This window comes from Nocardioides sp. CCNWLW239 (assembly GCF_037137035.1).
GTDB lineage: Bacteria > Actinomycetota > Actinomycetes > Propionibacteriales > Nocardioidaceae > Nocardioides.
Map to the genome: position 1 here is coordinate 124,569 of NZ_JBBBNW010000006.1, position 107,690 is coordinate 232,258.

General features: G+C 69.8%; 88 protein-coding genes and 3 tRNA genes (1 of these 91 only partly in view). 39 read left to right on the forward strand and 52 right to left on the reverse strand.

Features of this window, described 5'->3' with window-relative positions:
• Window positions 1-1,465, forward strand: the 3' portion of a protein-coding gene (locus tag WBG06_RS21320) for a hypothetical protein (RefSeq protein WP_336739036.1). 314 nt of this gene lie to the left of the window's left edge; 1,465 of the gene's 1,779 nt are visible here — the last part of the coding sequence; the start codon falls outside the window, past its left edge; the stop codon is at window positions 1,463-1,465.
• 69 nt (window positions 1,466-1,534) lie between these two features.
• Here WBG06_RS21320 and WBG06_RS21325 read toward each other — a convergent pair whose 3' ends face one another.
• The 10 genes from WBG06_RS21325 to WBG06_RS21370 form a co-directional block, all read right to left on the reverse strand.
• A complete protein-coding gene (locus WBG06_RS21325; protein ID WP_336739037.1) occupies window positions 1,535-3,175 on the reverse strand; it encodes a glycosyltransferase family 2 protein in 1,641 nt (546 codons plus the stop codon).
• Between the two features lie 248 nt (window positions 3,176-3,423).
• On the reverse strand, window positions 3,424-5,517 hold the full coding sequence (locus WBG06_RS21330; protein WP_336739038.1) for an acyltransferase family protein: 2,094 nt from the start codon (window positions 5,515-5,517) through the stop codon (window positions 3,424-3,426).
• A gap of 155 nt (window positions 5,518-5,672) precedes the next feature.
• The gene (locus WBG06_RS21335) at window positions 5,673-5,870 is read right to left on the reverse strand and encodes a hypothetical protein (RefSeq protein ID WP_045548398.1); all 198 of its coding nucleotides are present in this window, start codon (window positions 5,868-5,870) and stop codon (window positions 5,673-5,675) included.
• 160 nt (window positions 5,871-6,030) lie between these two features.
• Complete coding sequence (locus WBG06_RS21340) at window positions 6,031-6,831, reverse strand: DUF6576 domain-containing protein (protein WP_336739040.1); 801 nt, start codon at window positions 6,829-6,831, stop codon at window positions 6,031-6,033.
• A 108-nt stretch (window positions 6,832-6,939) separates the two neighbouring features.
• Window positions 6,940-8,115, reverse strand: coding sequence for a glycosyltransferase family 2 protein (locus tag WBG06_RS21345; RefSeq protein ID WP_336739041.1), 1,176 nt, complete (start codon window positions 8,113-8,115; stop codon window positions 6,940-6,942).
• 461 nt (window positions 8,116-8,576) lie between these two features.
• Window positions 8,577-9,446, reverse strand: a complete 870-nt coding sequence (gene mutM / locus WBG06_RS21350) for a bifunctional DNA-formamidopyrimidine glycosylase/DNA-(apurinic or apyrimidinic site) lyase (RefSeq protein WP_336739043.1) — start codon at window positions 9,444-9,446, stop codon at window positions 8,577-8,579.
• Window positions 9,447-9,456: 10 nt separating this feature from the next.
• Complete coding sequence (gene rnc, locus WBG06_RS21355) at window positions 9,457-10,155, reverse strand: ribonuclease III (RefSeq protein WP_336739354.1); 699 nt, start codon at window positions 10,153-10,155, stop codon at window positions 9,457-9,459.
• A 20-nt stretch (window positions 10,156-10,175) separates the two neighbouring features.
• Window positions 10,176-10,361, reverse strand: coding sequence for a 50S ribosomal protein L32 (rpmF, locus tag WBG06_RS21360; protein WP_008358292.1), 186 nt, complete (start codon window positions 10,359-10,361; stop codon window positions 10,176-10,178).
• A 68-nt stretch (window positions 10,362-10,429) separates the two neighbouring features.
• On the reverse strand, window positions 10,430-10,984 hold the full coding sequence (locus WBG06_RS21365) for a YceD family protein (RefSeq protein ID WP_336739045.1): 555 nt from the start codon (window positions 10,982-10,984) through the stop codon (window positions 10,430-10,432).
• A gap of 41 nt (window positions 10,985-11,025) precedes the next feature.
• Complete coding sequence (locus WBG06_RS21370) at window positions 11,026-12,408, reverse strand: hypothetical protein (RefSeq protein ID WP_336739047.1); 1,383 nt, start codon at window positions 12,406-12,408, stop codon at window positions 11,026-11,028.
• Window positions 12,409-12,506: 98 nt separating this feature from the next.
• Between WBG06_RS21370 and WBG06_RS21375 the strand changes: the two genes are divergently transcribed.
• From WBG06_RS21375 to WBG06_RS21420, 10 genes are all read left to right on the forward strand, one after another.
• Window positions 12,507-13,607 (forward strand): glycosyltransferase family protein, encoded by a 1,101-nt coding sequence (locus WBG06_RS21375; protein ID WP_336739048.1) that lies wholly within the window; start codon window positions 12,507-12,509, stop codon window positions 13,605-13,607.
• 35 nt (window positions 13,608-13,642) lie between these two features.
• Window positions 13,643-14,398, forward strand: coding sequence for a class I SAM-dependent methyltransferase (locus tag WBG06_RS21380; RefSeq protein WP_336739050.1), 756 nt, complete (start codon window positions 13,643-13,645; stop codon window positions 14,396-14,398).
• A gap of 102 nt (window positions 14,399-14,500) precedes the next feature.
• Window positions 14,501-17,332: a YfhO family protein gene (locus tag WBG06_RS21385; protein ID WP_336739052.1), complete on the forward strand. Its 2,832-nt coding sequence runs from the start codon at window positions 14,501-14,503 to the stop codon at window positions 17,330-17,332.
• Window positions 17,333-17,439: 107 nt separating this feature from the next.
• Window positions 17,440-18,429 (forward strand): GDP-mannose 4,6-dehydratase, encoded by a 990-nt coding sequence (locus WBG06_RS21390; protein WP_336739054.1) that lies wholly within the window; start codon window positions 17,440-17,442, stop codon window positions 18,427-18,429.
• Between the two features lie 5 nt (window positions 18,430-18,434).
• Complete coding sequence (locus WBG06_RS21395) at window positions 18,435-19,454, forward strand: GDP-mannose 4,6-dehydratase (RefSeq protein ID WP_336739056.1); 1,020 nt, start codon at window positions 18,435-18,437, stop codon at window positions 19,452-19,454.
• 134 nt (window positions 19,455-19,588) lie between these two features.
• Window positions 19,589-20,479, forward strand: a complete 891-nt coding sequence (locus tag WBG06_RS21400; RefSeq protein WP_336739058.1) for a lysylphosphatidylglycerol synthase domain-containing protein — start codon at window positions 19,589-19,591, stop codon at window positions 20,477-20,479.
• A 141-nt stretch (window positions 20,480-20,620) separates the two neighbouring features.
• Window positions 20,621-21,355: an FkbM family methyltransferase gene (locus WBG06_RS21405; RefSeq protein ID WP_336739059.1), complete on the forward strand. Its 735-nt coding sequence runs from the start codon at window positions 20,621-20,623 to the stop codon at window positions 21,353-21,355.
• Window positions 21,356-21,404: 49 nt separating this feature from the next.
• Window positions 21,405-22,505 carry a glycosyltransferase family 4 protein gene (locus WBG06_RS21410; protein ID WP_336739061.1) on the forward strand — a complete coding sequence of 367 codons (1,101 nt, stop codon included), beginning with the start codon at window positions 21,405-21,407 and terminating at the stop codon, window positions 22,503-22,505.
• 1,651 nt (window positions 22,506-24,156) lie between these two features.
• Window positions 24,157-25,194 carry a glycosyltransferase family 2 protein gene (locus WBG06_RS21415; protein ID WP_336739063.1) on the forward strand — a complete coding sequence of 346 codons (1,038 nt, stop codon included), beginning with the start codon at window positions 24,157-24,159 and terminating at the stop codon, window positions 25,192-25,194.
• Window positions 25,191-26,150, forward strand: a complete 960-nt coding sequence (locus WBG06_RS21420) for a lysylphosphatidylglycerol synthase domain-containing protein (protein ID WP_336739065.1) — start codon at window positions 25,191-25,193, stop codon at window positions 26,148-26,150. Before WBG06_RS21415 ends, WBG06_RS21420 begins: the two co-directional genes overlap by 4 nt.
• Before the next feature lie 4 nt (window positions 26,151-26,154).
• On the opposite strand, the gene WBG06_RS21425 is transcribed toward WBG06_RS21420, so the two are convergent.
• The 6 genes from WBG06_RS21425 to WBG06_RS21450 form a co-directional block, all read right to left on the reverse strand.
• On the reverse strand, window positions 26,155-27,894 hold the full coding sequence (locus WBG06_RS21425) for a hypothetical protein (protein WP_336739067.1): 1,740 nt from the start codon (window positions 27,892-27,894) through the stop codon (window positions 26,155-26,157).
• A 22-nt stretch (window positions 27,895-27,916) separates the two neighbouring features.
• Window positions 27,917-28,645, reverse strand: a complete 729-nt coding sequence (locus WBG06_RS21430; protein ID WP_336739069.1) for a class I SAM-dependent methyltransferase — start codon at window positions 28,643-28,645, stop codon at window positions 27,917-27,919.
• A gap of 73 nt (window positions 28,646-28,718) precedes the next feature.
• The gene (coaD, locus tag WBG06_RS21435) at window positions 28,719-29,210 is read right to left on the reverse strand and encodes a pantetheine-phosphate adenylyltransferase (protein WP_336739071.1); all 492 of its coding nucleotides are present in this window, start codon (window positions 29,208-29,210) and stop codon (window positions 28,719-28,721) included.
• Between the two features lie 35 nt (window positions 29,211-29,245).
• Window positions 29,246-29,809, reverse strand: coding sequence for a 16S rRNA (guanine(966)-N(2))-methyltransferase RsmD (rsmD, locus tag WBG06_RS21440; RefSeq protein ID WP_336739072.1), 564 nt, complete (start codon window positions 29,807-29,809; stop codon window positions 29,246-29,248).
• 9 nt (window positions 29,810-29,818) lie between these two features.
• On the reverse strand, window positions 29,819-32,083 hold the full coding sequence (locus WBG06_RS21445) for an ATP-dependent DNA helicase RecG (RefSeq protein ID WP_336739074.1): 2,265 nt from the start codon (window positions 32,081-32,083) through the stop codon (window positions 29,819-29,821).
• Window positions 32,084-32,096: 13 nt separating this feature from the next.
• Window positions 32,097-33,758: a DAK2 domain-containing protein gene (locus tag WBG06_RS21450; RefSeq protein WP_336739076.1), complete on the reverse strand. Its 1,662-nt coding sequence runs from the start codon at window positions 33,756-33,758 to the stop codon at window positions 32,097-32,099.
• Window positions 33,759-33,981: 223 nt separating this feature from the next.
• On the opposite strand from WBG06_RS21450, the gene WBG06_RS21455 reads away from it, so the two are divergent.
• Together WBG06_RS21455 and rpmB are read left to right on the forward strand one after the other, a co-directional pair.
• A complete protein-coding gene (locus WBG06_RS21455; RefSeq protein WP_336739077.1) occupies window positions 33,982-35,010 on the forward strand; it encodes a methyltransferase domain-containing protein in 1,029 nt (342 codons plus the stop codon).
• Window positions 35,011-35,135: 125 nt separating this feature from the next.
• Window positions 35,136-35,321 carry a 50S ribosomal protein L28 gene (gene rpmB, locus WBG06_RS21460; protein WP_008358326.1) on the forward strand — a complete coding sequence of 62 codons (186 nt, stop codon included), beginning with the start codon at window positions 35,136-35,138 and terminating at the stop codon, window positions 35,319-35,321.
• 166 nt (window positions 35,322-35,487) lie between these two features.
• On the opposite strand, the gene WBG06_RS21465 is transcribed toward rpmB, so the two are convergent.
• Window positions 35,488-36,444, reverse strand: coding sequence for a thiamine-phosphate kinase (locus tag WBG06_RS21465; RefSeq protein WP_336739079.1), 957 nt, complete (start codon window positions 36,442-36,444; stop codon window positions 35,488-35,490).
• 155 nt (window positions 36,445-36,599) lie between these two features.
• Here WBG06_RS21465 and WBG06_RS21470 point away from each other — a divergent pair, with 155 nt between their 5' ends.
• Together WBG06_RS21470 and WBG06_RS21475 are read left to right on the forward strand one after the other, a co-directional pair.
• Window positions 36,600-36,836: an Lrp/AsnC family transcriptional regulator gene (locus tag WBG06_RS21470; RefSeq protein ID WP_336739080.1), complete on the forward strand. Its 237-nt coding sequence runs from the start codon at window positions 36,600-36,602 to the stop codon at window positions 36,834-36,836.
• 58 nt (window positions 36,837-36,894) lie between these two features.
• The gene (locus tag WBG06_RS21475; RefSeq protein WP_336739082.1) at window positions 36,895-37,851 is read left to right on the forward strand and encodes a D-alanine--D-alanine ligase family protein; all 957 of its coding nucleotides are present in this window, start codon (window positions 36,895-36,897) and stop codon (window positions 37,849-37,851) included.
• 103 nt (window positions 37,852-37,954) lie between these two features.
• Here the strand turns inward: WBG06_RS21475 and WBG06_RS21480 are convergent, their stop codons facing one another.
• Genes WBG06_RS21480 through WBG06_RS21490 form a run of 3 tightly spaced genes read right to left on the reverse strand, consistent with a single transcriptional unit; the run spans window position 37,955 to window position 41,341 of the window.
• Entirely contained in the window at window positions 37,955-39,070 is a 1,116-nt protein-coding gene (locus WBG06_RS21480) for a hypothetical protein (RefSeq protein WP_336739084.1), read from the reverse strand.
• Window positions 39,071-39,089: 19 nt separating this feature from the next.
• The gene (locus tag WBG06_RS21485) at window positions 39,090-40,580 is read right to left on the reverse strand and encodes a UDP-N-acetylmuramoyl-tripeptide--D-alanyl-D-alanine ligase (RefSeq protein ID WP_336739086.1); all 1,491 of its coding nucleotides are present in this window, start codon (window positions 40,578-40,580) and stop codon (window positions 39,090-39,092) included.
• A gap of 23 nt (window positions 40,581-40,603) precedes the next feature.
• A complete protein-coding gene (locus tag WBG06_RS21490) occupies window positions 40,604-41,341 on the reverse strand; it encodes an alpha/beta fold hydrolase (protein WP_336739088.1) in 738 nt (245 codons plus the stop codon).
• Between the two features lie 75 nt (window positions 41,342-41,416).
• Here WBG06_RS21490 and WBG06_RS21495 point away from each other — a divergent pair, with 75 nt between their 5' ends.
• Window positions 41,417-42,484 carry a trans-sulfuration enzyme family protein gene (locus WBG06_RS21495; protein ID WP_336739089.1) on the forward strand — a complete coding sequence of 356 codons (1,068 nt, stop codon included), beginning with the start codon at window positions 41,417-41,419 and terminating at the stop codon, window positions 42,482-42,484.
• Window positions 42,485-42,490: 6 nt separating this feature from the next.
• Here WBG06_RS21495 and ggt read toward each other — a convergent pair whose 3' ends face one another.
• Entirely contained in the window at window positions 42,491-44,341 is a 1,851-nt protein-coding gene (gene ggt / locus WBG06_RS21500; RefSeq protein WP_336739091.1) for a gamma-glutamyltransferase, read from the reverse strand.
• Window positions 44,342-44,488: 147 nt separating this feature from the next.
• Here ggt and WBG06_RS21505 point away from each other — a divergent pair, with 147 nt between their 5' ends.
• Window positions 44,489-46,141, forward strand: a complete 1,653-nt coding sequence (locus WBG06_RS21505) for a glycosyl hydrolase family 18 protein (protein WP_336739092.1) — start codon at window positions 44,489-44,491, stop codon at window positions 46,139-46,141.
• 61 nt (window positions 46,142-46,202) lie between these two features.
• On the opposite strand, the gene WBG06_RS21510 is transcribed toward WBG06_RS21505, so the two are convergent.
• On the reverse strand, window positions 46,203-47,231 hold the full coding sequence (locus WBG06_RS21510) for an NAD(P)H-dependent glycerol-3-phosphate dehydrogenase (protein WP_336739094.1): 1,029 nt from the start codon (window positions 47,229-47,231) through the stop codon (window positions 46,203-46,205).
• Entirely contained in the window at window positions 47,228-47,992 is a 765-nt protein-coding gene (locus tag WBG06_RS21515) for a lysophospholipid acyltransferase family protein (RefSeq protein WP_336739096.1), read from the reverse strand. Before WBG06_RS21515 ends, WBG06_RS21510 begins: the two co-directional genes overlap by 4 nt.
• A 60-nt stretch (window positions 47,993-48,052) precedes the next feature.
• On the opposite strand from WBG06_RS21515, the gene cofC reads away from it, so the two are divergent.
• Entirely contained in the window at window positions 48,053-48,694 is a 642-nt protein-coding gene (gene cofC, locus WBG06_RS21520) for a 2-phospho-L-lactate guanylyltransferase (RefSeq protein WP_336739098.1), read from the forward strand.
• Here cofC and WBG06_RS21525 read toward each other — a convergent pair.
• Window positions 48,691-49,443: a hypothetical protein gene (locus WBG06_RS21525; protein WP_336739099.1), complete on the reverse strand. Its 753-nt coding sequence runs from the start codon at window positions 49,441-49,443 to the stop codon at window positions 48,691-48,693. The genes cofC and WBG06_RS21525 overlap by 4 nt on opposite strands.
• Window positions 49,444-49,693: 250 nt before the next feature.
• Between WBG06_RS21525 and WBG06_RS21530 the strand changes: the two genes are divergently transcribed.
• Window positions 49,694-50,884 (forward strand): hypothetical protein, encoded by a 1,191-nt coding sequence (locus tag WBG06_RS21530; protein ID WP_336739100.1) that lies wholly within the window; start codon window positions 49,694-49,696, stop codon window positions 50,882-50,884.
• Window positions 50,885-51,007: 123 nt separating this feature from the next.
• Here the strand turns inward: WBG06_RS21530 and leuD are convergent, their stop codons facing one another.
• A complete protein-coding gene (leuD, locus tag WBG06_RS21535) occupies window positions 51,008-51,613 on the reverse strand; it encodes a 3-isopropylmalate dehydratase small subunit (RefSeq protein ID WP_336739102.1) in 606 nt (201 codons plus the stop codon).
• 3 nt (window positions 51,614-51,616) lie between these two features.
• Window positions 51,617-53,029: a 3-isopropylmalate dehydratase large subunit gene (gene leuC / locus WBG06_RS21540; RefSeq protein ID WP_336739104.1), complete on the reverse strand. Its 1,413-nt coding sequence runs from the start codon at window positions 53,027-53,029 to the stop codon at window positions 51,617-51,619.
• 143 nt (window positions 53,030-53,172) lie between these two features.
• On the opposite strand from leuC, the gene WBG06_RS21545 reads away from it, so the two are divergent.
• On the forward strand, window positions 53,173-53,895 hold the full coding sequence (locus WBG06_RS21545) for an IclR family transcriptional regulator (protein ID WP_008358359.1): 723 nt from the start codon (window positions 53,173-53,175) through the stop codon (window positions 53,893-53,895).
• A 99-nt stretch (window positions 53,896-53,994) separates the two neighbouring features.
• On the opposite strand, the gene WBG06_RS21550 is transcribed toward WBG06_RS21545, so the two are convergent.
• Genes WBG06_RS21550 through WBG06_RS21560 form a run of 3 tightly spaced genes read right to left on the reverse strand, consistent with a single transcriptional unit; the run spans window position 53,995 to window position 56,404 of the window.
• Window positions 53,995-54,438 carry a hypothetical protein gene (locus WBG06_RS21550; protein ID WP_336739106.1) on the reverse strand — a complete coding sequence of 148 codons (444 nt, stop codon included), beginning with the start codon at window positions 54,436-54,438 and terminating at the stop codon, window positions 53,995-53,997.
• Window positions 54,438-54,917: a methylated-DNA--[protein]-cysteine S-methyltransferase gene (locus WBG06_RS21555; RefSeq protein WP_336739108.1), complete on the reverse strand. Its 480-nt coding sequence runs from the start codon at window positions 54,915-54,917 to the stop codon at window positions 54,438-54,440. Before WBG06_RS21555 ends, WBG06_RS21550 begins: the two co-directional genes overlap by 1 nt.
• Window positions 54,917-56,404: a DNA-3-methyladenine glycosylase 2 family protein gene (locus WBG06_RS21560; RefSeq protein ID WP_336739110.1), complete on the reverse strand. Its 1,488-nt coding sequence runs from the start codon at window positions 56,402-56,404 to the stop codon at window positions 54,917-54,919. Before WBG06_RS21560 ends, WBG06_RS21555 begins: the two co-directional genes overlap by 1 nt.
• A 186-nt stretch (window positions 56,405-56,590) precedes the next feature.
• Between WBG06_RS21560 and WBG06_RS21565 the strand changes: the two genes are divergently transcribed.
• The 6 genes from WBG06_RS21565 (at window position 56,591) to hutI (ending at window position 65,050) form a co-directional block, all read left to right on the forward strand.
• Window positions 56,591-57,763 (forward strand): LCP family protein, encoded by a 1,173-nt coding sequence (locus WBG06_RS21565; protein ID WP_336739111.1) that lies wholly within the window; start codon window positions 56,591-56,593, stop codon window positions 57,761-57,763.
• Between the two features lie 23 nt (window positions 57,764-57,786).
• Window positions 57,787-59,328, forward strand: a complete 1,542-nt coding sequence (gene hutH, locus WBG06_RS21570) for a histidine ammonia-lyase (RefSeq protein WP_336739113.1) — start codon at window positions 57,787-57,789, stop codon at window positions 59,326-59,328.
• A gap of 169 nt (window positions 59,329-59,497) precedes the next feature.
• Window positions 59,498-61,153, forward strand: coding sequence for a urocanate hydratase (gene hutU, locus WBG06_RS21575; protein WP_336739115.1), 1,656 nt, complete (start codon window positions 59,498-59,500; stop codon window positions 61,151-61,153).
• Window positions 61,154-61,249: 96 nt separating this feature from the next.
• Entirely contained in the window at window positions 61,250-62,467 is a 1,218-nt protein-coding gene (locus tag WBG06_RS21580) for an allantoate amidohydrolase (protein WP_336739117.1), read from the forward strand.
• Window positions 62,464-63,822 carry a formimidoylglutamate deiminase gene (locus WBG06_RS21585; protein ID WP_336739119.1) on the forward strand — a complete coding sequence of 453 codons (1,359 nt, stop codon included), beginning with the start codon at window positions 62,464-62,466 and terminating at the stop codon, window positions 63,820-63,822. The genes WBG06_RS21580 and WBG06_RS21585 overlap by 4 nt, the downstream gene beginning before the upstream one ends.
• 79 nt (window positions 63,823-63,901) lie before the next feature.
• On the forward strand, window positions 63,902-65,050 hold the full coding sequence (gene hutI / locus WBG06_RS21590) for an imidazolonepropionase (protein ID WP_336739121.1): 1,149 nt from the start codon (window positions 63,902-63,904) through the stop codon (window positions 65,048-65,050).
• 1 nt (window position 65,051) lies between these two features.
• Here hutI and WBG06_RS21595 read toward each other — a convergent pair whose 3' ends face one another.
• Window positions 65,052-65,624: a helix-turn-helix domain-containing protein gene (locus WBG06_RS21595; protein WP_336739123.1), complete on the reverse strand. Its 573-nt coding sequence runs from the start codon at window positions 65,622-65,624 to the stop codon at window positions 65,052-65,054.
• Window positions 65,625-65,642: 18 nt separating this feature from the next.
• Between WBG06_RS21595 and WBG06_RS21600 the strand changes: the two genes are divergently transcribed.
• The gene (locus tag WBG06_RS21600; protein ID WP_336739125.1) at window positions 65,643-66,152 is read left to right on the forward strand and encodes an arsinothricin resistance N-acetyltransferase ArsN1 family B; all 510 of its coding nucleotides are present in this window, start codon (window positions 65,643-65,645) and stop codon (window positions 66,150-66,152) included.
• A gap of 54 nt (window positions 66,153-66,206) precedes the next feature.
• On the opposite strand, the gene WBG06_RS21605 is transcribed toward WBG06_RS21600, so the two are convergent.
• The 3 genes from WBG06_RS21605 to WBG06_RS21615 all read right to left on the reverse strand — a co-directional run bounded on the left by WBG06_RS21605 (window position 66,207) and on the right by WBG06_RS21615 (window position 67,461).
• A tRNA-Glu gene (locus WBG06_RS21605) sits at window positions 66,207-66,282 on the reverse strand.
• Window positions 66,283-66,367: 85 nt separating this feature from the next.
• Window positions 66,368-66,883 carry an RNA polymerase sigma factor gene (locus WBG06_RS21610; RefSeq protein ID WP_336739127.1) on the reverse strand — a complete coding sequence of 172 codons (516 nt, stop codon included), beginning with the start codon at window positions 66,881-66,883 and terminating at the stop codon, window positions 66,368-66,370.
• Window positions 66,880-67,461 (reverse strand): hypothetical protein, encoded by a 582-nt coding sequence (locus WBG06_RS21615; protein WP_336739129.1) that lies wholly within the window; start codon window positions 67,459-67,461, stop codon window positions 66,880-66,882. The genes WBG06_RS21610 and WBG06_RS21615 overlap by 4 nt, the downstream gene beginning before the upstream one ends.
• Window positions 67,462-67,605: 144 nt before the next feature.
• Here WBG06_RS21615 and WBG06_RS21620 point away from each other — a divergent pair, with 144 nt between their 5' ends.
• Entirely contained in the window at window positions 67,606-68,673 is a 1,068-nt protein-coding gene (locus WBG06_RS21620; protein WP_336739131.1) for a helix-turn-helix transcriptional regulator, read from the forward strand.
• Between the two features lie 60 nt (window positions 68,674-68,733).
• Here the strand turns inward: WBG06_RS21620 and WBG06_RS21625 are convergent, their stop codons facing one another.
• From WBG06_RS21625 to WBG06_RS21665, 9 genes are all read right to left on the reverse strand, one after another.
• Window positions 68,734-72,822: a S8 family serine peptidase gene (locus tag WBG06_RS21625; protein ID WP_336739133.1), complete on the reverse strand. Its 4,089-nt coding sequence runs from the start codon at window positions 72,820-72,822 to the stop codon at window positions 68,734-68,736.
• Between the two features lie 121 nt (window positions 72,823-72,943).
• The gene (locus tag WBG06_RS21630) at window positions 72,944-77,542 is read right to left on the reverse strand and encodes a S8 family serine peptidase (protein ID WP_336739135.1); all 4,599 of its coding nucleotides are present in this window, start codon (window positions 77,540-77,542) and stop codon (window positions 72,944-72,946) included.
• Window positions 77,543-77,571: 29 nt separating this feature from the next.
• Entirely contained in the window at window positions 77,572-80,268 is a 2,697-nt protein-coding gene (locus WBG06_RS21635; protein WP_336739137.1) for a choice-of-anchor J domain-containing protein, read from the reverse strand.
• 154 nt (window positions 80,269-80,422) lie between these two features.
• Window positions 80,423-84,205 (reverse strand): S8 family serine peptidase, encoded by a 3,783-nt coding sequence (locus WBG06_RS21640; RefSeq protein WP_336739139.1) that lies wholly within the window; start codon window positions 84,203-84,205, stop codon window positions 80,423-80,425.
• 194 nt (window positions 84,206-84,399) lie between these two features.
• Window positions 84,400-84,475 (reverse strand) — tRNA-Glu (locus WBG06_RS21645).
• A gap of 63 nt (window positions 84,476-84,538) precedes the next feature.
• A tRNA-Gln gene (locus tag WBG06_RS21650) sits at window positions 84,539-84,610 on the reverse strand.
• A 92-nt stretch (window positions 84,611-84,702) separates the two neighbouring features.
• Window positions 84,703-85,659 carry a CPBP family intramembrane glutamic endopeptidase gene (locus WBG06_RS21655; protein ID WP_336739140.1) on the reverse strand — a complete coding sequence of 319 codons (957 nt, stop codon included), beginning with the start codon at window positions 85,657-85,659 and terminating at the stop codon, window positions 84,703-84,705.
• Between the two features lie 19 nt (window positions 85,660-85,678).
• On the reverse strand, window positions 85,679-87,169 hold the full coding sequence (gene gltX / locus WBG06_RS21660) for a glutamate--tRNA ligase (RefSeq protein WP_336739356.1): 1,491 nt from the start codon (window positions 87,167-87,169) through the stop codon (window positions 85,679-85,681).
• Window positions 87,170-87,219: 50 nt separating this feature from the next.
• Complete coding sequence (locus tag WBG06_RS21665) at window positions 87,220-88,032, reverse strand: fumarylacetoacetate hydrolase family protein (protein ID WP_336739141.1); 813 nt, start codon at window positions 88,030-88,032, stop codon at window positions 87,220-87,222.
• 70 nt (window positions 88,033-88,102) lie between these two features.
• Between WBG06_RS21665 and WBG06_RS21670 the strand changes: the two genes are divergently transcribed.
• The 5 genes from WBG06_RS21670 (at window position 88,103) to WBG06_RS21690 (ending at window position 92,234) form a co-directional block, all read left to right on the forward strand.
• Window positions 88,103-88,960: a 3-methyladenine DNA glycosylase gene (locus WBG06_RS21670; RefSeq protein WP_336739143.1), complete on the forward strand. Its 858-nt coding sequence runs from the start codon at window positions 88,103-88,105 to the stop codon at window positions 88,958-88,960.
• Window positions 88,961-89,099: 139 nt separating this feature from the next.
• Window positions 89,100-89,396, forward strand: coding sequence for a hypothetical protein (locus WBG06_RS21675; RefSeq protein WP_336739145.1), 297 nt, complete (start codon window positions 89,100-89,102; stop codon window positions 89,394-89,396).
• Between the two features lie 30 nt (window positions 89,397-89,426).
• Complete coding sequence (locus WBG06_RS21680; protein WP_336739147.1) at window positions 89,427-90,515, forward strand: alpha/beta fold hydrolase; 1,089 nt, start codon at window positions 89,427-89,429, stop codon at window positions 90,513-90,515.
• A gap of 52 nt (window positions 90,516-90,567) precedes the next feature.
• The gene (locus WBG06_RS21685) at window positions 90,568-91,176 is read left to right on the forward strand and encodes a pentapeptide repeat-containing protein (RefSeq protein ID WP_336739149.1); all 609 of its coding nucleotides are present in this window, start codon (window positions 90,568-90,570) and stop codon (window positions 91,174-91,176) included.
• A gap of 20 nt (window positions 91,177-91,196) precedes the next feature.
• The gene (locus tag WBG06_RS21690; RefSeq protein ID WP_336739151.1) at window positions 91,197-92,234 is read left to right on the forward strand and encodes a DUF2330 domain-containing protein; all 1,038 of its coding nucleotides are present in this window, start codon (window positions 91,197-91,199) and stop codon (window positions 92,232-92,234) included.
• Here WBG06_RS21690 and WBG06_RS21695 read toward each other — a convergent pair.
• Window positions 92,220-92,789 (reverse strand): TetR/AcrR family transcriptional regulator C-terminal domain-containing protein, encoded by a 570-nt coding sequence (locus WBG06_RS21695; protein WP_336739153.1) that lies wholly within the window; start codon window positions 92,787-92,789, stop codon window positions 92,220-92,222. The two genes, WBG06_RS21690 and WBG06_RS21695, sit on opposite strands and share 15 nt — an antisense overlap.
• Before the next feature lie 111 nt (window positions 92,790-92,900).
• Here WBG06_RS21695 and WBG06_RS21700 point away from each other — a divergent pair, with 111 nt between their 5' ends.
• Genes WBG06_RS21700 through WBG06_RS21710 form a run of 3 tightly spaced genes read left to right on the forward strand, consistent with a single transcriptional unit; the run spans window position 92,901 to window position 94,808 of the window.
• The gene (locus WBG06_RS21700) at window positions 92,901-93,509 is read left to right on the forward strand and encodes a biotin transporter BioY (protein WP_336739155.1); all 609 of its coding nucleotides are present in this window, start codon (window positions 92,901-92,903) and stop codon (window positions 93,507-93,509) included.
• Window positions 93,502-94,206, forward strand: a complete 705-nt coding sequence (locus WBG06_RS21705; protein ID WP_336739157.1) for an energy-coupling factor ABC transporter ATP-binding protein — start codon at window positions 93,502-93,504, stop codon at window positions 94,204-94,206. Before WBG06_RS21700 ends, WBG06_RS21705 begins: the two co-directional genes overlap by 8 nt.
• Before the next feature lie 2 nt (window positions 94,207-94,208).
• Window positions 94,209-94,808 carry a CbiQ family ECF transporter T component gene (locus WBG06_RS21710; RefSeq protein WP_336739158.1) on the forward strand — a complete coding sequence of 200 codons (600 nt, stop codon included), beginning with the start codon at window positions 94,209-94,211 and terminating at the stop codon, window positions 94,806-94,808.
• Between the two features lie 231 nt (window positions 94,809-95,039).
• Here WBG06_RS21710 and WBG06_RS21715 read toward each other — a convergent pair whose 3' ends face one another.
• The 8 genes from WBG06_RS21715 to WBG06_RS21750 form a co-directional block, all read right to left on the reverse strand.
• Entirely contained in the window at window positions 95,040-96,446 is a 1,407-nt protein-coding gene (locus WBG06_RS21715) for an amidase (RefSeq protein WP_336739159.1), read from the reverse strand.
• 9 nt (window positions 96,447-96,455) lie between these two features.
• On the reverse strand, window positions 96,456-97,406 hold the full coding sequence (locus WBG06_RS21720) for a GNAT family N-acetyltransferase (protein WP_336739161.1): 951 nt from the start codon (window positions 97,404-97,406) through the stop codon (window positions 96,456-96,458).
• 120 nt (window positions 97,407-97,526) lie between these two features.
• A complete protein-coding gene (locus WBG06_RS21725; RefSeq protein ID WP_336739162.1) occupies window positions 97,527-98,057 on the reverse strand; it encodes an NADPH-dependent FMN reductase in 531 nt (176 codons plus the stop codon).
• 64 nt (window positions 98,058-98,121) lie between these two features.
• Window positions 98,122-99,732 carry a citramalate synthase gene (gene cimA, locus WBG06_RS21730; protein WP_336739163.1) on the reverse strand — a complete coding sequence of 537 codons (1,611 nt, stop codon included), beginning with the start codon at window positions 99,730-99,732 and terminating at the stop codon, window positions 98,122-98,124.
• Between the two features lie 175 nt (window positions 99,733-99,907).
• Window positions 99,908-101,413 carry a serine/threonine-protein kinase gene (locus tag WBG06_RS21735; protein ID WP_336739165.1) on the reverse strand — a complete coding sequence of 502 codons (1,506 nt, stop codon included), beginning with the start codon at window positions 101,411-101,413 and terminating at the stop codon, window positions 99,908-99,910.
• A gap of 166 nt (window positions 101,414-101,579) precedes the next feature.
• Window positions 101,580-102,659 carry a branched-chain amino acid aminotransferase gene (locus tag WBG06_RS21740; protein ID WP_336739167.1) on the reverse strand — a complete coding sequence of 360 codons (1,080 nt, stop codon included), beginning with the start codon at window positions 102,657-102,659 and terminating at the stop codon, window positions 101,580-101,582.
• A gap of 117 nt (window positions 102,660-102,776) precedes the next feature.
• Window positions 102,777-103,832, reverse strand: coding sequence for a 3-isopropylmalate dehydrogenase (locus WBG06_RS21745; RefSeq protein WP_336739169.1), 1,056 nt, complete (start codon window positions 103,830-103,832; stop codon window positions 102,777-102,779).
• A 9-nt stretch (window positions 103,833-103,841) separates the two neighbouring features.
• On the reverse strand, window positions 103,842-104,027 hold the full coding sequence (locus tag WBG06_RS21750) for a hypothetical protein (protein ID WP_336739171.1): 186 nt from the start codon (window positions 104,025-104,027) through the stop codon (window positions 103,842-103,844).
• A gap of 268 nt (window positions 104,028-104,295) precedes the next feature.
• On the opposite strand from WBG06_RS21750, the gene WBG06_RS21755 reads away from it, so the two are divergent.
• Complete coding sequence (locus WBG06_RS21755) at window positions 104,296-104,865, forward strand: O-methyltransferase (RefSeq protein ID WP_336739173.1); 570 nt, start codon at window positions 104,296-104,298, stop codon at window positions 104,863-104,865.
• Window positions 104,866-104,982: 117 nt separating this feature from the next.
• Here the strand turns inward: WBG06_RS21755 and WBG06_RS21760 are convergent, their stop codons facing one another.
• On the reverse strand, window positions 104,983-105,678 hold the full coding sequence (locus WBG06_RS21760; RefSeq protein WP_336739175.1) for a DsbA family oxidoreductase: 696 nt from the start codon (window positions 105,676-105,678) through the stop codon (window positions 104,983-104,985).
• Between the two features lie 159 nt (window positions 105,679-105,837).
• Here WBG06_RS21760 and WBG06_RS21765 point away from each other — a divergent pair, with 159 nt between their 5' ends.
• Both WBG06_RS21765 and WBG06_RS21770 read left to right on the forward strand, forming a co-directional pair.
• Window positions 105,838-106,755, forward strand: a complete 918-nt coding sequence (locus WBG06_RS21765; protein ID WP_336739177.1) for an ABC transporter ATP-binding protein — start codon at window positions 105,838-105,840, stop codon at window positions 106,753-106,755.
• Window positions 106,752-107,585 (forward strand): ABC transporter permease, encoded by an 834-nt coding sequence (locus WBG06_RS21770; RefSeq protein ID WP_336739179.1) that lies wholly within the window; start codon window positions 106,752-106,754, stop codon window positions 107,583-107,585. Before WBG06_RS21765 ends, WBG06_RS21770 begins: the two co-directional genes overlap by 4 nt.
• Window positions 107,586-107,690: the final 105 nt, after the last annotated feature.

A 107,690-nucleotide genomic window follows, 5' to 3' on the forward strand; every position in this document is an offset into this window, starting at 1 on the left:
GACTGACACGTTCGGCACCGTCCCGTTGCTGCACACCGCAGGACCGGGCATCGTCGCGGCGAGCGACTCGCTGCTGGTTCTCGCTGATCTCCGCGCACATCTGGGCCTGCCCAACTCCGTCGACCTCGAGGTCGTCGCGGCCCGAAGTCGGACGCTGGCCATCACGTCCCAGATGATCAGTTCGGACACGCTCTACAGCGAGATCGAGAGGTGCCCCGTCGGCAAACGGCTGCGCATCATGTTCGGAGGGGTCCTTCCGACGTCGGCCGTCGTCGGAGTCGACGCCTTTCACGCCTTCTCCCCTGTCGGTCTGGGATACCGCGACGTCATCCGACGAGCCTCCGCGGTGGCTGTCGGACAGGTGCGTGCGATCTCGTCGATTGACGGATACGTACCGATGCTGAGTCTCACGGGCGGATACGACTCGCGCGCTGTGCTCGCGGCGGCAAGCCGAGCAGGGGTGTCGAAGAGCCTCTTCATCGAGAGCCACCGGCGAACCGATGCGAACGTCGCGGACTATGAAGCAGCAGTGGGGCTGGCCCGTTCCCTCGGACTCGACATCAACCATCCCGCGAACTTCGACTTCGGCGCACCGGACGTCTACGGAGCACCTCTCGGCGCCGTCTGGGCGAGTAGCCACCTAGGGGTCTACGACCGGCTGGTCCCGACTCGATCGAGCAACGGAAAGCCTCGCTCGATTCCGATGAACGGACTCGGCGCAGAGATGGCGAAAGGCGGGTACGGCTGGCGCTCGGCGGAGCAGACCACCGCCTATTACGGCACCACGAGGCGCGACAGCTCCGCGTACGCGGGCGCCCGCCGCGACGCGTTTGCGCATCAGTTCCGCAAGGGACTGCGGGAGCTCGGTGTTCCGGACGACCACCCGTGGGCCTCGGAATGGCACTATCTCGGACACCGGAACGGCCTACACAGCGGTGCCCATCTGGCCATCAGCTTGATCGGCCTGAGGCCCCTGACCCAGGCGATCCTCGCCCGTTACGCGCTCCATCCCAGGCCTGGCTCTGACGGTCCCCGCCCTACCGGCGCAGCGCTCGTGCAAGACATCCTCTCGGTCACGGATGCCGACATGACGTCCCTTCCCTACGAGACCCCAGAGCGTGCGATCTCGTCGACGTATGCCGTCGAGCGTCAGGACGCGCTGGGCGGCCCCCTGCTTGATGAGGAGATCCCCGACGTCACCGTCTGGGGTACTCCTGGCGACGCCGTCTCCGGCCCGATGTCGTTCGGCTTGGGCATAGCGAACCGCTGGGGTTACGACTTCGATCTCGGCCCGGACCAGATCGTCGACCAAGGACGCGACTGGGTAGCAGGCATTTCAGACCCAGCGACGCGAGGCATCTACACCGAGCTTCTGGATCTGTCGTCGAAAGAGATGCAGAAGTGGCGGCCAGCCGATGCCGGCCCCGGTCCCGCGAAACTTCTGACGGCACGTTTGCTGGTCTGAGCTTCGCTGGTCTGATCGTGGACACCATCGGTGTCCGGATCAGACCTCGCCGCAGACGTTGCTGGGCCGTCAGGAGCGGGTGACGCCCCTGGCCATGCGTCCGAGCTTGCTGCGAACCCGGCGCTTGATGCCGAGCTCCTCGGCGCGCCGCTCAGCGGCCTCTGCTCGCTCTCGGTTCTTCCGAGCACGCGTACGCGCGTTCTCGAGCTGGATCCGCAGCTCACGCATCGGGAGGTCGTCGTCGCCCCGAGTGATCTTCTTGACCGGCTCGGCGGTGCGCAGATCCACCAGCCCGAGGTCGTTGCTCGAACGCCACTCCACGCCCCAGACAGCGTCGAGTGCCTCGATCACAGACACGTCCTCCGAGACGTACCGCTTGGCACGGCTGTAGGCGTGGGTCGACCGGATCGACAGCACCATCGACTCGTCGGCACCCTCTGGCGGGAAGTAGTTGACGACGCCGAGGTCCTCGCCGTACACCGACCGCATGATCTCGTGGAGGTCGCTCGGAGACAGGCCGAGATTGACCGGTACATCGAGGCGGTACGGCGACGGGAACACGTCGTCAGGATCCTCGTCCACCATGGTGACGCGGCCCTCGCACCGATACCACTCCTTCATGAGCTGCAGCTCGAGTGCGGCCTCGGCAAGGACGCGGCGTCGACCGGTCTCCAGGCTGGACCACGGACCGACGACGAGCACGTGCACGTCCGTCTCGGTCTGGTTGAGGATCATGTCCACGCAGCGGCGGGCGATCTCGGCGCTCTCCGCATCGACCCGCACGACGGCGGTCACAAAGGGCACCTCCCACTGCCGGTTGGCCGCCGCACGCCGATAGCGCGGGATCGGCATGCGCTGCGCGAAGTGGACGTCGTTGTAGTGGGCGACCTCGATGCCCTTGTCCTGCACGGTCGCGCGACCGAGGTGGTAGGTCTGCGCAGACTGCACCGGGATGAACACCGCACCGCGCTGCCACAGCTGGTAAGCGATCTCGGTGTCGTCCCCCAGCTTGAGCTCGGGACGCTGCCCCAAGGTCTTCTCGTACACCGCGCGGGTCACCGTCGCACAGGCGCCCATGTGCGTGGAGTAGTTGCGTCCCCCGGTGGCGTTGAGGTCGTCGGTCTGCTCGTAGATGTCGAGCGACCAGTGCCGGTGCAGTGTGTCGAGGTCGTGGTGCTTGCGGATCTCGTCGCTGCGCACCTCGTTGAAGACCTGCTCGGGGGTGAAGTCCCACTCCTCCACGAATCCCTTGTGGCCGATGGTCGCGGCCTCCGGGATGAAGTGCGCCCACTTGGCGTGCTCGCGCACGTTGTCCGAGAACAGGATCATGTCCGAGTCGACCCAGTAGATGATGTCCCCATCGGTTGCGTCGATGCCGATCTTGAGCCCGTTGGAGCGACCCCAGCCCTCACCCGCAGCCTCGTCCACCCTGATCAACCGGGTGTTCTTGGGAGCGTACTTGCCGATCTCGACAGGCGGTTCGCTGCCATCGTCGATGACGACGACCTCGAGGAGCTCCTCGGGGTAGTCCTGCGCGGCGAGCGACGCCAGGGTCAGGTCGAGCGTCTTGCTGTTGAAGGCCGGCGTGACCACCGAGACCTTCAGCGTCGGCTCCCACCCGTCGGGAACCGTTCCATCGAAGGCGTCGCGCCACCGGTTCTTGAAGACGACATCACGAAGGGCAGGGTTGGGCGTGAGCGATTTGGGCATTGGGGGGATAACTTTCTCTGCACAGGGTGGATCGACAGCGGACCCGAGAGGTGAACGTCGAGTGCCCGCTCGCACCGGCACCGGCTTCCGACAGGCCACGGCGCCGGTTCTCTCGCCCCCTGAGAAAGACCAGCCTTCACGCAGCGCGTCGGCGAGCAGGCCTGAGATTACCTCAGCGCGTCCTCCCGAAACTAAAGGAGAGCCGCCTCGCGGCGAACTGTCACACAACAGCAACGAATCTTCAGGCGCTACCCGGACAGGGCACCGTCAACAGCCGTCTCGAGTCTGCCAGCCAGGCTTCTGACGTACGTGGCGGTGACATGAGAGTTGTCGTAGTAGACGACAACGCCACCGATGGTGGTGAAACAGGTCCCGTCGCGACAGAACGACGGCACCGTGTCCATGACAGTGACGCGCGGATCGTCGAGATCCCGCGCGGCCAGGGTCATCGGGTCGGGCAGCACGGAGTCCTCGAGGCTGCCGTCGCAGGCGTCGAGATCGTCCAGATTGGCAGCGACACAATCAGGCTTGTTCTCGATGGGCGGAGCCGGGGGATCACGGAGTACCAGCACTCGCCTGCCATCTCGCGACAGGCGTTCGAGGACGCGCTCGGAGGAATCCCTGGCTCGCCGGAAACTGTCCTGGTCCGAGGTCGCGCCGGCCATCCGCCGGAAGTACCGATTGCTGAACACGACGAGGTCGACCTCGTCCTGAATCAGTTCCTCGAGGACATGGCGGTTCCAACGAAGGCAGTTGGCTGTCGTCGCCCGATCACGCATCCTCACCGCGCGATCTGAGGTGTAGCACTCGTACATGAGGTAGGTGGTGACATTCCAGCCGCTCTCTGTCGCGACCTGCTCGAACGCCGGCTGCCACATCGCTGCGTGGGAGTTGCCGACCAAGGCGATCTTGGTCGCGCCCTTCGCCTCGGATCCGAACGAGCACGTTCGATATTTCCGGTCACTCATCTGCAGCACGCAGCCGTTCTCGAACGGCTCGGCCACATCATCGACCGCAGCGAGCGGAGGCAGGTAGAGCCGAGTCCCGTGCGGATCGCATCCGTCCGTGGCGAGGGCCGCCGCTGCGAAGCACGGGTCATCGGCTCCCGCAGCGACGCTGGACGTGGTCTCCACGCTCGCCTGTCGGACCAGGCCGACACTGCCTACTCCTATGACCAGCGCACCGGCAAGAGCGAAAACGAAGCTGCGTCGCAGCGGCACACCGAGGGGGCGAGAGCCGCGGAAACGGTCCTCCACCATCACCTTCGTGCCCCACGACAACATGACGACCGCGCCGACCGCTGCCAGCTTGACCGGCCAGCTGGCTGGTTGTCCGAGCAGATACGGCAGCAGGACGACGACGGGCCAGTGCCACAGGTAGACGGAGTAAGAGACGTCACCGATCCATTGCACCGGCCGCAGGCCCATCAGTCCGACAGGTGAGGCGATTCCCTTCATCGGCTGAGCGAGGATGACAAGCGCCGTCGCGACGACCGGAACCACGGCCGCGACACCCGGAAAGACGGTCGACTCGTCGAACGTGCAGGCGGCGTAGAGGATCCCGGCCAGCCCCGCCCAGGACAGCAACCCGCGCAGCGTGCGACCGCCGCCCACAGAGGCGGGAAGCCAGATCGCTACCAGCGCGGCGATACCACCGAGCCCGAGCTCCCAGAACCGGGTCCAGGACCAGAAGTACGCAGCGTCACTGGACGGCGTCATGAAGGCAGAGCAGAGGAAGGAGACGAACGTGACGACGGCGATGACGCAGGCCGTACCCGAGAGGAGACTGCCACCCCGACGACGCACGAGCAGACCGCTGAGCAAGATCAGGATCGGCCAGCCGAGATAGAACTGCTCCTCCACCGAGAGCGACCAGTAGTGCTGCACCGCGGTCGGGACGTTGTCGGCAGCCATGTAGTCGACGGCCTCTGCCGCGAGCACCCAGTTCTGTCCGTACACCGCCGAGGCGATCGCCTGGACCGCGGTGCTACGCCACAGCGTCGCCGGTGCCACCAGCCAGGTGGCGACGAGCGAGACGCCCAGCACCAGCAGCGCCACCGGAAGCAGCCGTCGGATCCGACGGCCCCAGAAGACCGCAAGGTCCCGCGGCGTCGTCGGCGGGTGCTGCACCAGATGGGTGGTGATCAAGAATCCCGAGATCACGAAGAACACGTCCACCCCGACATACCCGCCGGTCAGGCGCGCCGGCCAGAAGTGGTAGATGACCACCAACAGCACGGCGAGCGCCCGCAGCGCTTGGATGTCAACGCGCTGGGCGCGCTCGGCCTGCGGGCGGGCCGAGGTCTGAACCTGAGGATCAGGCTGTGGGGGAGCCAGGGTCACAGCGGCGGATTATGGCATGGAGCCGTCGCCCGCCCGGATTCGTGGCCCGAAACCGCTGCTGGCATGGAACCCTCCCCCGGAACGGCAGAAACCGACCCTGAGATCAGAGTCGGTTCCCCGTGAGCGGGCGTGCCGCTCGTTGAAATGCCCGCAGATCAGGCGGGCTGCATCTCCTGCATCGAGGTGTCGAGGTCCGCGGTGTGAGCCGCGACCAACGCATCGTTCTCCGTCTTCAGCGACAGAACGAGATCCTCGAGCTCACGCACACGCGCACGAAGCCGAGCATTCTCGGCCGTGAGGTGGGCGGGAGTCCGCAGGTCGCTGCTCATGTAACCGATCAGCGCCTTCGCCATGAATACGTTTCCTTCGTTGGAATCACTAGAAGTCCCCGCGATACCGGGCCGTCTACAAGAGTGACACCGTTATCGACAAGCGTCAACGTCACGCGTCCAAAGCCGGGACCTCTGACCGTGCGGATGCCTCGATCTCAGGCTGAACTTGAGTGCATCGCACTCAACTTCGGCGTCGGCGCTCACGCAGCTGCATGAGCTCCTTCTTCTCCTTGCTGGTCAACGAGTCGGCACCCTCGGCGTGGATCTTGTCGAGGAGCTCGTCCATCCGCTGCTCGTCCTTCGAGACCGTCGAGGACTCCCAGGGTCCGGTGACCACGGTCGGGCCGGACGTACGCTTCTTCGCCTTGGCGGGCTTGGCCGCCTTCGGCCGGCCGGGTCCGGCGACCTGCGGGATCCAGGAGAACCGGTCGAGCAGGCCGAACTGGCGCGCGACGAACGCGTTCACTCCCAGACCGACGACGAAGACGAGCAGCATCACCCAGCTGCGGTAGCCGAGATACTGGATCAGCTGGATGCCGACCAGGATCACACCGAAGAGCCAGGCCGGGATGTTGAACATGAACATCCGGTCGGGCCACTGCGCGATCCACAGCAGCACCACCATCATCTCGAGCATCCCGAGGCCGGCGAGGACGTAGGTGGGGGCGAGCACCGCTCCGAAGAAGACGGTCAGGAACGAGAGCACCGCGGTGAACGCCACCAGCAGCCAGGCGAACCGGACCCGGCCGAGCTCGTTGCGCTCCAGGTCGGAGCCGAAGTACCAGAAGAAGAAGATCGCCAGTACGTCGAAGATGCTGAACTGCGGATAGGCGAACGGCCAGGTGATCAGCGTCCACAGCTTGAGGTCGGCGAGGTTGGGCTGGACCAGCGCAAGCCCGCTGAGCACACCCGCGGTGCCCATCACCGCGAAGAGCACCAGCCCGGCGATGCTCGCGAAGACCACGAGCCAGGTCGTGGTCACGGCCAGAGAACCGATGTGGAACCAAGGTTCGTGGGGGTACCGACCGCCTGGGGTCAACCGGAAACGTTCTCGCACGAGGCCGAGCCTATCCACGCATTGGTTGCCACGTCAGTAGGGCACCCCGACCGACCTCTCGATGTCGCGCAGATCGAGGGGCAGCGCAGGATCGTCGCGCCACGGATGCTGTCCGAACGCCTTCCGGGCACCGTGCCGGTCGATCAGCGCGACCAGCGCCGCAAGGTCCTCGGCCCGGTCCTGAGCGACGAGCCAGGCCATCAGCCGCTGGGCCCGCGGAACCGTCGTGTCCTCGAACGGGACCCCGGCGTCGTACCAGAACTCCAGGACGGCGGCTCGCAGCAGATCCCAGTAGCGCTCCGGATCCTCGGTGTCGGGGTGAACCGCTGCCCGGAAGTGCTCCCACATGTCGATCGGCAGGACCTCGACCAGCAGGGTCTCCATGAGGCTCACCGACCCGGTCGCGCGCACCAGGTCGATGGTCTGACGCTTGGTGTTGATGCGCTCGACGAGGTTCGCGATCTGGGCGCGCTTCTGCGTCGCCGAGGACCGGTCGGAGCGAACCTGCCAGTCGTAGACGATGTCGGTCATGACGTCGAACGAGTCGGCGGCGAGGAAGACCTGCGTCAGCGCCACCTGGTCCTGGTATCGGGTGCGCTCCGGGAAGGTGATCGCGTTCTCCGTCCAGAACGACCGCCGGAAGATCTTGTTCCACACGAAGATGTCGGCCAGCATCAGCGGCGCGTCCTCGATCCGGCACCGGAGCCGTTCCTCGGCGTGGTTGCGACGCATCAGCGGGGTCATGGACCGCCGTTCCACCCCGCCCTCGACGGCGACCCGTTCCGCGGCGCCGACCGCGAAGTCCGATCCCGTACGCCGCAACGACCTCACCATCGCCGACCACGCGTCGGGCGGCAGGATGTCGTCGGGATCGACGAAGGTCAGCAGCTCACCGGTTGCCACGTCGATCCCGGTGTGACGTGCTCGCGACACCCCCGAGTTCGGCTGGGTGATGAGGGTGACGGAGGCCTCCTCGGCCGCGATCCGCCGCAGGATCTCCGCCGACCCGTCCGTCGAGCCGTCGTCGACGACGATCACCTCGAGCTTCGAGATCTCGCGCCGCGGCTGGCTCAGAATGCTGCGCAGGCTCTTCTCGACGTATTCAGCCACGTTGTAGACCGGCACGATCACGCTGAGCGACGGCCTGAACCCCGCCAGCTCCCGCACTCGACGGACTCCGGCTCCGCCCAGCTGTCTCCAGTCCGTCACGCCTGCCCGCCTCCGACGCGATGGCGGTCCGTGATCCGTCGCACGACGGCGTCTGCCCGAGCAGCTCTCACAGCTGGAGGTCCTTTCCGGAGAGCCCGGCGTCGAAGGTGGTCACCACACCATCGGGATGGGAAGCCACCTGTCGTCCTTCGAGCTCATGATCACCGGCGGCTGGGAGTGGTCACGCCTGCGCCGGTCATCGGGGTCTGTTGTTGTCATCCCGAGATCCAGGAGACCACATGGTCACCCGGTGATACCGCCGGCCCGAACGCGGCGGTGCTTCGTCTGCCCCCCGGCCGGCGCAGCGTGCTGCACTCAGGACGAACCGCCGTAGATTACCCCACCGGAATCCCGAATTCTTAACTACCGTTCACGATCCCCAGAAGTGACACACGGCTGCAACATTCGACGCTCAGAAACAGGCGGCAGAGCATCAGCGGCCGAGCGGCAGCCCGGGTGGGCTATCTGCCTGCCGCTCGTCGGGGCCGGGGCGCCGGTTGGCAGACCGGGCAGAAGTAGGAGGATCGGTTCATGAACGCGATGCGTCGCATCGGAGCGCCGCACCGGTCGCACGGCTCGCCCTCACGCCCGTAGGCCGCCAGCGACCGGTCGAAGTAGCCCGACTCACCGTTCACGTTGACGTAGAGCGCGTCGAAGGAGGTGCCGCCCTGGGCCAGTGCCTCGGTCATCACGTCGCGTACATGGCCGAGCAGCTCGCGCACCTTCGGGCCGGTCAGCCGCTCCCCCGGCCGTTCGCCGTGCAGCTTCGCGCGCCACAGGGCCTCGTCGGCGTAGATGTTGCCGACGCCGCTGATCACCGTCTGGTTGAGCAGGATCCGCTTGATGCCGCTGGACGATCGCCGGACCCGCCGCACGACGGCCTCGGCGTCGAAGGCGGCCTCGAGCGGGTCGGGGGCGATGTGGGCGATCTCGGTCGGGAGCTCGGCTCCCCCGGGACTGATCGAGAGGCCGCCGAACATCCGCTGGTCGACGAAGCGCAGCTCGCGGCCCTCCGCAGCGCCGTCGAGACGGAGCCGGACGCGCAGGTGGCGCTCGTCGGGCGAGGCGGGCGGCTGGACGAGCATCTGGCCACTCATGCCCAGGTGGGCCATCAGCGCGTCGCCGGAGTCGAGCGGCAGCCACAGGTATTTGCCTCGGCGCCGGGCGCCGGTGATCGCTCGACCGGCCAGCTCCTCGGCGAAGGCCGAGGGGCCGGCGAGATGGCGGCGTACGGGCCTGGGGTGCAGGACCTCGACGGCCACGATCCTCGCACCGAGTACGTGGCGCTCGAGGCCGGCGCGGACGACCTCGACCTCGGGGAGCTCAGGCAACCGAGAATCCCTAGGCCGAGGTGGTGGAAGCGGCCTGGATCTCGCCGTAGGCCGTCTCCGCGGCGGCCTGCTCGGCCTCCTTCTTGGAGCGGCCGACGCCGTTGCCGTAGAGCTGGTCGCCGACCCGGACCTTCGCGGTGAAGGTCTTCATGTGGTCGGGGCCCTCGTCGGTGATGACGTATTCCGGAACACCGAGGGCCCGCTCGGCGGCGAGCTCCTGCAGGGAGGTCTTCCAGTCGAGACCGGCGCCCAGGTCGGAGGCCGCCTCGATGAGCGGGTCGAAGAGCCGATGCACGAGGACGGTGGAGACCTCGATGCCGCCGGAGAGGTGGACCGCCCCGATCACCGCTTCCACGGTGTCGGAGACGATCGACGCCTTCTCGCGCCCACCGGTGGCCTCTTCGCCACGGCCCAGCTTGATGTGCTGGCCGAGGCCGATGGCCTGACCGACCTCGGCCAGGGCGCGGGCGTTCACAACCGCCGCCCGCAGCTTGGCCAGCTTGCCCTCGGGCAGGTCGGGGTGGGTGCGATAGAGAGTCTCGGTGACCACGACGCCGAGCACCGAGTCGCCCAGGAACTCCAGGCGCTCGTTGGTGGGCAGGCCACCGTTCTCGTAGGCGTAGGACCGATGGGTCAGCGAACGCTCAAGCAGCTCGGGGTCCAGAATCGGATCCCCGAGCGCTTTGCGAAGCTCGGCGTAGTTGGTCAGGAGACTAACCGCGTGTCAGATCAGAGGACCTGGCGACGCTCGGCGCGAGCGCCGTACTGGCCGCACTCGCCGCACGCACGGTGCGGGATGTGCTTGGCACCGCAGGCGGGGTTCGCGCACGTCACCAGGGTCGGCGCAACGGCCTTCCAGGCCGAGCGGCGGTGACGGGTGTTGCTGCGCGACATCTTCCGCTTCGGAACAGCCACTGTTATCTCCTCATAATTCGACCGGTCGGATCTCGACCGGCTACTGAAGCCTGTTGTGCTGGGTAACCTTAGTTGCTGGAGTCGTCTTTCAACGAAGCCAGCCCCGCCCAGCGCGGGTCCACCTTCTCGCCGTGGTCGTGCCCGGGGTCGTCCGCGAGCCGCGCCCCGCACTCGGGGCACAGTCCCGGACAGTCGTCCTGGCACATCGGCTGGAACGGCAGCGCGAGCACCACCGCATCCCTGAGCACCGGCTCGAGGTCGATCAGGTCGCCCTCGGTCCGGCTGGTCTCGTCGTCCTCGTCAGGGGTCTGGCCATCACGAGAGTCGTCGTAGACGTACAGCTCCTGGATGTCGACCTCGGCTTCGTCCTCGATCGGCTCCAGGCACCGCACGCACTCGCCCTCGAGGACAGCGAAAGCCGTCCCCGTGACCAGCACACCCTCCATGACCGCCTCGAGCCGCAGGTCGAACTCGACCGGCGAACCCTCAGGGACAGAGAGGACTTCGATACCGAGATCCGCCGGCGCCGGCACCGTCAGCTCGACGTGACGCTCGGACCCCGGGCGGCGGCCGAGCTCGCGTGTATCGAGCACGAGCGGCGCTCTCGGGTCCAGGGCAGTCATGTTTCACTTCCGGATGAGGGCACGACAGATCAGGTGAGATCTTACCGGGACCGGGCGACCGCGACCAAAAGGACGCTCACGACAGCGACCGCGCCCGCGACACCCGCGACGCCCGTCGCGGCCCAGGCCGCCGACTGGAATACCGGCGCGGTCGCCAGGTCACCGCCGGACGGGTTCGGCGGGGCGATGTGAGCGGCGAAGACCGCGAACGTCCCTGCGGCCCAGACCCCGACCAGCGGTCCCGCCAAACGCGGCGTCGCAGTGAGCCCGAGCGCGGTGAGCAGGCTGGTCACGACGGTGAGCGGGAGGAGATAGCGCCAGTACGCTCCCCCGCCACCAGCCGCGTAGCTGAGCTGGATCCCGACGATGACGGCGGTCAGGGCGATCAGCAGCAGCGCCGTCGCCACCCGCACGGGCTCACGCCGCGATCGGGAGAACGCGCGGAGGCCGACGACCAGCCCGAGCACGAGCGGGGCGAGGGTGAGCACGGCGCCGATGGTGACGTGCTCCTGGAGAGCCGGCGGGATGAGGAACTGGCGCCAGATGTCGGGGTCGGTGGCGACGTCGAGGACAGGGCGTACCTGCCGTTCGTGCAGCGGGCCGCCGGGCTTGCCGACGAGGTCGGTCTGCATGCCGGACCAGTTGCCGGTCGCACGGAAGTTGCGGACGTAGAACCAGGCGTTGACGACGACCGCGAGAAGCACCGCGACGCCCAGGCGCACGACGCCCGCCCAGTCGCGGCGCGGTCCGGTGAACAGCCAGACCAGGCCGAGGGTCGTCGCGCACAGGCCGATGAAGACGACACCGGGGAGCCGGGTGCCGAGGGCGGCGGCTGCGTACAGACCGAAGAGCACCAGGCCACGGGTCCGCGGTCCGTGGCGGAGCAACCAGACGGTCTGCCCGACCAGGAGGGTGGCCCACAGCACGAACAGGTTGTCGTTGAAGACGACACCGCCGAGCCTGGTCAGGGCCGGGCTGAGCGCGGTGACCAGCCCGGCAGCGATCGACACCTCGGGTCGGCTCGGGACGATCTGCCTCGTCGTCCACATCACGGCGGCCACGACCAGACATGTGATCACGACCGCGAGACCGCGTGCGGCCATCCCGGCGGCGAGCAGGTGGCCGGCGTCGGTGAGCGGTCCGACCACGGGGGCCAGCAGCAGGTAGAACAGCGGAGGATGCTGGCCGGTCCAGTCGAAAGGCAGCGTGTATCCCCAGATCTGCGGCATCCGCATCGGGTCGCCGATGCTGATCAGGGTGCCGTGCCAGAGCTGATAGGCGTGGTCGACGTGGGCCACCTCGTCCTTGCTGCCGTAGAGCGGCGAGGAGAGCGCGTAACCGGCGCAGACGCCGGCACACGCGACCAGGTTGGCGATCAGACCGGCGGTCCAGAGCTGTCGTGCGGTGGGCCGTACGGTGGGCAAAGAGTCCTCCCCAGCAGCACCCCTTTTCGGGCGCCGAGATCTCAGTTGCGGGGTGTGCTGCTCGATCTTTCCTTGACGTCGAGCCTAACGTTGAGGTGATGCACATCGTCGCCTTCGGCACCTACGACGTGACCTCCCATCCGCGGGTCGCGGTACTCATCGAGGGCCTGCGCGCCTGCGGCGCCGAGGTCACCGAGGTCAACCGGCCGCTGGGGCTGGACACCGCGGCGAGGGTGGCGATCCTGCGCCAGCCGTGGCGGCTGCCGCTGCTCGCGCTGCGGCTGCTGACCTGCTGGAGCGGGCTCGCCCGGGAGTCGCTCCGACGGCGTCGCCGTCCCGACGCCGTCCTGGTCGGCTACCTGGGCCACTTCGACGTGCACCTGGCCCGTCTCCTCCATCCCCGCTCGACCATCCTGCTCGACCACATGGTCTCGGCGGCCGGGGTGGCCACCAACCGGCGGCTGGCCGGCTCGGGCGGGCTGAAGCTGCGGTTGATGAAGACCATCGACGCGCTGGCGCTGAAGCAGGCCGACGTGGTCATCGTGGACACGGTCGAGCAGCAGCAGGCACTGCCCGAGGACGTACGCCCGAGCTCGGTCGTGTGCCCGGTGGGCGCCACCACCGAGTGGTTCGACGCGGGCGCCAGGGCGCTCGAGCGACCGACCGAGGCCCCGCTGCAGGCGGTCTTCGTCGGCCTCTTCTCCCCCACCCACGGTGCACCTGTGATCGCCGACGCTCTCGACCTGCTCGCCGACGACGAGCGGATCGAGGTGACGATGGTGGGCCAGGGCCAGCAGTACGAGGAGGCCCGGCGGCTCGCGGCCGCCAACCCGCGGGTCTCCTGGGTCGACTGGGTCGACGCCGAGGACCTGCCCGACTTCGTCGCCGGGTTCGACGTGAGCCTCGGCATCTTCGGCACCGTCCCCCAGGCACGCCGGGTCGTCCCCAACAAGGCGTTCCAGGGCGCCGCCGCCGGCGCCGTGGTGGTCACCTCCGACACCGAACCCCAGCGGCGGATGCTGGACAGCGCGGCCCTGCTGGTCGAGCCCGGCAGCCCGGAAGAGCTCGCCTCCGCCCTGACCAAGCTGGCCGACGACCCCGCCGAGGCGCAACGCCTCCGCGAGGCGGCGTACGAACGGGCGCGCGAGCGCTACACCCCGCAGGCCGTCGCCACGCCGATCCTCGAACGACTCAGCTGACCGGACCACCCACTCGAGCACGGACCAGGAACCAGATGCCGCTCAACGCCACCGACCGCCCGCTGCCCCCGCTCGCGCCCCGCGCCTGGCTGCGCTACGACGTCGTCAGCCGCATCATCGACCGGATCGCTCCGAGCACGGCGCTGGAGATCGGCTGCGGCCAGGGCGCTTTCGGGGCGCGGCTGGCCACCCGCGCCGACTACCTCGGGGTCGAGCCCGACGCCGACTCCTTCGCGGTGGCCTACGAACGCATCACCGCGGCCGGCGGCACCGTGCTCAACGCGATGTCCTCCGAGCTCGAGCCGGGGGTGACGTACGACCTCGTCTGTGCCTTCGAGGTGCTCGAGCACATCGAAGACGACAAGGGAGCGCTCGCCGAGTGGGTCACCCACCTCCGCCCTGGTGGTCACCTGGTGCTCTCGGTCCCGGCGTTCCAGGAGCGGTTCGGGCCGATGGACCGGCACGCCGGCCACTTCCGCCGTTACAGCCCCGAGGAGCTCACCGACCGACTGGAGGAAGCCGGCCTGGGCGAGATCGACATCACCGTCTACGGCTGGCCGCTCGGCTACGCCCTGGAGGCCGTCCGCAACCGGATCGACGCCCGGAAGCTGGAGAAGGTCGGCGACCTCACCCCCGAGGAGCTCACCCGGGCGACAGGACGTACGTTCCAGCCCAGCGGCCGCTTCAAGGGTGCCGCCATCGCCCTGGCGACCAGCCCGTTCATGGCCCTGCAACGGCTACGTCCGGACAACGGCACCGGTCTGGTGGCGGTCGCCACCAAGCGCGCCTGACCCTGACCGGGCGCGGTAATTCGCTCCCGTCGTGTCGCGTCTCCGAGGCAATGTTGTGCCGGTACGGTCCTGACCGCCCAGCAACTCGACGAAGGACGGCCTGTGGCACGCATCGCCCACACCGACTCGGCCACACCACGCCGACATGCTCGTGACGTCACGGAGCTGGTGACGCTCGGACTCCTCGTCGTGTTCCTGGGCGTCGCGCTGGGCCCCGCGCTGGTCGGCCGAGGCGTCTTCCTCGACGTCGGTCTGCTCCACCGCTATCTGCCGTTCCAGGTCCTCGGTCCGGTCGATCCGTCGATCTGGTGTCGAGGCGACACGGTCGACGGTGTCCTCCCGGGGATCGCCGAGATCCGCGAGCGTCTGCGCGACGGCAGGCCGATCAGCTGGTCCCCCTATGAGGTCGGTGGCACACCCCTGGCCTCCATCCCCAACCTCGGGCTGCTCAACCCGGTCGCCTGGCCCTACCTGGTGATGCCTCTCTGGCTCGCGCCCGCCTACGTGAAGCTGCTGCAGTGCCTCGTCGCCGTTGCGGGCATGGTCGGTTTCCTCGGTCGGATCGGGGTCAGCCGGGCCGCCGCCTGGCTCGCCGGCCTCGTCTTCATCTCCTCGGGCTTCATGGTCATGTGGACCAATTGGCCTCAGTCCGGAGTCGCCTGCTGGATCCCCGCGCTGTTCTGGGCCGTCCACCGAACCGTCTCCCGCCGTGGCCCTGCTGACGTCGGGCTCCTGAGCCTCGTGGTCGCCGCCATGATCTTCGGCGGGTTCCCGGCCGTGACGATGTACGCCCTCACGCTCGCCGGCCTGATGGCGTTGATCATGGCCATCCGGTCGCCAGCAGGCGCCGGAGTCATCTCCAGAATCGTGCCGTTGTGCCTCGCGGCCGGCGGCGTGCTCCTGGGCGGGGTGATCTCGGCGGTGCAGCTGGTTCCCTTCGTCGCCGATCTCGCCGCCATCAACCTGGAGGGCCGGGACTTCTCGACCAGACATCCCCCGGGCGGCTACCTGCTCACCACGGTGGCGCCCCACGTCTGGGGATCCTGCGTCGACGGGGCGGTCGCCGGTCCGCTCAACCCGATCGAGTCCACGGCATTCCTCGGTGCCGGCGCGGTCGTCTTGGCCATCGCGGCGGTCGCCGTGCGCCGGAGGCAGACTCCGACGGTCGCCTTCCGCGTGCTGTTCGCGGTCGTCGTCGCCGTCATCGTGATCGCCATCTGGGTCGGTGGCCCCGTGCTCCATCTGATCCAGAGCCTGCCGCTGTTCGGGTCGAACTCGATCGCGAGGGCCGCCAGCGTCCTCGGATTCCTGGTCGCCGTCCTCGCGGCCATCGGTTTCGACCGCCTGCGCGACCCGGCCGACCCCGACCCGGCCGACCCCGACCCGGCCGACCCGGACCCGGCCGACCCCGACCCGGCGGAGCACGGCCGGCCGCGTCCTCCGGTCGCGGTGACCGTCGGCGTCGTGATCGCCGCGGTCGCGGCGCTCGTCTGGGGGCTGGTCTCCGCTCACGCCATCATCGCAGGCTCGGACGACCCGGATCCGTGGGCGGAGCTCCTCGATCGGCTCGTCGTGCCCGGCATCTTCCTCGTCCTCGCAATCGTCACCGTGCTGGTCGCGGTGGTCGCGCGATCGCGGGCGCGCGCGTTCGCGTCGGTGGCCGTCGCCGTTCTCGTCGCCGTCCAGAGCATCATGTTCGTCCAGGTCGAGTGGCCGTTGAGCCAGCGCGACGACTTCTACCCCGTCACCCCGACGCACCGCTACCTGCAGCAGCATCTCGGGGAGGACCGGTTCGCTTCGACGACCGGGGTGCTCTACCCGTCGACCGCCGACATGTACGGCCTCCGGACGCCGCTCGGCCATCAGTTCACCGCGCCGACCTGGCGCGATCTGCTCGAAGCCGTCGATCCGACCGTCATGCGCACCCCCACCTACAGCGACTTCGCCGTCCTCGATCTGAACCAGGTGGCGAAGGATCCGGTCCTCGACCGACTCGGGGTCCGTTACTGGGTCACCTCGCCGAGCACTGTCGAGGGTGCCCCGACTCCTCGGCTGCAGAAGCGCGGCGGGCAGGTCGCGAGCGTCAGCTCCGGTGAACGCCTCACGTGCACGCTGCCGCCCGGCCGGTCCAACGGCATCGCCATCGTCAATCGGTCGCCCCAGGAGACGACCCCCGACGGCCCCCGGCTCCACGTACGGATCCGATCCCCGAAGGGCGACTCGGTCACCGGCGTACGCGGCTTCGCCGACACCGTTCCGAGGGGCGAGCTCCGCGTGGCGCTGAGCGGAGGCCCCCACGAGGTGGCACCGGGCAGCACCGCCGAGGTCTGGTTCACGGGGCTGACCTCACCACTGCAGCTTCGGACCGGCGACGCGGGTCTGACGTGCTCGTCCCTGCGGCCCGCCATCGACGGGTTGCAGCTCGTGTCGACCGAGCCGGGTGCTCTCGTCTACGAACGGCGATCGGCCCTCCCCAGGATCCGATGGGCAGGCACCTCGATCACGGTCGAGGACCGGGAGGACCGGATCTCGCGGCTGAAGACGGAGCCCTCTGCGGGCACGGTCGTTCTCGCCGACGCCGGTGCTGAGGCGGTCGCCGGGTCCACGGCGGATGTCGAGGTGCTGGTCGACGACGGCGCCACGATCACAGCGCGGGTCAGATCCACAGGCGGCGCCGGCTACCTCGTGGTCGCCGACTCTCTCCACCGAAAAGGGTGGCGTGCGACGGTCGACGGCCGGCCCGCGACCATCGTCGATGCCGATCACGCCATGGGTGCGGTCCGCCTGTCGCCCGGCACCCATACGGTGCACCTGCAATACACGCCGCCCGGTTGGCCGGCAGCCGGGATCGTCAGCGCCGTCGCCGTGCTCCTCGCCCTGGCTCTTCTGGGGCTGGGAGCGCTGCGCGGCCGACACCGTCGGCAAAACGGGTGACCCTCGCACGAAAGTAGGCGACAATCCGATCCGTACCGGGCCCTCTCGTCCAGTCCTCGACCGCTACGGCTGTCCACACACCCAACTCTGAATCCCATCGAGGAACCATGTCCCGAGCTCTCATCATCGGAATCACCGGCCAGGACGGCCTCTACCTTGCCGAGCTGCTGCTGAGCAAGGGATACGAGGTCTTCGGCCTCGTCCGCGGCCAGAACAACCCCAAGCGCGCGCTCGTCGAGGAGACTGTGCCGGACGTCAAGGTCCTCACCGGCGACCTGACCGACCAGTCGAGCCTGCTGCGTGCGCTCGAAGCCGCTCAGCCCGACGAGGTCTACAACCTCGGCGCGATCTCCTACGTCGCCTACTCCTGGGAGAACGCCAAGGTGACCAGCGATGTCACCGGGATGGGAGTCCTCAACATCCTCGAGGCGATCCGGCTCTACTGCAACGGCGGCGGCGCCTCCGGTGTCCGCTTCTACCAGGCCTCCAGCTCGGAGATGTTCGGCAAGGTCCAGGAGGTCCCGCAGCGGGAGAGCACGTTGCTGTGGCCGCGCTCGCCCTACGGTGTGTCCAAGGTCTACGGGCACTACATGACGATCAACTACCGCGAGTCCTACGGCATGCACGCCTCCTCCGGCATCCTGTTCAACCACGAGTCACCACGACGCGGACCCGAGTTCGTGACCCGCAAGATCAGCCGGGCTGTCGCTCGCATCAAGCTCGGCCTCCAGGACCAGATCGCACTGGGCAACCTCGATGCCAAGCGGGACTGGGGCTATGCCGGCGACTACGTGGACGCGATGTGGCGGATGCTGCAGCAGCCGGCGGGCGACGACTACGTCATCGCGACCGGCGAGACCCACTCGATCCGTGAATACCTGGACCTCGCCTTCGCGCACGTCGGCATCAGCGACTGGGACCGCTACGTCTACCAGGACCCGCAGTTCTTCCGGCCGGCCGAGGTCGACTTGCTCATCGGCGATGCCAGCAAGGCCAACGACGTCCTCGGGTGGAAGCCTCAGGTCTCGTTTCCGCAGCTGGTCTCGATGATGGTTGAATCCGACCTGGCAGAGCAGAGCCGTCTCGCCGGAAGGTAGTCATCGTGTCCTCGGGCCAGTCCCACGACCCGCCCCCGCTGCCCGTCGCATTCGTCACCGGCGCAACCGGCCAGGACGGCAGCTACCTGTGTGAGCGTCTGCTGGCCGACGGTGTCGAGGTCCACGCGCTCAGCCATCAGGCGAGCAACCCGGGGACTCCCCTCGGTGCGTGGCAGAGCCAGGTCCACTGGCACGACGGTGACCTCGGTCGGCTCGACCTGCTGCGGGATCTCCTTCTCGAGGTGTCGCCGAGCGAGGTGTACAACCTCGGCGGGATCAGCTCGGTGGCCTATTCGTGGGACGAGCCGATCGAGACCGCTCAGGTGACCGGCCTCGGCGCCGCGAGCCTCTTCGACGCCGCCTGGCGCCTTCAGGAGTCGACCGGATCGGCCGTACGGGTCGTGCAGGCCTCGAGCGCAGAGATCTTCGGCTCCCCCGAGGTCTCCCCGCAGAACGAGGACACGCCCGTCCGACCCGTCAGCCCCTACGGGGCCGCCAAGGCGTTCGCCCATCATCTGGCCAGCACCTACCGCGCCCGTGGCCTGGGCGTCTCCGCGCTCGTCCTCTACAACCATGAGTCGCCGCGCCGGCCGGCCTCGTTCGTGACCCGGAAGATCACCCGCGGAGCCGCAGCCATCTCGCTCGGCCACCAGTCCGAGCTGGCGCTGGGAAATCTCGACAGCGTCCGCGACTGGGGCTGGGCGCCGGACTTCGTCGATGCGATGGTGCGTGCCAACCGGGCCGCCGTGGCCGACGACTACGTGATCGCGACCGGTCAGGGCCATTCCGTCCGGGACTTCGTGGCTGCCGCCTTCGACGCCGTCGGCATCGACGACTGGGAGCGTCGCGTACGCATCGATCCCGCGTTCTTCCGACCCTCCGATCCGGCAGCACTGGTCGGCGACGCGTCGAAGGCGCGCTCGGTGCTCGGCTGGCGGCCGACGATGACCTTCGAGGCGATGGTCGCTGCGATGGTCGACCAGGACGTCGACGATCTCACCGATCACCGGCCGGGGCAGCGATGAGGCCGAACCTCCGTCCGCGGAACTCCGCTCACCGCTCGCAGACGCCAGACGGCGACGCCGGGCACGAACAGGCGGAGACCCCAGCGGCTCGCTCACGCTCGAGCCAGCTCCGCCGGTGGGGCGGAGCGGCGTTCGTGCTGGTGGTCTTCGCGGTGGCCGGGTGGACCCTGTGGACCCAACGCGACCAGATGGTGGAGTCGCTCGCCCAGATCGGGCCCTGGCCGTTCCTGGCCAGCCTCGCCTTCGCCTCGTTGGGCACCGCTCTGACCTTCCTGGAGTGGCGAGAGGTCCTGCGCGGGTTCGGCGTCACGATGCCGCTCGCCGCGGGATCACGGGTCTTCTTCGTCAGCCAGCTCGGCAAATACCTTCCCGGTTCCGTGTGGCCGATCCTCATGCAGATGGAGGCCGGGCGCCGCTACGGCGCCACCCGAGCGACGATGCTCACCAGCAACGTGTTCACGATCGCGTTGAGCTGCACCGTCGGGATGCTGCTGGCGTGTGCTGTGCTGCCGTTCTCCGCGCCCGGCGCCATCGCCCACTACTGGTGGGCGCTGCTGGCTCTTCCCTTTCTGCTCGTGCTGCTGCACCCGCAGACGCTGCCGCGCATCCTCAACTTCGCGCTCGCGCGCCTCGGTCGCGCACCGGTGACCGAACGGCTCAGCACCCGCGCCTCGCTGCGGGCCGCCGGCTGGGTCGTGCTGTCCTTCGTGTTCCTCGGAGCGCATCTCTTCTTCCTGGTGTGGCCGCTCAGCGACCAGCACCCATCGACCTTCCCGTTGGCGCTCGGCGCGATCTCGCTCGCCGTCTGCGTCGGCGTCCTCGCCATCCCCGTGCCGGCCGGCGTCGGCGTCCGGGACGCGGTGATCGTGCTCGTGCTCGCGACCTCGATCGGCACCGCACCAGCAGTGCTGGTCGCGGTGACGTCGCGGGTGCTGGTCACCGCTGCCGACCTCATCCTGGCCCTGGCCGCCATAGCGCTGACCCACCGTCGGCCACCCCCTGATCCGAGGCCTCCCCACCCGTGATCACGATGCGCTCGACGACAAGCATCAAGATCCGGTCCGAAGCTCGTGCGCCTTGGTAACGTTCACGCCGCGCGGACGCTCCGGGCCAGTTCGGCCGCGTCCGCGGCCCGACGGTCGAACCCTACGAACCCTGGACAGGGCATGGAACTGAAGAACCTCGCCAAACGAATGCAGTTCGTCGACGCGGCCGTGCCGCTCGCCGCTCGGGTCCCCTTCCGCTACCACGCTCAGCGCCTGGTCGGTGGGCTGGAACCGGAGATGTCGCTGCTGTCGACGCTGGTCCCTGCCGACAAGCTCGCCCTCGACGTGGGCGGCAACCGCGGGACCTACGCCTTCGCCCTGGCCAAGCTGGCTCGAGAGGTCGTCAGCTTCGAGCCGGTGCCGGACTGCGTTCGCCTGTTGACCGCCTGGGCCGCCAGGACGGACAACGTCCGGATCGAGGCCTGCGGCCTGGGTGACCGTGAAGACACCATCGCCATCCACATCCCCCGGCTCAGCGGCTCGCTCACGACCACTCGTGCGTCGTTCTCCCGGGTGGACGGCGACGGGGTCGACGTCACGGTGCCGCTGCGCACGCTCGACGGGTTCCGGCTCGACGACGTCGGCTTCATCAAGATCGATGTCGAAGGGTTCGAGTTCGCCATGCTGCAGGGCGCCGTCGACACGATCACGCGGTGTCGCCCGACGATCCTCATCGAGATCGATGCGGACGCGCAGACGCCCGACGAGTTCGCGCGCACGTTCAAGTTCATCGAAAGCCTCGGCTACCAGGGTCACTATCTCGATGACGGCCGGCTCATCCCCTGTGACTCGACGGTTCATTCGAAGGTGCCGATCTCGATGAACTACATCTTCCTGCCCGACGCCCAGTCGTGAGCTCCTTTCCCACCGTATAGTCCCACTTCTAAGGAAAGGGCAGTCCGTCGTGACCACATCCCGCATTGCCGTCGTCGGCCCGCTGCTCCCCTATCGAGGGGGGATTTCCCAATACAACACGCTGCTCGCCCGCGCGTTCGCCGAGCAGGGCGAGGATGTGCTGTTCGTCTCCTACGCCCGCCAATACCCGCAGTGGCTCTACCCCGGTGACGGAGACATCGACCGCTCGGTCGCCGATCAGCGCGAACCCGGGGCGCTCTACATCGTTGATTCGATCAACCCCCTGACCTGGCGAAAGGCCGTCAAGGAGATCGAACGCAACGGCGTACGCCTGGCGGTGCTGCACTGGTGGACCTGGTTCTGGGCTCCCTACATCATCAGCACCCGGTGGATGCTGAAGCGCCGCGGCATCCGGGTCGCGATGATCTGCCACAACCTCGCCGACCATGACGCGAAGGGCATCAAGGCGGCCATCTCGCGGTACGTGATCGGACTGGGCGACTGCTATCTCGTCCACTCTCGGGAGCACGCCGAGGCACTGGCTGCGGCGCATCCTGACAAGCCCGTCGAGATGCATCCGATCCCGGCGTACGGGCACTATCCGGAGGCGAAGGGAACGCTGCCGAAGCGTGGCCGGATCGAGCTCCTGTTCTTCGGTTTCATCCGGCCCTACAAGGGGTTGGACAAGCTGCTGGAGGCGGTCAAGCTCCTCGACGACCCCGAGGTGTTCCTCACCGTCGTCGGCGAGCACTGGGGGGACTCCTCGGAGCTGGCGAAGGAGTATGCCGACCACCCGAACGTCTCGCTGCGGTTCGAATACGTGAACGACGCTGAGGCCGCCGAATACTTCGCTCGTGCGGACTACGTCGTGCTGCCCTACGTCGGCTCGACGCCGAGCGCCGTGGTCGCGCTCGCCTACAACTACGACGTCCCGGTCATCGCCTCCCGTGTCGGTGGGCTCGAGGACGTCGTGATCGACGGCGAGACCGGCCACCTGGTGGCGCCCGGCGATCCGGCGGCGCTGGCCGACGTGATCCGCTCAGCGAGTCGCGACGACGCGCACGACCTGTCGGCGGGCGTCGAGAAATACAAGAGCACCCATGGCTGGGACGCGATCGTCGGTCGGCTGCAGACTCTCGCCGACTCCTAGACCCCTCGTCGGGCAGCCAACGCACAGGCCGCGAACGTCGCCAGGACGACGCCGGCCGCGGAGATCGCGCAGCGATGCCGGCTCCGACCGGGAATGTCGGCGCCGCCGTCAGGCTGCCGCTGACGGCCCCCTCCCCCGGCGAGGCGACGAGCACCGCGAACGGCACGAAGGTCGCTGCGGCACAGGCGGGCACGCAGAGCCGGATCAGCCGCGGAACGAGGGCGAGGACCCATCCGGTGGCGATGCTCGTCACCACGATCACCGGCATGAGGTATCGCCACGAGGCCCCTCCCCCGCCGGCTACGTAGTGGATCTGGAGCACGAGGACGCCGGTCACGATAGCGACGAACAGGAGCCCGCCCACGACCTGTGCCGTGGATGCCCGGCGTCTCCAGGCGAGCGCGGCCGCAGCAACGAGCGCCACGGTCAGCGGGATCCCGAGCAGCACCACGGCAGCCAGGGTGCTGTCGACCTGGCCGAACCCGTGGGTCGCGAAGAACCCCTTCCAGACGGCAGGGTCGGCCACCACCCCCGAAGGCGTCCGAACCGTGCGGTTCTGGCCCGGCCCGGGCCGTCCCACGAGATCCGGCCGCGCTCCGGCCAGGTTGCCGGTCATCTCCCGGTTCCGCAGGTAGAACCATGCGTTGACGGCCACGGGCACCAGGCAGGCAGCGACGAGCCGGACCATGTCCTGCCACCGACGTGGCCGGGTGAGGAGCCACCCGATCGCCAGGCTGCCGGCACACAGGACGATGAAGACGGCTCCAGGGAGCCGGGTTGCGAGCGCCCCGCAGCCGGCGACCGCGAAGACGGCGGCGCCGGTCGTGGTGACGCCCGAGCGCAGCATCCTCGCTGTCTGCCCGACGAGGAGCGCGACCCACATCGCGAACAGGGTGTCGTTCAGGATCAGGCCGGCGGCCGGGACGACCATGGGGCTGATCGCGGTCAGCACGCCGGCGGCGACCATCACGTCGGGCCGCTCCGGCGCGACCCCTCGTGCGGCCCACATGACGGCCAGCACCAGCAGGGCGGCGAACAGCGCACTGAGAGCACGACCGGCGTACCCGGCTTCCAGCAGTCGTCCGGCGTCCGTGAGCGGACCCACCAGTGGAGCCTCCAGCACGTAGAAGAGCGGCGGATGCTGTGCGGTCCAGTCGAACGGCGCCCGGAAGCCCCACAGCTGCGGCATCGTCATCGGCTCGGAGCTTCGGACGAGGTGGCCGTGCCAGAGGTTGTACGCATGGTTGGCATGGGCTGCCTCGTCGGCCGTGCCGTAGAGCGGCTGGGAGAGGGCGTACGCAGCCCCCGCACCGAGGCTCGCCACCAGGCTTCCCACGACGCCCAGCACCTGCAGCCGACGACGATCCGACATACCCGCTCCTCGTGTCACGCACAGCAGCCATCGACCCGCGTCCACAACGACCGGTGACAAGAATGCCAGCAGGGCCGCACCGGAGTCCGTTCATGCAGCCCAGGCACAGCGGCGTCGGCATGGACCGCTGTTGAACGCCAGGTTGCCTTAGCACATACGCCTGATGACACCAGCGAGGGGGCGTGGGAGCGCGGAATCCAGGGGGTAATGTGGCCGCTCAGAAGCCCCTCGCTCACCCCGAATTCTGTGTTCGGTCCCACTATCTGCCCTGAGGTTCCTGTGAAGCTTGTCGTTCAAGTCCCCTGCCTCAACGAGGAGGAGACGCTCCCGTCCGTCCTGGAGTCGATCCCGACGCAGATCCCCGGCATTGACGAGATCGTGGTCCTGATCGTCGACGACGGATGCACCGACAGGACGGTCGAGGTGGCGAAGGAGCACGGCGTGCGCGAGTTCGTGCACCACTCCCGCAACCAGGGCCTGGGCCGTTCCTTCCACGACGGCGTGGTCCGGGCGCTCGAGCTGGGTGCCGACATCGTGGTCAACACCGACGGCGACAACCAATACCCGCAGGAACGCATCACCGAACTCGTCCAGCCGATCATCGACGGGCAGGCCGACATCGTGATCGGCGATCGGCAGGTCGATCGGATCGAGCATTTCTCCGGGCTGAAGAAGAAGCTGCAGAAGGTCGGCTCCAAGGTGGTCAACATGGCTGCCGAGACCGACCTGCCTGATGCCGCCAGCGGGTTCCGCGCCTACTCGCGCGAGTCGCTGATGCTGCTCAACACCGTGACCCGCTTCTCCTACTGCATGGAGACGATCATCCAGGCGGGCAACAAGCGGATGAAGATCGCCTCGGTGCCGATCGAGACCAACGCGAAGACCCGTGAGTCGCGGCTGTTCAAGTCGATGCCCGAGCACATCATGAAGTCCGCCGCGGCGATCGTGCGCAGCTACATGATGTACAAGCCGTACGCCATCTTCGTCTGGCTCACCGCCTTCTTCTTCGTCCTCGGCGCGATCCCGTTCGTGCGCTATCTCGTGCTGTGGATCAGTGGCGACAACGGCAACCACATCCAGTCGCTGCTGCTCGGTGGCGTGCTGATCAACCTGGCCTTCATGTCGGCCATGCTCGGTGTCATCTCCGATCTGATCCGCACCAACCGGGTGCTGATCGAGGACGATCTGGAGCACACCAAGAAGGCGCGCTTCGGGAAGTCCGGGACCGAGATGCTCCGCGACCAGACCTCGGTGGCGCAGTTCGACCTGCCGCACACCCAGGCGCGCTCCGGCGAGACGTGGACGACCAGCCTGTGACAGCCACCGACTCCGCCCCGGTCTCCGAGGTGGAGGAAGGGCCGAGCCTCACCCCCAACCCACGGAGGCGGCTGCTCAAGATCGCCCTCGCCCTCCTCGTCGTGCTCGGCGGCGCCTACCTGGTCTGGCGCCAGCGTGAAGACCTGGCCACGGCGGTCCACGAGCTGAGCCCCGCCCGCTTCGCGGTGGCCGGGGTCCTGGCGGTCGTCGGCACCATGCTGATCGGCCAGACCTGGGTGGCCCTCCTGCACGGCATGGGCATCCGGCCGTCGCTGCGTGACTCCCACTCGGTCTTCTACGTCTCCCAGCTGGGCAAATACCTGCCCGGCTCGGTGTGGCCGGTCGTCGCCCAGATGCAGTTCGGCCTGCGCTGGGGCGTCGCTCGCCGCACCATGCTCGGCGCCAACATCCTCTTCATGGGGGTCATCGTCGCCAGCGGCATCGGCGTCGGCGCGCTCCTGCTGCCGTGGTCCTCGCCCGACGGGCTCAGCCACTACTGGTGGCTGCTCCTCCTCCTGGTCCCGCTCGCCATCTGCCTGCACCCACGAGTCGTCCCGGGGATGCTGGACTGGCTGTTCGCCCGGGTCGGCCGGGAACCCCTCGGCGTACGACTGACCGCTCGTGGGCTCTTCACCGCGATCGGCTGGGCGGTGCTCGCCTGGGTCGCCCTCGGCCTCCACCTGGCCGTGATGATGCAGTCGTACGCCTCGGTGGGACTCCTCGAGGTCGCGGCCGCGATCGGCGGGATGGCCCTGGCCTGGGCCGCCGGGATCGCGTTCATCCCCGCGCCCGCCGGTGCCGGGATCCGCGAGGCCCTGCTCGCGCTGACCCTCGGCCCGATCATCGGCGCGCCCGAGGCACTCACCGTCGCTCTCGCCTCACGGGTCCTGCTGCTCGTGGCCGATGTCGTGCTGGCCGCGCTCGGCGCTGTCGTCGGACGACGAGCGATCGGATAGCCGATCAGCCAGGGTTCGTCGGCATGACCTCGCCGTCGCGCACCGTCAGGTCACGCCGCTCCACCTCGCCCCGAGACCTGTGGGTCCAGATCGTGACAGCCGTGCCCTGCTTCTCGATCCGCACGATGGAGCACGGCACGTAGTTCGCACGGATGGCGTCGGTCAGCCACGGCTGCGGGGTGTGCAGCGGCATGGTCTCGATGATGACCGGGATCGAGCCGTCCTCGAGCTGAGGCACCAGCACGTCCTCATACTGGGCGAAGTCGTAGTGGAACAGGTAGTAGGGCGTCGGGTTGGTGAGCCTGAGGGCGTCATAGAGCTCGAGGTAGTTGGGCATGACCAGCGCCTCGCGGGTGCCGCCGCTGCAGCGCTCGTATTCCGGCCCCGCCCACCGAGCGATCGAGTCGCTCACCACGAACGACTTCGCGTCGCGGCGCATGTCGTTGACGTGGTCGACGGCGGCAAGAGCGGGTACGCCGCCCAGCACGACCAGAGCGCCGACCGAGGCCGCTGCCATAGCCGGTCGGAGCCTGTCCTTCGTCCAGGCCAGGCCACCCAGGCAGGCCCCGGCCACGGCCAGGGCCACCAGCGCCACCCCACCGAGCATGCTCTGCAGCCCGAAGCCGATCCAGAGCGTGGCGACAGCCCAGGCAGCGCCGGAGACGGCGAGGGGCAGCGCGACGAGGAACCGCGGTGGCCTCGATCCGGTCTGGGAGGTGCGACGCTCGTAGAGCTCGGCCACCGCCAGGACGACGGCGAGCAGGACGAGTGCGGAGACGGTGGTGGTGTGCGGATTGTCGACACGGCGGATGGGGATGACGACCAGGACCAGCCCGGCCAGCGCCACCAGGCGGGTGGAGTCGGAGACCCGCTGCCACACCAGCGGCACGAAGGGCAGCAGCAGCGCGAACGGGTAGAGCGCCAGGATGAAGAATCGCCCGGACTCGGTCGGCAGGTCGAAGAAGTTCCACACCGCGTACTGCGCGCCTTCGTGCGTCTTGGTCTGGCCGAGGACCACCTGACGGTTGAAGTCGGCGAAGGAGAGCCCCCACAGCACCTTGTACGCCGTCGCCTCGACGACCAGCCCGAGCACGAATCCTCCGGCCAACTGGAGGCAGTTGACGATCCGGGTGCGCCAGGTCACCCCGCGCCGGGCGAAGAGCTCGAAGAGACCCGAGGCGCCGGTGAGGAGCACCGCCAGCTCGACGTACTGCCAGAAGACCAGGGCAGGAAGCAGCACCCGCGCGGTCGCGGCCAGACGCGGGCGCGACTCGAGCCAGCCGGTGGGCAGCAGGACGAAGACCCACAGCAGGCAGACCGTGTATTTGATGTGCAGCGGCGTCGCCAGCAGCAGCACCCCGACCGCCAGCGCGACCATCGCGGCCGGGTGCAGCCGCAGCCGCAGCCCGATCGCGGCGGCGAGCACTGCGCCGAGGCCGGCGCCGAGGAGGCGGCCCCAGAGGAAGTACCAGATCGTCGGGCTGCCCCCGGCGAGCGCGTAGAGCGCCGCGTTGACCCAGAACGAGCCCGCGTTCCAGCCGTGCTCGAAGTCGACCAGCGGGATCGCGCCGTGGGCGGTCATCTCGGCGAAGTGGTACTGCGCACCGAAGTCCTGGGTCAGGAACGACCCGTTCTGTGCGCCGACGGAGTAGGCGGCCCAGACGAGCGCCAGGACGCAGACGCCGGCGAAGGTCGCCCAGCGTACGGTTCCGACAGGTTCGATCCGTTCCGCTGGTGACGCCATGGGGAGGACCCTATGAGACAGCTCAGCCTTTCGTGAGCACCGACGTGCGCTCGGGGTAGGGCAGGGTCGGGGTGAGTCCGGCGTGGATGGTCTCCTTCAGCCCGGACGCGGCGATGGCCTCGACGTAGCGGCGCCGGCGGCTGTTGTCGAAGACGATGATCCCGCCCGGAGCGAGCCGGTCCTTGGCCTTCTCCAGGCATACCTCCCGGGCGCGGCCGTCGATGACCACGACGTCGAACTCGCCGTCGACGTCGTCGATGGCGTTGACGTACGCCTCGAAGTCGAGACCTGCGTGACCCTCCTTCTGGGAGGGGACGACGGGGTCGTCGCTGGCCACCGGCTCGATCACCCGCAACGAGATCTTCTCCTCGCCGGCGAGCTCGCGCTGCATCATCTCGCCGAACCCCTTGTGGTGCTCGACGGAGTGGATCTCCTCGGCGCGTCGGGAGAGCCAGATGGTGGAGGCGCCGGAGCCGTATTCGAAGACCCGGATCGGGCGATCACGCTCGCTCAGCCAGGCGTCGACGGCGGAGATCGCGTCGTAGGTCCACCACGGCACGTCCAGCTTCGCCATCGCCAGGGAGTCGTAGACCTTGGTGAGCGAGTGGGCCCAGTGGCGCCAGCGCTCCTCGACCGGGGGCGCGGTCTCCTTCGCCAGCCCCGTCTTCACAAGTCCGCGACCGGCGGCCTTGAGGGAGGCGGCGTAGGTCTGCTTGGCCAACGAGAGCGGTGAGCGGCCTGAGGTGGACATTGATCTCCCGGATTGTCTGTCAGGCGACCCTCGGAAGGGCCGTCCAGTGCACGATACCGGCGAACTCTGCCTACTACTCGGAACGCTCAGCCAAACGCTTGGTGAGTCGCGCAAGAACATCCGGCGGCAGGAAAGCCGAAACATCCCCACCGAAACCGGCCATCTCCTTGATCAGGCTGGAGGAGACCGCCGCCCAGCGGGGGTCGTTGAGCAGGAAGACGGTCTCGACGCCGGTCATGTGGGCGTTCATCTGCGCCATCGGCGCCTCGTACTCCAGGTCGGGCGCCCCCCGCAGGCCCTTCACGATCGCCTGGGCCTCGATCTCGACGCAGAAGTCGGTGACCAGACCGGTGAACCCCTCCACCCGTACGTTGCCGAGCGGGGCGGTGATCTCGGTGATCATCTCCATCCGCTCCTCGGGCGTGAACAGGCGCTTCGACTTCGACGGGTTGACCCCGACGGCGACGACGACCTCGTCGAAGATCGCCGAGGCCCGGGTGAAGATGTCGAGGTGGCCGAGGGTCGGCGGATCGAACGATCCCGGGCACACCGCACGACGCGTCATTCTGTGTTCTCTCCTTGAATCGGTCCGGGCCTGGTTCACTCCGGCGCGTGGGCGTACCAGAGTGCGGTCTCGCCGTATTTCTTCGACTTCTGATCGGTGAACCCGTCGGGCCAGACCGGCTCGGGGCTGCGCGCCGACCGTTCGACGACGACCAGCGCACCGGGCACCAGCCAGCCGTGCTTGACCAGCAGCGCGATGTCCTCGGCGACGGCATCGTCGGACAACGGGTAGGGCGGATCGAGGAAGACCATGTCGTAGGGGGCCGCCGGGGGCGTCACCAGGGTGCTCGCCACCGTGGCCGCGACCACGTCGGCCCGCGGGAAGCCGAGATCCTTCGCGTTGGAACGGATCAACCCAGCCGTACGCCGGTCCGACTCGACCAGGGTCACGACCCCGGCGCCACGGGACCACGCCTCCAGACCCACCGCGCCGGTGCCGGCGTAGAGGTCGAGGAAGCGCAGGCCGGCCAGGGAGCCGTAGGAGGACTCGATCGCCGAGAAGAGTGCCTCGCGGACCCGGTCGGTGGTGGGGCGGGTCCGCACCCCCTTGGGAGCGAGTAGGCGTCGCCCTCCTGCGACGCCTCCGATGATCCGGGTCATTGGGATACCTTAGGACTTTTCCAAATAGTCGGCGGAGGCGGACTCCTCGATCTCGGTGACCCGCTCGGCCAGGAGCGGTGAGCTGGTGAGCTCGACGTCCTTCTCCAAGAGGGACTCGGCCGCTTCACGGGCCTGCAGGATCGTCTCCTCGTCGCGGAGGACGCGCAGGCTCTCCAGGCTCGAGCGGCGGCCCGACTGTGAGGCGCCGAGCACGTCTCCCTCCCGGCGCTGGTCGAGGTCGACCCGGGAGAGCGCGAAGCCGTCGGTGGTCTCGGCGACCGCGTCCAGACGCGTGCGGGCCGGGGTGCCGGCCTCGGCGTGGGAGACCAGCAGGCACAGCCCGTGCAGACCACCACGACCGACACGGCCACGCAGCTGGTGGAGCTGGGAGACGCCGAAGCGGTCGGCGTCGAGGATGACCATGGTGGTGGCGTTGGGGACGTCCACGCCGACCTCGATCACGGTGGTGGCGATCAGCACGTCGATGTCGCCGGCGGCGAAGGCGCTCATGGTGCGCTCCTTCTCCTCCGCGGGGAGCTTGCCGTGGAGCTTGGCGACGCGGATCCCCTGCAGCGGCCCGGTGGTCAACTCCTCGGTGACCTCGTCGACGGCAGAGAGCTGACCCTTGGCGACGGCGACCTCGTTGCCGTCGGCGTCGAAGTCTCGCTGGTCGCTCTCACCCTGCTCGGACTCGTCGCCGCTGATCCGCGGGGCGACGATGTAGACCTGGTGGCCCTTCTCGACCTCTTCCCTGACCCGCTCCCACACCCTGGTGATCCATGCGGGGTGGTCCACGAGCGAGACCAGGTTGGTCTGGATCTCGGCGCGTCCGGCCGGGAGGTCGGTGAGCGTGGAGACCTCGAGATCGCCGAAGACCGTCATCGCGACGGTGCGCGGGATCGGCGTCGCGGTCATCACCAGCAGGTGCGGCGGGGTGCCGGCCTTGTCGGTCAGGGCGGCGCGCTGCTCGACACCGAAGCGGTGCTGCTCGTCGACGACGACCAGGCCGAGGTCGTCGAACATCACCTGATCCTGCAGCAGCGCATGGGTGCCCACGACGATCCCGGCCTCGCCGGTGGCGATCCGGCTCAGCGGGCCCTTGCGCTGGGTCTTGGTCATCGAGCCGGTGAGCAGCTCGACGTGGGTCTGCTCCTGGTCACCGGCGAAGAGCCCGCCGGCCAGACCGCTCGCGGCCAGATCGCCGAGCATGGCGGTGATCGAGCGGTGGTGCTGCTGGGCGAGCACCTCGGTCGGCGCCAGCAGCGCGGCCTGACCGCCGGAGTCGACGACCTTGAGCATGGCGCGCAGCGCGACCAGCGTCTTACCGGAGCCGACCTCGCCCTGGAGCAGTCGGTTCATCGGATGGGGCTGGGCGAGCGCCGTCTCGATCTCCTCGCCGATCTCCTTCTGCCCCGTGGTGAGGGTGAACGGCAGCCGCTCGTCGAAGGCCTCCAGCAGGCGGTGGACCCCACCGGTGCGTGCGGTGGTGCCGAGCGCCTGGAGCGCCCTTCTCCGCCGGCCCAGGACCAGCTGCAGGCCGAGCGCCTCCTCGAACCGGAACCGGTGCTGGGCATCTCGGACGTCCTTGAGCTCACGAGGCGCATGGATCAGGTCCAGCGCGTCGCGCAGCCCCGGCACGCCGTAGGTCTCCCGGAGCTCCTCCGGGAGCACGTCGGTGACGTCCTCGACGACCTGCCGGGCGAACCGGACGGCGCGCATCACGTCCCAGTGTTGGAGACCCGCGGTGAGCGGGTAGATCGGGAAGAGGTCGGTCAGCTCCTCGACCGCCATCTGGTTGTCGGCCGCCTCGGCGGCGTTCTCGGAGTCGGAAGGATCCCCGAAGACGACCATCTGCGGGTTGGCCAGCTGCCATTCGCCGCGGAACGAGCCGGCCTTGCCGACGAAGACACCACGGACACCGGGGGCGAGCACGCCACGACGCCACTCGGCGATCCGCTGGGACTTGGAGAAGAAGGTGAGCTGCAGGTCGGCGCTGCCGGCCTTGAGCTGGGTCTCGACGCGATAGGCGGGCCGACCGGTGCGGCGGTCGGTGTGCTGGCGCACCACGCTGCGGACGACCTCGCCGAGCACGGTGAGCATCTCACCCTCGTGCAGCTGCGGGGTCTGGCTGAGGTCGGCGGTGCGCAGGTAGCGCCGCGGGAAGTGGTAGAGCAGGTCGCCGACGGTGCGCAGGCCGAGACCCTTGGTGAACTTCGTGGCGTGCTTGCTGTTGCCCAGCACCGCCTCGATCGGCGACTCGAGGGTGATCGCCACCGTCTCTTCTCCTCTACTCCACCGACATCAGGAGGGGATAACGCTCCTGGCCTCCGTCGTACACCATCACATCCACGGCCGGGTGGTTGGCCGCCAGCCACGCCGCGACGGCCTGGGCGAGCTCGCCCGTGGGGTCCTCGAGGCCGGAGACCAGCGTGACGAGCTCGCCACCACCGCCGATGAGCCGGGCGAGCACATAGGTGGCGCACACCTCCAGGTCCTGGCCGACCTTGACGAAGTCTCCGTCGAGCACCCCGAGCGCGTCGCCCGGCATGCACGGCCCCGCCATCGTAATCGCTCGGGTGTTCGAGATGGTGACGGCGCCATGCCTCGCGTGTCGCGCCGTGGCCGTCATCTCCAGCACGTCCTTGTCGAACTTCCGACCGGGCTCGTGGACCGCGATCGCCGCGAGCCCCTGCACCTGGGTGCGGGTAGGGATCACCGCCACGCTGATGTCGAGGTCGTCCTCGGCGGTGCGGGCGGCCGCCTCGGCCGACTGCCGGGTCGGGGCGTCGTTGGGGAGCACGATCACCTCGGCGGCACCGGAGGCGGTGATCGCCTCGAGCAGCTCGGAGGTCGTCGGGCGCCGCCGGGGGCCGCCCTCGATCACGATCGCGCCGGCTCCGCGGAACAGCTCGGCGAGGCCGGGGCCGGCAGCGAACGCGATCACCGCGCGGCCGCTGCGGGTCGCGTGCCGGTGTGCCTGTCCTGCGATCTGCTCGGCGAAATGAGTCACATGGATCCGGTGCGGTCGCCCGGCGTCGATCCCCGCCTCGATCGCCGCGCCGACGTCGTCGACGTGGACGTGCACGTTCCAGATGCCCTCGCCGCCGACCACGACCAGCGAGTCGCCCAGCGGCTGGAGCCGCTTGCGGAGATCCGGGATGGCGGCATCCTCGGCGTCGAGGAGGTACATCACCTCGTAGGCAGGACCGCCCGGCTCCAAGGCATGGCCGTCAGCCCCTCCGTCGACCTCGCCCAGACCCGCGGGGATCGGGATCGGGATGTGTTGGGTCGGTGCCTGGGGGCTCGGCCGCCGTCCGGTCAGAGCCGTCTCGAAAGCGTCGAGAAGCACGCAGATCCCGCGGCCACCGGCATCGATCACCCCGGCGGCGGCGAGCATGGGCAGTTGCTCTTGGGTGCGGGCGAGCGCGGCGCGGGCCGCACTGGCAGCGACCGACATCACGTCGCGGGTGCGCGCGGACTCATCGATCTCGACGCACGCCTTGGCCGCGTCGGCGGCGGCACGGAGCACGCTGAGCATGGTGCCCTCCTGGGGCTCCCCCACCGCGGCGTACGCTGCGTCGGCGGCGCGGTGCAGCGCGTCGGCGAAGACGGTGGCGGTGCGCTCGTCCTCGGTGCCCTGGATCAGGCGGCGCAGCAGGGCGCCGATCATCTCGGCCAGGATCACGCCCGAGTTGCCGCGGGCACCCAGCAGCGCGCCACGCGAGAACGCCCGCAGCCCTTCGCGCCAGTCGGGGCCGGTGTATTCGCGCAGCCGGTCGCGGGCAGCGGCGATCGTCAGGTAGAGGTTGGTGCCGGTGTCGCTGTCGGGCACGGGGAAGACGTTGAGCGCGTCGATCTCCTCGCGGTGCGACGCCAGCGCGTCGGTCGCCAGGTCGCCGAACCGGCGGAACAGATCGAGCTTGACCTCGGCCACGCTGCCCTCCCTCATCCTCGAACCACTTGCCTACGGCCGGACACCGTGACGACGGACACACTTCTCGGCGTCGCGGCCCCCAGGTTAGGCGGTGGCTGGGCACGGGGTAAACGACGGGTGAACAAATCCGAGGCTGCAGCAAAGACACGAACGGGTAACAAGTTCAGCCGCGTCGTGCCCTGCGCCGGGGTCCGTCCAACCCTAGTGTGGAGACCTCCCTACGCCGAAGGACTCCCGGATGTCGATCCCGACCCCGACCCCACGCGCGCGATGCGTCAACGAAATCTTCGACTTCTCGGCCGGGTGCGGCCTGGAGATCGGTCCCCTGCACCAGCCGCTCATCCCCCGTGACGCCGCCACGGTGTCCTACCTGGACCTCTACGACCGTGACCGCCTCTACGAGTCGTACGCCGACCATCCCCAGGTGAACCACGACACCATCCCCGAGATCGACTATCCGATGTGGGACGGCACCAGGATGCGTACGCTCGAGGAGGCCGCCAAGGAAGGCGCCCCCTTCGACTGGGCTCTGGCCAGCCACGTCGTGGAGCACGTGCCCGACCTGATCGGCTGGCTGGGCCAGGTCGAGGCCGTCACCGCTCCCGACGGCGCCCTGGTCCTGGTGGTCCCGGACCGGCGCTACACCTTCGACGCGCACCGACCGCCCACGACGATGGGGCAGATCCTGCAGGCGTACGAGGCCGGTGACACGACCCCGTCGGTGCGTGCGGTCTACGACCATCACCGGGCTGCGGTCAACGGCGACGCGAAGCGCCTCCACCGCCACGGGCCCAGCGAGGCGGAGACCTGCGTCCACGACCTCGGTTACACCCGGACTCAGCTCGAGCGCGCACGCCGGGGCGAGTATGTCGACTGCCACGTGTGGACCTACACCGACCGCTCGTTCCCGGAGATCATCGCCGAGCTGCGCCGGCTCGGCCTGACCGGCTGGTCGGTCGAGTCCCTCCTGCCCGTGCCCGATGACGACATCGAGTTCTACGTCGTCCTGCGCCGCGGCCTCTCCCCCGAGCTCCCCGAGGCCCCCGCGATCCCGGACTGGGTCGAGCACGGGCTCGAGCTGCGCGAGGAGGTCGCGCGGCTCCGTGAGGTCGTCGCGGACCAGCGGCGGCGGCTCGGGTCGCAGCGCAAGCAGCTCGCCGGCCAGCGCGCCGAGATCGACGCTCTGCGCGGGTCGAGACGGTGGAAGCTGGCCACCGCGCTGGCCGCTCCGCTGGACAAGTGGCGGGACCGCGGCTCGAACGAGTGACGATTTCGCCGGTCACAGCTCGACGGGCTACGCTTGTTCGGTTGTCTCGGCTGGGCAGCCGTTCATCGCGCTCGCCGGCAACATCTATCTGACCTCGATCATCTATTCAACCTCAGGAGTTCACGGTGGCTGCCGTCTGCGACATCTGCGACAAGAAGCCGGGCTTCGGCAACAACCGGCCGTGGTCCAAGAAGGCGACCAAGCGCCGCTTCGACCCCAACATCCAGCGCGTCCGCGCCGTCATCAACGGCACCCCGAAGCGTATGAATGTCTGCACGACCTGCATCAAGGCCGGCAAGGTCGCTCGCTGAGCTGATTCTTCGTCGAAGGCCGCTACCCCTTGGGGGTGGCGGCCTTTGTCGTCGTCGGGTCGTGGCGTCGGTTCGTCTAGGTATGCAGAGAAACCGTCGCTTCCCACGCGGAGTTCCGCACGGGAAGTGACGGTTCGTCTGCATACCTAGACGAACGGTCGCGTGGTCAGAAGTGCGTCCACCCCGCCGGCCCGTCATAGACCTCGCCGTCGACCGTGACCGGCTCACCGCCGGGCTCTCCGATCGTCCCGATCACCGTCCACCCCTCCGGCAGCTCGACGTCCGGCGGGAAGGCGGCGAGCAGCGAGTGGTCCTCTCCCCCGCCCAGCACGAACGCGAGCGCGTCGGCGCCGGTGGCGGAGGCGACCGCGTTGAGCTCGTCGGGGATGGTGAGCGCAGCAGTGTGTACGTCGATGGAGACCTCTGAGGCCTCGGCGATGTGCCTGGCCTCGGCGAGGAGCCCGTCGGAGACGTCGATCAGCGCCGAGGCGCCGGCCGCGGCGGCGGCGGGGCCGGCCGCGTACGGCGGTTGCGGGCGCCGGTAGGCGTCGACCAGCACCCGCGGCGACCGGAACCCTCGCTTGAGGATCGCCAGGCCGGCGGCGGCCCATCCCTGACGGCCGCAGAGCGCGAGTACGTCGCCGGGCTCGGCCCCTGAGCGCAGCACCGGTGCCTGGGCGACCGCGCCGATGGCGGTCACGGAGATGACGATCTGGTCGGCGCCGGTGACATCGCCCCCGACGACCGAGGCACCGACCAGGGAGCACTCCGAGGCGAACCCCTCGGCGAAGTCGACCGCCCACTCGGCCGGGAGGTCGGACGGAACCGCGAGCCCGAGGGTCATCGAGTGGGCGACGCCGCCCATCGCGGCGATGTCGGCGAGGTTCTGCCCAGCCGCCCGGTGGCCGATGTGAGATGCCTCCGCCCAGTCCCGGCGGAAGTGCCGGCCCTCGACGAGCAGATCGGTCGAGACCACCACGTGCCCCTGCTTGACCCGCAGCAGCGCAGCGTCGTCTCCCGGGCCGACCAGCACCTGCTCCCCCTGCGCAAAGTGCTTGGTCATCTCGGTGATCAGCCCGAACTCGCCGACGTCGGCGAGTGTCGTGTCCCTCGGAAAAGCCATGACTACATCCAACCCTCCCCGCGGTGCGCGAAGATACCGGGACACGCATCGCGTCGTCCTATCCCCAGGGTCGGTGTAGGTCGAGCGACAGATAACGCGATAGGTTACTGGCTGGACAATGTGCCAAGGGAGGCACTGAGAACAGGAGCTGCACCATGGTCGTACAGGCGTACATCCTCATTCAGACCGATGTCGGCAAGGCCGCCGAGGTCGCCACGGAGATCGGCAAGATCCAGGGCGTGACCATGGCTGAGGACGTCACCGGCCCCTACGACGTGATCGTGCGCGCCGAGGCCCGCAACGTCGACGAGCTCGGCAAGCTGGTCGTGGCCCGCGTGCAGAACCTCGAGGGCATCACTCGCACCCTGACCTGCCCGGTCGTCCACATCTGACATCGGACTGACGGCTCCACCCGGCCGTCCGTGACAACACTGTGTTAGAACCATGGGCATGACCACACCTCCTCTTTCCGGGCCCGTCGCCGTCATCGCCGGCGGGCTGAGCCACGAGCGCGACGTGTCGCTGGCCTCGGGCCGCAACCTCGTGCGCGAGCTGTCGGCGCTGGGCGTGGAGGTGGCTGCGTACGACTTCGACCGGGCGCTGCTGCACAACCTCGAGCGCGACAAGGCGGTCGTGGCGCTGCCGGCACTGCACGGCCAGTTCGGTGAGGACGGCGAGATCCAGACGCTCCTGGAGCTGATCGGGATCCCCTACGTCGGCACCGTCTCCACCTCCTGCCGCGTCGCGTTCGACAAGACGGCCGCCCGCGAGCTCCTGCGTCGCGGGGGCATCCCCGTGCCGGACTCGGTCTCGCTGTCCTCCACGACCTTCCGCGACGTCGGCGCGCCGGTGCTCATGGAGCACGTCATCTCGCGGCTGGGCGAGCGGGTCGTGGTCAAGCCTTCGCGCGGCGGCTCGGCGCTCGGCGTCACCGGCGTCGACGGCCTCTCCGCGCTCCCTGCAGCCCTGGTCAAGACCTACGCCTACTGCGACGAGGCGCTCATCGAGCGCTTCTACGCCGGCATCGACGTCTCCGTGGTCGTCCACGAGACGGACGAGGGCGTCAAGCCGCTGACCCCGATCGCCATCGACTTCAGCAAGGGCCACGAGTTCGACTTCGCGGCGCGCTACACCGCCGAGTTCGTCGGCTTCGGCCGCCCCGATCTCCCCGAGCCGCTGCTCGCCGAGCTCGGCGAGACTGCCGTGCGCGCCCACGAGCTGCTCGGTATGCGCGACATCTCCCGCACCGACTTCATGGTCACCCCCGACGGCAGCTTCGTCGTCCTCGAGGTCGCCATCACCCCCGGTGCCACCGAGACCAGCGTCTTCCCCTTCGCTGCCAAGCACGACGGCACCTCCATGGGCGAAGTCACCCTCGCGCTCCTCAAGCGCGCTCTCTCCCGCTAGCGCCGAGGCGTCGGCCCCGCTGGCCGAGAAGTCACAAGCGTCGGCCGAGTTGGCACCTGGGTGCCAACTCGGCCGACGTTTGTGACTTCTCGGCGCCTACCGGTCAGCTCAGGCCGGTGAGCTTGCCGGCGATGCCGCCGGCGGCCTTGAGGGCGACGCCCTCCTCGAAGTTCCGGGTGACCTGAGGGACGTGCTTCTCGGCCTCGGCGATGGCGCTGGTGAGGACCTCGGAGGCCGGCGTGTCGGGCCACAGGTAGAGCGAGAGGGCGCCGGGGATGGAGTTGACCTCGTTGATGTAGACCTCGCCCTTGCCGTCGGAGAGGAAGTCGATGCGGAGGATGCCGGTCAGGCCGGTGAGCTCTACGACGCGTACGGCCAGGTCCTTGATCTGCTTGGTGACCGACTCCTCGACCTGGGCGGGGAACTCGCGCGGGGAGGAGGAGAGGCCGTCGGTGTGGACGTACTTGGCGGAGTAGTCGTACATCTTCGCCTCCTCGGAGCGCAGCGGGCGCTCGACGTCGCTCACCGCGATCTCGGGGGCGGTGCGGACCGAGGCGTTGAGGTCGAAGAGGTCAGGACGGTAGGGCTCGACGACCGCGCCGGCACGCAGGTGCGGCGAGGTGTTGAGCAGCGCGAGACCGGTCTCGTAGTCGTCGACGACCTCGATGCCGATCGAGGAGCCGCCGAAGCGCGGCTTGACGATGTAGGGGCCCTCGAAGGACGGTGCCGCGTAGCGGGACAGGAGCTCACGCGAGAGCGACGGCAGGCCGGCATTGAGCATGACCGCGCCGAACGCGAGCTTGTCCATCCCGAGCGCGGCGGAAGCCGGGGTCGCGCCGGTCGCCTTGAGACCGGCGAGCTCGAAGAGCCACTGGATGCCGCCGGCCTCGCCCGCGCCGCCGTGGAAGGCCGAGAGGATCGGGCCGGTCTCCAGGCGCTTGCCGCCGCCGAAGCCACCGACGGTGTAGAAGCCGTCGCCCTTCTCGGTGCCGAGGCGGAACTCGACCGCCTTGGAGCCCTTCGGCTCACCACCGAGGAAGTCACGCGCCTCCTGCTTGGCGGGCACCAGGAACCACTTGTCCGAGCGTGCCCAGTAGAGGCACGTCACCTCGACGCCGGCACCGGAGAGGACCCGCTCGGCCTGCAGGCCGGTGAGGATGCTGATGTCGTGCTCGGCGCTCGGACCGCCGAAGACGATGGTGGCCTTGGTTACGCTCATGGTGAAAGCTCCTGGGGTCCTACGCGTAGTGGTCGGGGAGGTCGTTCTCGTACAGCACCACGTCGCCCTCCTTGGCTGCGGTCAGAGCATGATCCGCGGCCGCCTTCCGGCTGTCGAACGCAGTGGTGCGCGCTGGGTCCCCCGCACGCAGCGCTTTTCGGTTGGTGCGACCGACGATGCACAGCCGCATCTGGTCGGAGGCCGTGGCAGCCTGCGCGAACTCGATGTTGCGCGCGGCCTGCTCAGTGCCCAGCTCGACCATACCGGGCGTGATGGTCCACACCGTGCCCGACTCCCCTGCCAGCCGCTTCGCCTTCGCGAGCGCCGCGGCGGCGCCGGTCGGGTTGGAGTTGAAGGTGTCGTCGATGACCCACACGCCACCAGGAGTCCGGTTGGCCTCGGCACGGTGCGGCGTGCCCGGGATCGACGGCAGTCGCTCGGTGATCGTCTCGATCGGGACCTCGACCGCGAGGGCCAGGCCGACGGCGATCGCGACGTTGATCGGGTGGCCGACCTCGTCGGGCAGCTCCACGGCGTACGTCTGGTTGTTGATCGTCAGCGCGCCGTCGGTGACGATGACCTCGGCGGCGGTGCCGGGCACGGCGGAGCAGGCGATCACGCGCTTGCTGGCGCGCAGGTTCTCGGCGATGAGGGCGAGCTCGGGTACGTCGATGTTGAGCACCACCGTCGACGCCTTCGGGAGGATCTCCGACTTCGCCGTCACGATCGTCGCGCGCGACTTCATCCGCTCCAGGTGCGCTTCGCCGATCGTGGTGATCGCAGCGACCTCCGGCGGGAAGATCTCGGTCAGCTCGGCGATCTCGCCCGGGCCGTACGTGCCCATCTCGGCCACGAAGATGTCGGTGCCGGGCTGGAGGCGGTCGTTGACCGCGCGGGAGAGGCCCATCGCGTTGTTGAAGCTCGCCGGGCTCGCGAGCGTGGACCAGCGGCCCTGCATCAGGTGGGTGGCGTAGTTCTTGGTCGAGGTCTTGCCGTAGGAGCCGGTGATCGCGACGATCTTCGGGTTGACGGATCTGATGGTGGCAGCGGCCTGCACCTGCCACTTCTTCGCCATCGCCTTCTCGACCCGCCACATGATCGCCAGCGCCGCCTCGGCCAGCGCAACCGCCAGGATCGGCAGCAGGCCGGCAGCGGCAGGCAGGAACAGCGCGATCAGGAGCGTGACGACGGCGTGCAGCACGAACAGCACGCCGGCCAGCCGCTTGACGCGGTCGGTCCACACCAGCCGCTTCGCGCCGGCGAACGACATGCCCACCGGCCAGCCCACGAACAGCAGCGCTCCGACGAGCGCCCCGTAAGGCAGCACGAACGAAGCCAGGCAGACCACGACCACCGCCCCGAGCAGGATCGCCTCGACCGGGCGAGCCTTGATCCAGATCCACTCGATCGCGAACAGCCGCGTCGGCTCGTAGTGCTCACGCTGAGCGACCCGCAGCCAGCGGTAGTAGGAGACCAGGGTCAGCGCGGAGGTGACCAGGACGATCCACATGCTTCTTCTTCAGCCCCTCAAGTTCAGTTCGTACGCAGCTCGTCGATGGCGCCTCGAAGGCTCTTGACCAGCCCCGCGTCGAGCAGGTGCGCGGAGCCCGGGACGATCTCCAGGGTCGCACGGTCGCCCAGGATCTCCATGGCCTCCCCAGGCATCCAGACCGGGGCGGCCGTGTCGTTCTCGCCCCAGACCAGGCGGACCGGGAGGTCCTTCGGGATGGCCGCCAGCTGGTCGGCGTAGGACTCGTTGACGACCTTCACGAAGATGTCGCGGATGATGCCCTTGGCGTTGCGGTAGTCGGTCGAGCCGTACTTCTCCCGCAGCGCCTCCATCTTCGACTCGGGGATGAGCCCCTTGGAGTGGAGCCACCGGCCGACTCGGTAGGCGAGCTTGGGCTTGCCACCGGTCTTCGGCCGGAACAGAGGTACGCCGGTGAGGATGACCCCGCGGACGAGCTCCGGACGGGTCGCAGCGAGCTGGACGGCGACTCGGCCGCCGAAGCTGTGACCGACGAGCACCGGGCGGTCGAGATCCTCGAGGATCTGGGCCAGCCACTCGGCGTACTCCTTGCTTCCCCAGACCTCGTCGGGGGCAGGGGTCGCACCGAATCCGGGCTGGTCGAGCGCGAGCGCGTCCAGGCCCTCGAGCGTCGATCCCCAGTCGCTGCGGTTGCGCGCCCAGCCGTGCAGGGCCACGACGGTGGCGGCATCCTTGCCGTGCTTCTCACCGAAGGCACGTCCATCCAGCAGGGTCGTCAACACGGCCGCAACCTTATCCGGGACCACCCTCCGACCCGTAACCGCGCGGCGTGTGAACGGCCACATAGGCTCGGTCGCATGGATCTCAAGCCCGCCACGATCGCCGTCCACGCCGGGCGGCCGGCCCACGAGCCCGACCAGCCGCTCAACGTACCGATCACGATGGCGTCGACCTATGTCGCCGGCGGGGACAAGGAGTACGGGCGCTACACGAACGACGCGTGGGTGGCGTTCGAGGAGGCGCTCGGAAAGCTGGAGGGCGGACGGGCGCTGTCGTTCGCGTCAGGGCTGGCGGCCGTCGCGACGCTGCTGGACCTGGTCAACGACTCCGTCGTCGTGGCCACCGAGCAGAGCTACCTGGGCACCATCGGTCAGCTCGCGGACCTCGAGGCACGCGGCAGGCTGACCGCCCGTCTCGCGGACTTCTCCGACACCGACGCGGTGGTGAAGCTGCTCGAGAAGCTCGACGGCGAGGTCGCGCTGGTGTGGGTCGAGACGCCGACCAACCCGGGGATGCAGCTCGCCGACCTGCCCGCGATCATCGCCGCCGCGCACCAGGCCGGGGCCCGGGTCGTGGTCGACAACACCTTCGCCACTCCCCTGCTCCAGCAGCCGCTCGCGCTCGGCGCGGACATCGTCATCCACTCGGCCACCAAGTTCATCGCCGGTCACTCCGACGTCGTCATGGGCGCGGTCGTGGTCTCCGACGACGCGCTGTGGGACGTCCTCAAGGCCCGCCGCGACCTCCTCGGCGCGATCCCCGGCCCGTTCGAGGCCTGGCTGGCGCTTCGCGGCCTTCGTACGCTGCACCTGCGCGTCGAGCGCTCCGCCGCCAACGCCGCGACGCTTGCCGAGCGGCTGGCCGCGCACCCGGCCGTCGCAGAGGTGCGCTATCCCGGGTTCGGCGGCATGCTCGCCGCGGTCCTCCCGACCGCGGAGCAGGCCGACTTCCTGACGCGTTCGACGAGCCTGTGGGTCCATGCGACCTCCCTCGGCGGCGTCGAGTCCACCTTCGAGCGCCGACGCCGCTGGAAGACCGAGTCGGCGACCGTGCCGGACGGGCTGGTGCGGATGTCGGTCGGGGTCGAGGACGTCGACGACCTCTGGGCCGACCTGTCCCAGGCTCTGGACCGCATGGGGTCCTAGCCGAGGCTAGTCCTCCGGCAGCGGACTGACCACCAGCGCCGAGCCACCACCGCGGCGCCACGGCTCGGCAGCGGCCGTCAGCAGCCCGTCCGGACCGATCTCGATCGCGGTGGCCGCACCGAGCTCCGGGGTGGAGGCGAACTGGTGTCCCAGCGACGTCAACGGCCCTCCGTACGCCTGGATGAACGCCGGCTCGGCGCCGGTGTTCGCGGCGTTGCGCTGGGAGACCCGCGGCGCCGCCATCGCCTCGGGCAGCGTCCGGTCGCGCGCGAGCCGCTCGACGAGGATCTGGAGCACCGTGGTGATGATCGTGGAGCCACCGGGTGAGCCGACCGCCAGGACGGGCCGGCCGTCGGAGAGGACGATCGTGGGCGCCATCGAGCTGCGCGGACGCTTGTTGGGCTCGATCCGGTTGGGGTCGTCGGCCCGGTAGGTCGTCGAGAAGTCGGTCAGCTCGTTGTTGAGGATGAACCCGCGGCCCGGCACGGTGATCCCGGAACCGCCGGTCTGCTCGATGGTCAGGGTGTATTCGACGACGTTGCCCCAGCGGTCGACCACCGTCAGGTTGGTGGTCTCCAGGTTCTCGGTGTCCTTCGCGGTCACACCGGGGCCGGCCGGGTCGTCGCAGACGCCGTCGTAGTCGTACGCGTCACCGGCCGCGACCGGCTTCGGCCGGGCCGCCGCCGGGTCGATCCCGCAGGCGCGCTCGGCGGCGAAGGTGTCGTCGAGGAGGGCATCGACGGGCACCTCGACGTGGTCGGGATCACCGAGGTAGGCACCTCGGTCCGCGAAGGCGATCGCGCTCGACTCCATCAGGTGGTGGTAGGCCTCGGTGTCGCTCATCCCGGCGAGCTCGTAGCGCTCCAGGATGTTGAGCGCCTCGCCCACCGAGGTGCCGCCGGAGGACGGCGGCGCCATCCCGTAGACGTCGAGGTCCCGGTAGGTCGAGCGCGTCGGCTCGCGGTCGGGGGCGGTGTAGGCGGCGAGGTCCTCGGTGGTCACCCAGCCGGGAGGAACCGGGAGGTCGGTGTCGTCGGTCTTCGGTGGCTCGGCCACCGTCGCGGCGATCTGCTCGGCCAGCGGGCCGCGGTAGAAGGCCTTCACACCCTTGCGCCCGATCAGGTCGTACGTCGCGGCGAGGTCGGGGTTGCGGAAGCGCGTGCCCACCTCGGGGGCAGAACCTCCCGGAAGAAACAGTTCTGCCGTCGAATCGATCGCTGCGAAACGTTCTGCGTTGTCAACGGTCTGCTGGCGGAAGGTCTCGTCGACGACGAATCCCTTGCGGGCCAGCCGCGCGGCCGGGCGCAGAGACTGAGCGAGCGAGCGCGTGCCCCACTTCCTCAGCGCCTTGTCCCAGGTCAGCGGGGTGCCGGGCACACCGACCGAGGCACCGCTGGTGACCATGTCGGGGAAGAACGGGTATTCCTTCCCGGTCTCCGGGTCGATGAACGCGTCGTGCGGCATCGCCGACGGCGCCTTCTCCCGCCCGTCGATCGTCTCGACCTCACCGGTGCGTGCGGAGTAGTGCACGAAGAAGCCACCTCCGCCGATCCCGGCCGAGTAGGGCTCGGTCACGCCGAGCGCAGCAGCGGTCGCGACCGCTGCGTCGGTCGCGTTGCCACCCTTGCGCAGCACCTCCAGCCCGATCCGGCTCGCGTCCGGATCGACGCTCGCCACCGCGCCGCCGTAGCCCACCGCGGTGGGCATCTTCGGCGGCGGCGCGTGCCTGTCCTCCGGGGCTGCGGCCGCCCCGGCGTACGGGACCAGTGTGGCCAGCGCGAGCGCGCCTCCGGTCAGCGTGGACACAAGGGCAGTGCGACGTCCGAGCATGACGATCTCCCAGAGATAGACGGCCACTCGAACGTACTACGTCGGCGCCGATCCCGAATTGCGTTCTGAGATTCCTTAATTAGTAAGGGTTGCTTACAAACAAATCGCCTGCCACCATCGAAGGGCGATTCGGGCGCCTGGTGCCCGAGCCAGCCATCAACTCGGAGGTGTCACATGCATGTCGCCTTGCCCTCACGAAGATCACGCCGGACAGCCGGCCTTCTCATCGGCGCACTCGCCGGAGCGCTCGCCCTCACCGGCACGCTCGTCCTCACCAGCACCCCGTCCAGCGCTTCGCTGACGACGGCCGCCGCGGAGCCGACCGCGATCAACGGCTACCGCAACGTCGGCTACTTCGTGCAGTGGGGTGTCTACGGCCGTGCCTTCAAGCTCAAGCAGCTGGAGACGTCCGGGGTCGCCGACGACCTCACCCACCTCAACTACGCCTTCGGCAACATCCACCACCAGACGCTGACCTGCTTCGAGGCCAACAAGGCCCAGGGCGATGGGCCCAACGGCTCCGACGGCGCCGGCGACGCCTACGCCGACTACGGGATGTCGTACGCAGCCGACGCGTCCGTCTCCGGCACGGCCGACACCTGGGACCAGCCCCTGGCCGGCTCCTTCAACCAGCTCAAGCAGCTCAAGGCGAAGCACCCGAACCTCAAGGTGCTGCTCTCGCTGGGCGGCTGGACGTGGTCGAAGAACTTCTCCCTGGCGGCGGCAACCCCGGAGTCGCGGCGTACGTTCGTCTCCTCCTGCATCGACCTCTACATCAGGGGCAACCTGCCGGTCATCGACGGCCGCGGTGGCCCAGGAGCGGCAGCCGGCGTCTTCGACGGCTTCGACATCGACTGGGAGTGGCCGGGCTCGCCCAACGGGAACGCCGGCAACCACGTCGACCCGGTCAACGACCGCGCCAACTTCAAGGCGCTGCTGGCCGAGTTCCGCTCCCAGCTCGACGCGCTGGGCGCGACCACGGGCAAGGACTACCAGCTCTCCGCGTTCCTCCCGGCCAACCCGCAGGACATCGAGGCCGGCGGCTGGAACGACCCGGCGATCTTCCGCTCCCTCGACTTCGGCAACATCCAGGGCTACGACCTGTGGGGCGCCTGGGACCCGAAGCTGACCGGCCACCAGGGCAACCTCTACCCCGACCCCGCCGACCCGCGCCCCGACGGCAAACGGTTCAGCGTGGACGAGTCGGTCCGCGAGTACCTCGACGCCGGCATCTCACCGGCCCAGCTCGGCCTGGGCATGGCGGCGTACGGCCGCGGCTGGCAGGGCGCGACGTCCGCCCAGCCATGGGGTCCGGCGACCGCCGCGGCACCGGGGACGTACGAGGCGGGCAACGAGGACTACGACAAGCTCAAGACCCGCGGCACCGACCACTATGACGCCGCCACCGGCGCTGCCTGGCGCTACGACGGCAACCAGTGGTGGACCTACGACAACGTGTCCACGATCAGGCAGAAGGCGGCCTACGCGATCTCCAAGCGCCTCGGCGGAGGCATGTGGTGGGAGCTGTCCGGCGACCGCCAGGGCGAGCTGATCGGCACCTTCGCCGACGCCATGCGCAACGGCACCGGCGGCCCGGTCGAGGAGCCCGACCCGACCGACCCGCCGACCGAGGAGCCCACGGACCCGCCGACCGACCCGCCGACCGACCCGCCAGGTGGGGCGGCCGCGTGGTCGCCCACGACGGTGTACGTCGCCGGTGACCGCGTCACCTACGGCGGCCACCTGTGGGAGGCCAAGTGGTGGACCCAGGGCAACACCCCCGGCACCGAGGAGTGGGGCCCGTGGAAGGACCTCGGCACCGTCTGAGGCTCACCACAACAGCGACGGCCCCGGAGCAATCGCTCCGGGGCCGATCCGCATCGACGTACTACTCGGTCTCGGCCTTCGTCGGCCGCTCGAGCATCTCGTCCATGATCTCGCTGACCGTCTTGGCGCCGGAGACGACGTCGTCGACGTACTGCGCCAGCGGCACGTCCACGCCGACCTTCGCGGCCAGCTCACGCAGCGAGTGGGACGACTTGGCGCCCTCGGCGACCTGGTGGCTGGAGGCCAGGATGTCGGCGGTGGTCATGCCCTTGCCGAGCTTCTCGCCGAACGTACGGTTGCGAGACAGCGGCGAGGAGCAGGTCGCGGCCAGGTCACCCAGGCCGGCCAGACCCATCAGCGTCATCGGGTTGGCGCCGAGCTGGACCGCCAGCCGGGCGGTCTCGGCGAGTCCGCGGGTGATCAGCGAGGCCTGGGTGTTGTCGCCGAAGCCCATCCCGGCGGCCATCCCGGTCGAGATCGCCACCACGTTCTTGTAGGCACCACCGATCTCGCACCCGACCACGTCGGTCGAGGTGTAGGGCCGGAAGAACGGCGAGTGCACCCGCGCCTGGATCGTCTTGGCGACCTCCTCGTCGGCGCACGCGACCACGCCGGCAGCGGGCTCACGACGGATGATCTCCGGAGACAGGTTGGGACCGCTGACCACCGCGATCCGCTCCGGGCCGGCACCGGTGACGTGCGCGATGACCTCGCTCATCCGCTCCAGAGTGCCGAGCTCCACACCCTTCATCAGCGAGACCAAGGGCACGTCCTGGGGCAGGAACGGCGCCCACTCGGTGAGGTTGGTCCGCAGCGTCTGCGACGGCGCCGCGAGGACGACGAGCTCCGCTCCGTACGCCGCCTTCTCGATGTCGTGAGTGGCGCTGATGTTGTGCGGCAGCGCGATCCCCGGGTGGTAGTCCGGGTTCTCGTGGGTGTCGTTGATCGCCGACGCGACCTCCTCACGTCGCGCCCACATGGTCACGTCGTTGCCCGCGTCGGCGAGGATGACCGAGAACGCGGTGCCCCACGAGCCCGCTCCGAAGACCGCTACCTTGCCGCGTCCGTTCACACTCTGAGGCTCGCTCAACTGCCGTCCTTCTTCTTGGTCTTGCGGGGGTCGCCGGTCGCATTCACACCGGCCTTCTTCGGGTCGAAGAGCTCGCTGGGCGGCTCCTCGCCCCTGATGTCGGCCACCAGACCGACGATCGCCTTCATGATCCGGTCGGTCGCCTCGTTGATGACGCCGGTGGTGTGGTCCTGGACCTCGAGGTCCTTCAGGTCCACCGGGTCACCGACCTTCATCTGGATCATCTTGCGCCCGATCAGATGCGGCTTGAGAGAGTACGCCGGGAGCAGCTCCTGCGCTCCCCACTGTCCCACCGGGTAGACCGGGGCACCGGTCGCGAGCGCGATCCGGGCCGCGCCGGACTTGCCGCGCATGGGCCAGCCCGTGGGGTCCTTGGTGATCGAGCCCTCGACGTAGACGACCACGATGCTGCCCTCGTTGACGGCCTTCACAGCCGCGTCGAAGGCCGACGCGCCGGCCGCTCGGTCCACCGGGATCTGTCGAGCAGCCCGCAGGAACCTGCCGAGCGGCCCCTTGAACAACCCGGCCTTGGCCAGGTAGCTCGGCCGACGTCCGTAGTCCCAGACGATGTGCGCCGCCGTGAACGGGTCGATCTCGGAGACGTGGTTGAGCGCGATGATCGCTCCCCCGTTCTCGGGGATCTTCTCGCCGCCTTCCCACTGGTGGGTGGTGGTGGCGAGAAGCACGGGCTTCACGATGCCGACGGCCACGACCCATGGCCAGCCGAGCTTGCCCTCCTGGAACTTCCGGTACTTTCCCACCAGGGCAGGCTACCGGGCCGTCTCGGCGATGTTGTGACACACCTGTCAGGATCTACCTCGATGCCTGCACCTGCACCCGGCTACGTCATCCTGCTGCCCGTCAAGCCTCCGGCGCGCGGCAAGTCGCGGCTGCTCGGGATCGAGTCCCACGAGCGAGCCGACCTGGCCCGTTCGTTCGCCCTCGACACCGCCGAGTCCTGCCTCGCCGCCACGAGCGTCGGCGCGGTGCTGGTGATCACCGACGACTCCTACTTCGCCGCCGACGTCGCCCGTCTCGGCGCTGCGGTGATCCCCGACGGCGTCAGCGGAGACCTCAACCAGACCCTGGTGCAAGGTGCGCTCGAGGCACGCCGTCGCTGGCCCGGGCTCCGCCCGGCTGCGCTGTGCGGCGACCTGCCCGCGTTGCGACCGACCGACCTGGACATGGCACTGACCGCTGCGGGCGGGCTCGGCGCTGCGTACGTCGAGGACGCCGCAGGCGGAGGCACCACGCTCTACACCGCGCACCACGATCAGTTCCGGCCCGCGTTCGGGCCCGGGTCCGCCGCCGCCCACCGCGCCGGCGGCGCCCACCCGTTGGCGGGCGACCTCCGATCGCTGCGTCACGACGTCGACACCCTCGAGGACCTCGAGGCCGTACGCAGGCTGGGGCTCGGGCCGCGCACGGCCCTGGCCTCGGTGCGGGTCAGCAGTCTCGGCTAGGAGTCGTCGGCCGGCTTCTCGGGCGGAGGGGTCGGGCTCGTCGAAGTCCCTTCGACGGGAGCCTTCGCGGCCGCCTTCTTCGCGGGAGCGGTCTTCGCGGGAGCCTTCGCCGCGGGAGCCGTCTCGGCCGTCGTGGTCTTCTTGGCCGTTGCCTTCTGTGCTGCCGTCTTCTTCGCGGGGGCCTTCTTGGCCGCCGTCTTCTTCGCCGTGGTCGTCTTCTTCGCCGCTGGCGTCTTCTTGGCCACCGCCTTCTTCGCCGGGGTCGTCTCTGTCGGGGTCGACGCTGTCGGGGTCGACCCGGTCGAGGTCTCGTCGGCCGCGGCGGTCTTCGTCGCAGGCGCCTTCTTGGCGGGGACCTTCTTGGCGGGAGCCTTCTTCGCGGTCGTCTTCTTGGCCGCGGTCTTCTTCGCCGTCGTGGTCTTCGCCGTCGTGGTCTTCGCCGCCGTGGACTTGTTGGCCGAGGCCTTCTTGGCGGTCGTCTTCTTCGCCGCGGTCGTCTTCTTCGCGGGCGCGGCCGTCGTCTTCTTGGCGGCAGTCGTCTTGTCGACGGCGGGCTTCGCCGCCGGCGCGACCTTCTCGGTCGTCGCCGCGGCCTCCCTGGGACTGGCCTTGACAGGCTCAGCAACCGGCTTCTCGGCCTTGGCCGGCGCCTTGCGGCCGGGCCTCGGCAGCTTGACCTTCGGGACCGCGGGGACCTTGACCTTGCCGGAGACGACGTCGGAGACCAGCTTGCCTGCCGTGCCCGTCACCACGCCGACTACTTTCCCGGCCTGCTTGCTCGCATCAGCTACTCGTTTTCTCACCACCCGATCGACCATAGGCCATGGCCGCACATTCGATACATACCGACAGCATGTGAACACGCACTGTTCACCTGAACTCTCCTGATCCTCGGTGTCACGACGACTAGCGTGAAGACGTTCGGGGCACGTCCGACAGCTCGGCTCCGGGAACGCAGTCTTCGGCAGACAGGACGAGGAAGGTACGACCATCACCGACGTGCACATCGACGAGGAGCGGCCGCCCGTGGTGATCGAGGAGCCACCGGCCACAGCGCGGCCCAGCCGCGCGGGGATGCTGTTCTCGGCCTGCCTCGTCCTCGCCCTGATCGCCTCCGTGGCCTGGCTCGCGGTCCACACGACCCGGCTCGCCGAGGGCCGCACCGGGGCCGACGCCCCGACGCCGGCACCGCCCGCTCCGACGGTCCGCAACAACGAGCCCGCCGTCCCGGCGACGTACGCCGATCTGCCCGTCGGCCCCGCAACGACCCTGCCGTTCGTCGACCAGGGTGGCCGGCTCCAGCTCGGGGCGCAGCCGCAGAAGGTCTACGGATCTCAGATGAGCGTGGCCGGGTGGACGGTGCTGATGTACGGGCGTGCCGACGAGCCCGGCCCGGTGTGGATCGCGCGCCGCGGCACGACCGTCCAGATCCCCGGCCTGTGGACCCAGCCGGTGCTGAGCAAAGACGGCACCCGGCTCTTCGCTCTCCAGCAGACCGGCGACGCCACGTCCGCGCTCGTCGCGGTGGACACGACGACCGGCAAGGAGACCGACCGACTCGCGCTCGAGGGCACCCCGGTCGCCACCGCGATCCTCGGCACCGACCGCACCCGCGCCTACTTCCGCACCGGCATCGTTCCGACGCCTCCGGCCGCACCCGGCAACTACAGCGAGCTGACCGTCTCGCGGCCGCCGGTGACGGCGTGGGATCCCGGCCATGCGACCCAGCGGATCTCGTTGCCCCTCGGCTACCAGCAGCTGATCCCGCTGCGCCGCGGCGTACTCCTCCACAACCCCAGCGAGTGGGAGGCCCGCTTCGCCGCCATCGAGGCCGACGGCAGCCTCACCCAGCCCGGCGTCCACGCTCCGCTGCCCGGATCCGTCGCCGACTCCCCCGACGGCTCGATCGTCGCCATCGCCCGCAACCCCAGCGACCCCGGGATGATCAGCTACGGCGCCGAGCGCGGCATCGCGGTCAACATGAGCACCTCCGAGCACATCGACCTGCGCATACCCGACTCCGTCGAGAAAGTACGCGTCGCCGGCTTCGAGTCCGATCGCAGCGTCGTCCTCTACACCGCGACCGCGGCCGAGTCCTGGTACCTCCGCTGCTGGGTCGACACCGGCTCCTGCGACCGCATCACCGGCTCCCAGCGTGGTGCCGACGGCCGCCAGATCCGCCTCCCCTAACCCCCGCGCCGAAGCGTCAGCCCCGTCGGCCGAAGCGTCACATACGTCGGCCGAGACGTCACGGGCGTGACGTCTCGGCCGACGGGGGCGACCTTTCGGCCGCCGGGCGCTTCTGGGCGGTGCTCAGGCGTGCTGGGTGACCGGCTTGAAGGAGGGGCGGGTGGCCTCGTACGAGGCGATGTCGTCCTCGTGGGAGAGCGTGATGCCGATGTCGTCGAGGCCCTCGAGGAGACGCCAGCGGGTGTAGTCGTCGATGTCGAAGGAGTCCTCGATGGCGTCGACGCCCTCGCCCGCGCGGACGGTGCGCGACTCCAGGTCGACGGTGATCTGGGCACCGGGGTTGTCGTCGAGGTAGTCCCACAGCTTCTGGACGACCTTCTCGTCGACCTTCGCCGCGAGCAGGCCGGCCTTGCCGGAGTTGCCGCGGAAGATGTCGCCGAACCGCGAGGAGATGACGACGCGGAAGCCGTAGTCCATCAGCGCCCAGACCGCGTGCTCACGCGAGGAGCCGGTGCCGAAGTCGGGGCCGGCGACGAGGACGGAGGCCCCGGCGTACGCCTCGTTGTTGAGGACGAAGGACGGGTCGTTGCGCCAGGCGGCGAAGAGACCGTCCTCGAAGCCGGTGCGGGTCACACGCTTGAGGTAGACCGCGGGGATGATCTGGTCGGTGTCGACGTTGCTGCGGCGCAGCGGCACGCCGACGCCGGTGTGGGTGGTGAACTTGTCCATGACTCAGGCTCCAACAGTGACGAGGTCGGCGGGCGAGGAGAGGGTGCCGCGTACGGCGGTGGCGGCGGCCACCTCCGGCGAGACCAGGTGGGTGCGACCGCCCTTGCCCTGGCGACCCTCGAAGTTGCGGTTGGACGTGGAGGCCGACCGCTCGCCGGGGGCGAGGGTGTCGGGGTTCATGCCCAGGCACATCGAGCAGCCCGCGCCGCGCCACTCCGCGCCGGCGTCGAGGAAGATCTTGTGCAGACCCTCCTCCTCGGCCTGGAGGCGCACCTTGGCCGAGCCCGGCACCACCAGGAAGCGGGTGCCCTCGGCGACGTGGTGGCCCTGGATGATGTCGGCGGCGGTGCGCAGGTCCTCCATGCGGCCGTTGGTGCAGGAGCCGAGGAAGACGGTGTCGATGTGCACCTCCCGCATCGGGGTGCCGGCCTCGAGACCCATGTAGGTCAGCGCCTTCTCGGCCGCGATCTTCTCGTCGGCGTCCTCGAAGTCGTCGGGGCTCGGGACAGCCGCGCCCAGCGGGACGCCCTGGCCCGGGTTGGTGCCCCAGGTGACGAACGGGGTGACCTCGGCGGCGTCGAGGACGATCTCCTTGTCGAAGGTGGCGTCCTCGTCGGTGACCAGGGACTTCCAGTGCGCGACGGCCTGGTCCCACTCGGCACCCTTCGGCGCCTCGGGCTTGTCCTTGATGTAGGCGAAGGTGGTCTCGTCGGGAGCGATCATGCCAGCCTTGGCGCCCCACTCGATCGACATGTTGCAGATCGTCATCCGGGCCTCCATGGAGAGCTCACGGATGGCCTCGCCGCGATACTCCACGATGTAGCCCTGGCCACCGCCGGTGCCGGTCTTGGAGATCAGGGTGAGGATCAGGTCCTTGGCGCTGACGCCCTCGGGCAGCGTGCCGTTGACCGTGACGGCCATCGTTTTCGGCTTGTCCTGCATCAGCGTCTGGGTCGCCAGCACGTGCTCGACCTCAGAGGTGCCGATGCCGAACGCGATCGCGCCGAACGCACCGTGCGTGGAGGTGTGCGAGTCGCCGCAGACGATGGTCATGCCCGGCTGGGTGAGCCCCAACTGCGGGCCGACCACGTGGACGATCCCCTGCTCGGCGTCGCCGAGGGGGTGGAGACGTACGCCGAACTCCTCGGCGTTCTTGCGCAGCGTCTCGACCTGCGTACGGCTGACCGGGTCGGCGATCGGCTTGTCCCAGTCGAGGGTCGGTACGTTGTGGTCTTCGGTGGCGATGGTGAGGTCCGGGCGGCGTACCTTCCGGCCGGACAGGCGCAGGCCCTCGAAGGCCTGCGGACTCGTCACCTCGTGGATGAGGTGAAGGTCGATGTAGAGGAGATCGGGCTCTCCCGCGGTCGACCGGACGACATGCTCGTCCCACACCTTCTCCGACAAGGTCCTGCCCATGACACGTTCTCCATCTGGCATCTTTGGTCTGTAGTGGCCGGTGGCGGGTCGAGCGTCGAGTCGCAAGGTCAGATCCGCCACTTCCAGTCTGCTTCTCCGAGAGTAACGTTGCATCTCAGGTTCTGAGAAGTTAGTCTTGCGATATGGACAGTTCCAGTGGTGTAGGCGTTCTCGACAAGGCCGCTCTCGTGCTCACAGCGCTCGAGTCCGGCCCGGCGACCCTGGCGGGTCTGGTGGCCGGAACCGGCCTCGCCCGGCCGACCGCGCACCGTCTCGCGGTCGCGCTCGAGCACCACCGTCTGGTCGCCCGCGACATGCAGGGCCGCTTCGTCCTCGGCCCGCGGCTGGCCGAGCTGTCCGCCGCCGCCGGCGAGGACCGACTGCTGGCCACCGCCGGCCCCGTCCTGGCACGTCTGCGCGACATCACCGGCGAGTCGGCGCAGCTGTGGCGGCGCCAGGGCGACTTCCGGGTCTGCGTCGCCGCCGCCGAGCGTCCCTCCGGTCTCCGCGACACCATCCCCGTCGGCTCTCAGCTCACCATGCGCGCCGGGTCGGCCGCTCAGATACTGATTGCCTGGGAGGACCCCGAGCGCCTCCACCGCGGCCTGCAGAACGCCGCCTTCTCCGCGGCCGCCCTCTCCGGCATCCGCCGCCGCGGCTGGGCCCAGTCGATCGGCGAGCGCGAGGCCGGTGTCGCGTCGGTCTCCGCTCCGGTCCGCTCCCCCGGTGGCAAGGTCATCGCCGCCGTCTCCGTCTCCGGCCCGCTCGAGCGGCTCACCCGTCAGCCCGGCAAGATGCACGCCCCTGCCGTCCTCGCAGCGGCCGACCGGCTCTCGGAGTCGCTGCGGCGGGCGGCTGCGGAGTAGCTGGCCCGGCTGCTCACCGAGTCACCTCGATGAGCGCGTGCTTCCTTCGCGGAGTTCCACGAAGGAAGCGTCACCGGACCGAGGCAACTCGGCGAGCATTCAGCCGCCGCAGATCTCCCGCACCGCCTCACGCACGGCCTCGAAGTCCTCGGACCGCGTCTGATCCTCGCTGATCCCGACGACGACGGCGACGCCGTAGTCACCGAAGAGCCGCGCCTCGGCGTCCTCGAGATCACCGTCGACCAGCACGACCACACCGGCCGCGGTGCTCTCCGCGAACCGTACGGACCACGTCGGCTGCTGGAGGCCGCCGACGCGTTCGATCGTGCCTTTCGCCTCGTCGCTGGAGACGTCATGGTCGCATCGGGCGGGTCCGTCGACCGACACCTCGCGCCCGGTCGCGCTCTCACCGGCCGACGACTCGGAAGGCTCGGCGGTCCCGACGGACTCACCGCACCCGGCGAGGACGGCCGCGAGCACGGCGACCGCGAGTGGCGTACGCCACGACTGACGCTTCGGCCGACCCAGCTGACGTCTCGGCATCAGAAGAGGGCGCCGCTCTCCAGACCCAGCAGCGTCGTCTTGCGGTCGAGGCCCCCGGCGTAGCCGGTCAGAGAGCCGTTCGCGCCGACGACGCGATGACACGGGATGACGATCGGGATCGGGTTCCTGCCGTTGGCGAGCCCGACGGCGCGAGCGCCGTGGCCGGTCATCGCCAGACGGCCGGCGATCTCACCGTAGGAGCAGGTGGTGCCGTACTCGATCTTCTGCAGCTGCTCCCAGACCCGTGCCTGGAACGGCGTTCCGACCGGGGCCAACGGCAGGTCGAAGGCGGTCCGGTCGCCGGCGAAGTATTCGGCGAGCTGGCGAGCACATTCGAGGAGCAACGGGTCCGAGTCGGAGCGTTCCCCGCGTGGCCGTCCCTCGGCATAGAGAGCCGGCATGAAGTCGATCGCGGTGATCGCGCCGTCGAGCGCAACCAGTCGCAGCTCGCCGACGGGCGAGTCGATGATGGTCCACATCAGAGTTCCTCCAAGGCAGTCAGTGAAGTCCACAGGTAGAGCAGGGCGTACGAGCGCCACGGCCGCCACGCGGCGACGTCCGCCGCGGGCGCACCGAGCACGTCCAGCGCTCGTCGGATGCCGACATCGGTCGGCAGGAAGACATCGGGGTGGCCGAGCGCGCGCAGCGCGATGTAGTCGGCGGTCCAGGGCCCGATCCCGGGAAGGCCGATCAGCTGGTCGTGCACGACGTCACGGTCGGTGCCACGGTCGAGCTGGAGCTCACCGGAGGCCAGGGTCGCGGCGAGGCCGATGACCGCCCGTCCACGCGCGCGCGGCATGGGCAGCCCGGCCGGGTCGGCGGCCGCCAGAGCCTCCGCGGACGGGAACAGATGGGTCAGGCCCTCGATGTCGGTCGCGATCGGGTGGCCGTGCTCGGCGACGATCCCTGCCAGGACCGTGCGCGCACCGGCGACCGAGACCTGCTGCCCCACGATCGTACGCAGCGCCAGCTCTCCCCCGTCGACGGTGCCCGGCACTCGCAGCCCCGGCAGTGCCCGGGCCAGCGGGCCGATCACCGGGTCGTCGGCGAAGGCGTCGACGACCGCGAGCGGGTCGCAGTCGGCGTCGAGCAGCCGCCTCGCGCGTTCGACCGCAGCGGTGGTGTCGCGCAGGTCGGTGAGCTTGAAGGTCGCGTGCACGAATCCGGTCTCGCCCTCGGGGATGTCGGCGAGCTCGAGACGCAGCGTGCCCGGCCCGTTGGGCAGGTCGAGCGTGCGGGCGAACCACAGCCGCCCGTCCTCGACCCCGGCGGCCTCGACGCCGGGCACCAGATGGTCGCGCAGGAACGCATGCAGGGCGCGGCCGGCGAACGGGGTGCGGACCGCCAGGCGCAGCGCGATCGTCCCGTCGGCGCGGCGCCGCGAGCCGCGGCGCCCGCGCAGCTCGGTCGGCGAGGCCGCATAGACCTCGCGGACGGTGTCGTTGAACTGACGTACGCTCGAGAAGCCTGCCGCGAAGGCGATGTCCGCGAAGCCCAGCTCGGTGGTCTCCACCAGCGTCCGCGCGGTCTGCGCGCGCCGCGCTCTGGCCAGCGCCAGCGGGCCGGCACCGAGCTCGGTGGTCAGCAGCCGGGTCAGGTGGCGCGGCGAGTAGCCGACCCGGCGGGCCAGCCCCTCGACTCCTTCGCGATCGACGACACCGTCGGCGATCAGCCGCATCGCCCGTCCGGCCAGAGTCGCGGCCACGTCCCACTCGGGGCTGCCCGGCGTGGCGTCGGGGCGGCAGCGCTTGCAGGCGCGGTAGCCGGCGGCCTGGGCCGCCGCGGCGGTCCGGTGGAAGGAGACATTGACGAGTGCCGGCGTGCGGGCCGGGCACGAAGGGCGGCAGTAGATCCCGGTCGAGGCCACTGCCGTGTAGAAGACCCCGTCGAAGCGCCGGTCGCGCGATCGAACGGCGCGGTAGCACGATTCGAAGTCGAGTCCGTTCACGCTCGTCGTCCCATCCATGTCCACCATGTTGCCGCGTTCGGAACGAATTTACGCGCGGTTTTCGGACAGTGCCTTCCTCATGGTTTCACAATGCAGTTTTCTGCCGTCAACTGAATGCAGCAACCTCTCGGCTCACTGGTGCGTACAACCTGTGGGGGCTGCGCACGCAGGTGGTCTGCCCACACGGACGGGCGAGGGAGGGTGATGGGGTCGGAAAGCAGGTCGGGCACACGTACGGTCGTGCTCACCGTCGTGGTCACGATGCTGTTTCTGGCGGTCGGCACCGGGATCGGCACGTGGGCGTTCTACGACCGCCTCAACCGCAACCTCGGCTCCGGTGGCGACATCCACCACCTCGTCGACGAGCCCGAGGACGCGGCCGACGGTCCGAAGCAGCCGCTCAACATCTTGATCCTGGGCACCGACGGGCGTGACTGCGACGGCTGCTCGATCGACGGCGAGGGTGGCTCCGGCGGCTCCGACAGCACGATCCTGCTGCACGTCGCCGCCGACCGCGAGTCGGCCTACGGTGTCTCGATCCCGCGCGACGCGCTCGTCGACCGACCCGAGTGCACCGCCCCGGACGGCACCACGATCCCTGCGGCCAGCGACGTGATGTGGAACGAGGCCTACTCCCTGGGCGGCCCGATCTGCACCGCGCGGCAGACCGAGCTGCTCACCGGGATCCCGATCGACCACTATCTCGCGCTCGACTTCGCCGGGTTCCGCGGCATGGTCGACGCCGTCGGAGGCGTCAGGATCTGCATCCCCGAGGCGATCGACGACGAGGAGCACAACATCTTCCTGCCCGCCGGGACCCACAACCTGCGCGGAAAGCAGGCGCTCGACTACGTCCGCAACCGCTCCTCGACCCCCAACGCCGACCTGGGCCGGATGCGACGCCAGCAGTACTTCCTCACCGCCCTCGCGACCAAGGTCCTCTCCGCAGGCACCCTGACCCGCCCGAGCCGGCTGGCCTCGTTCGCCACCGAGCTGTCCCGATCGATCACCACCGACATCGGCTCCGTGGCCGGCCTGGCCGACCTGGCCGGCGAGATGCGCAACGTCGACCCGGGCAGCATCGAGTTCGAGACCGTGCCCAACCAGGCCTTCCCCGAAGGCGATCCCCACTGGGGTCGCCTCCGGATCCTCCCGGAGGCCGACGAGCTGTGGCAGCGGATGCTCGCGGACCGCCCGCTCCGCGATGCCGCCGCACCGGCCTCCCCGACGAACGCCCCGACCAACGCCCCGACCAGCACTGCTGCACCCACGAATCCCGAGGTCAGCGCCTCGCCGGACGATGTTCCGGCCGAGTCCGTGACCCCCGAGGAGAGGGAGAAGGACGCCGCTGACAACGGCCTCTGCTCCACCGCCTGAGTGTGATGTGATCCACTCACCTCATGACCAACACCACGGTTCCCGTCGGGGTCGGTGCCCTCACCTTCGATCAGGTAGTCGCCGTCGCCCGCCACAACGCCCCGATCACCCTCACCGACGAGTCGATGAAGGCGATGGCCACCAGCCGCGCGCTCATCGAGGACCTCGCCCACGACACCCGGCCGCACTACGGCATCTCGACCGGGTTCGGGGCCTTGGCCAACACCTCGATCCCGCCCGAGCACCGCGCGCAGCTGCAGGCCTCGCTGGTCCGTTCGCACGCCGCCTCCTCGGGCGCGGAGATCGAGAAGGAGGTCGTACGCGGCCTCATGCTGCTGCGCCTCTCGACCCTCGCCACCGGGCGGACCGGGGTGCGTCCCGAGGTCGCCGAGACCTACGCCGCGCTGCTGAACGCCCAGATCACCCCGGTGATCGGCGAGTACGGCTCGCTGGGCTGCTCCGGTGACCTGGCGCCGCTCGCCCACTGCGCGCTCGCGGCGATGGGCGAGGGTGACGTACGCGACGCCTCCGGCGAGCTGGTTCCCGCCGCCGACGCGCTGGCCGCCGCCGGGATCACCCCGGTCGCGCTCCGCGAGAAGGAGGGGCTGGCGCTGATCAACGGCACCGACGGGATGCTGGCGATGCTTGTCCTGGCGCTCGCCGACCTCGACGATCTGGTGGCCACCGCCGACATCGCCGGTGCGCTGAGCATCGAAGGGCTCCAGGGCACCGACAGCGTCTTCGCCGACGATCTCCAGGCGCTGCGTCCGCACGCCGGCCAGGCGACCTCGGCCGCCAACATCCGGGCCGTTCTCGCGGGCAGCGGCATCGTCGCCGATCACCGCGGCACCGGGTTCACCCGGGTCCAGGACGCCTACTCGCTGCGCTGCGCGCCCCAGGTCCACGGCGCGGTCCGCGACACCATGGCCCATGCCGCCCGAGTCGCCGAGACCGAGCTCGCCAGCGCCGTCGACAACCCGGTGGTCACCCTCGACGGCCGGGTCGAGTCCAACGGCAACTTCCACGGGGCGCCGATCGGCTACGTACTCGACTTCCTGGCCATCGCCACCGCCGACCTCGCCTCGATCTCGGAGCGCCGCACCGACCGCTTCCTCGACAAGGCCCGCAACCACGGGCTGCCGCCGTTCCTCGCGCACGACCCCGGCGTCGACTCCGGGCACATGATCGCGCAATACACGCAGGCCGGGATCGTCTCCGACCTCAAGCGTCTCGCCGTCCCGGCGAGCGTGGACTCCATCCCGACGTCCGCGATGCAGGAGGACCACGTCTCGATGGGCTGGAACGCCGCCCGCAAGCTCCGCCGCGCCATCTCCGGGGCCCGTCAGGTCGTCGCCATCGAGATCCTCACCGCTGCCCGCGCGATCGACATGCGCGCACCGGAGCGCCCGGGGCCGGTGGGTGCCGCGCTGGTCGAGGAGATCCGCACCCTGGTCCCGGCTCCCGGCCCCGACCGGTTCCTCGCGCCCGACATCAAGGCCGTCGTCGACCTCGTCGCCACCGGTGCGCTGCTCGACAAGGCGCGCACCCGCGCCGAGATCCACTGACCGCTACGACGGCGCCACTTTCCCGTCAGCGGGAAGTGGCGCCGTTGGTCTGCAGATCCGACGACAGAATCCCGCCGCGGCGGGAAAATGCACCGATACCAGCCCCCAGAACGAGCTTTTCGCCGGGGCGGGCTGACGCCCGATCCCCCGATGAGGTGAGATGGACCACATGAGCGAACCACGCACTGTCCGCGCCCCGCACGGCCCCGAGATCACCGCCAAGAACTGGCAGACCGAGGCCGCCAAGCGCATGCTGATGAACAACCTCGACCCGGAGGTGGCCGAGCGCCCCGACGACCTGGTCGTCTACGGCGGCACCGGCCGCGCGGCGCGGTCGTGGGAGGCCTACGACGCCATCGTCCGCACCCTCGACGAGCTCGAGGCCGACGAGACGCTGCTGGTGCAGTCCGGCAAGCCGGTCGGCGTCTTCCGCACCCACGAGTGGGCGCCGCGCGTCCTGATCGCCAACTCCAACCTCGTCGGCGACTGGGCGACCTGGCCGGAGTTCCGGCGGCTGGAGTCGCTCGGCCTGACCATGTACGGCCAGATGACCGCCGGCTCGTGGATCTACATCGGCACCCAGGGCATCCTCCAGGGCACCTACGAGTGCTTCGCCGCGATCGCACGCAAGAAGTTCGGCGGCTCGCTCGCCGGCACCCTCACCTTGACCGGCGGCGCCGGCGGCATGGGCGGCGCCCAGCCCCTCGCGGTCACCCTCAACGAGGGCGTCGTGATCGTCGTCGACGTCGACGCCGCGCGCCTGCAGCGCCGCGTCGACCACGGTTACATGGACACCGTCGCCACCTCTCTCGAGGACGCGCTGGGACAGGCGGAAGAGGCCAAGAAGGCCCGTACGCCGCGCTCCATCGGTCTCGTCGGCAACTGTGCCGCGGTCTTCCCGGAGATCCTGGCCCGCGGGGTCGAGGTCGACATCGTGACCGACCAGACCTCGGCGCACGACCCGCTCTCCTACCTCCCGCTGGACTACACGGTCGAGGAGTGGGCCGCCCGTGCCGAGGAGGATCCCGACGGCTTCACCGAGAAGGCGCAGGCCTCGATGGCCAAGCACGTCGAGGCGATGGTCGGGTTCATGGACCGCGGCGCCGAGGTGTTCGACTACGGCAACTCGCTGCGCGAAGGGGCCCGGCTGGGCGGCTTCGCCAACGCGTTCGCGTTCCCCGGCTTCGTCCCCGCCTACATCCGCCCCCTCTTCGAGGAGGGTCTCGGCCCGTTCCGCTGGGCGGCGCTGTCGGGCGACCCCGAGGACATCGCCAAGACCGACCGGGCGATCGTCGAGCTCTTCCCCGAGAACGAGGGCCTCAAGCGCTGGATCACCCAGGCCGGCGAGAAGGTGCACTTCGAGGGGCTTCCCGCACGGATCTGCTGGCTGGGCTACAAGGAGCGCCACCTCGCCGGGCTCAAGTTCAACGAGATGGTCGCCTCCGGGGAGCTCTCGGCGCCCGTCGTCATCGGCCGCGACCACCTCGACTCCGGCTCGGTGGCCTCGCCCTACCGCGAGACCGAGGCGATGTTGGACGGGTCCGACGCGATCGCCGACTGGCCGCTGCTCAACGCCCTGCTCAACACCGCCTCCGGCGCGTCCTGGGTGAGCATCCACCACGGCGGCGGCGTCGGCATCGGCCGCTCCATCCACGCCGGTCAGGTCTGTGTCGCCGACGGCACGCCGCTGGCCGCCGAGAAGATCGAGCGCGTCCTCACCAACGACCCCGGCACCGGCGTGATGCGTCACGTGGACGCCGGCTACGACCACGCGCGCGACGTCGCCCGCGAGCGTGGCCTCAACATCCCGATGCTCGACGCCTGACACCCCGTCGAGTCGGCTCATCTTGACCACGATCCGTGCCGAGTCGGCCCGTCATGACGAGCCGACTCGGCAACGAAGTAGAGGAAGACTGTGAGTTTGGACGTCGTCGAACTGCTGGGCGAGATCGCTGAGATCGGCCGCGACCCCGTACGCGGTGGCTACTCCCGGCACGTCTATGAACCGGCAGAGCTGGAGCTGCGCGAGTGGTTCCGGCGTAAGTCGGCAGGGCTCGGCCTCGAGGTCGAGACCGACCGCAACGGCAACATCTGGGCCCATTGGGGCCCGGTCGGCACCGGGACCATCGCGATCGGGTCACACCTCGACTCGGTGCCCGGCGGCGGCGCCTACGACGGCCCGCTCGGCGTCGCCTCCTCACTGGCCGCGGTCTCGGCGCTCATGGACGAGGGCTTCGTCCCGGCCCAGCCGGTGACGGTCGCGGCGTTCGGCGAGGAAGAAGGGTCCCGCTTCGGCATCGCGTGCCTGGGATCGAAGCTGATGGCGGGGGCGATCCCGGGCGCCACGGTGGCGGCGCTGACCGACGACACCGGGGTGACGTACGCCGAGGCCTGCCGAGCGGACGGGATCGACCCTGCCGGGCTCGGCCGGGACGACGAGCGGCTGGCGAGCCTGGGGGCGTTCGTCGAGCTCCACGTGGAGCAGGGCGTCGGGCTCGCCGATCTCGACTCCCCGGTCGCCGTGGCCTCCAGCATCCTGGCCCACGGCCGCTGGAAGCTGGTCTTCTCCGGCGAGGGCAACCACGCCGGAGCGACCCGGATGCGGGACCGTCGCGACCCGGTGGCCGCGATGGCGGCCGCGGTCCTGGCCGCCCAGCGGATCGCCTCGGCCCACGACGGCCCCGACTCCGCCCGCGCCACCATCGGCCGCCTCACCCCGATCCCGGGAGGCACCAACGTGATCGCTTCGCGGGTGGATGCCTGGCTCGACGTACGCGGTGACACCGACCCGCAGACCCGGGCCCTTCTCGAGGAGATCCTGGAGGCGTCCCATGCGGCTGCGAAGGAGCACGGCTGCGGCCTGGAGGTGACCGAGGAGTCCTACGTCTCCACCGTGCACTTCGACGCCAACCTGCGAGAACGCCTCGTCGAAGCACTCGACGGGGTGCCGGTGCTCGCCACCGGTGCCGGGCACGACGCCGGCATCCTCGCCGCCGAGATCCCCACCGCGATGCTCTTCACGCGCAACCCCACCGGGGTCTCCCACTCGCCCCATGAGACCGCCTCCGACGAGGACTGCCGCGCCGGCGCACGGGCGCTGACCGAGGTGGTCCGGATACTGGCGAGCGAGCCCCGATGAGCGCCGGCACGACCCGGATCCACGCCGAGCGGGCGCTGGTCGAGGGACGCGAGGTCGCCGACATCGTGATCGAGGTGACCGACGGCCGGATCTCCGCGATCACCTCCGGCGCGAGTGCGGAGGCCACCGACCTCCGCCTCGGCACCGTGCTCGCGGGCTCCGGCAACGCTCACTCCCACGCGTTCCACCGCGCGCTGCGCGGCCGGACCCACGACGGCGTCGCTGGATCGGCCGGCGACTTCTGGCGCTGGCGCGAGCAGATGTACGCCGTCGCCGGCCGCCTCACCCCCGACTCCTACGAACGCCTCGCCGAGGCCGTCTTCGCCGAGATGCTGGTCACCGGCTGGACGAGCGTCGCGGAGTTCCACTACGTCCACCACCGCCCCGACGGGACTCCATACGAGGACCCCAACGCGTTCGGGGTCGCGCTCGCCCGGGCGGCCGCCCGCGTCGGCATCCGGCTGACCCTGCTCGACACCCTCTACCTGACCAGCGGGCCGGGCAAGGACCTGCTACCAGAGCAACGGCGCTTCGGCGACCGCACGGCCGAGGCCTGGTCAGACCGATGGGAAGGGCTCCGCGACCGCGGCATCCTCCCGCCGTGGCGAGAAGGAGCCGGGTCGACGGCGACCGTCGGCGCGGCCATTCACTCGATACGTGCCGTCCGCCCCGACGACATCGCGATCGTCGCCGATCGGCTGCCCACCGACGTGCCCCTGCACGTCCATCTCTCCGAGCAGCCGGCCGAGAACGAGCAGTCGCTCGCGGCGTACGGGCGGACGCCGACCCAGGTGCTCGCCGACGCGGGCGCTCTCTCGCCCCGCACCTGGCTCGTCCACGCCACCCACCTGACCGAGGACGACATCGCCCTCATCGCGGACAGCGGTGCCGGGGTCGTGATGTGCCCGACCACCGAGGCCGACCTCGGCGACGGCATCGGCCCGGCCCGCGAGCTCGCCGACGCGGGTGTCCGGATCGCTCTCGGCTCCGACCAGAACGCCGTCGTCGACCCCTGGCTCGAGGTGCGCGGCCTGGAGGCCGGCGAGCGGCTCCGCAGCCGACAGCGCGGGCGCTTCTCCCCCGCCGAACTCGAAGGTGCCCGAGCGAACGAAGGCTACGCCGCAGGCGGTCTCCGCGGTGGCCTCCACGTCGGAGCCTGTGCCGACCTGGTGGAGCTCGACCCCGGTTCCGTACGCACCGCCGGAGCCGCCCTCGACCAGCTCGCTCTCGCGGCGACCGCCACCGACGTCACCACGGTCGTGGTCGGCGGGCGTGTGGTCGTCGAGAACGGACGTCTGGCCGATGGTCGCGACCCGGCCACCATGATCACCGAAGCGTTGGAGGAGATCCGATGAGCGAGCGTCAGCGAGCGACCAGTCGACCCTTCATCGGGTCGCGTCCGTATTCTGGCGCTTGCGCTACGGAGGAGATCCGATGACAAGCCTGTTGCTGGCGAACATCGGCGAGCTGACCACCCACACCGACGAGCACGGCACCCTTCACGACGCCGGCGTGGTGATCGAGGACGGCAGGATCGCCTGGATCGGCCCCGCCGACCACGCCCCTGCAGCGGACACGCGGGACGACCTCGAGGGCCGCGCCGTCCTCCCCGGCTGGGTCGACTCCCACACCCACCTGGTCTCGATGGGCGACCGCGCCGAGGAGTTCGTCGACCGGATGGCCGGCCGGCCCTACGAGGCCGGCGGGATCATGCGTACGGTCGAAGCCACGCGTGCTGCGACCGACGACGACCTGCGAGCGCGAGCGCGAGCGCTCCGCGACGAGGCCTACCGGGGCGGGACCACGACCATCGAGGCGAAGACCGGCTACGGCCTCGACGTCGAGACCGAGCAGCGCCTGGCGCGGATCAGCGCCGAGCACGCCGAGGTGGTCACCTACCTGGGCGCTCACGTCGTCCCCGCGGAGACCGACCGCCGAAGCTACATCGACCTCGTGACCGGCCCGATGCTCTCCGCCGTCACGCCCTATGCGACCTACATCGACGTCTTCTGCGAGCAGGGCGCGTTCGACGTCGAGGAGTCCCGCGAGATCCTCGAGGCCGGCCGCGCCGCCGGGCTCGGCCTCAAGCTCCACGGCAACCAGCTCGGCGAGTCCGGCGGCGTTCGGCTCGCCGTCGAGATCGGCGCGACGAGCGTCGACCACTGCAACCACCTGAGCCCGGCGGACATCGACGCGCTCGCCGGATCCGCCACCGTCGCCACGCTCCTGCCTGCCTGCGACCTCTCGACCCGCGAGCCCTTTCCCCCGGCCCGCGAGCTGGTCGACGCCGGCGCCACGATCGCCATCGCCTCCAACTGCAACCCCGGCTCGTCCTTCACGACGTCGATGGCGTTCTGCGTCGCCACCGCCGTCCTCCAGCAGCGCCTGACCTTCGAGGAAGCCGTCTGGGCGGCGACGGTCGGTGGCGCGACTGCGCTCGGCCTCGACGACTCGGCGGGACGGATCAGCGTCGGCGGCCGCGCCGATCTGCAGGCCCTCGATGCCCCCTCCGCCAAGCATCTGGCCTACCGCCCCGGGGTCCCTCTCACCCACAAGGTCTGGAGCAGGGGCCGCCCGGTCTGACTCACCCGCGCCGCTTGCCGATCACCACCAGGTAGCGGCACGGCTGGTCGGTCGGGTTGACGAAGACGCAGTCGGCAGGCGGCCCCAGCTGCAGGCAGTCGCCCGCGTCCAGCTCGTGGACGAGGTCACCCTCGACGAACCGCAGATGTCCCGAGAGCACCCAGATCTGCTGTTCCCTGAAGTGGTACGCCGACGCCGGCGAGGCCACCGACGCGCCGGCCGGAAACTCCACCTCGACCAGCTCCAGGATCCCGCGCGCCGGCGGGGAGACGGAGCGGCGTACGTAGCCGGTCTCGGGGTCCGTCCACTCGGCCTGCTCCGAGCGCCGGGCCAGCCGCACCGCGTCCCCCTCAGCCCGCGCGATCAGCTCCGACAGGGTCAGCTCCAGCGCCCCCGAGAGCCGGGTGAGCAGGACCGCGGTCGGCTGTGCCTCGCCCCGCTCGATCTTCGCGATCATCGCTCGCGAAACACCTGACACCTCCGCGAGGCGCGCAACGGTCATCCCGAGCGACGTGCGTGCCGACCTGATGTTGGACGCCAGAGCCTCACCGAACTTGTCACTATCATCACTCACGCGACTACTATAGGAGACATGCCCCCTGCCTGGACCATCCGTGAGGCGACGGCCGCGGATGCCGCCGCCTGCGCGGCGATCTACGAGCCCTACGTCCGCGACACCGTCGTCTCCTTCGAGACCGAGCCACCCACACCCGAGGAGATGGCGCGCCGCATCGAGTCAGCCCTCGCCGAGCACACCTGGCTCGTCCTGGAGACCGAGGACGAGAACGGGCCCGAGGTGATCGGCTACGCGTACGCCACCCAGCACCGCACCCGCGCCGCCTACCGCTGGGCCTGCGACGTGTCGATCTACCTCGACCAGGAGCGCCGCGGCAAGGGTGCCGGACGAGCGCTCTACGCAGCCCTGTTCCCGATCCTGAAGGAGCGCGGCTACCACCGCGCGCTGGCCGGGATCGCGATCCCGAACGAGGCCAGCATCGGCATCCACCGGTCCTTCGGCTTCACCGAGGTCGGGACGTACCGCCGGATCGGCAAGAAGTTCGACGCCTGGCACGACGTCACCTGGATGCAGCTGGATCTCTGAGTCTCCACCGACGACGAAGGGCCCCGAGTCAGTGACTCGGGGCCCTTCTGTGCGTGGTACCCCCGACCGGATTTGAACCGGCGTTACCGCCGTGAGAGGGCGACGTCCTAGGCCGCTAGACGACGGGGGCTTGCACGTCTGCGATGACCTTTCGGCCCCGCAGGCAGGACGAAACATTACCTGATACCTCCCCGAACCGACGCATCGGCGTCGCCTCAGCCCAACTGTCCCCGCAACACCGACCTGGCGCGGTGATAGCGACTCCGCACCGTTCCCTCGCGCATGCCGACCACCTCAGCCGCCTCGACGAGGCTGAGGCCGTCCCAGTGCACCAGGCGGACAATCTCCCGATCGATCGGCTTCAGGCGCTCGATGGCCGACCGTAGGTCCAGCACTCGATCGTCCGCAGGGTGCGCGACCTCCTCGGTCGATGCCAGCTCCGCACGCAGCCTCTCCGTGAGCGCAGACCGGCGACGGCTCGTACGTCGATGACCGCGAAGCACGTTCCGGGCAACTCCGTACGCCCACATCCGAGCAGCTCGGTCCTCGGCCGGAATCGCCTCCGCTCGGCGCCACAGCACCAGCAGTGCTTCCGCGAGGAGGTCCGCTGCCTCGTCGGGCGGCGTCACCCGGCGTAGGAAGTAGGCCAGCAGCATCGGCGCCATCACGCCGAGCCAGTCTTCGATCTCGTCGGCCCGATCTGCGGCCGGGATGGTCTGATCGGCTGTCATCGGACGTCCTCACAGCTCGTGCCGTAGCCGGTGACCGCCGGTGCTGTCTCCGACTCCGATGAACCGGTCAGACCAGGGACCACGCCGCGCAGCTCAGTGAGCAACCGGTCTCTGAGATCGGGACTGTCATCAGTGGCTGCATCGCTCAGGTCCTCCTGCCAGCGACTCCAGTCCTTGGTACGTACATGCTCGGCGATCTTCTCGAGCTCGTCGTCATCGAGCCTCGTGAATTCGAGGAAGAGCTGGCAGTTGCGCTGCTCACCGTTCTCCCAGGTCGCGACGAACTCGATCGGCTCGTAGACACGCTGCCCCTCGGGCTCGAGCGTCATGAAGGGCGGCGCGCTCATCATCCATTGCGAACCCGTCATGGCCGCGCTGAGCACAAGCACTCCCGCGGCTGCGCCGCCGATGATCATCGACCGCCGCAGCCGCCGCTCGGTCGGCCTCGGTCGCCCGGTCCCGAGAGGCGGATCGTCGCGTACGACGGTCGTGACAAGCTGTCGCGCGAGCCCGTCCTCCACCGTACCGAACCGTGGCGCAGAAGCCCTGAGCAGATCCTCGAGCTCGTCATCGTCCATCGGATCCTCCTACCGCTGGCGGAAAGTAACGTGTCGTCCCCTACCTGGCCATTCGCACCCCGAACGTTGCAGGGAAACTCAGACCTGTGACGAAGTACGTATCGAGTGCCGATGGTGGGATGCCCGGCGGTTAGGCTCGGCCCCATGCTGGGTGAACTGGGCCTGTCGGCATCGGCCTTGGAGGAAGAGATCTACGGCATCCTTCTCGGCCGGACCTCGGCCACGACGACCGACATCGCCCAGGCCGTCGGCGAGAGCGCGGACGCAGTTCTCGAGGCATTGCTTGCGCTGCGCGACCGCAACCTGGTGACTCGGGTGCCGAACATCGCGGACCCTTCGACAAGCTCAGGACATCGCCTCGGCGACGGTGCCGCGCCCGGTCTCGACGAGGGCGCGTCGTGGTCGGTCACGCCGCCGGACGTCGCTTTCGGGCCCGCGGTGGGACAGCTGCGGTCCGAGCTGCTGCGGGCCGAGACGGCGCTGAGCTCGTTGGTGCAGACCTACCACCGACGACGACCGGCCGCGCCGGAGTTCTTCGAGCTCTGGGAGGGGAAACAGGCACAGGCGCAGCGTCTCTTCGAGCTGGAGCGCAGCGCGACCCGGTCGATCTGGGTGTTCCAGACCGGCGGGAACGTGGTGGCGCCGGTGCCGCTGACGTTCACCGAACCGCGCGCCCGGCCGCTCCCACCGCCGCCTCCCCCGACGCCGTCGTCGCCGTCGGGCGACGAGCAGAACGTCTCGGTGCCGACCGGCACGGACATCAGCTACCGGGTGATCGTCGACACCGCCTTCCTCACCGAGCCCAGCGCCGTCCGCGCGCTGGACGAGCGGCTGACCGAGGGCCACGACGTACGCGTGGTCGACCAGCAGCTGATCAAGCTCGCCATCGCCGACGAGTCGATCGCGATGATGCAGGTCGACACGGACACCTCGGTGACGTTCCGAGAGCCGTTCGTACGCCTGGCAACCGAGCTCTTCCACGCCACCTGGCGTCGCTCTCGGCCCTACCTGCGGGAGGGCACCGACCTCAGCAGCGGTGACCGCCTGGTCCTGCAGCTCATGCTGTCCGGCCTGACCGACGAGGCGATGGCCAAACAGCTCGGCACCTCCTCCCGCACCGTCCAGCGCCGCCTGCGGGCCATGATGGACGTCGCCGAGGTCAGCAGCCGGGTGCAGCTCGGCTGGTACGCGATGCGCAACAACTGGGTCTGACCAGGAAGCCCGCCGGCCGACGGGACTCATCCGACGGGCCTCCTGGGGTCTGGGCGAGAATCAGCCGGGCATCATCTCGAGGTAGTCGGCCAGCGACTTCCCGCGGTGCTTGAGCTGCGGTGCGGTGACCGTCGGCGCGGTCGTGTTCTGCTTGAGGTAGTTCTGGCTCACCCAGGCCAGGTCGCGGCGGTCGACGTCGCCGTCGAAGTCGATGTCGGCGGCGCGGCGATCGCTCCCGCGGGCGGCGTAGATCTCCGCCGCGTCTCGTACGTCGATGACGTCGTCTCCGTTCACATCACCGGCGACCAGGGCCGGGACGGTGGAGTAGGAGCCGCCGCCGATGCCCTCCTCGGTGCGGAAGACGCCGCCGACCTCCTCGTACCAGGTGAAGTGACCCGGCACGCGCGCCTGGAGCCGGTAGGGCTCCTCGGTCACCGGCAGGCTGGTGGCGAACCGCGCCGTCGCGTCACCCGTCACCGCGGTCACCGCACCGTCGGGTGCGATCAGGTCGACCTCGATCCCGGCGGTGCTGTAGTCGCGGTCCTTGTCGAAGGCGTAACCAGGGGTGAGCAGCGCCTCGGCCGCGGGCCGAGCGCTGAATGCGACGGTCCGGTTGAGCATCCGGACGGTGCCGTAGAACTGGGTGTTGACGTTGACCCGGGTGCCCGTCGAGGTCGTGCCGCTGGTGCTGTTGCCGCTGATCCCCACGGTCCCGGCCCAGTGCCCGTCGAGCACCTCATAGGTCACCTTCAGCGTCGGCAGTGCCGCCGTGGTCACCGGCTTCGGCAGCGTGATCTCGACCTTGCCGGAGGAGGAACCGCCGTTGGGTGTGTCGGTGACGTCGAAGGACGTCGGCTGCAGCGCCGCGAGCTCCTCGGTCGGAGTGACGGACGTGATCCGCACGAGCCGTGCGTCGTAGCGGAAGCTGGCCCGGATCCCCGTCCAGTCAGCGAGGTTGTGGATCCTGATGGTCTGGGTGACGACGTCGCCCGGCCCCGCAGCGTGAGCATCCGCGTCGGTCACCAGGTAGGGGTAGCCCTCGTCGGCGAAGTTCACGAAACGGGCCTCGCCCATGTTGCCGGCGGCGTCCTGCGGCCAGATCCACAGCGGGCTGACCGGCGGTCCCTTCGGATAGGTGATCTGCTCCCGGATTCGTCCCTCGGTGTCGGCGTTCTCGAAACCGTCGGGTGCGTTGGGGTTGAACTGCGACCACAGGATGCGGCTGTCCGACTCGTCGATGTCGATCCCCGCCTCCCGGATCGCGGCGATCTCACCGTCGTGGATCGTCCCGGTGATCTCGCGGCCGGTGGCGTCCGCGGGGCGCTCGACGACCAGGGGCTCGGCCGAGTCGTGCGGCCCGAACTCGTCGTCGTACGTCGGTGCCTTGGTGTCGACGTAGATGTCGCGGGTCACGGTGTCGGTGACCCCGTAGGCGTCGTTGCCGACGATCTTGAGCCGGTAGTGGCCGTCGGTGAGCCACTTGCTGCGCGGATCAACCGGCGCGAGCGGGTCGCCGGTCAGGTCGAAGTAGCGGCCGAGGATCACCGCCGGCCCGTAGTCGACGCCCTCGAGCAGCCCGACGGTGTTGATCGCGCCGACATAGCCGATCTCCTCACCACGCTTGTCGGTCACGAAGATGTCGATGGAGCGCAGCTGTCCGTCGATGCGCAGCGAGAACGTCGCTTCGCCGCCGGCCGCCTCACCAGCGCCGGTGCCCTGGTTGGTGCTCAGGACGGGCTTGATCATGTCCACCGCGGCGAGCCCGGTCGTGGCCAGCCGGAACCCGAACGGGATGGTGAGCCGCTCCCCGGTCTCCTCGGCGGTGACCGTCACCCGGCCCTCGTAGTAGCCGGCCTCGGCCTCGGCCGGCACGCTCAGGGTCGCGGTGGTCTGCCGTTGCCCACCCGGTCCGAGCGTGACCGTCTCGGGCATGCTGAGCGCGATCTTGTTGGCCGCCGCGTCGGCGGCGTCGTCGCCGTCGGTGAAGGCGACGTCGAGCCGGTAGTGGGCTACCGCGTCGCCGCTGTTGCGGAGCTGGATCGGGGTCTTCTCCTCGAGGTCCTCCCCATGGCGGAGCGTGCCGAAGTCGAGCGCGCCGGTGTCGTAGGTCATGGTGGAGGTCACCCCGCCCGGACCCACGTACGGAGCCTCGGCAGCGACGCGGGCGGCACTACTGGCGTGTACGGCCCGGTAGGGGTCGATCTGCCCGGCACCCGCAGCGAAGACGCTCGGGGCACCGCTGAGCGGAGCCGCCGTGTTCATCAGGGCGACCTTGATGTCCTCGGGGCTGCGGCTGCGGTCCTCCTCGAGCAGCAGCGCCGCGGCGCCCGCGACGTAGGGACTGGCCATCGAGGTGCCGCTGAGCCGGGCGTAGGCGTGCTGGTAGTCGTCGCCGACCACGTCGAGCCGGTCCACCATGTAGGCCGGGACCGAGGAGAGCACGCTGACGCCCGGGGCGGTGACCTCCGGCTTGATGCTGGTGGACCCGAAGACCGGACCACGCGAGCTGAACTCGGCCAGACCGCCGTCGCCGAGGACGAAGGTGCCGTTCTCGGTGAAGTCGACCGATGCCGTGCCCGAGCCGACCGGGGCCGCGATCGCGGCGCCGTCCGCGCTGGTCACCGAGAACGTGGGGACGAAGTCGTCGGACTCACCGAGGTAGTGGCCGATGTGGCCCTCCTCGGGCTTGTCGTTGACCAGCAGCACCGCCACAGCTCCGTTGTCGGCGGCGTTCGTCACCTTCTCGTTCAGCGAGATCGCGCCGCGGTCGACGACGACGACATGGCCGGCGACGTCCTTGCCGGTGTAGTCACGACGCTGACCGGTGCCGACGTCGGTGACCGGGTGGGTCCCGGCGACCGCATCCGTCGGGTCGCTGGACAGCGGGCGGGCGAGGAGGCGACCCTCGATGGCGGTGTCGCCGACGTGCGCCAGGTAGGACGGCAGGCGCATCGGGACGTCGTTGGCACCGACGGTGATCGGCAGGGCCGCCGCTCCGGGGGTGCCGAGCGTGTAGGCGTCCGGGCCGCTGTTGCCGGCCGCGATCACGGTGACCACGCCCGCGAGCGCGAGCGAGTTGGCCGCCATCGCCTGTGGGCTGCCGGCGTCGTTGACCGCGGCACCCAGGGACATGTTGACCACGTCCATGTCGTCGGCGAGCGCCTGGTCCATCGCGGCGAGGATGTCGCGGGTGTAGCCGCTGCCGTAGGGGCCGAGGACCCGGTAGGCGTAGAGGTCCACGTCGGGCGCGATCCCGGCGGCGCCGAGATCGGCACCGGGTGCGTCCTGACCGGCGATGATGCCGGCCACGTGCGTGCCGTGCTGGGTGTAGTAGGCGTTGCCGTTGGAGAGCTCGCTGCGTCCGGACGCCTTCCAGTCGGCGTACGTGGTCTCCATCGGGTCGGCGTCGTCGTCGATGAAGTCGTAGCCACCGACGTACGCATCGCGCAGCGCCGGGTGCCGGTAGTCGATCCCGGTGTCGATGACGCCGACCTTGATCCCGTCACCGGTGATGCCGTCCTCGTGCAGCCGGCGCACACCGGCGGCGATCTGCTCCTGCGTACGGCCGTCGGTCGCCGAAGCGAGGTGGGTCGTGACGCCGGGGGCGGAGAGTGCGGTCACCTCGGCGTCTGGCCAGACGGAGGCGACGCCGTCGATCGCGGCGAGCTCCTCCAGGGCCGAACCCGAGACCCGCATGCTGAACCCGTTGAACGCCTCGTCATAGGTGCGCCGCACCTCGGTGGTGACCCCGGAGCCCTTGCCGAACGTCTTGCCCAGCTCTCCCCGGAAGCTCTCCCGAGCCTCGGACGCGCGCTCCGCCGCCTGCGCCTTGGTCAGGTCGTGGCCCTTGCTCGCGGCCAGCAGCCGTTCCGTACGTGCCGGCGGCTGTGCCAGCGACACGATGACGTCGACCGGCTCGTCCGCGGCCAGCACCGCGGGGTCGTCGACCTGGAGACCCCGGACCTCCACCTCCGCGAGCTGGTCCAGCGCCAGCCGCTGGTCAGGGGTGAGGGCGGCGATGATCTCCTCCGCCGACTGCTGCGACGCCGCGGCGCCGGCAGCGGGCGCGAACCCGGCCAGCGGTGTGGCCAGCGCCGCGACGGCGATGAGGGGAAAGGCGGCTCGGGCCGAGCGCCACGACAGACTCACGGTGGTGTGCTCCTGGTTCTTCGTTCGTTCACATGGTGGGCCGAGGGGCGGCGGGGGGCGGCCAGGGGTGTCGGCCGGGCAGAACCGGCGAGGGCGCGGCCACCGCGTCGCCCCTGCATTATCAGCATCGCTGCCGGAGGGTGAGGTCGACGACCGTCGCCCTGCCCTTGTTCCGGACCTTGACCTCGCTGCTGGCAGCGGTCCAGCCGTCACGCAGCGCGGAGACCCGCACCGGGTTGTAGGTGGTGTCGACCCAGCGAAGGTAGGCGCCATCGGCGCCGGTCAGACCGGTCCAGCGCACCCCGCCGGCATCGACCTGGACGGTCGCTCCGGAGAGCGGTCCGGTCTCCCCACCACAGGACTCGCCCTTGACGGTCCCGACCACCGCGCCCCAGGTGCTGGGCACGGGTGTGGTCACGGTGACCTCGACGCCGGCCGACGGATAGGGGGTGTCTTCGAGGATGCGTACGCTCGCTCGCAGCTCACCGGGCTGCGCGATCGCGGCACCGTCCAGAGCGATGGCCACTTCGGCCCGCTCGCCGGGCGCGAGGGTGATCTCCCCCGGCGAGAGCGCCATCCAGCGTACGTCCGACGCCGCGCCGAGGCAGTCGCCCTGTCCGGAGAGCAGCGAGACCTGGGTGGACACCGAGGTGCCGTTCGGCGAGCCGCCGAGCGTGTAGAACCCGCAGGCGGAGGCGCCTCGGTAGACCGGTGTCGGCGCGTTCGGTAACGCCGTCCAGACGTCGGTCTGCGGGTCGTAGGCCCACCCGGAGGTCGTGATGCTCACCCCGGCGATGCCGCCGGAGACGAGCAGCCGTCCGCCCTGCGCGGCGACCCCGGAGCCCCAGTGCGCGACCGGCATCGGGGCGACCGCCGACCAGGCGTCCTTCGCCGGGTCGTAGACGTAGGCGGCTCGGACCGCCGAGGCGCCGTTGCTGCCGCCGGCGCAGTAGACCTTGCCGCGGATCGCACCGCAGTTGAGCCAACCGGCCTTGGCCGGGTAGTCGGCGAGCCTCTCGAAGGAGTCTGCGCTCACGTCGTAGGCGAACACCTCGCTGTGGTCGCACGAGGTGGCGCACCCGCCGATGGTCAGGATCCGTCCGTCGAGGACCGCCGTCCCGGACGCTGCCAGCGGTGCCGGGTGATCCGCGGCGCGGCTCCAGGTGTCGGTGACCGGGTCGTAGAGCTGTGTCCGGGCGACAGGATCGCCCCCGGCCGCCCAACCTCCGAGCATGACGAACCTGCCGTCCACGAACGCGCCCGCCGGACGCTGCCTGGCCTGCGGCATGTCCGCGATCCGCTGCCAACCCTGGTCGGGGTCCAGCATCCAGCTCGTGGCGATCGGACCGGCTCCGAGGGTGCCGCCGAAGCTGTAGAGCCGGTTGCCGAGCGTCCCGGCGACGCTGTCGACCGTGCCCTGCGGCATCGCGGGCTGGGTCTGCCAGCCTTCGGCGAGGGTCTCGGCTGCGGACTCGGAGCCACGCGGCGTGGCACCGTCGAGCGGGCCGACGTCCTGCAGCGGGGTCACCTCGGCACGTTGCGTGCGGACGGTGCCGAGGTCGGTCATCGTCGCCTGCGGTGCCTGATATCCCTCCGGGATGGCGAGGTCGCTGCCGCGGTCACGCTCGGCCAGCCGGACGGTGGCCGGGGCGGAGCCGGTGTTCTCCACCGTCACGCTCAGCTCGGTCGACTCGCCGATCGGCACGGTCGCGGCGACCTGGTCGGTCGACACCTTCAGCCGACCGGCGGCCAGCGCCAGGTCGGTCTCGACGACCTCGTCGGCGACGACCGACAGCGCGTCGGTCGCGGTCTGGTAGTCCGCCAGCGTCGCGGTGACCTCGCGGTCACCGGCTGGCGCGAAGAACCTCACCAGGCCGTCGTCGAGAGCAGGGTCGGCCGGGGTCGCCACCGAGGCGGCGCTGACCGAGCCTGCCTTCACCCGAGCACCCGGCAGGCCGGCTCCGGTGTTCTTGTCGGAGACCTGCCCGATCACCAGACCGCCGGGCGCCGGACGGCAGCCGACGTTCTCGTCCTCGGCGTTGGCCCAGTCCAGTGCGTTCTCGAAGACCAGCTCGCTGGTCTCGGACCAGTCGTCCATGTCACGGGTGTAGTAGGGCGAGTGCATGGCGAGCAGCACGTGCCGGCTGGCCGCCCGCTGCTGCACCGCGATCGCGGCGCCGCGCGTGCCCGCGGTCGAGGAGCCGACGGTCGCCAGCACCTGTCGGCCGTCGCCCTCGTACCCGTTGAACCACTTCATCCAGGCGGGCAGCCCGGGCTCGTGGTCCCAGCGGTCGCCGACCTCCACCCCGGCGAGCACCGGGTGCTCGGCGACCGCCTCGAGATAGCCGGTCTCCCCGGCCGCGGCTTCCGCGCCGCCGGTCGAGGTCGGGACCCCGGCGTACTTCGCCAGCGCCGTGACACCGCCCCAGGGGCTCTTCTGGCTGTCGGTGAAGATGACACCGGTGCCCTCGGCGTCCATCCGGGCGAGGAAGCCGGTGAAGGCTCCTTGCCGAGGATCGGTGTAGGCGTAGCCCCAGACGACGACGTCGTACCCGGTGATCCCTGCGATCTGGCCGGGCCGGACCATGTCGACGGCGATCCGGCGCTGGTCGAACCAGCCGCGGAACTTGTCGGGGAGGTCGGTGACCACCGCGATCCGTGGCTGTGTCTTGACGTAGCCGAGCGCCTCGGCGCAGTCGATCGGGTCGACCTTCGCGACCAGGTCGACGGCGCCGGTCGTCCCGGCAGGGTCCAGCGTGGCGGTCGCGGGCTGGTAGCCGCCACCGACCGGTCTGGCCGTGAGGTCGTACGCCGCCCCGGTCGGGAGCTCGAGGGCGTACTCACCCGTCACCGGGTCGGTGAAGGTCGCCACCGGGGTGCCGGGAACCGAGACCTTCGCGTAGAGGGGCCAGCCGTGTCCGGAGCCGTCGGTGACCTTCCCTGAGACCCGCTGCGTCGGGGCCTTCGCCAGCTCGACGTCGTGGCTGGTGGACGCCCGGGCTGCGATCTCGACGCCGGTCGCCTTCTGGGTCGTGTAGCCGAACGCGGCGACCTTCACGGTGTAGCTGCCGACCGGCAGCGCCATCCGGAAGGAGCCGTCGGCGGCCGTGTCGCGGCTGGTCGTGAACGAGCCTTCGGCGGTCACCGTCGCCCCGGCGATCGGGGCGCCGTCGGCATCGGTCACGGTGCCACCGAGGAAGCCGGCCTCACCCAGCGGGGCGTGCGCGAACAGCGCCGCTACGTCGAGCCGGCCCTCGCCCCAGACGTTGTTGTCCTCGGGCGTTCCCCCGCAGGTCAGGTCCTCGGTGTCGACCGCGGTCTCGTTGAGCAGTCGCTGGGTGGCCGGGATGTCACCGACCAGCACCGGCGCGGCCGACCACAGCAGCGCCACCGCGCCGGCCAGGTGCGGAGCCGCCATCGAGGTGCCGTTGTAGACCTCGTAGCCGCCACCGGGGACCGAGGAGCGGATGGCCACGCCGGGAGCGGAGATGGCCGGTTTGATCTCGCCGTCCTGGCCTGGGCCCCGGCTGGAAAAGGAGCCGATCGTGTGGTTGACCGCGTACGCGCCGACCGAGTAGTTGACGCTCCTGCTTCCCGGAGCGCCGGAGGTGGCGCATCCCGGCCCGTTGTTGCCGTTGGCGAACGAGCTGAAGATCCCGGAGGCCTCCCACGCCTTGGAGATGTCCTCCATGAACGGGTCGTTGGACGGGGCCTCGCTGCCCCAGGAGTTGTTGACCACGTTGGGCCGCATCGCCGCGTCCGGGTTCTCGCCGTTGCGATCGGTCGGCTCGAGGATCCACTCCCCGGCGGCGATCAGCGCGGTGTCGCTCGGGCAGCAGCCGTTGACGGCGATCCACTTCGCACCGGGCGCGACGCCGATGCCGGTGCCGCCGGCGTCGTCGCCGACCATCGTGCCCATCGTGTGGGTGCCGTGCCCGTCGGAGTCGCACGGCCCGGCGCAGTCGGCACCGGCGACGTCCATCCAGTTGTAGTCGTGGTCGAAGGTGCCGTCGCCGTTGTTGCCGCGGTAGGACGACACCAGTGCCGGGTGGTCGTACTGCACCCCGGAGTCGATGTTGGCCACGACCATGCCCTGGCCGTTGACGCCGTAGTCCGACCAGACCTGGTCGGCATGGATGTCGGCGATCCCCCACTCCACCGCAGCGTCGGTCGACTGCGGCACGGCCGACTTCGTCTCGATCGGTTCCGGAGTCGCGTAGGCACGCGGCGCGTAGAGGCCCTCGACCTCCGGCTCGGCGGCGAGGGTGTGGGCCAGCCGGCTGGAGCCACCCTTGACCAGGATGGCGTTGGTCGCCCAGAAAGCCCGGTACCTCACGCCGCGCTTGCGCAGCAGCGCGCGGGTCTCGGCCTGGCTCTCCTCGGCCTGTGCCCGCAGCGCGTCCGCGACAGCCTTTCCGCGCTCGGCCCAGTCGGTGTTCTGGCTGGCCTCGGTGAGGTCGGCCTCGTCATCGAACCGGACCAGGAAGTCGTCGGCGCCCTTCTCGAGCTGCGTGGCGAGCTTCTTCTCGATCTTGGCCGCCGGGTCCTTCGCCGGGCGCTCGGCCGCAGACGCGAGCCTCACGATGCCCTCGCCCGCCGCGGCGGCCGGTGCTGCAGCCGACGTCGGCGCGGTCAGCAGCAGCCCACCGAACATCGCCATGGTGGTCGCCAGCACCGCGATCGCGCGGTGGCTGCGGGAGTTCAGCCGGGTCCTACTCACAGATCCACCTCGATGGGTCGTCATGCCGGTCAGCAGCCGGTCCGGGTCAGGGTGAAGTCCTCGGTCGCCACGTCCGAGGGGCTCTTGGGTGCCTTGAGGAGGCGCGTCTCGATCTCGTAGTCGTCCTGGCCGACGACGAGCTGGAGCTGCCTCTCGTCCTTGTCGATCCAGCGGCGGTAGCGGCCGTCTGCTGCCGTGGTCAGGGTCCATCCGGACCTGACCCCGTCGACCTGCACCGTCGCACCCGCCAGCGGCGCGGTGGTGCCATCGCACGCCGTCGCGGTCACGGTGCCCTGCAGAAAGCCCCAGTCTTTCGGCGCGGGGACGCGCATGGTCACCGCCAGCGGCGCCACCGGGTAGGGGGTGTCCTCGACCAGACCCAGCTCGGCGGCCAGGTCACCAGGCTGCCCGGCACCGGCCGGGTCCGCCGTCACGGTCATCGTGACCGACTCCCCCGGCTGGAGGGTGGTGCCCGAACCGGGGACGGTCGAGAGCCAGCCGACGTCGGTCGCCGCCGGCTCGCAGCCGTCGTACCCGCTGAGGACGAACACGTCCTGCTTGCCGGTGTAGCCCGCGGAGGCGCCCCCGACGCGTACGCCGCAGGCCGAGCCGCCGCGGTAGAGCAGCGTGTTGTTCCAGGGCAGCTGGGACCAGCGGTCCGCGCCGGGGTCGTAGGCCCAGGCGTCGCGGGTGGGGAAGCCGGCGTACATCCCGCCGGCCACGGCCAGACGGCCGCCCGAGGCCCAGGTCGCGGCACCCCAGCTCTCGCCCGGGAAGTGCGCGCCCTCGGTCCAGGTGTCGGTGGCCGGGTCGTAGATCCAGGTGGTTCCGTTGACTCCGTAGTAGTCGTCGGTGTCGGCGCCGCCGGCACAGACGATGCGGCCGTCGATGGCGCCGCACGAAGGCCAGGAGACCTTGACCGGGTAGTCGGCGAGCCGATGGAACTCGTCGGCGGCCACGTCGTAGGCCAGCACGCTGCTGTTGCCGCAGACCGTGGTGCACCCGCCGACGGTGTAGACGACGCCGTCGAGGATCGCGCTGCCGGAGCCGGCCAGCGCCTGCGGGGACGCAACGCCTGTGCTCCAGCTGTCGGTCTCCGGCGAGTAGCGCAGCACCTGCGAGGCGAGGTGCTGCCGGTTGTCGGTCCATCCGCCGACCAAGACCATCGTGCCGTCCACGAAGCCACCAGCGGCGGCCAGCCGGCCCTCGGGCATCGAGGCGGTCGGCTGCCACGATCCGGTGCGGTCGGGCAGAACCCATCCGTCGGTGATGGGCTTACGGTCGGAGCTCGCTCCACCGAAGGAGTAGAGGTCGCCGTCGTGGTCACCGGCGATGTTCTCCGTGACGCTCGCCGGCAGGGACGACAGGCGGCTCCAGGCCTGGTTCTGCGGTGCCGGGGCGGCCGGAGCCCAGTCGTCGTCCAGCCGCTCCGGCGACTCGGTGCTGTTGTCCGGCTTCAGGAGCGCGAACCCATGGTCCCGCTCGCGCACGCCGAGGGTGGCCGGCGCGGTGCCAGAGTTGGTGACGGTGACCGTCTGGGTCCCGGTCTCGCCCCAGGGCACGGTCGCGTCGAGCCCGGTGCCGGCGACCTCGAGCCGCCCGGCGGCGAGCCGAACGTCCGCGGTCGCCACCTCGTCCGGACGGACGCGTACGGGAGCCTCGCCGGTGACGTACTCCGCCCTGTCGACCGAGACGGTGTGCTCCCCTACCGACACAAAGCCCCAGTAGAACCCGGGATCGGTACGCGGCGAGGCGATGTCGGCGCCGTCCACCCGGGCGCGCGCACCCGTGACCACCGCGCCGGTGTTCTGATCGGTCGCGGTCCCGGTGATGAGGCCACCCTCGAGAGGGAGGCAGCCGCGCTTGCCGACGAACACGTCGTCGACCGCAAACCAGTAGATCCCACCGGTGAAGTGGAACCGCACCCGGACATCGGCCTGGTCGGCTGCCCCTGGCAGCGGGACGACGTGGGTGACCGGCCCGCGCTCGCCACCGCTCTTGCTCCACACGGTGGACCAGGTCTGGCCTCCGTCGACGGATACACTCGCCGAGGCGGTCCCCGGGCCGAGGTCACGCAGGTCGCTGGAGAACTGCAGCTCCGGTGCGGTGACCCCGCTGAGGTCGGTCGCCGGCGAGATCAACGAGGAGTCGACGGCCTGGGCAGTCCCGGCATCGCGGTCGACGATCGCGAAACCGCCCGCTCCCCCGGTCAGGTTGCCGCGCCCGCCGGGGTCGTCGAAGCGCCAGATGTTGCCGGTGCCCGCATGGTCCACGACCTGCCACCCGTTCGGGGTCGTGGTGGTGTCGAAGCCCTCGGTCATCCCGTCGAGGCGGTATCCCGGAGCCGTGCAGGTGCTGGTGTCGGCGGTCACCTCGAGGTCGACGGCGGTGCCGCCGGACTCGACCGTGACCGGGGTCGTGGTGGTCTCGTAGCCTGGGTAGACCGGGTCCGCACTCACCTCTGCGACGGTCCCGGACGGTACGTCGAGGCGGAACGCACCGGTCACCGGGTCCGAGTACGTCACCTCGGAGGTCCCGCTCACGCTCACCCGGGCACGCACCGGCCAGCCGTGACCCGAGGCGTCACGTACCTGACCGGTCAGCAGCCCGGTCCCCGCATCGGCCTCCGCTGCGGACAAGCCGCCGGCGGCAACCCCTGGAGCCGCGACCCCAGTGAGCACCACGGCTGCGACCGCGGCGAGACTGAGTCTGGAACGTGAACCCATGCGAACCCCTTTGATGCCCGATGTGCGAGAAGCTGTGCGACGAGTCGGCTCAGACGATGGCAGTGCCGTCGAGGCAGGCACAACGGGTTCATGGGTCGGGAACACGCCATGTCGAGAACCCGTCATGCCTGCCGGTCAGAGATCACGCGATCTCTCAGTCGGCCGGCTGACCGATCCGGTACGCCCGGACCATGGTCTGGTCGACCTCGGATCCGCGCTTGTCGGCCATCCGGACCCGCAGGTGGGTGAAGGCCCCAGGGGCGGCATCCGCCGGCACGATCGCGAACCAGCCGGTCGCCGTCCGCTGGATGCGGGCGGGACGCCAGTCGGTGACCTCGCCGAGGCGGGACTGGTCGCCGACGGCATAGTCGAGCGAGACCTGCGCCAGGTCGACGGGACCCTCGACGGTGTCGCTCACCGCGGACAGCGGGATCCGGGTCTCGGTCCCTGACGGCACCTGGTTGGTCAGGTCGACCGGGACGTCGATGACCGGGACCAGCAGCGGCTGCGCCCCCTGGTCCTCGGGCGAGGTCGGGAACTGCCACTGCGTGCTGTAGGCGATACCTACCTGGTCGGCCGCGGAGGCAGGACGGCCCCAGGTCTGGCGGAACGTGACCACAGCCTTCTGTTCCGGCAGCAGGTACATCCCGTCCTTCTGCGGCAGCGGCTCCCCGTCCAGGAGCAGCTGGCGGCTGCCGGTGTCGCGGTAGTCACCGGTGGCGTCGTGCCCGCCGGCGTCGCCGTAGGGTGCGATCGCGAAGGACAGCCGGTTGGCCTTGCGGGTCATCAGCGAGCGGTCGTAGGTGTTGCGGGTGGCACCGAAGGGCGCCTTGAACCACGTGCTGTGCTGCGTCCGGCCGGCGGTCATCGTCCTCGGCCCGTCGAAGGACGACCCGTAGGTCGTGCCACCGAACCCACGCGAGACGATCGTCGTCCAGGCCACGTCCGGCTGAGCCGTGAAGAACTCGGTACGCCGCACCGGAGCAGCGAGCCGAAGCGTCGTGCCACCGGCGTACTGGCCTGCAAGGCCGGGCACCTTGAGCTGGACGTCGGAGGCGTAGGCGGTCTGGCCACCCTGGGCGTGGTAGCCGGCGTCGATGCGCGCCAGCTTCGGGTCGAGAACCCGCTCGACGCCCGGTGCGATCTCGTCCTGGCGGTAGCGGGCGAGGTTGTACAGGTACGGGCTGGATGCCAGCGGAGTCCCACTCCACGACATCGTGACCGGGCCGTCGGACAGCTCGGCCTGCAGGGCGAGCGAGTCCTGCCAGGTGACGGTGATCGCGGGGAGCTTGGAGCCGCTACCGCTGAGCTGGAAACGTCCGACCGTGTCGGGGACCGCGGCGACGATGCCGGCCGCCCCGCCGGCGACGGCCGCCGTCGACCAGGTGTTGGGGTTCCCGCCGCCGGTTCCGGCGTCGAGCAGCACGACCTTGCCGTTGATGTCGTGGTTCGCGAAGTTCTCCGGGGTGCCCTTGCCGATGTAGACCAGCGGTGCAGAACCATCGTCGGCGAACTCGGGTGCCAACAGGACGGGGAAGTCGTCGACGGTGCGTCCACCGGACGAGGTCATCGTCAACCGGGGCGCCGCGAGCCTCGCAGACGCCACGAAGGCGAGCTTGTCGTCGCGTGCCGGCTCGGCGTAGATCGCCTTGGTGAGCATCGGGATCGTCTGCAGGAACCCGGCGCGGACCACTCCGTCGTCGGTGAGCTCGTAGGACAGGCCCATCGCGAAGCCGGCGGCCTCGGTGGGCCGGTTGGTCTTCCAGGCGATCTCCTCGGCGTCGCGCGCGTCGAGCGTGACAGTGGTGTCTCCGTCGACCTCGATCTCTGAGCGGTAGAGCTGCGAGAGGGAGGCGACGCTGCCCACGTTGCCGGGCTCGTCACGAGTCATCACGGTCCCGCTGAGCGCGTAGGTGCCGTAGGGGACCCGGATGGTGGTGCTGCCCGCGGCCGGCGAGCCGAGCGTGTAACGACGGGCGGTGTCGCGATGACCGTCGAAGAGCTGGAACGTGGAGGGGCTCGCTGCCGGGTCGCCGTGCCGATCGACCGCACGCACGGTCAGGTTCGCGGTCGGCTCCTGCAGATGGATCGAGTACGGCGCGACCACCCGTGACCCGTTGGCGCCGGTGGCGACGAGCCGGCCGGTGACCACCCCGTACGCCGCGGCGGGGATCTCCACCGTCGGGTCGATGTCGAACGTCACGTCGGCGGTGCCGCCGGCGGGGACGACGACGGAGTCGGTGGTCAGCGCCACCAGGCCCTCCACCCGGGTCTTGCCGTCGTCGCCCAGGCTCGGGGACACGTCGAGGTCGAGCTCGACCGGCTGATCCGACCGGTTCGTGAGGGTGAGCGTGCCCGTCGTGGGATCGAGGTCGCGCTGGGGGTAGGCGAAGTCGCCGAGCGACTGGCTGGGTGCCGCGTAGATCGCCTGGTCGATGGCACGACCGACATCGAGCGGCCCGGCGCCCTGCTCCGGCACCGGCGCGGTGGTCTCGTCGGCAGAGGACGTCAGGATGCTCTTGAGCTCCGTCGGCGTCAGCTCCGGGTCGTCCTGCAGCGCGAGCGCAGCGGCGCCGGCCACATGCGGAGTGGCCATCGAGGTCCCGGACATGGCGGTGTAGGCGTGGTCCCCGCGACCACCGGCGTTGGCCGCGATCACGTCGACGCCCTGCGAGGCGATGTCGGGCTTCGACCAGTCGCTGCCCACCGCCGGCCCCCGGCTGGAGAACGGCGCCGTCGCGTTGCCCCGGTCGACCGCACCGACGGTGAGCGCTGCCGGTGAGCAGCCTGGGGTCGCCACGGTGCCGTGGCGGTAGGCGTTGCCCGCAGCCACCACGAACAGGGCCCGGTCGCTCAGCGCCTCGAGGGCCTGGGTGTCGAGGCTGGTGCAGGAGGTCGCCGCGTCGTTGCCCAACGACATCGACACGATGTCCGCGCCCTGGTCGACCGCCCACTGCATGCCGGCGATGATCCCGCTGGTGGAGCCGGAGCCCGAGTTGTCGAGCACCTTGCCGACGAGCAGGTCGGCGCCCGGCGCCACCCCGGCGTAGCGACCCTCGGAGGCGGCGCCGCTGCCGCCGACGGTCGAGGCCGTGTGGGTGCCGTGGCCGTGGAGGTCGTCGATGTCCTCGCCCGGGACGAAGGAGCGAGACGTGGTGACCCGGTCCGCGAGATCAGGGTGGCCGACGTCGTAGCCGGAGTCCAGGACCGCGACGGTGACGCCGGTGCCGTCGATGCCTCGGGCATGGGCCTGGTCCGCCCCGGTGAGCGGGACGGTCGGCGTCCCCAGGTCGGGGACGGCCGTGCCGTGCACGGGCGCGTCGAGCCAGATCTTGTCCACCGCTCCCGCCGTCCGCGCCGACGTTCGGGGCTCGAGGCGCCCCCAGGCCTCCGCGGCCTGCTCCTTCTCGATGCTCAGCGCTGTCGCTCCGACCGACGGGAGGGCGACACCGCGCACGGCCCCGGGGACCGTGGCGCGGGGAGAGTGCCCACCCTCGTACTGCACGATCACCGGCAGCGAGTCGCGGTTCGCGTCGTCGTACCCGCTGGCGATCAGGGCGGTCAGGTCGAACAGGCCGAGGTCGAGCCGACCGGCATCGATCATCGGCTGCACACCGTCGGGGACGACATAGGTGTGCTGACCGTCCTGCCACACCACGCTGCCGTGGTCGGCGGTGTCGGCGCCGTCACCGGCACGCAGCCCGGCCGAGAGCACCCGGCCCGAGCCGTCGACCCGGGCGTCGACGACGTCGCCGGTGACGAGGGTGACGCTCACCGGGCGCCCGTCCGCCTGCCCCGCCGCACCGGGCGGCTGGTTCGCGGTGCCGGCACCGGCGACATCGGGATCAGCGGCCAACGCCGCTGCGGACCCGCTGACGACCAGGCCCAGGGCGGCCACGGTGACGCAGGACTTTCGCCAGGGCAGGAGAGGGGGCATCGGTTTCTCCGTTTCACGTACGCAGCGCCCGGCAGTGGGCCGGGCGCTCGCACACGCTAAGCGACGAGAAGACGGGTGGACCCCCGCCGACGATGTCGGACTGTCGCCATGTCGCAGCCTCGCCAGGGCTGGCCGTCAGCGCGTCCGAGAAATGACGAAGGGCTCCGAGTCAGTGACTCGGAGCCCTTCCTGCGTGGTACCCCCGACCGGATTTGAACCGGCGTTACCGCCGTGAGAGGGCGACGTCCTAGGCCGCTAGACGACGGGGGCTTGCAGCGGGTGAAACCTTAGCGAACCGCTTCGGTGACTCCCAAATCCTCCAGAGAGGATCCGCTGGGCTACTAGGACTCGAACCTAGAATAACTGGACCAGAACCAGTCGTGTTGCCAATTACACCATAGCCCATCGCCTTGCTGGACAAAGTCCCACAAGGACGATCCGGCCCTCAGGATTTCTCCCTCGAACCGAGAGGAAACATTACCGGCGAGGCCCCCAGGCTACGAAATCGGCACGCCCTCATCGCTCTTCGTCGTGGTCGCGAGGCCCATCGACCGGGCGGCCCACACCGTCAGCGCCAGGAAGACGCCCGACTGGACCAGCGTGACCGGGATCCGCCACCACGACGCCTCGGAGGTGTTGAGCACCGTCGAGATGTCGCCGAAGGCCACAGCCATCCCGAGACTGACGAAGTTGTTGAGGACGTGCATCGCGATGCCCGCCTCGATGCCCCCGGTGGCGATGACGCAGATGCCGGCGACGATCCCGAACGCGAACCGGTCCAGGAACAGAGGCAGGTCCTGGGACCCGTGGGCAAAGGCGAACAGCAGCGCGGTGATCGTCACCGCAACCGTGCGCGCGCCGAGCATCCCCCCGAAGAGCGAGCCGAAGGTCTGGAAGATGTAGCCGCGGAACAGATACTCCTCCCCCGCCGCCTGCAGCGGGGTGAGCAGCACGATCACGAGTACGAAGTCGCGCATCGTGCTCGTCCAGGGGTTGAGCGTGCTGGGCCCGAGCTCCTCGCCCGGGATCGGCAGCCGGGAGGCGACGATGACGGTGACCACCATCGTGATCACCGCGATCCCGAGGCAGCGCAGCAGCCAGCGCCAGCGGATCCGCCGCTCCACCGAGGCCAGCCACCCGGGTCGCAGCCCGTGCAGCGCCCAGCACAGCAGCATGGCCGCGGGGATGGCACCGGCGAGCGAGAGCAGCAGGAACGCCAGCGACTCGGGCGTGACGTTCTCGACATCGGCGACGCGGGCCATCCCGGTGGCGACGTCGTCGCCGGCGAGGACGAAGAAGATCTCGAACCCGGCGAGCACCACCGCCGGCGAGACGAAGAAGACGCAGAGGCCGATCAGGATGAGACCGATCAGGGGCCGCCCCCAGCCGCTGCGCCCGCTGCGCTGCACCTGGTAGTAAGCCAGTCCCGAGGGCGGTTCCACGACCGTGCTCATCCTGCCCGTCCTGCCACGTTCAGCTCCTCCCGAGAACCGCCTTCAGGCGCCCCAGCGTACGCTCCCGGCCGAGCAGCTCCATGGATTCGAACAGCGGCGGGCTGATCCGCTTGCCGGTCACCGCGACCCGCACCGGGCCGTACGCCTTGCGCGGCTTGAGCTCGAGGCCGTCGATCAGAGCCGCGGTCAGCGCGTCCTGGATGTCGGCCGTCGACCACGTGGAGAGACCGGCCAGCGCGTCGTAGGAGGCCTGGACGACGCCCAGGCCCTCCTCGTCGAGCAGCTTGGCGGCATCCTCCTCGTCGAGGGCGAAGTCGGCCTCGGGCACGAAGAGGAATCGCAGCATGTCGGAGGCCTCGCCGAGCTTGTTGATCCGCTCGGCGACCAGCGGCATCGCCGCCTCCAGCATCTGCGCGTCGGCGTCGTGCACCGGGTCGCCGATTACGCCGTCGGCCTTGAGGTAGGGAATCACCCGGTGGGTGATCTCCTCGACCGGCAGCAGGCGCATGTGGGAGGCGTTGATCGCCTCGGCCTTCTTGATGTCGAAGCGGGCCGGGTTCTTGACCACGTCGTGGATCTCGAAGGCCTCGACCATCTCCTCCATAGTGAAGATGTCGCGGTCGGCGGCGATCGCCCAGCCGAGCAGCGCCACGTAGTTGAGCAGCCCCTCCGGCAGGAAGCCCTCCTCGCGGTACTTCAGCGCGTGCGCCTCGGGGTCGCGCTTGGAGAGCTTCTTGTTGCCCTGGCCCATCACGTACGGCAGGTGACCGTACTCAGGCGCACGCTCGGCCAGGCCGATCTCCACGAACGCGTCGAAGAGGGCGATCTGCCGCGGCGTACTGCTCAGCAGGTCTTCGCCACGGAACACGTGGGTGATGTTCATGGTGGCGTCGTCGACGGGCGCGGTGAGCGTGTAGAGCGGGTCGCCGTTGGCGCGGGCGAGCGCGTAGTCGGGGACGTGCTTGGTCTCGAAGGTGACCTCGCCGCGGACGAGGTCGTTGAAGGTGATCGAGCCGTCGGGCATGCGGAACCGGGGCACGCTGGTGCGACCCTCGGCCTCGTAGGCCTTGATCTGGTCCTCGCTCAGGTCGCGACAGTGGTTGTCATAGCCCTGAGCCGGCGCCTCGCCCTTGATCCCCTCGGCCTTGGCTGCCTTGTAGGCGGCCAGCCGCTCCTCGTAGCGGGCGGTGGTCTCCTCGCCGGTGCAGTAGCACTCGTAGACGTGGGAGGAGGCACGCAGCCGCGCGAGCGCGTCGGCGTAGATCGCCGAGCGCTCGGACTGGCGGTAGGGGCCGTAGGGACCGCCCACCTCGACGCCCTCGTCCCAGTCGAGCTTGAGCCAGCGCATCAGGTCGATGAGCCCGTCGTAGGACTCCTCGGTGTTGCGGGCCTTGTCGGTGTCCTCGATGCGGAAAACGAAGGTGCCGCCGTGGTGGCGCGCGAAGGCCCAGTTGAACAGGGCGGTCCGGACCAGGCCGACGTGGGGCGAGCCGGTCGGCGAGGGTGCCATCCGGACCCGGTAGTCCTTCGGCTCGAGTGTGTTGTTCAGTCCGCTGCCAGTCACCGCTGTGCCACCTTGTTCGTCAGAGCTCCGAGCCCCTCGACGAAGATCTCGATCTCGTCGCCGGGCTCCATGGGACCGACACCCTCGGGGGTGCCGGTGAGGATCACATCGCCGGGCAGCAGCGTCATCACGCTGCTGATGTGGGCGATCAGCTTCGGGATGCCGTGGACGAGGTCCTTCGTGGACCCGTCCTGGACGACATCACCGTTGAGGAAGGTCTGGATGCGTACGCCGGCCGCGAGCTGTTCCGGCTCGACGTCGGTCTCGATCCAGGGACCGAGCGGGCAGAAGGTGTCGTAGCCCTTCGCCTGGGAGAAGTGCTTCAGCCGCCGCTGGACGTCGCGGGCGGTGACGTCGTTGGCGACCGTCATCCCGTAGATGACGTCCTTCACCTTCTCCTCCGGGACGTCGCGGCAGATCCGGCCGATCACGATCGCGAGCTCGCCCTCGTAGTGGAGGTCCTCGACCCCCGCGGGCCGCTGGATCGCGTCGTCCGGGCCGCAGACCGCGGTGTTGGGCTTGATGAAGAAGAGCGGCTCCTCGGGAACCTCGTTGCCGAGCTCGGCCGCGTGCTTGGCGTAGTTGCGGGCGACCGCGACCACCTTGCTGCGCGGGATCACCGGCGCGAGCAGCTTGACGTCGTCGAACTTGTGGACCTGATCGGTGATGTTGACACCCGAGAACAGCGGGTCGCCCTGGAGCGCGACCACGGTCGCGTCCTCGCTGAGCTGGCCGTAGCCGTCTAGGTCCCCCATGACGACGCCGAACTGGGGCTCGCCACCCTTGGTCGTGAATCTGGCGATGCGCACGTGCTGAGCCTATCCGGACCCGTCGCCACGATTCACTTCACGATGCGCCGCCTTCGTAGGCTTGTACGTCGTGGAGGTGCTGTCGCGTTCGGAATGGACCGCTCGCGCGGACGCTCACCGCGCGCGCCTGGCGCCCTACGTCGAGCCGCATCTCGCCCGCCGCGGCGCCCGGGTCAAGCACCCGGTGAACGACTTCCTCTTCACCTACTACTCCTACCGACCCGCCCAGCTGCTGCGCTGGCATCCGGGGTTCGGGGTGAGGCTGTCGGACGCTCCGGAGTACGCCTCGCTCCGCGGCTATGCGGACGGCACCGTCTCCGCGGACTTCCTCGCCGACAAGCGCCTGCTCGTCGAGACGCTCCTGAAGCTGCTCCGCGCGACCGCAGCACGCGACGGCAACTTCGGCTGCTTCGGCCTCCACGAGTGGGCGATGGTCTACCGGCTCACCCCGGAGCAGGTGCGCCACGCCGACTGGCCCTTGCGGTTGGGGGCCGCCGGAACCGACCGCGTCGTCGAGTCCCACCGGATCGCGTGCAGCCACTTCGACGCGTACCGCTTCTTCACGCCCCCGGCCGCACCGCTCAACACCCTCTCCCCGCGCTCCGACGACCGCGCGGCCTTCGAGCAGCCCGGCTGCCTGCACGGCAACATGGACCTCTACAAGCACGCCTTCCGGCTCTCGCCCCTGATCTCCTCCGACCTGGTCGCCGACTGCTTCGAGCTCGCCTGGGAGATCCGCACGATGGACATGAAGGCCGCCCCCTACGACCTCGCCGAGCTCGGCCTCGACCCGATCCGCATCGAGACGGCCGCTGGGAAGCAGGAGTACGCCGCCGCCCAGCGCGCCTTCGCCGAGCGCGCCCACCCCCTTCGGCGACGGTTGATCACCGAGTGCGAACGATTGCTGACCGCTACCTCCGACCCGTGACCTTCAAGGGATCGAGAGGCGGCCACACGCTCACCGCAATCGTCCGCGACACGCCGTGATTCCGGCGTGTCGCTTCGGTCGAGAGGAGGCTTGTGGCCACCCACCCGGCCGTTCATCCTTGATCCCATCGATTCGCCATGTGACGACAGCGTCGGGCGGGCAGGATGTCCGGGTGCTGCCCCGTGCGACCACCCGAGAAGAGTGGCTGACGTACCTTGGTTGTGCCGTTCTCTTCACGGTGCTCAGCGCGTGGATCGCCTTCGACAGCGTTGAGAACGGATCCGCCGGTCTCAACTCTCCGGAGAACGAACGAACGCTCGGCGTGGTCTTCGCCGCCGTGGGCCTCAGCGCAGTCGCGTACATCCTCGTCAGGCTTCGCACCGGAGAGGCGGCGACGGCGCCCACGCAGTCTGCCAGTGACGGCCGACACACGTGACCCGGGGCGCTGGGTTACGTTAGGTCCACGATGGCCATTCTTCCCCGCCCCCGACACGCTGCCGCCTCGATCGCCACCACGGTCGGCGCAGCGGCGGGGAACGTCGCGCACGCCTTCCTCTACGGCGGGCTCGCCGACCTGCGGCCGGTGCCGCGCACGTTGATCGACGACGGGACCCGGCGCGAGCTCTACCACTACCGACCGGTGGCGGGCGAGACCCCGGAGGGCGACCCGGTGCTGCTGGTGACGCCGCTGGCGGCGCCGGCGATCTGCTACGACCTGCGGCGCGGCTGCTCGGTGGTCGAGCACCTGGTCGAGACGAACCGGCCGACCTACCTGGTCGAGTACGGCGAGGTGAACTTCGCCGACCGCAGCCTCGGCATCGAGCACTGGATCGAGCACGTCGTCCCGGAGGCGATCCGGTCGGTCTCCGAGCACGCCGGGGGACGGCCGGTGCACGTGGTCGGCTGGTCGCTCGGGGGGATCTTCACGATGCTCACCGCCGCCGACTCCCCCGACCTCCCGATCGCCTCGATCGCGGTGCTCGGCTCGCCCTGCGACGTACGTCAGGTGCCGTTGATCGCGCCGCTGCGGCCGCTGCTCAACCTGCCGCCGGGGAATCTGGTGACCACCGCCTACCAGGCCTTCGGCGGCGCCCCGAAACCGCTGGTCAGGTGGGCATTCCAGCTCTCCTCCGTCGACAAGATGTTCACCAAGCCGGTCGCGAAGCTGTCCAACCTGGCCGACCGCGAATTCCTCGCTCAGCTCGAGGCCGTCGACCGGTTCACCGACAACATCATCGCCTACCCGGGGCGTACGTTCGGGCAGCTCTACCACCACTTCTTCCGCACCAACGCGCTGTTCAGCGGGCAGATCGACGTCAGCGACGACCACTCCGTCTACCTGCGCGACGTCAAGCAGCCCACGCTCGTCGTCGCCGGTGCCAACGACGGCATCGGTCCTGTCGCCGCGGTCAAGCCGCTGGTCGACCTGCTCACCGGCGCCGAGGAGCTTCGGTTCGAGGTCGTGCCCGGCGGCCACCTCGGTCTGCTCACCGGCCGCGCCGCCCGCGAGACCACCTGGCCGCTCCTCGACGAGTGGTTCGCCCAGCACGACTGATCCGTTCCGCCCGGACCCGAGAACTGTCGGTGCTCGGTGGCAGGGTGAGCCCATGTCGCACCCACCCGCCGAAGCCACCGACGAGCACTTCCGCAGCGAGGACTGGTACGGAGCCGACCTGTCCGGCTCGCGGTTCGTCGACTGCGTCTTCACCGATGTCGACCTGACCGAGGCGAACACCTCCTCGGCGCTCTTCGAGCGATGCACGTTCCACGGTGGCCGGTTCAACGCCTCCACACATGTCGGGTCGGCGTTCGTGGGCTGTGACTTCCGGCGCACGAACTTCTTCGACTCGACCTTCGAGGGCTGCAAGCTCAGCGGCACCGAGTTCTCCGACTGCACCCTGCGGCCGCTGAAGGTGACCGGCGGCGTGTGGCGGGGTGTCTCGCTGCGCGGCGCGAACCTCGCCCGGCTCGACCTGTCCGGGCTGGACCTGCGCGACGCCGACCTGTCGCTGGCCGACCTCACCGACGCGGTGCTGCGAGACGCCCGGCTCGGCGGAGCGACCGTCCAGGAGACGACTCTCCACGGCGCCGATCTCCGTGGTGCCGACCTCGACCGTGTGGATCTCACCACCGCGTCGCTGCGCGGCACCAAGCTCGATCTCGCCGGCGCCGTGCTGCTCGCCGAGCTTCACGGAGCCGAGGTCGAGACGGGGTGAGCACCGATAGGTTGTCCGCCATGTTCCGTGGAGCGGTACGCCTCGCCCTGGTCGCCGTCGTCGCCGGCCTGCTGCTTGTCCCGGGTGCCGCGCGGGCGTGCGCGTGCGGGGCGGCGTACGTCCCGGAGGGCCACACCGTCGAGGCCGGCGAGGAGATCGCCTTCTTGAGCTGGGCGGAGGAAGGCGAGCGGGAGCGGCTCGAGATGCTGCTTGGGATCACCACGGAGACTCCGGACCTCGCGATCCTGGTGCCGACGCCGACCACCCCGACCGTCACCCAGGGAGACCCGGAGCGCTTCGACGAACTGGCCCGGCTGGCCACCCCGCCACCGAAGAAGGACTGGTCGCTCGGCGGCGAGGACGGCGCGGGCGCACCGCCCGGCGCAGCACCCGACGTCATCTCCCGGACCGTGCTGGAGGACGTCGTCGCCACCGTCATCGAGGGTGGCGACGCCGGCGGGGTGGCCGGTTGGCTGCGTACGAACGGGTACGCGACCAAGCCCGAGCTCGAGCCGATCATCGCCGACTATCTCGCCGAGGGCTGGCGATTCACCGCGGTCAAGATGCGCGGCGACAAGCCGTTCGACGGATACGCCGACCCGATCGTCCTCACCTTCGACACGTCGAGTCTGGTCTATCCGATGCGGCTCAGCTCTGCCGCCGAGAACCTGGGCGAGGTCACCGTCTTCACCCTCGACCGCACGTTCCGAATGCCCCGCGCCTCGTGGGTGTCGGGGGCGCAGCCTGCGGCCGCGGTGGAGCTGGTCGAGGACGGCGTCCACGACGACGTGCTCGACAACCTCGTCGAGCAGGGACAGAACCGGCTGACCAAGTGGGCCCTCTCGGTCGACGACCCTGCCACGCTCACCAACGACCTCGAGCTCGCCCGGGAGCCGGGGATCGAGGAGACCTTCACGCCGGCAGCGACCGAGGCCGCACGCGACGCCCAGCGCAACCTCTCGCCGTGGGTCGCGGTGCTCAGCGGCGCGCTCGGCCTGGTCGTCGGGGCCGGGGCGGTGCTGCTGTTGCGCCGGCGCCGCTCCTCAGCGGTCGGCTGAGGCCTCGCGGACGGCCTTGGCCATCGAGATGCCGGCGGCGACCAGGCCCAGCCCGGTGACGAAGTCGTCGGTGTCGCGTACGTCGTCCTCGATGGCGCCCGCGGCGGCCGCCTGGAGGTGGGTCTGCTCGTCGACGGCATGCCCGTAGACGAAGTGGAGCAGGGTGCGGGCCGCGACCGGGGCGAGGTCGCCGAGGCCGCCGTCGTCCAACGCGGCGACGAGGTCGTCGTACGGCTGGGTGGCGCCGAGCCCGAAGGCCCATACGGTGGCGACGACCTCGGCGCCGTCGCGGTAGGCCAGCAGCGAATCGCGCAGGTCGGTGCAGATGCCGGTGACGCGTACGTCCCACTCGCCCGCCTGCTCGTTCCGGCCGCGCAGCAGGATCTCGTCGGCCACCGCGGCGAGCAGGGACTGCTTGTTGGCGAAGTGGTGGTAGAGCGCGCTGGGGCGTACGCCGAGCTCCGCACCGAGGCGGCGCATCGTCAGGTCGGCGAGACCGTAGTCGTCGAGGACCTGCAGCGCGCGGGCGACGACGTCCTCACGGCGGTAACGCATGTTGCTCCCAGGGGCCGGGTGGTGGGACGAAGTGGACGAAGACGTACGTCGACCTTAACCTGAACACCGTTCACCTGACCACGGTTCAGGTCTGAGTACGCAGGAGCGAGTATGACCGAGTCCCCCACGAGCACCGACGAGAGCCCCACGACCAGGGCGCTGCGTCTCGACACCACCGACCTCGCCCTGGTGGCCGCGTTCGCGGCCCTGATCGCGGTCTGCTCCTATCTCGCAGCCATCCCGATGGGCGGCGCCGGTGTGCCACTGACCCTGCAGGGTTTCGCGCTCCTGCTGACCGGCGCGCTGCTGGGCCCGCTGCGTGGCACCGCCGCGGTGGTCCTCTACCTCGTCCTCGGCGTCGCCGGTCTCCCTGTCTTCGCGGGCCATGCGGCCGGACCGGGCGTCTTCGTCGGCGTGACCGCCGGCTACCTGTGGTCGTTCCCGATCATGGTGCTTGCGGTCGGTCTGCTCGTGAAGTACGTCCTGCGATCCCGCCGCACCAACCCCCTCCTCGTCTTCGCCGCCTGTGTCGTCGGCGTCGTCATCAACCATGTCGGCGGCATCATCGGGATGGCCGTCGTGCTCCACGTCGGCCTGCTGGAGGCAGCGGCCTTCGACGCGCCCTACTGGGTCGGCGACTTCATCAAGGCTGCGGTCGCCGCGATCGTCGCTTCCCAGGTCCACCGCGCCTTCCCGAAGCTGCTCGCTCGGCGTGGCTGAGATCCGCTTCGAGGCCGCCGAGGTCCGGGTCGAGTCCCCGGATCAGGCCGGCTCACGCACCATCCTGGAGCCGACCACGCTGTCGCTGACCGAGCAGCGGGTCGGGATCGTCGGCGGCAACGGATCGGGAAAGTCGACTCTCGCCCGGCTGATCAACGGGCTGATGCTGCCCAGCGCGGGGCGCGTCACCGTCGACGGTCTCGACGTCGCTCGCCAGGGCGCTGCGGTGCGCCGGCGCGTCGGGTTCACGTTCACCGACCCCGCGGCCCAGCTGGTGATGCCGACCTGTGTGGAGGACGTCGAGCTGTCGTTGCGCCGCACCGTCAAGGATCGCGTACGCCGCAAGCAGATCGCCCTCGAGACCTTGGTCCGCTTCGGGCTGGCCGAGCGAGCCGAGGTCAGCGTCCATGCCCTCTCCGGCGGTCAACGTCAGCTGCTGGCCTTGGCCGGCGTGCTCGCCACCGAGCCGGAGGTGCTCGTCACCGACGAGCCGACCACGCTCCTCGACCTGCGCAACACCCGGATGGTCGGTGACCTGCTCCTCTCGCTCCCCCAGCAGCTCGTCCTCGTCACCCACGACCTCGACCTCGTACGCCGCTGCGACCGCGTCCTCGTCGTCGAGGACGGTCGGGTCTGCTTCGACGGGGACGCCGACTCGGCGGTCAAGCACTACGTGAGGACGGTGAGCGAAGGATGAGCATGACGGTCGGGCTCTACCGCCCGGGCGACACCGTGCTCCACCGGCTCCCGGTAGGTGCCAAGCTCCTCGGCCTGGCCGTCCTCAGCATCGCGATCGTCGTGCTGCGCGGGCCGCTCGTCGCGATCGGGTTCCTCGGGGTCGCCGTCGTGCTCGCGCTCGTCGGACGGCTCGACCTGGCTGCGACTGCGCGGGCGCTCCGTGCCGTGCTCGTCATCGCCGTCGTGGTCGCTCTGCTGCAGTGGTGGCTGTTCACGTTGCCTCGAGCTGTCGAGTCCCTGCTCGACCTGATCTCGTTGGCCCTGCTGGCACTCACCCTGACCGTGACGACGCCCACCACCGAGACGTTGGACGCCGTGGTCCGGTGGATCCGCCCGCTGCGCCGCATCGGGATCGACCCGGAGCGCGTCGCGCTCACGATCTCGATGGCGATCCAGGCGCTTCCCGGCACCCTCACCCTGGCTCAGGAGACCCGCGACGCCGCCCGCGCCCGCGGCCTCGGCCGATCCCCCCGGGCCTACCTCACCCCGTTCGTCATCCGCGTCGTCGCCCGCGCCCACGAGACCGGTGACGCCCTCAAGGCCCGCGGCCTCGGCGACTGACCCCAGCCGAAGCGTCACCCCGGTCGGTCGAGGCGTCACCCAATCAGCCGAAACGTCACTCCGGTCGGCCGAGCTGGCACCCCAACTGGCCGAAGCGTCACTCCGGTCGGCCGAGCTGGCACCTCGGTGACGTGTCGGCCGACGTACGTGACGCCTCGGCCGACGTACGTGACGCCTCGGCCGACGCGCGCGACGTCTCGGCCGACGTAGGTGACGCCTCGGCGATCGGGGTCACCAGCCGGGAGGGAGGCGGTGGTCCCAGAGGGCGGCGGCTTCGATCTGGGCGGAGAGGGAGAGCAGGAGGGACTCCTCGGCCGGGCGGGCGGCGAGCATGACGCCGACAGGGAGGCCGGAAGGGGTCCAGTGGAGCGGCAGCGAGATGGCGGGCATGCCGGTGACGTTCCAGGCGGAGGTCCAGGGGGTGAACTCCTTCTGCGCCTGGAAGTCGGCGGCGGGATCGGTGTCGTTGCGGATCTCGCCGACTTTCGGCGGAGGGGTGGCGAGGGTCGGGGTGAGCACGGCGTCGTAGGGGGCCAGCGCCTCGAGCGCCACCGCCGCGAAGCGGCGCAGCTCCGCGATCGCCAACCCGAACTGCGGGCCGCTGACGGCCTCACCCCGCTCGGTGAGCCAGCGGGTGAGCGGCCGGATCTGCGATCGCTGCTCAGCCGCGAGGTTCACGACCGACATGGCTGTCCCGACGGCCCAGACCGTCTCGAAGACCGCAACCGCCTCGACCGGCAGCGGCCGCGGGATGTCGACGATCTCGTGACCCAGCGACTCCAGCAGGGACGACGCGTTCTCCCACGCCGTGACGCACTCGGCGTCGACGGTGGTCTCGGCGATCAACGGCTCGATGAACCGGGCGATACGCAGCCGTCCGGGTGGCCGGTCGCACGCGTCCAGGAACGGGAGCGGCTCCTCGGGTGCCCAGAAAGGATCCCCCGTACGCCGCCCCGCGAGCACGTCAAGGAAGGCCGCCGCGTCCCGCACCGTCCGGGCGATCGGGCCGGCGGTGGCGAGGCCGGCCGCGTCGCCGTACATCGGCGACGGCGAGATCCGCCCGCGGGTCGGCTTCAGTCCGATCAGCCCGCAGCACGAGGCCGGGATCCGGATCGAGCCGCCGCCGTCGGAACCCTGCGCGACCGGCACGAGCCCGGCGGCCACCGCCGCAGCAGCACCTCCGGAGGAGCCGCCGGCGATCCGCGTACGGTCCCAGGGGGTGACGGCAGGCGGCGCCACGTCCGGCTCGGTGTAGCAGGGCGAGCCGAACTCGGGGGTGTTGGTCTTCCCGAGCGAGATCATCCCGGCCGCCTCGATCGAGAGGGTCACGTTGTCGGACACCTCGGGGACGAACGAGGCGAAGGCCGCCGACCCGAAGGTCGTGCGCACCCCGCGGGTGAGGTTGAGGTCCTTGATCGCGGTGGGCACGCCCCACAGCGGCGAGGCGCCGACCGGCTTGACGGCGAGCTCACGTGCACACGTCGAGATCCGCTCCTCGGCCACGGTGACGAAGGCGCCGACATCGTCGAGCCTGGCGATCCGGTCGAGGTAGTGCTCGGCGAGCTCTCCCGGGGAGATCTCGCACCGATGCAGCAGCTCTCCCTGTTCCAGGGCGGTCAGATCATGTAGCTCGGCCACCCCTGCAGGCTAACGCCACTCGCCCTCGAGCATCGCGTAGTGCACCAAGGTCGTCCACTCTCCCTTGAACCACTCGGCCTCGCGCTCGACCGCCTCCTTGCGCATCCCGAGCCGCTCGATCACCCGCGCGGAAGCGGTGTTGCGCTCGTCGACCCTGGCGATGACCCGGTGCAGACCGAGCCCGTCGAACGCCAGCCCCAGCAACGCCCGAGCCGTCTCGGTGGCGAAGCCTCGACCGTGGAACTCCGGGTTGAACGCGTACCCGATCTCCCCCGAGCGCTGCTCCTTGCTGTGCCAGAAGAGCACGATGTCGCCGATCAGCCGGCCCTCGTGCTCGACCGCGAGGCAGAGCACCTCGCCCTCGCGGCGCAGGACGGAGGGGCGCCGACCCGGGGCGTACGCCTGGCGCAGCTGCTCGCGGTCACGCGGCACCGCCGGGATGTAGCGGCACACGTCCTCGCGGGAGAGGTAGGCGTGCAGGTCGTCGAGGTCGCGCTCGACGTCGATCGGGCGCAGCGCCAAGCGCTCGGTCCGGACCGGATAGTCGGGGGCCAGCACCGGCTCGCCGACCTCCTGGAAGAGACTCAGGTGCAGGTCGGCGGGGCCGTCGAGCCGCGCGTTGAGCGAGTCCCACGGCGTCCGGGTGGGCGGCGCCACCAGGGCCGCACCCGCCTCGACCAGCCGCTCGGCCGCACCGGCCGAGTCCTCGACCTCGAACGCCAGCCGTACGTGCCCGGCGGCAGGGCGCCCGACCTCGACCTCGTCGATGTAGGCGTGCTGAGCCGGGTTGGCCAGCTCGAGCGTGGCCCGGCCGGCATCGAGAATGGTCACCTCCGCCCCGCCGGGACCGGAGATGGCGGCCTCCTCGGAGAGGCCGAGGGTGTCGCGGTAGAACGCCACCGCCTGCTCGTAGTCCTTCGCCTCGACCACCACACGCAGCTGCTTCACACGCTCACTCATGTGCGCAACGTACGGCCGAACGGCCCGTTGCGCACGCGATAAATGACCGAGGTCGGGTCTCCCCCCGGAGAGACCCGACCTCGTGGTGCCGCCTGGATGGGGATCAGACGGCCTCGCTCATCACGCCTCGAAGGCGGCGAGCTTCTCGACGGCAGCGGCGAAGCGCGCCTGGACCTCGGCGTCGGCGAACACGTCGATCTCGTGGGCCGGCTGCGAGACGATCGCGTCCTCGACGACGGTCGCGCCGGCGATGCTGACCGAGCGAGCGGCGTCGGCGTGCGCCCACTTGCCGCCGTAGGGGGTCGGGGTGATGCCGATGACGGCGACGCTCTTGCCCTTGATGGCACCCGCGGCGTACGGGCGGGAGAGCCAGTCGATCGCGTTCTTGAGCACGCCCGGGATGGTGGCGTTGTATTCGGGCGTCACGATCAGCACGCGGTCGGCCTCGGTGACCGTCTTGCGGATCTGGGTGACCTCCTCGCCCGGCTCGGCCTCGAGGTCCTCGTTGAAGAACGGCAGCTGACCCAGGCCCTCGACGATCTCGAGGGAGATGCCCTCGGGCGCCTCCGCGGCGAGCTTCTCTGCGAGCTTACGGTTGGTGGACTCGGCGCGCAGGCTGCCAACGAGTACGGCGATGCGGGTGTCGGACACAGGTTCTCCTCGAAAGACGCGGAAAGTTCAATGTTGAACTGTCCAACACTCCCCCACCGCGGATTCATTCCGTGGCGAGGACCTCTACCGGTGTGGGCTTGCTCACGTGGTGTCGCAACCCGAAGGTGAGCCCGTCGACCAGCGCCTCCCAGGACGCCTCGATCACGTTCGACCCGACCCCGACCGTCGTCCAGGACGTCACGCCGTCGGAGGTCTCGATCAGCACCCGGGTCTTCGCGTCGGTGCCGTGACCCTGGTCGAAGATCCGCACCTTGAAGTCGATCAGGTCGAAGTCGGCGACCACCGGGAACGCGCGGGTGATCGCCGCGCGCAGCGCCTGGTCGAGGGCGTTGACCGGTCCGTTGCCCTCCCCCGTCGAGACGTGACGTACGCCGTCGGCATGGATCTTCACGATCGCCTCGGTGGTCGAGGCGGCCTCCGCGCCGCCGCCCCGGGCCTCGGAGATCACCCGCCACGACTCGACGTCGAAGAAGGAGGGCCTCGCGCCCTCGACCTCCTCGATCAGGAGCAGCTCGAACGAGGCGTCCGCGGCCTCGAAGGTGTAGCCGCGCTGCTCGGCCTCCTTGACCCGCGCGGTCACCCGGGTCACCAGGTCGCGGTCCTCGGAGAGGTCGTAGCCCAGCTCACGGCCCTTGAGCTCGATCGAGGCACGACCGGCCATGTCGGAGACCAGCAGCCGCATGTCGTTGCCGACCCCGGCCGGATCCATGTGCTGGTAGAGGTCGGGGTCGACCTTGATCGCGGAGGCGTGCAGCCCGGCCTTGTGCGTGAAGGCGGAGGCGCCTACGTAGGGCTGCCGCCCGGCGGGCGGCACGTTGGTCACCTCGGCGACTGCATGGGCGACCCGGGTCGCCTCGCCCAGCAGGCCGGCCGGAAGCACCTCGCGACCCATCTTGAGCTGCAGGTTGGCGACCACGGAGACGAGGTCGGCGTTGCCCGTACGCTCCCCGTAGCCGTTGATGCAGCCCTGGACGTGCATCGCGCCGGCGTCCACGGCGGCCAGCGAGTTGGCGACCGCGCACCCGGTGTCGTTGTGGCAGTGGATCCCGACGGCTCCGTGGGTGGTCTCCCGGACGTCGTGGACGACGTCGGCCACCCAGGTCGGGAGCATGCCGCCGTTGGTGTCGCACAGCGCGACCACCTCGGCACCCGCCTCGTAGGCCGTCCGCAGAACCTCCATCGCGTAGTCGCGGTTGGCCCGGTAGCCGTCGAAGAAGTGCTCGGCGTCGAGGAAGACCTGCTGGCCCTCCTCGCGCAGGTGAGTGACGGTGTCGCGGATCATCGCCAGGTTCTCGGCAAGAGTGGTGCGCAGCGCGAGCTCGACGTGACGGTCGTGGGACTTGGCGACGAGAGTGACGACGCCCGCACCGGAGTCTCGGAGCGCGGCCACCTGAGGATCGTCGGCCGCCTTGACGCCCGCCCGCCGGGTCGACCCGAACGCCGCCAGCCGCGCGTGCTCCAGGTCGAGCTCGGAGACGGCCCGCTTGAAGAACTCGGTGTCCTTCGGGTTCGCACCCGGCCAGCCGCCCTCGATGAACCCGACGCCCAGCCCGTCGAGGTGCCGCGCGATCGCGAGCTTGTCGGCGACGCTGAGATTGAGGCCCTCCTGCTGCGCACCGTCGCGCAGAGTGGTGTCGTAGACGTGGAATTCCATGGCGCTGTCCTCGGGCTGGGGCTGGATCTAGGGGTGGTCTGGGCAACAAAAAACCCTCTCGGGAACGAGAGGGTGGCGCGTCGGGCAGTGTGCTCGACGCGCTAGCGAATGATGATGACGTACGTCGTCATGGCCCTGATACTGCCACGAAATCTTCCTCCGTGGGACGGGCGTCTCACCAGCCGAGGAGCTCGACCCACCACGGCTCGTCGCCGCCGGAGAACTGCGGACCCTCCTCGGAGACGCTCTGGACCGGGAAGAGCGCCAGGGTGACGACCACCGCGAACCCGAGGATCCAGGGCACCCAACGCGCCGAGACCTGGTGCACCGCCTTGGTCACCGGGTCACGCAGCCGGTCGCGTCCGGAGCCGGTCCACAGCGCGACCACGAACGCCAGCCCGGCGATGCCCAGAGCCGCCTCGAGGGAGAGCTGCAGAGCGAAGCCGATCAGCACCGCGGCCACCACGAACCCGAATCCCCAGATCCCGATCACGAGCGTCTTCGGCAGCGTGCGGACCAGCCGCCACGGCGCCCCGATCAGGAGTCGAGGGGCGTCGTGCCACTTGCGACCGCGATACCAGCGCCATCGGCGCAGGTCGCCGGCAGCCAGCGTGCCGGACCGGATCAGCCAGGCTGCGCCGAGCACGAGCAGGAAGCCGACACTCGGGAACGCGACGATCACCCCGACGACGAAGGCGAGCAGGCCGAGCCAGATCGCGCCCCGGCGCAGCTTCTCGAGGCCGTCGGCCTGGCGCGGGCCCAGCCGCACGGCCGGGACGACCGGCGCGACCGGCGTGGTGGCCTTCTCCCGCTGGGTCCGGTCGCTCAGCGAGAGCTGCTCGACCGGCTTGTGCACGAACGGTCGGCGCGGCGTACGCAGCCACTCACGGACCTCGTCCAGCGTCGGGCGGTCGGCCGGGTCGGGCGAGAGCGCCTGACCGAGCAGCCCGCGCAGCGGCTGCGGCACGTCCTTCAGATCGTGCTCGCCGCGCCGGGCCCGGTCCATCAGCTTCATCGAGTTGCCCTCGCCGAAGGGCGGACGGCCGGTCGCGGCATAGGCCACCACGGCGGCCCACGAGTGCACGTCGGAGGCCGGAGTGGCCGGGTCGCCGACGGCGATCTCGGGCGGGAGGTATCCGGGCGTGCCGATCAACAGGCCGGTCACGGTGATCTGCGGGTCGTCGGCGACCCGGGCGAGCCCGAAGTCGATCAGGATCGGGGTGCGGCCCTCGACGATGATGTTGGCCGGCTTGATGTCGCGATGGAGGACGCCGACGGCATGGCAGTCGGCGATGCCCTCGGCCAGGTCGCTGGCCAGCTGCTCCACGTCCTCGCGCGAGAGCGGTCCCTCGTTGACGATCTTGTCGTGCAGCGTCGGCCCCGGGACGTAGCGGGTCGCCAGCCACGGCACCTCGCCCCACGGGTCGGCGGCGACCACTCCGGCGACCCACCGGCTCCGCACCCGCTGCAGCGAGGAGACCTCGCGCGCCAGTCGCCGCCGGCCTTCCTCGTCGCCCACGAACTGCGTACGCAGCACCTTCAGCGCCACTCGCTCACCGCTCGTGCGGTGGCTGGCCAGGTGGACCCGCCCCATCCCGCCCTGCCCCAGCAGGGAGAGCAGGTCGTAGTCGCCAACGGTCTCCCGTCGGGTCGCCTTGGGTAGGCGGGGGGCTGTCGTCACGGGACAAACCTTATCCGCCTCGACCGACACGACGCCCTCTCACACCGAGTCGACCGGCCCGAGTGAACAACCCGCCGAGGCGTCACGTACGTCGGCCGAGGTGGCACCTGCGTGCCACCTCGGCCGACCGGAGTGACGCCTCGGCGATCAGGTCAGCCGGCGTGGGTCAGACGATCTTGCGCATCCAGCCGAAGGTGTCCTCGGCGCGACCGAACTGGATGTCGACGAGCTGCTTGCGGATGGTCTTCCAGACCTCGCCCTCACCGGCGGAGGCGATGGAGCCGCCCTTGTGGACCAGCTCGCCGACCGGGGTGACGACGGCGGCGGTGCCGCAGGCGAAGACCTCGGTGATCTCGCCGGACTCGACGCCGGACTTCCACTCGTCGATGGTGAACTTGCGCTCCTCGACGGTGTAGCCGAGCTTCCCCGCCAGCTCGATGATGGAGGAGCGGGTGATGCCCTCGAGGATGGTGCCGGTCTCAGGGGTGACGATCCGGCCGTCGGCGTGGACGAAGTAGAGGTTCATGCCGCCGAGCTCCTCGACGTACTTGCCCTCCTGCGCGTCGAGGAACACCACCTGGTCACAGCCGTGGGCCGAGGCCTCGGCCTGGGCGACCAGGGAGGAGGCGTAGTTGCCGCCGGTCTTGGCCGCACCCATGCCGCCGCGGCCGGCGCGGGTGTAGTCCTCGCTGAGCCAGATCCGGACCGGCTTCACGCCGCCCTTGAAGTAGGAGCCGGCAGGCGAGGCGATGACCATGAAGGTCACGTGCTGGGCCGGGCGCACACCGAGGAACGCCTCCGAGGCGAACATGAAGGGCCGCAGGTAGAGGCTCTTCTCGTCGGTCTCGGACGCCTCGGGCACCCAGCGCTGGTCGACCTTCACCAGCTCGAAGACGGTCTGCACGAAGTCCTCGATCTCGAGGACGGGCAGCGCGAGCCGCTCGCTCGAGCGGACCATCCGGGCGGCGTTGGCCTCGGGCCGGAAGGACCAGATCGAGCCATCGGCGTGCCGGTAGGCCTTCATCCCCTCGAAGACCTCCTGGGCGTAGTGCAGCACGGCGGCCGCAGGATCCAGGCTGAGCGGTGCGTAGGGCTCGATGCGACCGCCGTGCCAACCCTGTTCGGGCGTCCATTCGACGGTGAGCATGTGATCGGTGAAATGGTTGCCGAAGCCTGGGTTCGCCAGGACCTCCGCGAGCTGCTTGTCGGTGGCCGGTTGGGTCGACAATGTGGTGCTGATCTCCATGACCATGAGATTAGTCCTGTTCTGCGATCGCTGCGCTAATGGCGACGGGAAAGTGGTGGGGTCAGACGAAAGGGCCGGACGCAGAGTTTCTGCGCCCGGCCCTTCGAGGGTGAGCGTCTAGCTGGTTACGCGGGCGGCGATCGCGTCGCCGACCTCGGAGGTCGTACGTGGCGCCGAACCGCGCTCGGAGAGATCGGCGAGCACGGCGGCGTCGATGGCGGCGGCAGCCTCGGGGTGGCCGAGGTGCTCGAGCAGAAGGGCCCCGGACAGGATGGCCGCGGTGGGGTCCGCCTTCTGCTGGCCGGCGATGTCGGGGGCGGAGCCGTGGACGGGCTCGAACATCGAGGGGAACTCGCGGGACGAGTTGATGTTGCCGGAGGCGGCCAGGCCGATGCCGCCGGTGATGGCAGCGGCGAGGTCGGTGATGATGTCGCCGAAGATGTTGTCGGTGACGATCACGTCGAAGCGGGCCGGGTCGGTGGCGAGGAAGATCATCACCGCGTCGATGTGGAGGTAGTCCACGGTGACGTCGGGGAACTCCTCGGCGACCTGCTGGGTGATCCGCCACCACAGCGAGCCGGCGTTGACGAGCACGTTGGTCTTGTGGACCAGCGTCAGCTTCTTCCGCGGCCGCGCGGACGCGCGGGCGAAGGCGTCGCGGACGACCCGCTCCACGCCATAGGCGGTGTTGACCGAGGTCTCGGTGGCGACCTCGTGCGGCGTTCCGACCCGCATCGCGCCACCGTTGCCGGTGTAGAGGCCCTCGGTGCCCTCACGCACCACGACGAAGTCGATCTCGCCCTTGTCGAGCACTGCCGGCGACAGCGGGGAGGTCGCCCCCGGGAAGAGTCGCGACGGACGCAGGTTGACGTAGTGGTCGAGCTCGAAGCGGAGCTTGAGCAGCAGCCCGCGCTCCAGGATGCCCGGAGGCAGGTTCGGGTCGTTGGGCTTGCCACCGACCGCACCGAGCAGGATCGCGTCCTGCTCCTTGATCTCGGCGAGAACGGACTCGGGAAGGACCTCGCCGGTGGCGAGATAGCGCTCGGCGCCCAGGTCGTAGCGGGTCTGCTCGAACTTCACCGGAGAAGCGACCTCGAGCACCTTCAGCGCCTCGGCGGTCACCTCCGGTCCGATGCCGTCGCCGGGGATCACTGCGAGGTTGGTCGTAGACATACGGCGAGACTAGTTGTCGTCGGGCAGCTGGCCGCCGTTGTCCCGCAGGTCGAGCGCCTGCTGGACCGCGGCGATCGTGTTCTCGACGCTGTGCGGGTTGTCGGGGTCGTGGCTCGCCGGGCCCCACTCGCGGACCCACTGGTTGCCGACATAGTCGGATCCGGAGGCGGGGCTGTCGGGATACATCGCGTACATGACTTCTTCCTTCACACATCAGGGAAACAGGTGGTGTGGGAGAGAGAAGCCGGGGTCTTTAGAAGACGGAAGCCACCGCGACGAGGTGGCTTCTCCTGCGGTCGTTACCGCTGGGCCCCGTCGCGGCACTCGAGTACGAGAAAAATGCTCCGCATGGTGTTCTGACGTTAACCCGGCAGACGCCTTGTGGGACCAGTTCTGGACGAATGGTCCGCTATCCGAGACACCCGTGCGCGCGATCACACCCGTCATCGGGAAGACTGGCCCTGTGAGTGCACCCCCAGAGCTGCCAGACGTCGTGACCCGCGCCTTCGACGTATCCCGTCGCGCGGGCTATGTGTCGTTCTGCCGCAACGAGACCGGACGGCTTCTGGCGACCCTGGCGGCCACCCGCAGCGGCACCATGGCCGAGTTCGGCACCGGATGCGGTGTCGGCACCGCCTGGCTGCGCAGCGGCGTACGCGGCGAGGCCGCCCACATCGTCTCCGCCGAGCTCGACGAGCATCTCGCCAAGGAGGCCGCCGAGATCTTCGCCGACGACGAGCAGGTCGAGGTCATCGCCGCCGACTGGGGCATCCTGCGCGACCGCGGTCCGTTCGCGCTGCTCTTCCTGGACGCCGAGACCCCCGGCGGGGTCTCCCCCGACCAGCTCGCCGACCTGGTCGAGGAGGGCGGCATCGTCGTCATCGACGATCTCATCCCCACCGACCTGTGGCCGCCGATCGTCTACGGCCGGGTCGACAGCCTGCGCGAGTCCTGGCTGACCGACGAGCGGTTCACGACCGTCGAGGTGATGGTCGCCCCCGACACGAGCGTCCTGATCGCCACGAAGCGGTGAGCGGGCCGGTTGGTCCGTCTAGGTATGCAGCCGAACAGTCACATCCCCGGCGGAGTTCCGCTAGGGATGTAACGGTTGGTCTGCATACCTAGACAAACACCCACACCTGCGGCAGCCTCAGATGGCGCAGCCGTCGGGACCGCAGGCGTCGCCGTCGCCGACGATCGTCAGGGCGGGCCTGGTCTCGGCATGCACCCGCTCCAGCAGCTGGCTGAACACCTCGGTCGGCTGAGCGCCGGAGACGCCGTACTTCTCCTCGACGACGAAGAACGGCACCCCGGTCGCGCCGTAGGCACGAGCCTGGTCGATGTCGGCCTGCACGTCGCCCGAGAACTCCTCGCTCGCGAGCACCTCGTCGACGCGAGCACCGTCGAGACCGACCTTCACCGCGGCGCGCTTCAGCACGGCGTGGTCGCCCATCGACTCGCCGCGGGTGAAGTACGCAGCGAGCAGCTCCTCCTTGAGCGCGGCCTGCTTGCCCTCGGCCTTGGCCAGGTGGAGCAGCCGGTGGGCGTCGATCGTGCGCGCGTGCGGGGTGTCCTCGTAGTCGAACTCCAGACCGGCCGCAGCGGCCGGCACGCTGACCTGCTTCATCATCTCGCGGGTCTGCTCGAGGGACGCACCGAACTTCTTCGACAGTGCCTCGACCGTGCTCTCCACCGGCACCTCGGGAGCGGTCGGGTCGAGCTCGAAGGAGTGGTAGACGATCTCGACGTCGTCGCTGTGCTCGAAGCCCTCCAGGGCCTCCTCGAGGTGGCGCTTGCCGATGTAGCACCAGGGACAGACGACATCGGACCACACATCAATACGCATGCCACGACAACGTTTGATCCGGTACGAAACATTCCGCAACGGACTCATCTCCCCTGAGACGGTCTCAGGGGAGCTCAGGGGAACGACCAGGAACCCGCCAGGGATCTGCCAGGGATCTGCCGGAAGCGCGCGGCGCCCGCCCGAGGCGAGGCTGGGGGCATGATCCAGATCGATGCCCTCACCAAGAGGTACGGCACGTTCACGGCCGTCGACAACGTGACCTTCACCGCCGAGCCCGGCCGGGTGACCGGCTTCCTCGGCCCCAACGGCGCCGGCAAGTCCACGACCATGCGCATCCTGGTCGGACTCACCGATCCGTCCTCCGGCAGCGCACACCTCCTCGGCCGGCACTTCTCCCAGCTGCCCAACCCCGGTCGCGAGGTCGGCGTGCTTCTCGACGCCTCGGCCCAGCACGGCGGCCGGACCGGACGCGAGATCCTGACCCTCGCCGCCCGGACCATGGGACTGCCGAAGTCGAGCGTCGCCGAGACCCTCGACCGGGTCAGCCTGACCGAGGAGGAGGCCGGGCGCCGCGTACGCAACTACTCCCTCGGGATGCGCCAGCGGCTCGGGATCGCGACGGCCCTGATCGGCGACCCGGAGGTGCTGATCCTCGACGAGCCGGCCAACGGGCTCGACCCCGCCGGAATCCGCTGGATGCGAGACCTGTTGCGCGGCTTCGCCGACGACGGGGGCACGGTGCTGCTCTCCTCGCACCTGCTGCACGAGATCGAGGTCATCGCCGACGACATCGTGGTCATCGGCAACGGCCGGATCGTGGCCCAGGGCACCAAGCAGGAGCTGCTGGCGTCCGGCGAGACGTACGCCCGTGCCGGTGATCCCACCGCGCTCGGCCGCGCGCTCCAACGCGCCGGGCACAACGCCGAGATCACCACCGAGGGGGCTGTCCGCACCGGCGCCGACCTCGCCACCGTCGGCCAGGTCGCCTTCGACGCCGGGCTGGTGCTGACCGAGCTCCGCGCCGCCGACGGCTCCGGCCTGGAGGAGATGTTCCTCCAGCTCACCGCCGAGACCCAGCGCGACCACGTCCCGAACCTCGAGGAGAACGCAGCATGACCACCACGACCGTCACCCCCGACCCGCTCATCCCTGCGGGGCGTCACGTCGACGCCTCCAGCCGACGCGGGCGGACCGTGCCTGCCCCGATCCCCTTCGGCCGCATCGCCGGCGTCGAGCTGCGCAAGATGTTCGACACCCGCTCGGGGTTCTGGCTGATGACCAGCCTGGTCGTGCTCGCCCTCGCGGCGACCGGCGCGATCAGCATCTTCGTGGACCCCGACAACCTCGACTACGAGAGCTTCGCCACCGCCTGGGGACTCCCGATGTCGGTCATCCTGCCGATGATCGCAGTGCTCGCCGTGACCGGCGAATGGAGCGCGCGGAGCGCGCTGACCACCTTCACCCTGGTTCCGGGACGTGGTCGCGTGATCGCCGCGAAGGCACTGGTCACGGCCGTGGTGGGTCTCGTCTCCATCGCCGTCGCGGCCGTCGTCGGGGCGCTCGGCTACCTCGGCATCGCCGCGATCATGGACCTCGACCCCGTCTGGAACCTCTCCTTCGGCGAGCTCGCCCGGGTCACCCTGGTCCAGGAGATCGGGATGTTCATGGGGTTCATGCTCGGCATGGTGTTCCGCAACTCCCCCGGGGCCATCGTCGCCTACTTCGTCTACGCCCTGGTGCTCCCCACCGTCTCGTCGGCCCTGGCCTCGACCAACACCTGGTGGGCCGAGCACGCCAACTGGTTCGACCTCAACTGGGCGACCATGAACCTCTACTCCGAGACGACCGCGAAGATGTGGGCACAGCTGGGCGTCGCCAGCGTGATCTGGCTGATCATCCCCACGCTCATCGGCCTCCGCCTCGTCCTCAAGTCCGAGGTCAAGTAACCCGCCGAGTCGGCGCAACTGTCCCACCCAAAACCCCCCAGGAGGGGGGGGGGGGTGGGTGCGGGGGGGTGGGACCCCCCGGGCGGCGGGCGGGGGGTGGGGGCG

Excerpts from the sequence above, each read along its gene's own strand:
- WBG06_RS21325 (WP_336739037.1), bottom strand. The coding sequence starts at position 3,175 with ATGCCCAAATCGCTCACGCCCAACCCTGCCCTTCGTGATGTCGTCTTC.
- WBG06_RS21335 (WP_045548398.1), bottom strand. The coding sequence starts at position 5,870 with ATGGCGAAGGCGCTGATCGGTTACATGAGCAGCGACCTGCGGACTCCC.
- WBG06_RS21365 (WP_336739045.1), bottom strand. The coding sequence starts at position 10,984 with ATGACTGCCCTGGACCCGAGAGCGCCGCTCGTGCTCGATACACGCGAG.
- WBG06_RS21375 (WP_336739048.1), top strand. The coding sequence starts at position 12,507 with ATGCACATCGTCGCCTTCGGCACCTACGACGTGACCTCCCATCCGCGG.
- WBG06_RS21380 (WP_336739050.1), top strand. The coding sequence starts at position 13,643 with ATGCCGCTCAACGCCACCGACCGCCCGCTGCCCCCGCTCGCGCCCCGC.
- WBG06_RS21390 (WP_336739054.1), top strand. The coding sequence starts at position 17,440 with ATGTCCCGAGCTCTCATCATCGGAATCACCGGCCAGGACGGCCTCTAC.
- WBG06_RS21405 (WP_336739059.1), top strand. The coding sequence starts at position 20,621 with ATGGAACTGAAGAACCTCGCCAAACGAATGCAGTTCGTCGACGCGGCC.
- WBG06_RS21425 (WP_336739067.1), bottom strand. The coding sequence starts at position 27,894 with ATGGCGTCACCAGCGGAACGGATCGAACCTGTCGGAACCGTACGCTGG.
- WBG06_RS21430 (WP_336739069.1), bottom strand. The coding sequence starts at position 28,645 with ATGTCCACCTCAGGCCGCTCACCGCTCTCGTTGGCCAAGCAGACCTAC.
- coaD (WP_336739071.1), bottom strand. The coding sequence starts at position 29,210 with ATGACGCGTCGTGCGGTGTGCCCGGGATCGTTCGATCCGCCGACCCTC.
- rsmD (WP_336739072.1), bottom strand. The coding sequence starts at position 29,809 with ATGACCCGGATCATCGGAGGCGTCGCAGGAGGGCGACGCCTACTCGCT.
- WBG06_RS21450 (WP_336739076.1), bottom strand. The coding sequence starts at position 33,758 with ATGAGGGAGGGCAGCGTGGCCGAGGTCAAGCTCGATCTGTTCCGCCGG.
- WBG06_RS21455 (WP_336739077.1), top strand. The coding sequence starts at position 33,982 with ATGTCGATCCCGACCCCGACCCCACGCGCGCGATGCGTCAACGAAATC.
- WBG06_RS21465 (WP_336739079.1), bottom strand. The coding sequence starts at position 36,444 with ATGGCTTTTCCGAGGGACACGACACTCGCCGACGTCGGCGAGTTCGGG.
- WBG06_RS21470 (WP_336739080.1), top strand. The coding sequence starts at position 36,600 with ATGGTCGTACAGGCGTACATCCTCATTCAGACCGATGTCGGCAAGGCC.
- WBG06_RS21475 (WP_336739082.1), top strand. The coding sequence starts at position 36,895 with ATGACCACACCTCCTCTTTCCGGGCCCGTCGCCGTCATCGCCGGCGGG.
- WBG06_RS21480 (WP_336739084.1), bottom strand. The coding sequence starts at position 39,070 with ATGAGCGTAACCAAGGCCACCATCGTCTTCGGCGGTCCGAGCGCCGAG.
- WBG06_RS21485 (WP_336739086.1), bottom strand. The coding sequence starts at position 40,580 with ATGTGGATCGTCCTGGTCACCTCCGCGCTGACCCTGGTCTCCTACTAC.
- WBG06_RS21495 (WP_336739089.1), top strand. The coding sequence starts at position 41,417 with ATGGATCTCAAGCCCGCCACGATCGCCGTCCACGCCGGGCGGCCGGCC.
- WBG06_RS21505 (WP_336739092.1), top strand. The coding sequence starts at position 44,489 with ATGCATGTCGCCTTGCCCTCACGAAGATCACGCCGGACAGCCGGCCTT.
- cofC (WP_336739098.1), top strand. The coding sequence starts at position 48,053 with ATGCCTGCACCTGCACCCGGCTACGTCATCCTGCTGCCCGTCAAGCCT.
- leuD (WP_336739102.1), bottom strand. The coding sequence starts at position 51,613 with ATGGACAAGTTCACCACCCACACCGGCGTCGGCGTGCCGCTGCGCCGC.
- leuC (WP_336739104.1), bottom strand. The coding sequence starts at position 53,029 with ATGGGCAGGACCTTGTCGGAGAAGGTGTGGGACGAGCATGTCGTCCGG.
- WBG06_RS21545 (WP_008358359.1), top strand. The coding sequence starts at position 53,173 with ATGGACAGTTCCAGTGGTGTAGGCGTTCTCGACAAGGCCGCTCTCGTG.
- WBG06_RS21550 (WP_336739106.1), bottom strand. The coding sequence starts at position 54,438 with ATGCCGAGACGTCAGCTGGGTCGGCCGAAGCGTCAGTCGTGGCGTACG.
- WBG06_RS21555 (WP_336739108.1), bottom strand. The coding sequence starts at position 54,917 with ATGTGGACCATCATCGACTCGCCCGTCGGCGAGCTGCGACTGGTTGCG.
- WBG06_RS21560 (WP_336739110.1), bottom strand. The coding sequence starts at position 56,404 with ATGGATGGGACGACGAGCGTGAACGGACTCGACTTCGAATCGTGCTAC.
- WBG06_RS21565 (WP_336739111.1), top strand. The coding sequence starts at position 56,591 with ATGGGGTCGGAAAGCAGGTCGGGCACACGTACGGTCGTGCTCACCGTC.
- hutH (WP_336739113.1), top strand. The coding sequence starts at position 57,787 with ATGACCAACACCACGGTTCCCGTCGGGGTCGGTGCCCTCACCTTCGAT.
- hutU (WP_336739115.1), top strand. The coding sequence starts at position 59,498 with ATGAGCGAACCACGCACTGTCCGCGCCCCGCACGGCCCCGAGATCACC.
- WBG06_RS21585 (WP_336739119.1), top strand. The coding sequence starts at position 62,464 with ATGAGCGCCGGCACGACCCGGATCCACGCCGAGCGGGCGCTGGTCGAG.
- hutI (WP_336739121.1), top strand. The coding sequence starts at position 63,902 with ATGACAAGCCTGTTGCTGGCGAACATCGGCGAGCTGACCACCCACACC.
- WBG06_RS21600 (WP_336739125.1), top strand. The coding sequence starts at position 65,643 with ATGCCCCCTGCCTGGACCATCCGTGAGGCGACGGCCGCGGATGCCGCC.
- WBG06_RS21610 (WP_336739127.1), bottom strand. The coding sequence starts at position 66,883 with ATGACAGCCGATCAGACCATCCCGGCCGCAGATCGGGCCGACGAGATC.
- WBG06_RS21615 (WP_336739129.1), bottom strand. The coding sequence starts at position 67,461 with ATGGACGATGACGAGCTCGAGGATCTGCTCAGGGCTTCTGCGCCACGG.
- WBG06_RS21620 (WP_336739131.1), top strand. The coding sequence starts at position 67,606 with ATGCTGGGTGAACTGGGCCTGTCGGCATCGGCCTTGGAGGAAGAGATC.
- WBG06_RS21635 (WP_336739137.1), bottom strand. The coding sequence starts at position 80,268 with ATGGGTTCACGTTCCAGACTCAGTCTCGCCGCGGTCGCAGCCGTGGTG.
- WBG06_RS21640 (WP_336739139.1), bottom strand. The coding sequence starts at position 84,205 with ATGCCCCCTCTCCTGCCCTGGCGAAAGTCCTGCGTCACCGTGGCCGCC.
- WBG06_RS21655 (WP_336739140.1), bottom strand. The coding sequence starts at position 85,659 with ATGAGCACGGTCGTGGAACCGCCCTCGGGACTGGCTTACTACCAGGTG.
- gltX (WP_336739356.1), bottom strand. The coding sequence starts at position 87,169 with ATGGCACCCTCGCCGACCGGCTCGCCCCACGTCGGCCTGGTCCGGACC.
- WBG06_RS21680 (WP_336739147.1), top strand. The coding sequence starts at position 89,427 with ATGGCCATTCTTCCCCGCCCCCGACACGCTGCCGCCTCGATCGCCACC.
- WBG06_RS21685 (WP_336739149.1), top strand. The coding sequence starts at position 90,568 with ATGTCGCACCCACCCGCCGAAGCCACCGACGAGCACTTCCGCAGCGAG.
- WBG06_RS21690 (WP_336739151.1), top strand. The coding sequence starts at position 91,197 with ATGTTCCGTGGAGCGGTACGCCTCGCCCTGGTCGCCGTCGTCGCCGGC.
- WBG06_RS21695 (WP_336739153.1), bottom strand. The coding sequence starts at position 92,789 with ATGCGTTACCGCCGTGAGGACGTCGTCGCCCGCGCGCTGCAGGTCCTC.
- WBG06_RS21700 (WP_336739155.1), top strand. The coding sequence starts at position 92,901 with ATGACCGAGTCCCCCACGAGCACCGACGAGAGCCCCACGACCAGGGCG.
- WBG06_RS21710 (WP_336739158.1), top strand. The coding sequence starts at position 94,209 with ATGACGGTCGGGCTCTACCGCCCGGGCGACACCGTGCTCCACCGGCTC.
- WBG06_RS21720 (WP_336739161.1), bottom strand. The coding sequence starts at position 97,406 with ATGAGTGAGCGTGTGAAGCAGCTGCGTGTGGTGGTCGAGGCGAAGGAC.
- cimA (WP_336739163.1), bottom strand. The coding sequence starts at position 99,732 with ATGGAATTCCACGTCTACGACACCACTCTGCGCGACGGTGCGCAGCAG.
- WBG06_RS21740 (WP_336739167.1), bottom strand. The coding sequence starts at position 102,659 with ATGGAGATCAGCACCACATTGTCGACCCAACCGGCCACCGACAAGCAG.
- WBG06_RS21745 (WP_336739169.1), bottom strand. The coding sequence starts at position 103,832 with ATGTCTACGACCAACCTCGCAGTGATCCCCGGCGACGGCATCGGACCG.
- WBG06_RS21750 (WP_336739171.1), bottom strand. The coding sequence starts at position 104,027 with ATGTACGCGATGTATCCCGACAGCCCCGCCTCCGGATCCGACTATGTC.
- WBG06_RS21760 (WP_336739175.1), bottom strand. The coding sequence starts at position 105,678 with ATGCGTATTGATGTGTGGTCCGATGTCGTCTGTCCCTGGTGCTACATC.
- WBG06_RS21765 (WP_336739177.1), top strand. The coding sequence starts at position 105,838 with ATGATCCAGATCGATGCCCTCACCAAGAGGTACGGCACGTTCACGGCC.
- WBG06_RS21770 (WP_336739179.1), top strand. The coding sequence starts at position 106,752 with ATGACCACCACGACCGTCACCCCCGACCCGCTCATCCCTGCGGGGCGT.